The sequence below is a fragment of the Corynebacterium sp. CCM 9204 genome (genome assembly GCF_041357695.1).
Taxonomy (GTDB): Bacteria; Actinomycetota; Actinomycetes; order Mycobacteriales; family Mycobacteriaceae; genus Corynebacterium.
Map to the genome: position 1 here is coordinate 864,943 of NZ_JAUERX010000001.1, position 87,215 is coordinate 952,157.

69 protein-coding genes, 1 tRNA gene and 2 pseudogenes (1 of these 72 running past the window's edge) are annotated in these 87,215 nt (G+C 60.9%); 47 read left to right on the forward strand and 25 right to left on the reverse strand.

Features of this window, described 5'->3' with window-relative positions:
* Together QWU43_RS03830 and QWU43_RS03835 are read left to right on the forward strand one after the other, a co-directional pair.
* Positions 1-117, forward strand: partial view of an ATP-binding cassette domain-containing protein gene (locus QWU43_RS03830; protein WP_370917144.1) — the end only. Its footprint begins 321 nt before the window's first position; 117 of the gene's 438 nt are visible here — the last part of the coding sequence; its start codon lies beyond the left edge, outside the window; it ends in the stop codon at positions 115-117.
* Positions 118-191: 74 nt separating this feature from the next.
* Entirely contained in the window at positions 192-383 is a 192-nt protein-coding gene (locus tag QWU43_RS03835) for a LuxR C-terminal-related transcriptional regulator (RefSeq protein WP_370914308.1), read from the forward strand.
* On the opposite strand, the gene QWU43_RS03840 is transcribed toward QWU43_RS03835, so the two are convergent.
* From QWU43_RS03840 to QWU43_RS03850, 3 genes are all read right to left on the reverse strand, one after another.
* Complete coding sequence (locus tag QWU43_RS03840; protein WP_370917145.1) at positions 384-1,244, reverse strand: RecB family exonuclease; 861 nt, start codon at positions 1,242-1,244, stop codon at positions 384-386.
* Positions 1,245-1,346: 102 nt separating this feature from the next.
* A complete protein-coding gene (locus QWU43_RS03845; RefSeq protein ID WP_370917146.1) occupies positions 1,347-2,480 on the reverse strand; it encodes a SufD family Fe-S cluster assembly protein in 1,134 nt (377 codons plus the stop codon).
* Positions 2,481-2,526: 46 nt separating this feature from the next.
* Positions 2,527-3,246: an ABC transporter ATP-binding protein gene (locus QWU43_RS03850; RefSeq protein ID WP_370917147.1), complete on the reverse strand. Its 720-nt coding sequence runs from the start codon at positions 3,244-3,246 to the stop codon at positions 2,527-2,529.
* A 234-nt stretch (positions 3,247-3,480) separates the two neighbouring features.
* Between QWU43_RS03850 and QWU43_RS03855 the strand changes: the two genes are divergently transcribed.
* The 5 genes from QWU43_RS03855 (at position 3,481) to dop (ending at position 10,906) form a co-directional block, all read left to right on the forward strand.
* On the forward strand, positions 3,481-5,469 hold the full coding sequence (locus tag QWU43_RS03855; RefSeq protein ID WP_370917148.1) for a thioredoxin domain-containing protein: 1,989 nt from the start codon (positions 3,481-3,483) through the stop codon (positions 5,467-5,469).
* Positions 5,470-5,484: 15 nt separating this feature from the next.
* Positions 5,485-6,747: a M18 family aminopeptidase gene (locus tag QWU43_RS03860; protein WP_370917149.1), complete on the forward strand. Its 1,263-nt coding sequence runs from the start codon at positions 5,485-5,487 to the stop codon at positions 6,745-6,747.
* Between the two features lie 39 nt (positions 6,748-6,786).
* The gene (locus tag QWU43_RS03865) at positions 6,787-7,623 is read left to right on the forward strand and encodes a tRNA (adenine-N1)-methyltransferase (RefSeq protein WP_370917150.1); all 837 of its coding nucleotides are present in this window, start codon (positions 6,787-6,789) and stop codon (positions 7,621-7,623) included.
* Positions 7,624-7,706: 83 nt separating this feature from the next.
* Positions 7,707-9,347: a proteasome ATPase gene (arc, locus tag QWU43_RS03870; RefSeq protein WP_370917151.1), complete on the forward strand. Its 1,641-nt coding sequence runs from the start codon at positions 7,707-7,709 to the stop codon at positions 9,345-9,347.
* A gap of 11 nt (positions 9,348-9,358) precedes the next feature.
* Positions 9,359-10,906 (forward strand): depupylase/deamidase Dop, encoded by a 1,548-nt coding sequence (dop, locus tag QWU43_RS03875; RefSeq protein WP_370914187.1) that lies wholly within the window; start codon positions 9,359-9,361, stop codon positions 10,904-10,906.
* A 77-nt stretch (positions 10,907-10,983) separates the two neighbouring features.
* Here the strand turns inward: dop and QWU43_RS03880 are convergent, their stop codons facing one another.
* Both QWU43_RS03880 and QWU43_RS03885 read right to left on the reverse strand, forming a co-directional pair.
* On the reverse strand, positions 10,984-13,341 hold the full coding sequence (locus tag QWU43_RS03880; RefSeq protein WP_370917152.1) for an HtaA domain-containing protein: 2,358 nt from the start codon (positions 13,339-13,341) through the stop codon (positions 10,984-10,986).
* Positions 13,342-13,934: 593 nt separating this feature from the next.
* Positions 13,935-17,888: a Rib/alpha-like domain-containing protein gene (locus QWU43_RS03885; RefSeq protein WP_370917153.1), complete on the reverse strand. Its 3,954-nt coding sequence runs from the start codon at positions 17,886-17,888 to the stop codon at positions 13,935-13,937.
* A gap of 509 nt (positions 17,889-18,397) precedes the next feature.
* Here QWU43_RS03885 and QWU43_RS03890 point away from each other — a divergent pair.
* The 12 genes from QWU43_RS03890 (at position 18,398) to QWU43_RS03945 (ending at position 31,468) form a co-directional block, all read left to right on the forward strand.
* Complete coding sequence (locus QWU43_RS03890; RefSeq protein WP_370914190.1) at positions 18,398-18,589, forward strand: ubiquitin-like protein Pup; 192 nt, start codon at positions 18,398-18,400, stop codon at positions 18,587-18,589.
* Positions 18,590-18,594: 5 nt separating this feature from the next.
* Positions 18,595-20,040: a Pup--protein ligase gene (pafA, locus tag QWU43_RS03895; protein ID WP_370917154.1), complete on the forward strand. Its 1,446-nt coding sequence runs from the start codon at positions 18,595-18,597 to the stop codon at positions 20,038-20,040.
* Positions 20,037-21,041: a helix-turn-helix transcriptional regulator gene (locus QWU43_RS03900; RefSeq protein WP_370914192.1), complete on the forward strand. Its 1,005-nt coding sequence runs from the start codon at positions 20,037-20,039 to the stop codon at positions 21,039-21,041. Before pafA ends, QWU43_RS03900 begins: the two co-directional genes overlap by 4 nt.
* Positions 21,038-22,042, forward strand: coding sequence for a helix-turn-helix transcriptional regulator (locus QWU43_RS03905; protein WP_370914193.1), 1,005 nt, complete (start codon positions 21,038-21,040; stop codon positions 22,040-22,042). Before QWU43_RS03900 ends, QWU43_RS03905 begins: the two co-directional genes overlap by 4 nt.
* Before the next feature lie 37 nt (positions 22,043-22,079).
* On the forward strand, positions 22,080-22,508 hold the full coding sequence (gene tatA, locus QWU43_RS03910; protein WP_370914194.1) for a Sec-independent protein translocase subunit TatA: 429 nt from the start codon (positions 22,080-22,082) through the stop codon (positions 22,506-22,508).
* Between the two features lie 94 nt (positions 22,509-22,602).
* The gene (gene tatC, locus QWU43_RS03915; RefSeq protein WP_370917155.1) at positions 22,603-23,700 is read left to right on the forward strand and encodes a twin-arginine translocase subunit TatC; all 1,098 of its coding nucleotides are present in this window, start codon (positions 22,603-22,605) and stop codon (positions 23,698-23,700) included.
* Between the two features lie 10 nt (positions 23,701-23,710).
* Positions 23,711-26,533 (forward strand): DEAD/DEAH box helicase, encoded by a 2,823-nt coding sequence (locus QWU43_RS03920; protein ID WP_370917156.1) that lies wholly within the window; start codon positions 23,711-23,713, stop codon positions 26,531-26,533.
* Between the two features lie 178 nt (positions 26,534-26,711).
* Positions 26,712-27,878 carry a M24 family metallopeptidase gene (locus QWU43_RS03925; RefSeq protein ID WP_370914197.1) on the forward strand — a complete coding sequence of 389 codons (1,167 nt, stop codon included), beginning with the start codon at positions 26,712-26,714 and terminating at the stop codon, positions 27,876-27,878.
* Entirely contained in the window at positions 27,875-28,648 is a 774-nt protein-coding gene (locus QWU43_RS03930; RefSeq protein ID WP_370914198.1) for an SDR family oxidoreductase, read from the forward strand. Before QWU43_RS03925 ends, QWU43_RS03930 begins: the two co-directional genes overlap by 4 nt.
* A 23-nt stretch (positions 28,649-28,671) precedes the next feature.
* Positions 28,672-29,973, forward strand: coding sequence for a precorrin-6y C5,15-methyltransferase (decarboxylating) subunit CbiE (cbiE, locus tag QWU43_RS03935; RefSeq protein ID WP_370917157.1), 1,302 nt, complete (start codon positions 28,672-28,674; stop codon positions 29,971-29,973).
* Complete coding sequence (gene cobM, locus QWU43_RS03940; protein ID WP_370914200.1) at positions 29,970-30,743, forward strand: precorrin-4 C(11)-methyltransferase; 774 nt, start codon at positions 29,970-29,972, stop codon at positions 30,741-30,743. Before cbiE ends, cobM begins: the two co-directional genes overlap by 4 nt.
* Positions 30,731-31,468 (forward strand): cobalt-precorrin-6A reductase, encoded by a 738-nt coding sequence (locus tag QWU43_RS03945; RefSeq protein WP_370914201.1) that lies wholly within the window; start codon positions 30,731-30,733, stop codon positions 31,466-31,468. Before cobM ends, QWU43_RS03945 begins: the two co-directional genes overlap by 13 nt.
* Positions 31,469-31,519: 51 nt before the next feature.
* On the opposite strand, the pseudogene QWU43_RS03950 reads toward QWU43_RS03945, so the two are convergent.
* The 7 genes and pseudogenes from QWU43_RS03950 to QWU43_RS03980 form a co-directional block, all read right to left on the reverse strand.
* Positions 31,520-31,785 (reverse strand): annotated as a pseudogene (locus QWU43_RS03950) (IS481 family transposase); the annotation flags it as partial.
* 204 nt (positions 31,786-31,989) lie between these two features.
* Positions 31,990-32,334, reverse strand: coding sequence for a PadR family transcriptional regulator (locus QWU43_RS03955; RefSeq protein ID WP_370917158.1), 345 nt, complete (start codon positions 32,332-32,334; stop codon positions 31,990-31,992).
* Positions 32,327-33,325 (reverse strand): hypothetical protein, encoded by a 999-nt coding sequence (locus QWU43_RS03960; RefSeq protein WP_370914203.1) that lies wholly within the window; start codon positions 33,323-33,325, stop codon positions 32,327-32,329. The genes QWU43_RS03955 and QWU43_RS03960 overlap by 8 nt, the downstream gene beginning before the upstream one ends.
* A gap of 334 nt (positions 33,326-33,659) precedes the next feature.
* A complete protein-coding gene (locus QWU43_RS03965) occupies positions 33,660-34,022 on the reverse strand; it encodes a hypothetical protein (RefSeq protein WP_370914204.1) in 363 nt (120 codons plus the stop codon).
* Between the two features lie 103 nt (positions 34,023-34,125).
* Positions 34,126-35,646 (reverse strand): precorrin-3B C(17)-methyltransferase, encoded by a 1,521-nt coding sequence (gene cobJ / locus QWU43_RS03970; RefSeq protein ID WP_370914205.1) that lies wholly within the window; start codon positions 35,644-35,646, stop codon positions 34,126-34,128.
* On the reverse strand, positions 35,647-36,291 hold the full coding sequence (locus QWU43_RS03975) for a precorrin-8X methylmutase (RefSeq protein ID WP_370914206.1): 645 nt from the start codon (positions 36,289-36,291) through the stop codon (positions 35,647-35,649).
* A 24-nt stretch (positions 36,292-36,315) separates the two neighbouring features.
* Entirely contained in the window at positions 36,316-37,527 is a 1,212-nt protein-coding gene (locus QWU43_RS03980) for a precorrin-3B synthase (protein ID WP_370914207.1), read from the reverse strand.
* 105 nt (positions 37,528-37,632) lie between these two features.
* Here QWU43_RS03980 and QWU43_RS03985 point away from each other — a divergent pair, with 105 nt between their 5' ends.
* The 5 genes from QWU43_RS03985 to QWU43_RS04005 all read left to right on the forward strand — a co-directional run bounded on the left by QWU43_RS03985 (position 37,633) and on the right by QWU43_RS04005 (position 45,714).
* Entirely contained in the window at positions 37,633-38,922 is a 1,290-nt protein-coding gene (locus QWU43_RS03985; RefSeq protein WP_370914208.1) for a lipase family protein, read from the forward strand.
* 78 nt (positions 38,923-39,000) lie between these two features.
* Entirely contained in the window at positions 39,001-42,609 is a 3,609-nt protein-coding gene (cobN, locus tag QWU43_RS03990; RefSeq protein WP_370917159.1) for a cobaltochelatase subunit CobN, read from the forward strand.
* A gap of 195 nt (positions 42,610-42,804) precedes the next feature.
* On the forward strand, positions 42,805-43,359 hold the full coding sequence (locus tag QWU43_RS03995; protein WP_370914210.1) for an FxsA family protein: 555 nt from the start codon (positions 42,805-42,807) through the stop codon (positions 43,357-43,359).
* 11 nt (positions 43,360-43,370) lie between these two features.
* Complete coding sequence (gene lnt / locus QWU43_RS04000; RefSeq protein WP_370917160.1) at positions 43,371-44,912, forward strand: apolipoprotein N-acyltransferase; 1,542 nt, start codon at positions 43,371-43,373, stop codon at positions 44,910-44,912.
* 7 nt (positions 44,913-44,919) lie between these two features.
* Positions 44,920-45,714, forward strand: a complete 795-nt coding sequence (locus QWU43_RS04005) for a polyprenol monophosphomannose synthase (protein WP_370917161.1) — start codon at positions 44,920-44,922, stop codon at positions 45,712-45,714.
* Between the two features lie 475 nt (positions 45,715-46,189).
* Here QWU43_RS04005 and QWU43_RS04010 read toward each other — a convergent pair whose 3' ends face one another.
* Positions 46,190-46,576, reverse strand: coding sequence for an RNA polymerase-binding protein RbpA (locus QWU43_RS04010; protein ID WP_370914213.1), 387 nt, complete (start codon positions 46,574-46,576; stop codon positions 46,190-46,192).
* 331 nt (positions 46,577-46,907) lie between these two features.
* Between QWU43_RS04010 and QWU43_RS04015 the strand changes: the two genes are divergently transcribed.
* From QWU43_RS04015 to QWU43_RS04045, 7 genes are all read left to right on the forward strand, one after another.
* Positions 46,908-47,246, forward strand: a complete 339-nt coding sequence (locus QWU43_RS04015; protein WP_370917162.1) for a hypothetical protein — start codon at positions 46,908-46,910, stop codon at positions 47,244-47,246.
* 23 nt (positions 47,247-47,269) lie between these two features.
* A complete protein-coding gene (locus QWU43_RS04020; RefSeq protein WP_370917163.1) occupies positions 47,270-47,959 on the forward strand; it encodes a YceI family protein in 690 nt (229 codons plus the stop codon).
* 11 nt (positions 47,960-47,970) lie between these two features.
* Positions 47,971-48,180: a hypothetical protein gene (locus QWU43_RS04025; RefSeq protein ID WP_370917164.1), complete on the forward strand. Its 210-nt coding sequence runs from the start codon at positions 47,971-47,973 to the stop codon at positions 48,178-48,180.
* Between the two features lie 782 nt (positions 48,181-48,962).
* Complete coding sequence (locus QWU43_RS04030) at positions 48,963-49,634, forward strand: NUDIX domain-containing protein (RefSeq protein WP_370914219.1); 672 nt, start codon at positions 48,963-48,965, stop codon at positions 49,632-49,634.
* Positions 49,635-49,673: 39 nt separating this feature from the next.
* A complete protein-coding gene (nadA, locus tag QWU43_RS04035; protein WP_370917165.1) occupies positions 49,674-51,014 on the forward strand; it encodes a quinolinate synthase NadA in 1,341 nt (446 codons plus the stop codon).
* A gap of 2 nt (positions 51,015-51,016) precedes the next feature.
* Positions 51,017-51,886 carry a carboxylating nicotinate-nucleotide diphosphorylase gene (gene nadC / locus QWU43_RS04040; protein WP_370914221.1) on the forward strand — a complete coding sequence of 290 codons (870 nt, stop codon included), beginning with the start codon at positions 51,017-51,019 and terminating at the stop codon, positions 51,884-51,886.
* Complete coding sequence (locus tag QWU43_RS04045) at positions 51,873-53,063, forward strand: cysteine desulfurase family protein (RefSeq protein WP_370917166.1); 1,191 nt, start codon at positions 51,873-51,875, stop codon at positions 53,061-53,063. The genes nadC and QWU43_RS04045 overlap by 14 nt, the downstream gene beginning before the upstream one ends.
* Positions 53,064-53,092: 29 nt before the next feature.
* On the opposite strand, the gene QWU43_RS04050 is transcribed toward QWU43_RS04045, so the two are convergent.
* The gene (locus tag QWU43_RS04050) at positions 53,093-54,070 is read right to left on the reverse strand and encodes a bile acid:sodium symporter family protein (protein WP_370917167.1); all 978 of its coding nucleotides are present in this window, start codon (positions 54,068-54,070) and stop codon (positions 53,093-53,095) included.
* A gap of 383 nt (positions 54,071-54,453) precedes the next feature.
* Between QWU43_RS04050 and QWU43_RS04055 the strand changes: the two genes are divergently transcribed.
* The 5 genes from QWU43_RS04055 (at position 54,454) to QWU43_RS04075 (ending at position 62,421) form a co-directional block, all read left to right on the forward strand.
* The gene (locus QWU43_RS04055) at positions 54,454-57,396 is read left to right on the forward strand and encodes an FAD-binding and (Fe-S)-binding domain-containing protein (protein WP_370917168.1); all 2,943 of its coding nucleotides are present in this window, start codon (positions 54,454-54,456) and stop codon (positions 57,394-57,396) included.
* Positions 57,397-57,425: 29 nt separating this feature from the next.
* Positions 57,426-58,907, forward strand: a complete 1,482-nt coding sequence (locus tag QWU43_RS04060; RefSeq protein ID WP_370917169.1) for an SDR family oxidoreductase — start codon at positions 57,426-57,428, stop codon at positions 58,905-58,907.
* A gap of 225 nt (positions 58,908-59,132) precedes the next feature.
* Positions 59,133-60,494, forward strand: coding sequence for an MFS transporter (locus tag QWU43_RS04065; RefSeq protein ID WP_370917170.1), 1,362 nt, complete (start codon positions 59,133-59,135; stop codon positions 60,492-60,494).
* 508 nt (positions 60,495-61,002) lie between these two features.
* Positions 61,003-61,674, forward strand: coding sequence for a DedA family protein (locus QWU43_RS04070; protein WP_370914227.1), 672 nt, complete (start codon positions 61,003-61,005; stop codon positions 61,672-61,674).
* 72 nt (positions 61,675-61,746) lie between these two features.
* On the forward strand, positions 61,747-62,421 hold the full coding sequence (locus QWU43_RS04075) for a histidine phosphatase family protein (RefSeq protein ID WP_370917171.1): 675 nt from the start codon (positions 61,747-61,749) through the stop codon (positions 62,419-62,421).
* Between the two features lie 10 nt (positions 62,422-62,431).
* Here the strand turns inward: QWU43_RS04075 and QWU43_RS04080 are convergent, their stop codons facing one another.
* Positions 62,432-63,772, reverse strand: a complete 1,341-nt coding sequence (locus QWU43_RS04080) for a class I SAM-dependent methyltransferase (protein ID WP_370917208.1) — start codon at positions 63,770-63,772, stop codon at positions 62,432-62,434.
* A gap of 230 nt (positions 63,773-64,002) precedes the next feature.
* Here QWU43_RS04080 and QWU43_RS04085 point away from each other — a divergent pair, with 230 nt between their 5' ends.
* Complete coding sequence (locus QWU43_RS04085; protein ID WP_370914229.1) at positions 64,003-65,415, forward strand: NAD(P)/FAD-dependent oxidoreductase; 1,413 nt, start codon at positions 64,003-64,005, stop codon at positions 65,413-65,415.
* 141 nt (positions 65,416-65,556) lie between these two features.
* Here QWU43_RS04085 and QWU43_RS04090 read toward each other — a convergent pair whose 3' ends face one another.
* Complete coding sequence (locus QWU43_RS04090; RefSeq protein WP_370917172.1) at positions 65,557-66,168, reverse strand: class I SAM-dependent methyltransferase; 612 nt, start codon at positions 66,166-66,168, stop codon at positions 65,557-65,559.
* Positions 66,169-66,333: 165 nt separating this feature from the next.
* Between QWU43_RS04090 and QWU43_RS04095 the strand changes: the two are divergent.
* A pseudogene (locus QWU43_RS04095) lies at positions 66,334-68,633 on the forward strand (bifunctional hydroxymethylpyrimidine kinase/phosphomethylpyrimidine kinase).
* 297 nt (positions 68,634-68,930) lie between these two features.
* On the opposite strand, the gene QWU43_RS04100 reads toward QWU43_RS04095, so the two are convergent.
* From QWU43_RS04100 to QWU43_RS04115, 4 genes are all read right to left on the reverse strand, one after another.
* Positions 68,931-70,184, reverse strand: coding sequence for a hypothetical protein (locus QWU43_RS04100; RefSeq protein WP_370917173.1), 1,254 nt, complete (start codon positions 70,182-70,184; stop codon positions 68,931-68,933).
* Positions 70,181-70,723 carry an isochorismatase family cysteine hydrolase gene (locus QWU43_RS04105; protein ID WP_370917174.1) on the reverse strand — a complete coding sequence of 181 codons (543 nt, stop codon included), beginning with the start codon at positions 70,721-70,723 and terminating at the stop codon, positions 70,181-70,183. The genes QWU43_RS04100 and QWU43_RS04105 overlap by 4 nt, the downstream gene beginning before the upstream one ends.
* 87 nt (positions 70,724-70,810) lie before the next feature.
* Complete coding sequence (locus QWU43_RS04110) at positions 70,811-71,263, reverse strand: PaaI family thioesterase (protein WP_370917175.1); 453 nt, start codon at positions 71,261-71,263, stop codon at positions 70,811-70,813.
* Between the two features lie 67 nt (positions 71,264-71,330).
* Positions 71,331-71,795 (reverse strand): hypothetical protein, encoded by a 465-nt coding sequence (locus QWU43_RS04115; RefSeq protein ID WP_370917176.1) that lies wholly within the window; start codon positions 71,793-71,795, stop codon positions 71,331-71,333.
* Positions 71,796-71,938: 143 nt separating this feature from the next.
* Between QWU43_RS04115 and gndA the strand changes: the two genes are divergently transcribed.
* From gndA to QWU43_RS04145, 6 genes are all read left to right on the forward strand, one after another.
* Positions 71,939-73,390 (forward strand): NADP-dependent phosphogluconate dehydrogenase, encoded by a 1,452-nt coding sequence (gene gndA / locus QWU43_RS04120; protein ID WP_370914233.1) that lies wholly within the window; start codon positions 71,939-71,941, stop codon positions 73,388-73,390.
* The gene (locus tag QWU43_RS04125) at positions 73,391-74,797 is read left to right on the forward strand and encodes a DEAD/DEAH box helicase (protein WP_370917177.1); all 1,407 of its coding nucleotides are present in this window, start codon (positions 73,391-73,393) and stop codon (positions 74,795-74,797) included.
* A gap of 30 nt (positions 74,798-74,827) precedes the next feature.
* The gene (locus QWU43_RS04130; protein ID WP_370917178.1) at positions 74,828-76,207 is read left to right on the forward strand and encodes a hemolysin family protein; all 1,380 of its coding nucleotides are present in this window, start codon (positions 74,828-74,830) and stop codon (positions 76,205-76,207) included.
* Positions 76,204-77,265 (forward strand): hemolysin family protein, encoded by a 1,062-nt coding sequence (locus tag QWU43_RS04135; RefSeq protein WP_370914236.1) that lies wholly within the window; start codon positions 76,204-76,206, stop codon positions 77,263-77,265. The genes QWU43_RS04130 and QWU43_RS04135 overlap by 4 nt, the downstream gene beginning before the upstream one ends.
* 5 nt (positions 77,266-77,270) lie before the next feature.
* Entirely contained in the window at positions 77,271-78,131 is an 861-nt protein-coding gene (locus QWU43_RS04140; RefSeq protein WP_370917179.1) for a 3-methyladenine DNA glycosylase, read from the forward strand.
* Between the two features lie 74 nt (positions 78,132-78,205).
* The gene (locus QWU43_RS04145) at positions 78,206-79,678 is read left to right on the forward strand and encodes a vWA domain-containing protein (protein ID WP_370917180.1); all 1,473 of its coding nucleotides are present in this window, start codon (positions 78,206-78,208) and stop codon (positions 79,676-79,678) included.
* A gap of 126 nt (positions 79,679-79,804) precedes the next feature.
* Here the strand turns inward: QWU43_RS04145 and QWU43_RS04150 are convergent, their stop codons facing one another.
* The 5 genes from QWU43_RS04150 to secA2 all read right to left on the reverse strand — a co-directional run bounded on the left by QWU43_RS04150 (position 79,805) and on the right by secA2 (position 85,044).
* The gene (locus QWU43_RS04150; RefSeq protein ID WP_370914239.1) at positions 79,805-80,356 is read right to left on the reverse strand and encodes a MerR family transcriptional regulator; all 552 of its coding nucleotides are present in this window, start codon (positions 80,354-80,356) and stop codon (positions 79,805-79,807) included.
* A gap of 110 nt (positions 80,357-80,466) precedes the next feature.
* Positions 80,467-81,237 (reverse strand): bifunctional nuclease family protein, encoded by a 771-nt coding sequence (locus tag QWU43_RS04155; protein WP_370917181.1) that lies wholly within the window; start codon positions 81,235-81,237, stop codon positions 80,467-80,469.
* A 69-nt stretch (positions 81,238-81,306) separates the two neighbouring features.
* Positions 81,307-82,050 (reverse strand): MerR family transcriptional regulator, encoded by a 744-nt coding sequence (locus tag QWU43_RS04160; protein ID WP_370914241.1) that lies wholly within the window; start codon positions 82,048-82,050, stop codon positions 81,307-81,309.
* 108 nt (positions 82,051-82,158) lie between these two features.
* On the reverse strand, positions 82,159-82,605 hold the full coding sequence (gene odhI / locus QWU43_RS04165; RefSeq protein ID WP_370914242.1) for an oxoglutarate dehydrogenase inhibitor Odhl: 447 nt from the start codon (positions 82,603-82,605) through the stop codon (positions 82,159-82,161).
* Positions 82,606-82,749: 144 nt separating this feature from the next.
* Positions 82,750-85,044: an accessory Sec system translocase SecA2 gene (gene secA2 / locus QWU43_RS04170; protein ID WP_370917182.1), complete on the reverse strand. Its 2,295-nt coding sequence runs from the start codon at positions 85,042-85,044 to the stop codon at positions 82,750-82,752.
* Positions 85,045-85,270: 226 nt separating this feature from the next.
* On the opposite strand from secA2, the gene QWU43_RS04175 reads away from it, so the two are divergent.
* The 3 genes from QWU43_RS04175 (at position 85,271) to QWU43_RS04185 (ending at position 87,054) form a co-directional block, all read left to right on the forward strand.
* The gene (locus tag QWU43_RS04175; protein ID WP_370914244.1) at positions 85,271-86,461 is read left to right on the forward strand and encodes an alpha/beta fold hydrolase; all 1,191 of its coding nucleotides are present in this window, start codon (positions 85,271-85,273) and stop codon (positions 86,459-86,461) included.
* Position 86,462: 1 nt separating this feature from the next.
* The gene (locus QWU43_RS04180) at positions 86,463-86,858 is read left to right on the forward strand and encodes a YchJ family protein (protein ID WP_370917183.1); all 396 of its coding nucleotides are present in this window, start codon (positions 86,463-86,465) and stop codon (positions 86,856-86,858) included.
* A 119-nt stretch (positions 86,859-86,977) separates the two neighbouring features.
* Positions 86,978-87,054: transfer RNA gene (locus QWU43_RS04185), tRNA-Pro, on the forward strand.
* Positions 87,055-87,215 lie beyond the last annotated feature (161 nt).

Sequence of the window (87,215 nt, forward strand, 5' to 3'; positions counted from 1 at the left end):
CTCATCGACACCGTCGGTATGACCGATGCGGCGGCAATGAAGATCGGGAAGTGCTCAATGGGGATGAAGCGTCGTACGGCGCTGGCTGCGGCCAGTCCCGCGTCGGGTCAGCTCTAGCGCGGTGCCTTCGATGTCTTCGCCGCGACCAGCTCTGACGTACTCACCCTGCCGCAGCTCACCGTCATCATCCGCTGACCCCGAGAGAGATCGACTGCGTGCGTGAACTGTTCCGGGGACAGAGCAACAACGGCATCACGGACACCCTGTTTCTTGAGCCGTCCACGCTGAAGACGCACCTCTCCAACGCCATGTCCAAGACCGGGGAACGGGGTCGGGTCCAGCTCGTGATCTGGGCGTTCCGGTCCGGCCTGGTCGATATCTGATCAGGAGTCCGCGGTGATCTGACCGTCGGCGGTGCTCCCGGGCCACCCCGGATATTCGGGCGGAGTACCGCCGAAGGCAGGGCACAACGCTTGATGAGAACACCAGCCACAGAGCTTGGAGGTCTTCGGCCGGAAGTTCCCGCTCCGCCCATCCGCCTCGATCTTCGCCCACAGATCCCCCAGATCACGTTCAAAGTACTCCAATTCCTCCACCGAGGGGGTGAGGAAAATCGAGTCGGTGACCTTGAGGTACATCAGTCTGAGCTGTGCGGGAAGCACCTTGTGCAGCCGCCAGTAGACCAGGGCGTAGAACCGCATCTGGAACGTGGCCTGCTGACTGAACCGGGGGATGGGCTTCTTGCCGGTCTTGTAATCGACGACCCTGATGCGGCCGTCCGGGGCCTCGTCGACGCGGTCGATGAACCCGCGGACCGGCACCCCGTTGGGGAGCACGGACTCCACATACATCTCGCATGCCTTGGCCGTGAAGCCCTGGGGGTTCTCCATTTCGAAGTAGCCGCGCAGCAGGGCACGGCACTCGACGAGGAAGTCGTAGCGGGCGTCCTCGGGGACAAGCTCGTCGAGCTCATCGTCGGCGGCGCACATCGCCGCCCAGGTGGGTTTGAGGCGTTTGACCGCCGCCGGGTAGGTGCGCTGCTCCGGCGCCCACGTGTGCATCTGCTCGAGCACATCGTGAACGAGTGTTCCCTTGACCTGAGCGACGGTCTTCGGTTCGGGAATACGGTCAATGGCCCGCAGCCGGTAGAGCAGCGGGCACTGCTGGTAGTCGCTCGCCCGGGAAGGGGACAGCGCGAGGGGCCGGGGCCGGGTGGACGGGCTGGTCGTTACCGGTGAGGTCATGGGACATCACGTTACCGCGCACCCCGGACGCAGCCGTCCCAGGGTGCGCAGTCTGTTGTGGACCCCTGACGGAGGGGCCCGTCCTATCCACAACCGGTCTCCCTAAAGCTCAGCCTCCCGAGCTGCGGTGACCAGCCCCTCGACGGTGGCGCGCAGGGAATCGGGGACAGACTGCTCGGTGAGATCGAGGAACCCCCGGACGATGAGGTCGCGGGCGGTGTCCTCGTCGAGTCCGAGCGCCATGAGGTAATCGAGCCGGTCACCGTCGATCATGCCGACGGACGCCTCGTGGCTCAACTGCGCCTCGTCGACACGCGCCTTCAACGCGGGGACCGAGTCAATGTATCCGGTGTCCCTCAGCATGAGACCATCACACTCCAGGAATCCGGAGCACCCGCGTCCGACGCCGACGAGCGTGGTGTCGTTGGAGATCTCCCCACCGTCGGAAACCATGCGGGACACCTGTTCGGCACGTGACCCCGCTCCGAGGAGACGAATCTCGGTCCTCATCTCGCGGTGGGTGTCGGCCGGGGCGAACACCACCGAGTGGCTGGTGTCGGTTGCCCCGTCGTCAAGTTCGACGGTGGAGTGCGCGACGTGGTTGCGGAGCCCGGAGACCGCGACGGAAACGGAACTGTTCACGGCGTCGCGGGCGATGCGAGTTCCGGACCAGGAGTGGACGTCCATCTGGGAGCCCCACCGTTCGACATCGAGGGAGCGGAGTCGGGCGCCTTCACCGATGAATGTCTCCGAAACAGAGACGTGGCGACCGTGGGTCATTTTCGGGGTGACACCGGAACCACTGATGTGGTCGACCCGGGCACCAGCTCCGATGACGGTCAGATCGTGGACGAATTGTCTTTCCTGGGGCACGGTCATGAACGAGAAGTTCTGCAGTGGCCCGTCGAGGATCGCGCCGTCGTGGACCCAGGTGAACGTGCCCAGCGGCCGATCCTGGGATTCGAAGGCACGCCGCAGGACGTCATCGGAGAGTGGGTCGATGAGCGAGAACATGAGCTGCTGCACCCAGGGGTAGGTGACGACCGCATCCGAGAGCGGCATAATTTCGACCTGCCCGTCGTGGGTGACGATGCGTTCGAAGTGATGGTCGACCATCAACGAGGTGCCCGCGCAGGACTCCTCGTCGCGCCAACCGAGATCGGTGAGCAGCCCGGGCGTCACGCTGGCGTTGCCGAGACCGGGTACCGGGGTGACTGCGGGAACGGTGGATGTCATTGGGAATCAGTCCTTGGTTTCGTCGGTGGGTGGAAAATACCCGGGATCAGGCTGCCCAGCCGTCGGTACGGACACGGGCAAGCATGTCGCGGGCGTCGCCACTGTCGGTGAGGCGTCCGCCGGACATGAGGTGTGCGATGGGGGAATCGAGGTGGTCGAGGATGAACCCGGTGTGTGTGACGACCAGCGAGCTCCGGGCCGTTCCATCGGGGCACGGGGTCTGCAGCAGGTGCGCGAGTGCGCGCCCCACCACAGAGACGTGTTCCATGTCGACACCTGACTCCGGTTCGTCCAGCAGGCACATGGTCGGCTGCTGGAGCCGGAGTTTGAGCATCTCGAAACGGCGCATCTCACCGCCAGAGAATCCGCAGTGGACGTCCCGGTCCAGGAAGTCGGAGAGATTGAGTTCCTCGGCGAGCCGGGGCAACCGGTCACCGGCGTGGATCGCCTGAGCGAGTTTGCTCACCGTGATTCCGTGGAGTTTGGGTGGATGCTGCACCGCGAGACCGAGTCCCGCTCGGGCGCGTTCATCAACGGAAAGCTCCGTGATGTCCTGTCCGTTCAGGAGTATCCGCCCACGGGTGACCTGGAATGGTCCGGTGCCCATGATCGCGTTCAGCAGTGATGATTTCCCGGAGCCGTTCGCTCCGATGAGAACATGGTTCTCTCCGTGGTTGACGGTCAGTGTGATGTCGCGGCAGACGATCGTGTCATCGACGGAGACGGTGACGTCGTCCAGTGCGAGCAGCGGGGTGGTGGTGTCCATGGTCGATCCTTCTCCCTGGCGTGGTCGGTCCTCCCCGCGGGGCCTCCGACCTGCGGGAGGTGGTATTCCACCCCAATTCTACGGATAAATCTGAACACCATTCATAATCTCCAAAGGGTGACCTCCGTCATGACATCTGAGCTGGGGTGATCGTCCGTTCCACCGTTCGAGGGAACCCGATCCGGGGGTGGTCACACCGCAGGGACGTACCAGGGGAGCGTGCACAATGGGGGAATGGGTAACCGACTTTCCGGCAGTGACAGCACCTACCTCCGGCAGCACGCCGACGACCCCGTCGACTGGTGGACGTTCGGCCCGGAGGCCTTCGCCGAAGCCTCCCATCGCGATGTCCCGGTACTGGTCTCCATCGGGTACGCGGCGTGCCACTGGTGCCATGTAATGGCCCGGGAGTCCTTCTCGAATCCGGACATCGCGGCACTACTCAACGAGCATGTGGTCTGCGTGAAGGTGGACCGGGAACAGCACCCCGACGTTGACGCGCTCTACATGCAGGCCACCATCGCGTTGTCCGGCCATGGTGGATGGCCGATGACCGTCTTCACCGATCCCGAGGGACGACCGTTCTACGCCGACACCTATGTCCCTCCGGAGGACCGGCCGGGGCGCCCCGGCCTGCCCCGTCTGATCCGCGCCGTGGACGAAACCTGGCGCAACCGCCGTAGTGAGATCGCCGACATGGGGGAGAAGGTTCGCGAGATGATGGCCCTGCACTCCGCCCCCGTCCGCCCGGTCCCGACCGTCGACAAGGTCTTCGACCGGGTGACGTCCGCACTCCAGGACTCCGAGGACCCGGTGCACGGTGGTTTCGGCGGTGCCCCGAAGTTCCCACCGTCCGCCACACTCCTGGGGCTCACCAGGCGGGCGGAACGGACTGGAGACGACCGTGTGCACGCGCTCGTCGGAAGGACCATTGAATCCATGGTCCGCGGCGGGATCTTCGACCAGATCGGAGGGGGTTTCGCCCGATACACAGTGGATGCGGCGTGGCGGACCCCGCACTTCGAGAAGATGCTCGACGACAACGCGCTCCTGCTCCGGGCGCTCGTGGCGCATGCCCACGCAACGGGTGATCCCCTGGCAACTCGGGCCGCAGATGACACCGCACGGTTCCTGCTCACCTCACTGCGTCGTCGGGACGGACTGTTCGCCACCTCCCTGGACGCCGACACCGACGGAGTCGAGGGCGCAACCTACCGCTACACCCGGAACAGGGTCTCTGCCACACTAGGGGACTCCGACGACGCCAACTGGATCGCCACCTTATTCGGTATCAGCAATACTGATGATGCCGAAGGCGGCTCCGTCCCCACCTTGTCGCGTGATCCAGACGACATGCCCCGCTTCCTCCGCATCCGCGAACAGCTCGCCGCCGCCCGGGCGAGAGACCCGCAACCCGGGCGGGACGACACCGCAACCACAACAGGTACCGCGATGGCCGCGGTCGCCCTCAGTGAGGCGGCGGAACTTCTGCCGGGAGCTGGGAACGACACATTCCGTGACGCGGCCGTGCACGCTATCCTCGGGTTGGACAGGCTGCACCGGACTACCGACGGTGGTTTTCTCCGGGTCAGTGGCGGAGAATCCGCATCACTCGCAGACCTCGCGTGGCTGGCCCTGGCGTCGACCCGAACAGCCTCCGCAGCCACCTGCACCGGGGATGAGGCACTCACGGAAGACTGCCTCCGGATTCTCCGGGACGCCCTCAATCAGATCGAACGTCGCCACGCGGACCCGGACAACCCAGGCACCTATTTCGACAGCGGCAGTCCCATCCCGGTGCTCGGACTGCGCGCCCGGGATCCTTTCGACACCTCTGCCCCCGCCGGAGTCGCGGTGGCGGGGGAAGCCTTCTTCACCGGGTCGATGGTCATCGGTGCCACCGGGGACGCGGACACCGCCGAGCGGTGGGCGAGCCGTGGACGGGAGATCCTCGCGGTCCATGGGGAGGTCGCCGGCGCGCGCCCCCTCCAGGCCGGCGGGTGGCTTAGTCTCGGTGAACTCGCGGCATCCGGCCCAACCCGCGCGGTGGTCACGTCACCGACAGCAGAGGCGCTCTCCCGGCTCCGCCGACAACTCGATTCCGCAGCGATCATCCTCGGTACAGGCCCGTCAGGTATCCGGGTCGACGGCCCGCACCCGGGTCGTGGCACGCATGTGCAGATCTGTCGGGCCGGGGTGTGTGGCCGAACCGTTGCCCTGTGATGGTTGGATGGAAACATGATCAGCTTCAGCGACTTTATCCACGCCTCCCCGAGTTCCTATCACGCAGCGGACCAGGTGCGCCGCGAGCTTCTCGCCGCGGGATTCACGGAACAGGATGAGACGGATACCTGGGACGCGACACCGGGCGGCCATCTCCTGGTCCGGGGTGGTGCTGTGTTGGCCTGGTACATCCCCCGGGAAGCGGGCCCCGACTCAGGTTTCCGGATCGTCGGCGCCCACACCGATTCACCCGGACTGAAGCTCAAGTCCCTTCCGGACGCCGGAACCGCGGGCTGGCGGCAGGCCGCCTGCGAGGTCTACGGCGGCCCAATCCTGTCGACGCTGTTCGACCGCGAACTCCGGCTCGCCGGTCGGGTCATCACCGTGGACGGGACACAGCACCTCGTGGACACGGGCCCGCTACTCCGTGTCCCGAATCTCGCGATCCATCTCGATCCGAAGGTGAACCAGGGCTTCGAGTACGACCGGCAGCGCCACCTCTATCCGGTCCTCGGCACAGGTGACCCCCGGGAGACCGTGCTCGAGACGGTCGCCCGTCTAGCGGGAATCGACGACGACATCATCGCCCACGACCTCATCACCTGCGACACGCAGGCCCCGGAGTTCTTCGGTGCTGAGCTGGACCTTCTGGCGGCGCCCCGCCTGGATAATCTTTCCAGCGTCTGGCCCGCGACCACCGCATTGAACACAGCCGTGCGGGACGGGGGCGCGGACGCCCAGAGAGACATCCTCGTCCTCGCGGCCTTCGACTACGAGGAGGTTGGATCCGGTGCCGTCACCGGGGCGGCCGGGCCGATCCTGCAGAACGTCCTCGATCGCACTGCTGAGGCCCTAGGTGCCCGGGGGATCGACGGCCGGGCCCGGATGTACGCCCGCTCATCGTGCATCTCTGCCGATGCCGCGCACTCGGTCCACCCGAACTTCGCCGAACGGCACGATCCCGTCAACCGTCCACTTGCCGGATTTGGTCCAGCGCTGAAGGTCAACGCGAAGCAGCGGTATGCCACCGACGCCGAATCCGCGGCCCTGTGGCACCGGCTGTGTTCCACCGTCGGTGCCCCCAACCAGGTGTTCGTTTCCGGTAACCACGTACCCTGTGGAACGACCATCGGTCCGATCACTGCGACTCGCCTCGGCATCACCACGCTTGATGTTGGCGTTCCCATCCTCTCCATGCACTCCGCACGCGAGATGGCCTCCGCCCGCGACGTCGACACGCTGGCTCAGATCCTCGGCACCTACTACGCCGGCGTTTAACCCGAACCGCCCACGACGAGATACGAACGAGAGACACTCATGGCTTATTCCGGCCCCTTCCAAGCGGGCGACCGCGTCCAGCTCACCGATGCGAAACGCCGTCACTTCACGATCGTGCTCAAGGAAGGGCAGAGCTTCTTCACCCACAAGGGGGGCATCGCACACGATGACATCATCGGCCAGCACGAAGGTACCGTGGTGGAATCCTCCCAGGGCGGTCTATACCTCTGTTTCCGTCATCTGATGGTGGACCACGTTCTGTCCATGCCTCGCGGCGCAGCAGTCATCTACCCGAAGGATTCCGCCCAGATCCTCATCGAGGGCGACATCTTCCCGGGCGCGCGCGTACTCGAAGCCGGTGCAGGTTCCGGGGCTCTCTCCATGACACTGCTCCGTGCCATCGGTGAGTCCGGTGAACTGATCTCCTATGAGATCCGGCAGGATCACCTCGACTACGCGGAGTCGAACGTCGATGAATTCTTCGGGGGGAGCCCCTCCAACTGGTCTCCTCGTCTGGGCGACCTTAAAGAGGTCACGGTGGACGACATCGGAGGTCCCGTCGACCGCATCATCCTCGACATGCTGGAGCCTTGGGAATGTCTCGACGCGGTGCGAGGACTTCTTCTTCCGGGAGGAGTATTCATGACATACGTGGCCACCGTCCCGCAGTTGATGAAGGTCATGGAGGGTATCCGCGAACTGGGGTGCTTCACTGAACCCCGCGCCTGGGAATCCCTCGTCCGGGAGTGGAAGGTCGAGGGACTGGCCACCCGCCCCGAGCACAGGATGAACGCCCACACCGCATTCCTGGTCTGGGCGCGGCGCCTGGCGGACGGTACGGTCGCACCCCGGCCGCAGCGACGCGCCCGGAAATAACGGGCACTTCCACGATCCATAAGTCAGGATAAGTCAGCCTCACCTCACACTTCACCGACCCCGGTGGTCTACATTGGAGTTCCATGAGCACCTCCGTCAACACCCCCGAACCGGACGACAACGCTTCGACCGACGCCGCCCAGTCGATACCGGCGCCCCGATCCGCCATCGACACATACCGGGAGGTCTCGGAAGAACTGCGCCGAGTCCGTCGTGACAATCGCGAATTGGCAACCCGCAACACCAAACTCGTGGAGCTGCTCACTGCCTCACGCCGAAAACTCGCAGTCCTCAACGAACAGTTGGAACAACTCTCAGCACCGCCGTCCACCTACGGGACGTATCTTGAGCCAACCCAGGGGTTCGAGGAGACCTGTGCTGAGGTGTTCACATCGAACAGAAGGATGCGCCTCGCGGTGAGTCCACTCGTTGACCCCACCTCGCTCGTTCCCGGAGCACGGGTTCGACTCGGCGAAGGCGCACAAGTCGTGGAGGTCTGCGGCTTCGACGACTCCGGGGAGATGGCTAGTGTGACGGAAGTTCTTGCGGATGGCCGGGCTCTCGTCATCGATACCACCGGGGAGGAACGCCTCGTCCGCCTCGCGGGACCACTGCTCGCGGGTGAAAAGCCACCGCGACCGGGAGATACGCTTCTGGTGGACAATCGCGCAGGGTATGCCTTCGAGGTCATTCCCAAGACCGAGGTCGCGAAACTAGCGCTAGAGGAGGTTCCCGACGTCACTTGGGCGGACATCGGCGGTCTCGACGATCAGATCACCCGAATCCGGGATGCCGTCGAACTACCCTTCACCCATCCGGATCTCTACCACGCTTACAACCTGAGGGCCCCGAAAGGCGTCCTCCTTTATGGTCCTCCAGGCTGTGGGAAGACACTCATCGCCAAGGCGGTCGCGAACTCACTCGCCGAGCGCATCGGTGATGGCTCACGTTCCTACTTCATCAATGTCAAAGGTCCCGAACTACTGAATAAATTTGTCGGGGAATCGGAACGCCAGATAAGACTCATCTTCGAACGTGCCCGAGAACTCGCTGGCGAAGGACGCCCAGTCATCGTGTTCTTTGATGAGATGGAGTCAATCTTCCGGACACGGGGATCCGGGGTATCCTCCGACATGGAGACCACCGTTGTCCCTCAGCTACTCGCCGAACTCGACGGCGTGGAGAGTCTGTCCAACGTCATCGTAATCGGCGCGACGAACCGCGAGGAACTCATCGACCCCGCGATCCTCCGCCCGGGCCGTCTGGACGTGAAGATCCGGGTCCAACGACCCGACCGGGCGGGAGCCCGGGAGATCTTTCAGCGGCTGCTCCACGAGAATATACCGGTCGCAGGTGATCCAGAGAAACTCATCGAGCATGCTGCGGAACATCTGTTCCGACCCCGACCTTTCGTCGAATTGACCTATCTCGACGGGAGCATCCAGGTTCTGCATTACCACGACTTCGTCTCCGGTGCGATGATTACGAACATCGTGGACCGAGCCAAAAAAGAAGCGATCAAGGACCACCTCGCCGGCCGGACGAATGGTATTACGAGTGCTCATCTTGCAGCGGCGATCGACGCGGAGAACGAGGAAAACGAGGACCTTCCAAACACCTCGAACCCGGATGCCTGGTCCCGGATCACCGGACGCCCCGGAAGCCGGGTCGCGGGTGTCCGGGTACTCGGTGCCCCATCTGATCCCGAACCTCCCGCACGTTAGGAAACGCCACCATGACCCGTTTCATCGGTTCCGAGACAGAGTACGGTATCTCCACCCCGGATGATCCCACAGCTAGCCCGATCGTCACCTCCACCCACACCGTACTCGCCTACGCCGTCGCAACCGGTGCGTCTCTCCGCCGTACCCGCTGGAACTTCGGTGAGGAAACCCCTCTCCGTGATGCCCGCGGCTTCGACCTCCGGCGCTTCCGTACAGCCCCTGTCATCGATCCCAATACCGTCGGCGTCGCCAACGTGATCACCTCATCAGGTGCACGCTTCTACGTCGATCACGCGCATCCCGAGTATTCGGCCCCGGAAACCACCGATGCGATGCAGACGATGATCTACGATGCCGCGGGTGACCTGGTGATGAATCGTGCGGTGGAAGCGGTACGGCAGTACACCGACCGTGGTGAGAGTGTGATTGAAGGCCAATCTCCGTGCCCGCCTCTCAAGATCTACAAGAACAACGTCGACGGCAAGGGAGCGAGCTACGGTAGCCACGAGAACTACCTGTGGCACCGTTCCACGGACTTCGATGTCCTGACCCGGGCGATCATCCCCTTCTTCGTCACCCGTCAGGTGCTTATCGGTGCGGGCCGCGTCGGTCTGGGGGAACGGGGTGAGTTCCCGGGCTTCCAGATAAGCCAGCGGGCTGACTACATCGAACAGTCGGTGTCACTCGAGACGACCCTGAACCGGGGAATCGTCAACACCCGGGATGAACCACACGCTGACGCCGACAAGTGGGGGCGGCTCCACGTCATCATCGGGGACGCGAACATGTCCCAGACATCCAACCTGCTGAAGTTCGGACTCACCCCCCTGATCATCGAAGCGATCGAAGCCGGCGACGACTTCTCCGATCTGGAACTCGTCGACCCCGTTGCCGCGGTGAAGCAGATCTCCCGAGATCTCAGATGTAGTCGACTGCTCCAGCTCGCGGATGGCCGGGAAATGCGCGCGACAGCCATCCTCCGGGAGTATCTCTCCCGGTGCACTGCAACCGATCACATAGACCGGCTCGTTCTCCGGACGGCGGAGGACCTGCTCGATGATCTGGACATCGATCCGCTACGGACATCGGACCGGCTCGACTGGACGGCCAAGTTGTCCCTCATCCAGCGGTTCACTGATCGGGGTATCGACCTGAACCATCCCAAGATCGCACTCATCGATCTCCAGTACTCCGACATCGATCCCGAGCGTGGGTTGCATCATGCCCTTGTCCGGCGCGGCAGCATGCGGAGCCTCGTCGACTCTGCCGCGATAGATGCCGCGGTGCTCACCCCTCCGGAAGGAACGCGTGCATTCTTCCGGGGGGAGATCATGCGTCGCTGGCCCGATCAGGTGCTTGCGGCGAGCTGGGACACCATCGTCGTCAACGGCGACCGCGTGACCGGTCACCACCGGCTGCGGATGCCGGAGTTGGATTGTCTCACCCGGGCAAACTGTGAAGACCTGTTCGATCGTGCTGCTGATGCCACCGAACTCCTCCGACTCGTCGCGGAGCGGGGACTCGCCCCGTCTGACCTCATCGGAGGCCCCGGCCGCTGACTCCGCCGTACCCGCACCTGAAGAAGAGAACCCCGCACCGGGAACAGATTTTCCGGTATGGGGTTCTCTTCTTTTATCTAGCGGTGGAGAATGCTCGTGTTGATGAAGTGGATCAGTCCCGCGATGAGCGCGAAGATTCCACCGACAGACACGAGTGCCAGCAAACTGTTGCCTTTGAACCCGTCGAAGAGTCCGGAGAAGATGTTCTTCCCGTTGCTACCGTTCGGGGTCGGCGTGGTCTTCGCCTCAGTGACCTTCACCGTCAGATCAACGGTATCGGTACTCTCATCCGTGTAGGTGACCGTGACGGTGATCATGACATCACCGGCGGGAGCATCAGCAGCCGGTGCATAAGTGACGGCACCGGTCTTGGCGTCGATCGTCGCGCCTGCAACATCCTCAGCCAGACTGAAGACAGTTCCCTCGGGAGCGGACGCGGCCTCACGGTCAGCGGTGCTGGTCTCGTCGAAGAGCACCGTTCCGGAAGTGACGGACTCGCCTGCGGTCACCTCAAGGGCGGCCTCACCGAAGTACGCATCGACAGAGTCCGTCAGCGGCGTGGTCTCGTCGGGGGTCTCTCCCATGGTGATGACGCTGATGTCAGGATCGTGCTGACCCTCTTCCCCGGGGAGCTCGAGGCGCTGGAGGCCAGCGTAGTCGACGTAGGCGATCTCACGGTGGTCGACGACGAAAGCATCACCGTCGACCAGGATGGTGGCGAGTGGCTCGTTTCTTTCCGCATTCTTCATGTTGCCGGAGAGCGACGCCTTACGGAGAACCTCACCCGTGGACGGGTCGACGGTCAGGAAGTTGTTCTTGCCGGTCGATACCAGGGCCTGACCTTCGGAGTTGAAGGTCATACCTGCGATGAGGCTGAGATCTTCCGGATTCACAGCGTGGTACGGCATGGTGAACTCACCGTTCTCATACCTCAGGAACGCTACATGCGAATTTGGGTAGTTGTTGTAGATACCGATGTTCGTTCCATCGGTTGCCACACCACGGAAGCTATGGCTGTGATCCTCGATCGCGGGGGTGAAAGCATGGACCAGCGCTGCTTTCGTGTCAGTGGCTGACGGAGTGATGTGAACCGGCAGAGCACCCGGATTCGAACCATCGGTCCGGGGGACAGCATGATCGTAGACATAAATGTAGGTGCCGTCGTTGAGGGCCCGCAGTCCGGACGTGGAGGAGAACACGTAAGGGGAACCGTATACCTCGTTGTAGTGGGCCTCGGTGTCCACATCCGGGTAGAGTTCGGTCTCCTTCGGGAGTTCTACGGTGGTCTTGCTGCCGTCGACGGTGATCGTCGTGAAACGGGCGGGGTAGTCGTCGACGGAGTCCCCGATCTTGGGCAGCAGGTGCAGGACACCGAGGGTGCCATCGGACGCGTCCCTCGCGAATCCCGAGACCGTTCCTTCAAGCGTGGCGACCTCCGTGGCGGATCCGATACCGGATGCGGTCACCGGGGCACTGTGGATCACACTCATCGCGGGGTCAGACTTCGGCTCCACCCAGTAGAGGGTGCCTGTCGCGGTGTCGAAGGCGGTGTCGGTCGCGCCGTTGGTCACGAACTCGAAGGTATCCGAGATCGTATCCAGGTCGTGCGATACGACAACGCCCTTACCTGCACCGTATTTGTTTGTCACATACAGGACTGATCCATCGGACAGAGCGTAGAGACGCTCGGAGCCACCAACCTCGACCGGAAGCTGAACGCTCTCGGCGAGAGAATAGCCCTCGGAGCCGGATGAGTTCAGTTCGGTCTTACCCGGGTAGGAGAAGGACAGGGAACTGATGTACGGATTTGTGGTGTAGAAATTGGAGAACGCTTCCTGTCCCTTCGGAAGAAGCGAGCCCGCAACACTGTTCCATGTGGTGGTGTCGGTCTGGTTGTTGTAGCGACCCGCTTTGAAGTCCAGGGTCGCGAACGGAACAACTTCCACGCCGAGCCATTCACCGGTCTGGTAGGTCCGGGAATTGACCGTCGCGTACAGTGTTCCGATTCCTTTGTCGGCGTTGAACACAATCTTCGGGTCCGCCACAGTAAGGTCCAACTGGCAGTTACCGCGTACAGGTTCATTGCCTTCGCAGTACTTCATGTAGTTGACGGTTCCGCCGTACTGGACGACGGCGTTGCCTTCATCGTCCGTCTCGGTGGACTCGTAGGGCCACAGGAAGGTGCCGTCGACCATTTTGGCACCGTCGAGGATGTTGGTGGCCCCACCGGTGTAGTTGTTGAAGGAATCCCGGATTTCCCAGGAGAGAGCGGGGATGGAGACATCAACGTCCTGAGACGCACCGGTCCGGGGAGTGATGCCGATGGTGTCATCGACACCGGCGAAAGCCGGCGCCACGGAACCGAAACCGAGGGTGAGCGCGGTGACGGTTGCGAGGCCGAGTCGGGTGATTCGGCGGGAAGAAGTTCTGGGCACTGGCATGTCCTTAAGGATCTGATGTTCGGAATTGAACACCGATGGTCACGATTTCCGATTGATCGGGTCTGCTGCACCGGTGGATGCAGGTAAGGGTAACAGAGGTTAGCCAGACCTCACCATCATTTCTGCAGCCATCTAATGTTTGCTAGAGCGTTAAATGACACCGCGCGACTTTCCGCCGATCCGCTCCGGATCGGCGGTCGTAGATTCAATGGCGAAGGGTCTATCGGTACTCAACCGAAAGATTGAATTATTGGGCCACCCACGGTGGGGAATGATCGCAGTCACCCCGTTTCTTTGCGGTCGTGCGCTTTCCGATACAACAGTGACACGGAAGTTGCCCTTACGCGGAGTCCGCTCCTGCGGTGGTCCGACTATACGGGGGGCGGGGCTTTACACGTGTCCGAACTGTGCGTATTACCAATTGCACGGTGTTGATCAGGTTCACTCAGTGACGGACATTTCTGACCGGGACGGAGAATGCACGACGAAAACCCGGCCCTGAGCTTTCGCCCGCTGGTGCGGGGGAGGCCCGGGGCCGGGTTCCGTTGATCAGTGTCCGGGACCACTGTTGGCCACGGACCTAGCATTTAGCTCCTGGGGAATCCGGGGAAGGACGGGAGGTGGAAACCACCGGGCATCTGAGCCATGAGGAACTGGATGACCGCAGCCATAACACTGAAGAATGCACCGATGGAGAGTAGCCCGATGATTCCCGTCGCGGTAGAAACCCCGACGGCGCTACCCGTGAGCTTATCCACGAGTGACGAAGAACCGGTGGGCCCGGTCTGCTCAGGCTGCTGTGCTGACACGACGACCATCACTGTTGACTCGTCTTTGGTGCCGTCAGCGTAGGTGACGGTGACCATAGCCTGGACGGTGGCGTCCTCGGCATCTTCCGGAGCTTCGTAGGTGACAACGCCGGTGCCGGTGTCGATGGAGAATCCGTCAGCCGGGACACCGGAGAACGCGAAGGTGGTGTCAGCCGGGGCCGATTCGGTCTCGACGGTGTCGGTGTCAGTCATGTCGAAGGTCGGTGTGACTGCCACGGATTCACCGGCCTTGACCTCGCCGTTGGCGTACACCGGAGTGTACTTGGCGTTGTCATCGATCTGCTGCGCGGCAGCGGAGACGATGAACACGGCGATGGCGGCGTCGGTCGAATTATCCGAGTACGTGGCGGTGACGGAGAACGCGACGTTCTGGGCTTCCGTGCCAGCAGCCGGTGTGTAGGTGATGACGCCGGTGTTCTCGTCAATCACCGCTCCTTCGGGGTTACCCGCCGGGGCGAGCTCGAAGGTGGTCCCGGCCGGGATCTCGCCTTCCTCGATGTCATCGGTGCCAGCCATGTCGGCGTAGGGCGCGGACGTTGCGCTCTCTCCGGCGGTGACATCCGTGTTCGGGTAGAACAGGTTGTACTTCGAGCTCTCGTCGGGCTCCGGGGTAGCTGCCTCGTTGACCTTGATCAGGCCGACCGCGGGGCGCGGGGCGGGGGTTCCGTCACCGTAGGTGGCCTGGACGTAGAAGAAGTAGCTCTGTCCTGCCTGGTCCTCGGTGGGGGTGAAGGTGACGACACCGGTGTTCTCGTCCAGGGTCATGCCTGCCGGGCGTGCTTCATCGTCCTTGTCCACGAACTTGAAGGTCGTGCCCGCAGGCATGTCGACGACGGTGTAGGGGTTAATTGTCGCAGCTTCGGGAGTCGCCACCGCTTCCTGTCCGGGATCCACGGTGACGGTCCCGCCGTAGTAGACGTAGACCTCGCTCTGGGCGGGCTCGTCCTTCTTCACGTTGATGACCGGACCGGTCTTCTGGGTCTTACCGCTGGGGAAGGTGACGTTGACCTGCGGGTAGATTGCGCCCTCTGCGTCAGCAGGCGCCACATAGGTGATGGTTCCCGTCGTGCTGTCGACACTGACCCCGTCGATATCCTCGATGAGCTCGAAGGTGAAGCCATCCGGAATGTCCTTCTTCTCGCTCCCGGCTTCGATTCCACCGAGCTTCGGCGTGGTCGTTGCGGTCTCACCGGGGGCGACGGTGATCGCATCCGGATACCAGACCTGCTCGCTGTAGGTCGGCGTCGCGGCCTCCGCCTTGAGGGAGACACCGGAGAGCTGGGTGCTTCCGTCCTGGGTGAAGGTCACGCGGATCTTGACGTTCTTGACGTCGTCGGTCGCTTCGGTCGGGGAATAGGTGACCACGCCGGTGTTCTCATCGATCGAGGCACCTGCGGGGACATCGCCCTCGAACACGAAGGTCGCGGCCGGGACATCTTTGTTTTCACCGTCAGCAACGAATGCTGGTGCCACTGTGCCGGTTTCACCGGCGGTGACGGTCAGTGCGTCTTTACCGTAGAACACCTTGCCGGTGTCCGCGATGGGATCGGCGGCGGCGCTGACCTTGAAGGTCACGGTGTATTCGTCGGTGGTGGTGTCCGGATAAATGACCGTAACAGGGACCACGACATTGGTGTCAGCCTGGGTTTCAACGGCTTCGAGAGTGACTGTACCGTCAACACCGACAGTTGCCCCTTGAACATCTTCCGCGATAACGAATTCTGTACCGGCCGGTGCAGTACCCATCTCAGTTTCGTCGGTGACGATCATGTCGAAGGTCGGCGCGGGTGAGGTCACCGGGGTACCGACGGTCGCTTCCACGGCGGTGTCATCCACCATGGGCTCGTAGCTGGTCGCATCATCGTACTCACCGACGGTGACGCGCTCGACGGTGGAATCGGCGACTGTTTCGGATACGTTCCGAGTGATCGTGGCGAGCCTCGTGTGCTCATCACTATAGCTATCGCCATCGTCGGGGATGCTGACGAGAAGCTTCCCGCCAGCGGAAATCAGGTTGTTGTAGTTACTGTTTCCGACTTTATAGAAATCAGTCGCCACATCAAGGACGACACTTGTCTGGACACTGCCGTCGACGGCGCTGAGACTGGTCAACGTGTTGTTTGCGGAACTCAGGATGTAAAGCGAATCACCATCCGCAGCGACACCTGATATGACCTGGAAGGTGGCAGCAGAAGTATTGGTGTAAATCGGTGTCAGTTCGCCGTCGGCGTAGCGGTAGAAACCTACGACAGTGTGATTGTTGTCTCTCTCATTTTCGGTTCGGCCGTTGTAGAGCGCGACGATATCACCGTTGACGTACAGACCGTTGATGTTCTGATAGTCGGCGAAAAGCTCCGCAGCACCGGTAAGGAGTGAAGCCTTGTCATCCCCGTTCGGGGTAATATGAATCGGGACCGCGCCCTTATCGGGCGTGACCTCGAAATCGTTGACGAACACCCAGGTGCCGTCGGACAGTGCCGCGAGGCTGTTCTTCGAATTGAAGGACCTGCCGAAAGCATCGTCTCCGTACCAGGGGCTGCTGTCGTCGATTTCCGGGTGCAGCTCCTTGGCGGAGGGTAACGGAGTGACTGTTGATTCTCCGTCCGGAGTGATCTCCACGAAGCGGGCGTAAGTAGGCTCCGAATTATAGGTCGGGACAAGCACCAGACCTATGGTTCCGTCGGGCTGAACAGCAAGGCCGTTAACATGACCGGCATCACCGAGTTCGCTGATCCGTTCTTCGCCCCCGATGGTACCGTCCGCACCAAGTATCCCCTTATTCACATTATTGTTACCATCAACCCAGTAAAGGGCTTTTGTTGCTGTATCTGCAGCGATAAGGAAATTACCTTGGACATCCAGCTCGCGAGCCTCTGTGATTGACTCAAACCCGGGCTGAAAAACTGCCGCTGTGGCAGCACCATAACTCTTGTAAATCTGAAGGACGGATCCATCATCGAACTGAATCGTCTTCAATTTGTATGCGGTGTTGAAGTTGGACTTCGCCGCGGAGTAATTGTCGACCTTGAGCTCGGCGTTCCGCTTCTCCTCGGTTGCACCCGGGTAGGTGAACTCGAGGTTCCCGAGGGCACCGGTTCCGAGGAATGCGTTGTCGGCGGCCGCCTCGGTGGGGGTGGCAGCGACGTCAACCCAGGTGGTGTCCGTATCGGTGTTGTTGAACCTGGCGGCGGAGAAGTCCAGGATGGCCAGTTCAACGACCTCGGGGCCGAACCATTCAGTACCGTCCATGGTGGAGTGCACGGTGGCGGAGACGGAACTCGTGCCATCGAGATCAACAGTGACAACCGGGTCGGTGAAGGTCACGTCGATGGCACAGGTGCCGCGCGACGGGTTAGCCGGGTCGTCGCACTCGCCGAGAATCGTGACGGAGCCGGTGTAGCTGACGGTCTTCGCCGTGTCATCCTTGGCGACATAGGGGAAGACGAACTGCTCCGCCTCGGCATCGTAGCGCGCGCCATCGGCGGCTTCGAAGGAGGTTGCCTTTCCGCGGAACATCTCGTTGATGCCCCAGTGGAGTGCGTCCGTGTCGGCGACGTAGGCCTGCGTGGCGCCGTCCGTGGCTTCTACACCCTTAGCGTAGGTTGCGTCGGCGAGAGCGACACCAACCGGGCTGATGGGGGAGAGAGTGAGGGAGAGGCAGGCGATTGCTGCGATTCCCGCTCGAGACATACGACGATTTGATTGAGCCATTCAGATTTTCCTTATGTTTTATTCATGTATTCGCAAAGATGTGAGTGGCACACCTTCGAGAGTAATTCACTGAAGAGGTGAAAGTCACCCTCCCCGAGAGGCCTGGACTAACAAACAGTAACGTGTTTCACCTGCATATTTTCATCCACCGAGACATTCCCGGGCCAGGCCTCCAGCCAACCAGTTGGAGTGGATGGGGCTTACCAGCATATAACCTAACATAGATTAGGCTAAGTATGTCTGCATTAGACAAGGGTCTAAACCTATCATCCACACAGTCCCCATTAAGTTTTTAGCTCCCATCTAGCCCCGTTTCCCATGTCGCGGATCTTTTTCAATCGAAACCTCTCCGGGTGAACACCTTGCAACACAGGAATCGTGGTACCCCCGGACCAAACCTTCCGGAACGTCGCTACAGTTGAACCCGGAGCAAATACAGATTGCGCACCCGGATATCCTCTGGGTGTGCAGCGGTTCTATGCCAAGAACACGCCAAGGAAAGGACGACAATGGCAAGCAATCCAACCATTCATGCCAGCGGCGGCCATGACCGCAGTGACGATGACATCCTCGGTCAAGATGCGGTGCAGTCACAGATCAACACCCATGGAACCGATGACCTACTCGATGAGATTGACGGACTGCTCGAGTCGAACGCCGAAGAATTCGTGCGTTCCTACGTCCAGAAAGGCGGTCAGTAATCAGCATGACCGCGTCTGCGACGGGGGCACTGACCAGACGGATCATGGGCATCGAGACCGAGTATGGGATCTCCTGTACAACGGCCGACGGTAGCAGGATGATCCCTGACGAACTCGCACGGCTCATGTTCCGCCCTGTGGTGGAGGAACACGCGAGTTCCAACATCTTCACGTCTTCGGCGGCCCGTCTCTACCTCGATGTCGGCTCGCACCCGGAGTGGGCAACCGCCGAATGCCGTTCAATTACCCAGCTACTCAATCATGAGCGAGCGGGGGACCGGATCGTCGACGGGCTCGCACAACAGGTCGAGAACGATCTGGGGAAAGGAACACGTGTTTACGTATTCAAGAATAACGTCGACTCAATCGGTAATTCGTACGGGTGCCACGAGAATTATCTCGTGCGCCGGGAGCTGTCCCTGAAAAAGCTCGGATTGGCGTTGGTTCCGTTTCTCATCACTAGGCAGCTCATCGCAGGCGCTGGAAAAATCTACCGACCATTCCCCGGTAGCCCGAGTGAAAAATACGGTACCGGGTTCTGTGTCTCACAACGGGCGGACCACGTGTGGGAGGGTGTCTCTTCGGCGACAACCCGTTCTCGTCCGATGATCAACACCCGGGATGAGCCACACGCGGATTCCGAGCGTTACCGTCGTCTCCATATCATTGTGGGGGATTCCTCGATGTCGGAACCGACTTTTGCACTGAAAATCGGTTCTGCACTTCTCGTGCTGGAGATGATCGAGGCCGGTTTCCCGTTGCCGGAACTTGAACTAGCCAACGATACTGCGGCAATCAGGGACATCGCCCGTGATCTCCACGGACGAACCGTTCTCCCACTGACAGATGGTGGAACGATCACCGCCCTTGAACTCCAGAACAGATACTGTACTGCAGCCGAGAAGTGGCTGGAGATCCGGGAACCTTCTGAGGGAGGTACCCCAGCCGAGGAACTCGCCCGGATCGTCGACCTCTGGCGGAGAATGCTCACAGCTTTGGATACCAGTGATTTTTCGCCGGTGGATACCGAGATCGACTGGGTGATCAAACGTAAACTGATCAGCCGCTACCAGGATCGTCTCGGAGTGGGAATAGACCATCCGAAACTGGCCCAGGTTGATTTGGCTTACCATGATGTTCGTCCGGGCAGAGGTCTCTACTCCACGCTTATGGAGCGGGGACTCATTTCTCGGTGGACGACCGACGAGGCGATCACCGCGGCCATCGGCGCCCCACCGCAGAACACCCGTGCCGCGTTACGGGGGAGGTTCCTCGACCATGCACGACAACTCGGCGCACCGGTCACCGTGGATTGGATGCGCCTACGCATCAACCGCCCTGAGCCACAGGTCGTGCTACTGGGTGATCCTTTCGCATCGGTAGATTCGCGGGTGGATGACCTCATCTCCTACATGGACACCCACGCAGCGGAGTACGACACAGCATCATGACTGAAAAGGACGAGGGCTTGGAGCGCCTGATCAACCTAACGTTCGCGCTTCTCGACGCCGACCAGAACTACGGCGGCAGACTCCTCACCGCAGCATGGGTGAAGGACAATGTCGCCGGGTACTCGGGCCGCAGTATGGATGCGGCCCGCCGGATGTTCAACCGGGATCTCGCTGTCCTTCGGGCAGCAGGTGTTCCTGTGGAAATGGTCGCTGACCGGGTACATCCCGGTCAGACGGGCTACCGCCTGCAGTCCGAAGACTATTCACTTCCCGAGGTGAGTTTCACATCGGCTGAGGCTACCGTGCTGGCACTGGCGGGTGATATGGGACTCGGACGACGGCTCGCCGCCTTCGCACGCTCAGGTTGGACGAAACTCGCTGCGGCAGGAGTCTCCCGGGAACTCGGGACGGTTCCGGTTGTCAGTATGCTTAACGATACCGCGCATCTCAGTCCGCAGACTCTCGATACACTCCTCAGCGCCTGCAGAAGTGGACGACGTATCACATTTACATACTCCCGGGGCCCGGTCGGGGATTCCGCCACACGGAGGATGGATCTGTGGGGGCTGGTGAACCACGAAGAACGGCTGTACATCGTCGGCCACGACGTAGACAGGGACGCGGTACGGTGCTTCCGGATCACCCGTGTGCGGGACGTCGGTATCGTCGGCGACGCCACGCACGCGCGCCCGGAAGGCGGCGACGAGTTCCTGCACAATCTCGTAGTCAATTCCTTGAAACGGGGACGTGACCTCGTAGATGTCCGGTTCCGGGCTGAGCCCGGAACCGCCGGGGAGCTCACAGCCGCCGCCGAGCATGAGTCCGACGACATCCACGTGCTACGGAACGTCGACCGCGACTGGATCATACGCACCGCTGCGGCGCATGCACCGCAGGTCGTCGTCACGGAGCCGGAGGAGATTCGGGCTGAGATCATCTCCATGCTGTCCGTATCTGTCCAGCATTCCGACGCGGGCAAAAACCCGGGGGACACTCGATGAACGGGAAGAAACTGGGGGCAACCGGGGTGAACAACAAACTCGTCGATCTGATCAGGATGCTCAACCTTCTGCCTTATTTCACAGTGCACCCGGGTAGGTCGATCATGGAGGCTGCGGGAGATCTCGGTTGTCCGCCACAACAGATCATGGATGATCTCAACCGTCTCTGGTGTTGTGGTCTACCGGGACTGGGACCGGCGGATCTGGTCGATCTGGAACATTCCTATCCGTCTGTGCACGTGACCAACAGTCAGGGTATGAACCGCCCGCTCCGTCTGACCCCGACAGAAGCCGGGGCGCTTCTCCTCGCTCTCGAATCCCTGGAGAAGGTCGATGGACTGACAGATCGGACAGCGGTGGTGAGCGCCGCCACCAAACTCCGTGCGATCATGGCGGACAATACCGTCGCTGTCGTTGATTCAGTCGTGTCCGATGAGTTTCGTGCATCCGTATCACCGACCTTGGAAACCATCCGGAACGCCCTGGAGAACAGGACCGTTCTCGCCTTTACGTACTACAGTGCAGCAAGCGATACCACTTCATTCCGCAGAGTGGTTCCCGCTCGTGTCTTCACCAAGGAGGGGCACACCTATGTCACCGCGTGGGATACCTTGGCCACCACTCACAGGACGTTTCGGACAGATCGGATGAGGCAGGTGGAAATGACCGAGGAAAACGGTGATCCACACCTGAAAGAGCTCCGTTTCAACGCCGACGATCCCTTCTCCTTCACCACCGTCACCTGCCACGCCGAGATCCGGATCCGAAAGGACGCGATCTGGCTCGCGGATTACGTCCCCATGGATCTTTCAGGCGATCTCTCCGCCGACGGCGGCTGGTACCGCGCCAGGATGCCAGTGTCCTCACGTGACTGGTTCATACGTTTCATCCTCGGACAAGGGGGACGGGTGAGAGTCGATGCACCCTCTGATCTGGTCGCAGCGGTGTCGGAACGCGCCGATGCAGGGCTGGCCGCGTATCATCATGGTGCGGGAGCGTGACCAGCTCCATCCACCGCACGAACGAAAGGTCCTCCCCATGCCCATCGGCGCTCCAGAACTACTCATCATCGCCTTCGTCGTCATTCTTCTGTTCGGATGGAAGAAACTTCCCGATGCAGCCCGGTCGGTCGGTCGCTCGATGCGCATCTTCAAATCCGAGGTCAAGGAGATGAAGAACGACGATGACACCACGAACACCGCAGCGACGGACTCAACCGCCACCAACGTCATTCCGCAGTCCCGGGAACTGACGCAGAATCCGCAGGCGCCACAGTATCCGCAGCAGGGTTACGGTGTTCCGAACCCGCAGGCGAACCTCAACCAGCCGCCGAACCCCGCCCCCGGATACCAGCAACCGCAGGGATACCAGACTCCGCAGGGCTATCAGCAGCCGACGCCGCCCGGATATCCGCAGAATCAGTCCGGCTATCTGCCCCCGAACTACCCCGATCAACGGCAGCAGTAGAAAACGAGCGAAACACAGGCACTTTCACGTCTGTCTTGACCCGGTGCACCTGTTTTCCCGGTGTACCGACCACGGAGCGGATCATCAATCGCCAATGAGCATCCCCACCCCGAAGAAGCGGCTGATCCCTCGCCGAAAACGGTCCACGAAACGGTCCGCTGACGGAACCATGACCCTGGTGGAACACATCCGGGAACTGCGGAGGCGTCTCATTATCTCCCTACTCGCGCTCGGCATCGGAACCATCATCGGTGTGATCTGGTTCGAGCATTCGGTTTTCGGTCTTCCTACACTCGGATTTCTTCTCCGTGAACCGTACTGCAGCCTTCCGGAAACGGTTCGGGCCGACATTTCCGCTGACGGTACCTACAAACTCCTTTCCACCGGCCCCTTTGAGATGCTGGGGCTCCGACTGAAGGTCGGTGCACTCGCAGGACTGGTCTTCGCATCACCGGTGTGGCTCACTCAGTTGTGGCTGTTCATCACCCCGGGACTACACAAAAACGAGCGCCGTTCCACCGCCATATTCGTGACAGTGGCAGTCCTCCTATTTCTGCTAGGTGCTGTCCTTGCGTACTGGGTCATCACCTTCGCCCTCGAGTTCCTCCTCACCTTCGCCAGTGAATCCTCCACCACGGCGTTGAACGGCAAGCTCTACTTCAGCTTTCTCATTGGTCTCCTCCTCGTCTTCGGGGTCAGTTTCGAGGTTCCGCTGATCATCGGGATGCTGAATGTCATAGGTGTGGTCAGCTACGAACAGTTGAAGGACAAGCGGCGCATCATCATCTTCGGTATTTTCTGTTTCGCTGCGGTGATCACCCCGGGCCAGGATCCGATGAGTATGGTCTCACTCGCGCTGGCTCTGACTCTGCTCGTCGAACTATCCATTCAGTTCTGTCGGTTCAACGACCGCAGGCGCGAACGGGATCGCCCCGAGTGGGCTGACCTGGATGATGACGAGGCATCCCCGTTACCGCAACCGTGGAATGGTTCGTCCGGGGGGGAGCGGGCAGGTCCGGAGTTCGGGGCCTGTCGCTGCCCCAAATCCCATCCGTCCCTCCACCGGAGGAGAGCTGAATCGGCCGCGCTTCGACAGTCGGCCCGGCTCCGACTTCGACGACGTTCTCTGAATGCGGGTGGGGTGAGGGTCCGCCCGATGTTGCGGTACGACTGCGGCGGTGAACCCGGGTAGCGTTGTACCCATGACGGATACCGCCACGCATCTCGAAGAATTCACCGCACGGCTCGATTTTCCCCTCGATGACTTCCAGGTGCAGGGCTGCCGCGCCGTTGAATCTGACCGGGGGGTTCTGGTCTGCGCTCCCACCGGGGCAGGGAAGACGATCGTGGGGGAGTTCGCCGTTTCTCTGGCGTTGTCGCGGGGCACCAAGTGTTTCTACACCACCCCGATCAAGGCACTGTCCAACCAGAAGTTCCACGACCTCGTCGACGTCCATGGTGAGGAGTCTGTGGGTCTGCTCACCGGAGATGTCTCGGTGAACGCGTCCGCGGAGATCGTCGTCATGACGACGGAGGTTCTGCGCAACATGATCTATGCGGGTTCCCCGGCACTCGACAGACTGAGCCATGTCGTGATGGATGAGGTGCATTATCTCGCGGACCGCTCCCGTGGGCCGGTCTGGGAGGAAGTGATCCTCAACCTGGATGAATCGGTGCGCATCATCGGTTTATCCGCGACCGTGTCCAATTCGGAGGAATTCGGTGCCTGGCTGCGGACGGTGCGCGGTGACGTCGAGGTCATAGTTTCCGAGCACCGTCCGGTTCCGCTGGATCAGTGGATGCTGCTCGGTAGGACCCTCTATCCGCTGTTCGAGCCGGGGACCGGGGGCTCGGTCAACCGGGAACTGGAGAAACACGTCCAGCGCCTGAACTCTGCCGAACTCGAACGCGGAACCTCCGCATATTCAGGTAGTGGGGGCTTCCGCTCCCGAAGCGGAGGTGACGCAGACGGCAGCCGTTCCGGACGTCGGCACGGAGGACGGAGATCAGGACACCCGCGGGAAGGAGGACATCAGCGCCCCATGGGGCGGCCTGAAGTCCTTCGAGTTCTGCAGAACAGGAACATGCTTCCGGCAATCACCTTCATCTTCTCCCGCGCGGGATGCGATGGCGCACTGCATCAGTGTCTCGGCTCTCGGCTCACCCTGACAACGGAGGATGAGGCGAAGGAGATTGGTCAGATCATCGATGCCGGGGTATCGGACATCCCCGAGGTCGACCTCGAGATACTGCGCTTCCGCCAGTGGCGGGCTGCACTCACCCGTGGATTCGCCGCGCACCACGCCGGTATGCTTCCCGCCTTTCGGCACATCGTGGAGGAACTGTTCACCCGGGGTCTCGTCCGGGCGGTTTTCGCAACGGAAACCCTGGCACTCGGTATCAACATGCCCGCCCGTTCCGTGGTGCTGGAGAAACTGGTCAAATACAACGGTGAGGCTCACGTTGATCTGACTCCGGGTGAGTACACACAGCTCACGGGCCGTGCAGGTAGACGTGGCATCGACACGATGGGGAATGCCGTCGTGCAGTACACGCCGGCGATTGATCCACGTGCCGTCGCGGGACTCGCATCCACACGCACCTACCCCTTGATCTCCACGTTCCAGCCCGGATACAACATGAGCGTCAACCTGATTCGCACCATCGGATACGGTCCGGCGCACAGACTCCTGGAGAAGTCCTTCGCCCAGTTCCAGGCCGACGGCTCCGTGGTCGACGAGATCCGGGAGATCGAGAGGGCCGAAAAGAAGGTCGCAGAACTCCGCGGGCAACTGGAGCGAGCGGTGACCGCGGCGAATCCTCCCGCTACGAAGGGCGAAGCCGTCGAGGAATTCCTCGGTTACATCAGACTGCGGGCTGAGCTCTCGAAGAAGGAAAAGCTCGCGAGGCGGCGTCATCTGGAGGACCGACACACCGAAACGGTCGTAGCACTACGTAGACTTCAGGTTGGTGATGTCATCGCGCTGCCCACCAAGAAGCATCCCATGTTCGCGGTCGTCGTCACCCCCGCTCCCGATTCGCACAATCCCCGCCCGTGGCTGATCACCGAAACCGGGTGGGCGGGCCGAGTGGATGCCGGATCATTCGCAGTAGCGCCCAAGATCGTCGGCCACCTGCCACTCGGTAAAGATGTGGTCCGCAAACCGAGGAAACATGCACGCACCGTGGCCCGGGAGATCCACAAGAGCAATTTTCCCCGTCCGAAGAGCCTGCGCCACGAAACCAGGGTCCGGGACACCGCGGAGGTCCGGCAACTCCGTACGGAGCTCCGTGCTCACCCCGCACACGACTGGGCCGACCGAGAGATACTCGCCAGGATCGCGGAGAAGCTGATCCGTCGGCAACGTGATCTGGACCGACTCACATCGAGGGTGTCCGCAGCGACGGATACCCTCGGCAGGACATTTGACCGGATCGTCGATCTCCTCGCGGAGATGGACTACCTCGAATTCGTCACGGAGGAAGACGCAGTCGAACCGACACCAGTGATTACCGAGGAGGGCGAACGGCTCGCGCAGATCCACAATGAATCCGATCTGCTCGTCGCACAGTGTCTCCGCCGCGGTATCTGGAACGATCTGGACCCTGCGGAACTCGCCGGAGTTGTCAGTATGTGCACTTTCCAGAACCGACGGGAGGTGCACGGTGGATCTCCGGATGGGGCCACTGACCGGATGGCGACAGCCATGAACGCGACGAAACGCATCCACGGGGAACTGGTCTTCGATGAGCAGCGGCACAACCTCCCCGTGACCAGAGAACCGGAAGCAGGTTTCGCGCTCGCGATCCACCAGTGGACCGCAGGCGCACCGATGGGTTATTGCATGGCCGCCGCAGCGGAATCCGGTGCGGAGCTGACCCCGGGTGATTTCGTCCGCTGGTGCCGCCAGGTTATCGATCTCCTCGAACAGGTGGCGAAAACAGGCTACACCGATGAGGTCCGACACACCGCCCGGGCAGCCATCGACGCAATCCGTCGTGGCGTCGTGGCGATCGGAGCCTGACTCTACCGGGGACACACAGTAGCTGCGGGGACTGTGTATACGACGGTGGTGACACTGATCCACCCGCGATCCCGAAAACACGGTTCCCCGAAGATTCCGCGTACTACCGACTGTGCAAGCGGTATTCTTCCGCAGACCCGGCGGTAGCGCATCCCAGACTACTATCTATGATGGGGCCATGACTTCGAGTGAGACCGCATCCACCGGACAGCTCCACCGCGACCGTCGTACCGCGATCCTGGAACACATGCGTAGTGCGGATATGCCGGTCATGATTCTCGGGACCGGCCCTGATCTCGAGTATTTCACGGGCCTGGATATCGACTCGCATGAGCGCCTGACTGCGCTGGTCATTCAGACGGAAGGCGATGATTTTCTTATCGTCCCGGCTGTCGACGCGGGGAGCATCGTCAGGGAACGCACCGAGGAAATCGGAATCGCCCTGATCCCTTGGCGGGACGGACAAGATCCGTACCAGATGATCAGCCGGAATCTCGTCCCGTGTAACGGTACTTCCGGAGATAACGTTCACGGGGTCGGCTTGGGTTCTACTCTCACTGCGGACCATGTCCTTCCGCTGCAGAGCAGATTGGCTGGGTTCCGCTACGTCAGTATCCTCGCGGCACCGGTGATTGATCGGCTACGGATGGTGAAAACAGGCTACGAGATCGAACAACTCGCCAACGCCGGGGCCGCCATCGACCGGGTCCACGCGCGGGTTCCCGAGCTGTTGCAGCCGGGCAGGACTGAAACTGAGATAGCCGAGGAGATCACGCAGATGATCCTCGATGAGGGGCACGCATCCGTTGATTTCGTCATCGTCGGGTCCGGACCGAACGGTGCTGATCCACACCACAGTTTCTCCGACCGCAGACTTCACACCGGCGACCTCGTCGTCGTCGACATCGGAGGCACATTACCGAGCGGTTACCGCTCCGACTGCACTCGCACGTATCTCGTTGCTGACGCAGATCCACAGGTGATCACCGAACAGGTGCTCGACATGTACCGCGTGCTGGAAAAGGCTCAGTCGGCCGCCGTCCGGGCGGTCCGTCCCGGAGTCACCGCCGGAGAGATCGATCATGTGGCCCGCGATATCATCACGGCGGCCGGATATGGGGAACAGTTCATACACCGCACGGGGCATGGTATCGGTCTATCGACGCATGAGGCACCATCGATCTCGGCGGGATCTGATACCGTCCTTGAACCGGGAATGGTGTTCTCAATCGAGCCGGGGATCTACCTGACGAACGAGGTAGGGGCCCGGATCGAGGACATCGTAGCCGTGACCGGGGACGGGGTTCGGACACTCAACAATCGGCCGAGGAGCCTGTTCTGGTGAACCCGGGATCTGTCCTATTATTGGGCGGCCACAGTGACATCGGGACCCAGTTAGCCGAGCGCCTGGCAATCGGCCGGGCCGTGGTTCTCGCGGCACGGGACCCGGATGCGCTCGATGACGTCGAGGAGCGAATGTTCATGGCTGGTGCGGACAGCGTTCATCGCATCGCTTTCGAAGCCACCGACATGGACAATCACCGGCAGGTCATTGAGCAGGCGCTGGCAGTGGCTGGGCCAACTGCGTTCGCCATCGTCGCCTTCGGGATCCTCGGTGATCAGGAGCAGGCGGAACAGGATGAAGCGCACGCCACCCGGATAGCCACCATCAATTACACCGCGCAGGTATCTGCACTGACGATACTCGCCGATGTGCTCACGAAAACATCGGTATCGGGGATGACTGCGACTATCATCGCGTTCTCCTCTGTCGCAGGATGGCGTCCCCGCCGCGCGAACTACGTGTACGGGTCCACGAAAGCCGGTCTCGACGCTTTCTGTCAAGGGCTCGCAGACCGCTTGCACGGCGGTCCAGTTCGGTTGATCACCGCACGGCCGGGTTTCGTCATCGGGCGGATGACACGCGGCATGGTCCCTGCTCCGATGTCCGTCTCCTCCGCAGAGGTAGCGGATGCGATTGCCGGGGAGATTCGGGTCCAGGACGAACGGGGGCAGATCCGCTCAATGACCTTGTGGATTCCCCGTCGACTTGAACTTCTGGCTCGGATCATGCGCATCGTTCCTCGCCCGGTGTGGCGCAGGATGCCACGCTGAGTCTGAAGGTAGGATGACGGGCCATGACCTCCTCCGCCACCGGTCACTGCACTGCCCCCGGCAGCGGTGTGGATCATCGGGACACACCTCTTGCCACCGTCATAGGAATCAGCGCCGCAGGCATGTCAGAACTTCCGGAGACCTCGACGGCCAGGCTCCGAACCGCTGATGTGGTGATCGGTTCTTGGCGTCAGTTGAACCTCATCGACGGGGGGATTTCGGCCGAGCGACGCCCCTGGCCTTCACCGCTGCTGCCCTCGATCCGGCCACTGTTCGAGGAATTCGCCGGACGGCGAATCGTGGTGCTCGCGTCAGGCGACCCGATGTTCCACGGAATCGGCACGACGCTTACCAGGATCTTTGGTGCGGACCGCATCGAAATTCTGCCGCTCGCGTCTTCTGTCTCCCTGGCCTGCGCACATCTGGGATGGGCTCTCGATGATACAGCGGTCATCAGCCTGGTCACTCAACCTGCCTCCGCAATCATCCCGCTGGTGGACCAGGGGCGACGATTTCTGATACTCGGCCGTGATGAAAAAACCCCCGGTGACATATCGGAATTACTGTCTGCTCTCGGCCACGGTTCTGCCATCATCCGGGTGCTGAGCGATCTGGGGGGACCGGACGCAGACGTGCAGACACACAGGGCCGATGCTGTGACGGAACCTCGGAGCGCATTGAATGTAATCGCCGTAGAACCGTCGGGCGGTCCCACCCGAAGTCTCGCCCCCGGACTCCCGGACGAATCCTACGCCACCGATAAGGGCCAACTGACCAAAACCGATGTCCGTGCGTGGACGGTCTGTACTCTCGCACCACGCCCGGGAGAACAGCTCTGGGACATCGGCGGTGGTTCCGGTTCCGTTGCGATCGAATGGCTCCGTGCTACCCCGGGGACCCGTGCAATCACCTTCGAGAAGGAACCCCACCGGAGGAGAATCATCTCCACCAACGCACAGAACCTTGGGGTTCCCCATCTGGAGATCCTCGGTGCAGCACCCGACTGCTTCAGAAACGCCGACCGCGATCCGGACGTTGTATTCATCGGCGGTGGCCTCATCACCCCCGGACTCGTCGATGCCGTGTGGTCCCGGTTGCGGCCGGGCGGAAGACTCGTGGCCAACGCCGTCACCATCGAATCGGAGCAGGTGCTCTGGCACCACCGCGCACGCCGTGGGGGCAGGATCACCCGGATGCAGATTGCCTCGGAGAGCACCATCGGTGGTTTCACCGCACTACGACCGGCATTGCCAGTAACGCAGTGGCGCGTCGTCAAGAAAATGGGACCCGCATCCACCCGGAAAAGAGAGAATGACACACCATGACCGTCTACTTCATCGGCGCCGGACCGGGCGCAACGGACCTGCTCACTCTCCGCGCGGACCGACTCATCAGATCCTGTGGTGTCTGTCTCTACGCCGGCAGCATCGTCCCGGAGGAGATTCTCGAGCACTGCCCCGATGATGCCGAGGTGATCAACACCTCCCGGATGGCGCTCGATGAGATCATCACGGTGATCGAAAGTGCCAACAGCAACGGCCTCGACATCGCGCGTCTCCATTCCGGGGATCCGTCGGTGTATTCCGCGCTGGCTGAACAGGCCCGACGCCTGACGGAAGCCGGTATCGCCTACGAAATCGTTCCCGGCGTTCCATCCTTCGCCGCCGCTGCAGCATCACTCGGGCACGAGCTCACCGTCCCGACTGTCGGGCAGACCGTGATCCTCACCAGAATCAGTGGTCGGGCGTCCACAATGCCCGAAGGTGAGGATCTCGCCACACTGGGTTCCTCTCACGCGACCCTCTGCATCCATCTCGCAGCGCACGACATCAACCGTGTCGTCAACGAACTGATCCCGAATTACGGGATTGATTGTCCCGCTGCAGTCGTCGCCTACGCCAGCCGCCCCGAGGAGCACATCGTGCGCGGACGACTCGGCGACATCGCCGATAAAGTGCGTACCGCGGGCATCAGCCGAACTGCCTTGATCATCGTCGGGGAGGTTCTGGGAGCTGAGGGGTTCCCCGACAGTTACCTTTATTCGATGGATCGCCCACGCGATGAGGAAGGACGGACGCTACCGTGCACGCACTGATCCTCGGGGGCACGTCGGAGGGACGTGAACTCGCCGCACTGATGTCCGCCCGTGGCTGGCGTGTGACCAGCTCGCTTGCAGGCCGCGTCGACAATCCCCGGCTGCCGGTTGGCGAGGTCCGGATCGGCGGCTTCGGTGGCCCCGCCGGACTCACCCGCTGGTTGATGGAACAGAGGGTGGCAGTGGTGATCGACGCGACCCATCCCTTCGCCGAACGGATTTCCCTGTCCGCCGACGAAGCAACTCGGGCCACCGGAATCCCGCTGATCGCCCTGCACCGCCCTAAATGGGAACCTATAACCCGAGACAAATGGCGGATGGTCGACACAATGGAGGAGGCGGCACGGGTCGCTGAGCGGTACTACCACCACATCCTGCTCACGATCGGCCGACAGCAGCTCGCTCCTTTCGCGCACGATGCTCTGAACCTCTACGTCATCAGGTGTGTGGACAAACCTGACACGCCGCTTCCGACTCGTCACCGGGTGATCCTTGATCGAGGGCCATTCACCGTGGCAGGGGAGAAGAAGCTCATGCGGGACAACCAGATCGACTGTGTCGTGACCAAGAACTCCGGTGGCGAGTACACACGGCCGAAGCTCGACGCGGCACGCGAACTGGGGATCGACGTGGTTATGGTGCGCCGTCCGGATCTGCCGGGCGGTGGTCGGATCACCGTGGTACACACTGCCGAGGCGGCTTTCAATGCCGCGATGGAACTCTAGCTGTACTGAGATCGCACCGCTAGAGACAGAACCACCGCAGTTGCGCTGATTTGCGGTCTCATCGTCGTGGATCTCGACGTAGGCAAAGCGGGAATAGTCTCGTCGATGACGAGCATGGAGGTATGCCTTTTCCACTGAAGGGTGGTCGTACTTGTTCCGGGATTTATCAGGAGTGGAGATTCGATTTCTCTCTTCTTGCTGCCGACCGACGTAGCGCAGATCTCCGCCGTCTGGGGTGTTTCCAAGCTTCTTCACATCCACGTGAGTCATCAGCCGGGATAGTCGTGTTCATATCGACGAACCGCTTCTCCGGTGGCTCACTGGTGGTATCTGGTCGGGTGCTGCCTACTACGCGATGCGATGCGCATGGTTCCCGTGTCGCACATCGAGCACGCTGCCGACACCATGACAGGATGCGGAGGTCATCCCGTCCAAAGAGATCGGGGAACTACCGGTGAACGCCAGGCCCGTTTATGTCCGCGACGAGCGACTACCTCGATCATCCTCTCCGGTCAGTACATCTAGCAGGTGTTCAGATGTCCGTAACCACTGACGATTGCCACGAACTCGGCGAACCGGCTGCGGAACTCCGCCAACTGCTCGGCCCCTGCGGGGGAGAGGTGGTAGACCTTCCGCCCGGGTCCGCCTTCACCGGGTTCCCAGGTCGATGTCGTCAGCCCGTCGTCCTCCAACCGGTTGAGCACCGGATAGAGTGCGGCTCCCTTGACCGGGTTCAGTCCCCGTTCCGCGAGTCGCTCAGCAAGCCCGTAGCCATGGCCAGGCGCGATCTCCATCTCCCCGAGAAGTAACAGTGGCAACGTCACGCGCTGCCAGGCCGCGAACTCCCGATCCGAACGATCACCCATCGTTTCCTCCCCGCAGCGTGGGTAGGCCGGCGTCAATCCAGAGTTTGGGGACCGTCATGGCGAGGCCGACGAAGAGCATCCCACTCACCACGAGTAGGAACGTCTCCCCGCTCCGCATCACGCTGACGGCCACCAGGGTGACGAACCCGTACTGGAGCAACTGCCACCGGCTGCGACTCCGCAGTGATCTATCCTCTCCTCCGGTACGGGCCGCGGCGATGGTCGGGGAGCCGAACTCCTCCTGCGGGGTGACTCCCCGGGACAGCGAGTGGTCAGCGAGCTGCCGGGCCTCCTGCTCTGCGCGGGAGGGGCTGTACCCGTAGTTACTGCGCAGCAATGTGCCGTACCGAGACACCCACTGTCCGGGATCGTCACAGGTGTCCCGCTGGTGGTCGGGGACGATGCCGTCGTCCGGGGTGATCCACCAGCTCAGAGCGACGAGTCCGAGACCGATGGCCGGAACGAAAACGGACGGCAGATCGATAATCGGTGCCGGATCTGTCACGACCGTCGTCACGCCGGTCGTGAGGATTCCAGCGACGGTTCCGACAGCACCACCCCAAAAGCCGATGGACCGTCCGCTGCCATGGCTGAGGAGTGCGAGGTGAAATGCCGTGAGGCTGACGGTGAATCCGAGGGCGAACACAATCATCCTGGTGCTGAGTGCGAAGGTCCATCCAGTGGTGAACAGCCAGAACGAGGCGATGAGGACCGTGAATCCGGCCTGCATGAGCACGCCCGACAGCAGGTTGCGCCACGTCAGTCCGGCCAGTTCAGGTACGTAGGGGTGAGACCTGATGGTCTCCTGCGCGGCGTCGTGTGGTGTGGACCATGCCGCATCGTCTGGATCAACGGCGGCATGGATCAGGGCGTTCCTCATCGTGTCGGTTTCCCGGGCGAGGGCATCCCCGTCGAGTCTGCCACTCGTGGCGAGATGAAAACGGTACTCGGATAACCACGAGGATTGGGCTGCAGTCAGCTTGTTGTGCATAAAACGGTAATTCCTCTCGTGACTCGGTGAGTGAATTATCACCACCCCAGGCTAGATAAATTTTTGATCTAGTCAATTAGTAACTTCAGATGGTCACCTGACGCCTTCCTCTCGCAGACGCCCCCCTCGAGCCACCGGAGACAACCGCCACACCTTCCCACATTCCCAACATGGCGAAGACAAAGAGACAAACGCACCGAACTACCGGAGCAGTCCGCCACCATCCCATTCCCGGCTCAGAACACGCATGAAAAATCCGGCCCTGCAACGGCAACAATTCCGTTGCAGGGCCGGATCCACGGGATCAAGTACCAGAGAACCTGTCGGCAGGAAATTAACGTGGAAGGAGATTCAACAACATTGAACGAACGGGGCCGACGATCACACCCAATGCGTCGAGGGCGAGTGCTACAGCCGCAACAGATAGCAGGACGCGAGCCCAACTGGGGGAACCGTCATACCATTTCTGCAGGCCATTGGCACCGATTTGGGCGGAGAAGTTGTTGTTGGACACGGATCCGAGGTCGGCAGAACCCGAATCAGCCTTCTTCGCCACCTCTACCGCCTCCTCGACAACGGCAGAAGTACCAGTCGTTGTGTCCGCCGTAGCAGCGGGGGTAACGGCACCAGTAGCGAGCGTGAGAGCGACCGCTCCGGAGATGAAAGCATGGAGAAGTCGGTGGGTGGGCGTCCGCATCAGGGGAAACTCCTAGAATCAAAAGGGAAAGTAAGGTTGCTATGTGTATGTCCGGCCGGAGACCGACCATGACTCCGCATCGTGCCCGAAGGTTTATGACATCTTAATCGTAGCGCCGAGAAGTGAACACCCGCGGACCATCAGGCCCCTGGTACACCCTCGTAGTCGAAGCCCCGATGATGAGCATGGTCCGCATGTCGACCACCTCAGGATCAAAGTCACCGAGTGTGCTCACCGTGACAGTCTCCTGAGCGGAACCAACCGCACGGCCTACGATGACCGGAGTATCGGGACGTTGATATTCCGCCACGATGTCACGCAGCTCCGTCACCTGGCACCGCCTGGTCCGTGATGCCGGGTTGTACACGGCAAACGCCATGTCAGCCGATGCGAGAGCGCGCACCCGTCGGACAATGACCTTCCATGGTTTCAGTCGATCGGAAAGTGAAATCATTCCAAAATCGTGACCGAGCGGCGCACCCACCCGTGATGCGACGGCCTGCGCGGCAGTCATCCCTGGAACGATCCTGACGGGAACCTCCCGCCACGCACCATCGTCAGCGGTCTCCAACACAGCAGCCGCCATCGCGAACACACCGGGATCACCGGAACTGACCACCGCCACACGGCGTCCCCGTGCCGCGAGATCCAGCGCCATCGCAGCACGTTCAGCCTCGACCCGGTTGTCGGAAAGGTGACGACGCTGCCCGGCGCGGTATGGGACCCGGTTGATATAGGTGGAGTATCCGACGAGGTCCTCCGCCAGCTCCAATTCCCGCGACACTTCAGGAGTAGTCCAGGCGGCATCACCCGGACCCAGCCCGAGAACGACCACCTCACCGCGGATCGAGACGGGGGAAGTGGACGACGGTTCCGGGGATGCCGCACAGACACCTTCCCGATGGGAGGGGACAACAGCGACCGCGAAGTACGGCACCCTGGTCACCTCACTTGCCGGACACGCATGCTCCCCGTCCATCCCGATGCGGGAGACAACGTACGCGCGCCCCAGGACGCCCGCCCGGTCGAGAGCCCGCTGCACCTTCGGCCAGGTCCGCCCGAGTTTCATCACCACAGCGGTATCTGTGTCACGAAGTCGGCGCGTCAGCTCATCCTCGGTGAGAGTCCCGGGGAGGACCGTGAGTACCTCGTCATCCTCCGCCAGGGGTCTGGCGAGAACGTCGGCGGCAGCAGTCACCGAGGTTACACCCGGAATAATGCGGGCTTCCCGGGTTCCTGGATGATCCGCCAGTATCCGGTGCAGGTGCTGGTAGGAGCTGTAGAGCATCGGATCACCGAGTGCGAGAACAGCGACATTACGCCCAGCGTCGAGGTGTGTGGCAAGGCGGTTCGCGGCTTCGACGTAGAAGTCCGCAAGTGCACCGGCGTAACCACCCGGATGATCGGTGTCGCCGGTGGTGACCGGGTAGACGAGCAGCTCATGGATCTGCCCTTCCCGGAGGTGCCCCTTCACCACGGCACCCGCCGCGGAAGCACCCCCGGGTTTCGCATGGTAGGCGACAACATCAGCGTCGTTGATTGCACGAGCCGCCGCGATGGTGAGCAGGTCCGGGTCACCCGGTCCAACGCCGACTCCGGTGAGGATTCCGCCGCGCCGGGCCATCTAGATGATCTCCCGGGCATCAGCGAGCGCATTGATAGCGGCGCAGGTGATCGCGGAACCTCCGCGCCGACCGTGCACGGTCAGGTAGTCAGTCCCGAGCATCGATGCCGCGTTAGCGAGGGCCCGTTTGGATTCCGCTGCCCCGATGAATCCGACAGGGATACCGAGGACTGCCGCAGGACGGGGTAATCCAGGATCCCCGGACAATAGTGTCAACAGATGAAACAGAGCGGTCGGAGCGTTACCAATGGCGACAACTGCGCCGTCGAGGACGGGACACCACAGTTCCACGGCTGCCGCCGTGCGAGTGGTCCCGAGTTTCCGTGCCAGGTCCTCGACGCGGGTATCCCCGAGGAAACAGATCACCTCGTTGTTCGCGGGGAGACGGCGTCTGGTCACTCCGGAAGCGACCATCTGAACATCGGTGAGTATCGGCGCGCCGGACTCCAGAGCTCTCCGTGCAGCGGGCACAAGTCCGGGGGACATCGAGATGTCCGGAGCAAGGTCGACTTCACCCGCAGCATGGATCATCCGGACCGCGACGGTCCTCTGTGCGCGATCAAAGGCACTCAGATCGGCTTCATCGCGGATGGTGGCGAAGGAACGGCGGTAGATCTCCGCACCGTCAGTGATGTAGTCGTACATGCCGGTCATCCTACTGTCCGGGATTCAGCTCCCCGTATCCTGGTGCCCGACCTTATATTCACCGTCCCCGACTGCAAGGTAGTCCATGTACTGTCCCTGTACGGGATGTCCGCAGCGGCGTTCGCAACCCGAAAAGTGGACGAGCCCCTCCGCGTTCCCGGGAATCCGCTGTTCACGGACCGCATTCTCAGCGTCGGCACGAGTGTCAGATGCCGCCTTGTCACATCCACTCGATCCTGTGCACGCGGAGACGTCGAGCCAGGGGGATGAGGCATCGAAGATCAGACCCATCGGGGCGAGGACCTTGACCACCACCTCTGCGGAGGCCTCGTTGAGTCCGTCGATGATGACCGAACGCCAACAGGTCACCTGGGTGGGCCTTCCGATGGTTGCGATCATCCGCGCGAGATGCGCGTCGAGTTCCCCGAACTTGATCCCCGCTGCGAGACTGACCGTTCCGTCAGGACGATCAAACCAGCCGATAGGCGGTTCCGGGATCTCTGTCGGCACAGGGGGAACCATCACTGGGCACGCGAGCCCCGAACTAATGAGATCAGTGGCGATGGCGGCCGCCGCGCCGGGTACCTCGTCGATACGCCACGCAATACCGCGGCGTTCATTCCACATCACGGCCGCGCGTACGAGAGCCCGGACGGAATCACCCGGGTCGGTGGCCGCACCGGTGAGTTTCCCACCGAGGATCAGGTGATGATGGTCCGGTCCGGGAAATATCCCGATATCCGGCCTCCGGGCGAGGATAATTCCGTTTCCATCATCGATACCGAAGAGGATCCGACCAGACAGTCCCGCGGTATTCGGGTCTGCGAGAAGCATACGATCCAATTCCCGGACGAGGGGAATTAAGTCCGGCGAGAGAGGCGCGGCGATGACGTTACGGACCCTGTCGTGGGCGATACTCGGAAGCAGGCCCGCTGCGTCAACCGCAGCCGCGAATTCAGCGGTATGTTCCTCGGTGATTCCTCTAATCTGGAGATTTCCGCGGGTGGTCAGACGAATCTTCCGGTCACCGTAGTCTTCCGCGAATCCGGCCAGGGTCTCCCACACTCCGGGGGACACGTAGCCACCGGGGATCCGGATCCGCCCTATCCGACCATCGGCTGCACGGTGCATGTGTATCGCGCCGGGACAGGCATCGGATCTGTCCCGGTCTCCCAGACGACGGGAGTTCTCCACGGTGTGTCCGGCCTTATCCGGCTCGCTGGAATCCACGGTCATACTCTCAGTCTAGGTCTCGGCTAAACCCGATCCGTTTCTGGGACGCCCCTCGTTGAGTAGGGGATGATGTCCACCGGACTCCCGGAGCGTCGTTAAAGTGGTGTCATGTTCAGCCATATCCGATCCCCCCACCTCCACACGGTCGCATCTGTGCTGCTGCGTACGGTGATCCCGGTGACAATGGACGTGGCACGGAGTCAGATCCTGCGCTGGTTGAGCAGCGATCGAACGGTCATCCGATACCCGGAGCGGAAGCGTCCGCAATGCTCGGTGACTGACATGGAACCCGGAACGGTACTATCATCCGAGCCGGTGGATGTCCTGGGGGCGGGTGGAGGTTTGAATCCTGCGGTCGCAACCGCGTTCTGCTACACCACCAGGAACTCATCCGGGAGAGTGATCCCCGCGACGGGTGTCCTACTCCGGTCCCGGAGGATGGCCTCGAGGCACACCGGACCACGCCCCCTGATCGCCTTCGCCCCATCCACCCAGGGGGTCGCACGGCACTGTGACCCCTCCGCAAGCTGTACGGTTGGCCTCAACCTGTTCCTCCGTCCCCCATTTGACTGCATCATCGCTTACGAACTTCCCGTTCTGCTCGCGCTAGTGGCGTCCGGTTTTCACGTTGTGTTCATCGACTATCCCCGGGATGAGGCCACGGGTGTCCAGTACTATGGCGACAACATCGCCGGTGGCCATGCCCTCGCCGATGCGGTGCGGGCCGCAGTCGCTCTCGGGGTGTCGCCGCGTGCGCCGCTCGGGCTCTGGGGGTTTTCGCAGGGAGGTGGCACTGTGGGCTGGCTCGTCGAGAATCCGGGATACGCACCCGATGTCGTTCCGCGCGCGGCAGTCATCGGAGCTCCTCCGTCGGATCTCTGTGCGGTCCTGCGTCACGTCGACGGCGGTCTGATCACCGGCGCCCTCGCATACGCGGTCGCAGGGCTGATGGTGAGTTCGGAGGATCTCCGGCGGACATTGTGGCCACTATTCAACAAACACGGTCGGGCACAGATCCGCGCGAACACCGCCACCTGCGCGGGGGGAAGCATCATCACTTCCGCGTGGTCGTCCACCCGACGCTGGACGTCATCCGGTCGATCCCTCGCTGAGCTGGCCGAAATTCTGCCGTCGGTGAGAAGTGCGTTACGGCGCCAGATGCTGGGGGGCGGAGTTCCCTCGTGCCCCGTGCTGCTGTGGGGTTCCGCGAATGACGACGTCATTCCGGTCGGTCAAGTTAGGGATGTCGGACGTAAGTGGGCGGCATCCGGGGGAGAAGTCGTGTACCGAGAATCGATGATGCCGCGAATCCCCGGGCACGGGGCGTTGAATCACTTCCTCCCGTATTACCTCCGCCTGCCCAGGAACATCGCCTGGTTGACAGCGGCACTGCGGTAGGCTGACCAGAGCAAAGACCCATTTACGTACCCCCGAACGCGATGCCCCACAGGCACCGCAGGCAAGGACCCCTCCACCGTGATTCTGCTTCTCTCCACCTCCGACACCGATCTGTTGTCCGCGAAGTCCGCGAATGACCATCCGGAGGTGGAGTACCGCTTCGCCAACCCGAACGGTCTATCCACCGAGATGCTCGACGAGCATCTCTCCGGCGCCGACCTGGTGATCGTGCGATTGCTCGGTGGCAAGCAGGCATGGGAGGACGGCCTGGACCACATCCTGCGCAGCGGTGTTCCGGCGGTTGTCGTGTCCGGCGAGCTCGCTGTCGATGCAGAACTCACTGAGTTGTCCACCGTGCCCGCCGGTGTGGTCACCCAGGCGCACACGTACCTGGCGGAGGGGGGCGCGGACAATCTGCACCAGTTGCACAACTTCCTCTCCGACACGGTGCTGCTCACGGGACTCGGCTTCGACGAGCCGGTCCGGATGCCGTTCTGGGGTCATCTGGACCGCCCGGAGTTCTCCGGACCGAGCGACGCGCCGCGGGTGGCGATCCTCTACTACCGGGCGCAGCATCTCGCCGGCAACGTGGACTACATCCACGGTCTGGCCGACGCGATCGAGAACCTCGGCGTGCGCGCGGTGCCGATCTACTCCGCCTCCCTCCGAACCGCACCGGATGACCTGCTCACCGAGCTGGCGGACATGGACGTGCTCATCACCACGGTGCTCGCGGCCGGTGGCACGAAACCCGCGACCGCACAGGCGGGGGAGCAGGACGAGGCCTGGGATGTGGCGGCTCTCGCCGCACTCGATGTGCCCATCATCCAGGGGCTCGCGCTGACCAACCCACGCTCCAGGTGGGAAGAGTCCGATGACGGACTGTCACCGCTGGACGTCGCCACCCAGGTCGCGGTACCGGAGTTCGACGGCCGGATCATCGCCGTGCCATTCTCCTTCAAGGAGTACGACGCGGACGGCCTGATCTCCTACGTCCCCGACCACGAGCGCTGCGCCCGGCTCGCCGGGATCGCCTGCCGCTTCGCCCGGCTGCGGCATCTCGACAACGCGGAGAAGAAAATCGTCATCATGCTGTCGGCGTACCCGACGAAGCACGCCCGGATCGGCAACGCGGTCGGCCTCGATACCCCGGTGTCCACCCTCAAGGTACTGCGGGCGATGTCAGAGGCCGGATATGATCTCGGAGACACCTCTGAGATTCCCGGTTACGACGATCTCGACGGCGACACCTTCATGCACGCCATCATCGCCGCCGGTGGCCACGACCCCGAGTGGCTCACCGAGGAGGTGCTGGCCAATAATCCCCTGAAACTATCGAAGCGGGACTACCTCGACTACTTCGCCACCCTGCCGGAAAGTATGCGAGAGGAAATGACCGAACACTGGGGTGAGGCCCCCGGCACGCACTATGTCAACCCCGCCACCGGTGAGCTCTACGTCGCGGGGCTCGTCTTCGGCAACGTCGTCGTCATGGTGCAGCCGCCCCGTGGCTTCGGTGACAACCCGGTCGGCATTTACCACGACCCGGACCTGCCGGCGAACCACCACTACCTCGGGACATACCACTGGCTCCGTCACGTCTTCGGCGCGGACGCCATCGTGCACATGGGCAAGCACGGCAATATGGAGTGGCTGCCCGGAAAGACCGTCGGCATGTCCGCGGACTGCTACACCGACCAGGCGATCACCGACATGCCGCTGATCTACCCGTTCCTCGTGAACGACCCGGGAGAGGGGAGCCAGGCGAAACGCCGGGCCCACGCCACCCTCATCGACCACATGATCCCGCCAATGGCCCGCGCGGAGTCCTACGGCGACATCACGCGGCTCGAACAACTGCTCGACGAGCACCAGAACATCTCGGCGATGGACCCGGCGAAGCTGCCAGCCATCCGGCAGGAGATCTGGACCCTGCTCACCGCCGCAAAGATGGATCAGGACCTCGGCTGGGAACAGCGCCCGGACGAGGAGGTCTTCGATGACATGCTCATGCACATCGACGGCTGGCTCTGCGAAATCAAGGACGTCGCCATCCGCGGTGGCCTGCATATCCTCGGTGGGGACATCTCCGGCGAGATGCGTATCGAACTCGTCCTCGCGATGCTGCGTGCACGCCAGCTCTGGGGCGGGGAGCGCAGTGTCCCGGGCCTGCGGGAAGCACTAGGTCTCTCCGAGGCCGGCGACGAGACCCGGACCCGGGTGGACACGGTCGAGGAGGTCGCGCACGGGATCCTCAGCCGCCTCGACGAACTCGGCTGGGACGTCGAGCAGGTCGACTCCGTACTCGACGGGACTCCCATGCCCGACACCGCGGACCGGGACACGGTGGCCGCGATCATGCGCTTCGCGTGCACCGAGATCGTCCCCCGACTCGCCCAAACCCCGCGCGAAATCACCCAGATCCTGCACGCCCTCGATGGCGGCTTCATCGACGCCGGTCCCTCGGGTTCCCCGATGCGTGGCCTGATCAACGTCCTGCCGACCGGCCGAAACTTCTACTCCGTCGACCCAAAGTCACTGCCCAGCCGCCTCGCCTGGGAGACCGGACAGTTGCTCGCCGACTCGCTGATCGACCGCTACCGCGACGACCATGATGGCGTCTATCCGACGTCCGTCGGACTGTCGGTGTGGGGGACATCCGCGATGCGCACGTCCGGCGATGACATCGCCGAGGTCTTCGCCCTCCTCGGGGTCCGTCCGGTCTGGGACGAGGCATCGCGCCGAGTTACCGACCTCGAGGTCATCGATCTCGAGGAACTGGGGCGCCCGCGCATCGACACCACCGTCCGGATCTCCGGTTTCTTCCGCGACGCGTTCCCGCATGTCCTCGCGTTACTGGACGACGCGGTGCAGATGGTCAAGAACCTCGACGAGCCGGACGAGAGCAACTACATCCGGGCCCACGCACGTGCCGACGGCACCCTCGACGAACACACCCACCGGATCTTTGGGTCCAAGCCCGGGACCTACGGCGCCGGTCTGCTGCAGCTCATCGAGTCCGGTGCCTGGCGCGACGACGCCGATCTCGCCGAGGTCTACACCTCCTGGGGCGGCTACGCCTACGGGCGCGGTATCGAGGGCGTCGAGGCCGCCGAGGACATGCGCACCGCCTACCGGCGGATCCAGGTCGCGGCAAAGAACGTCGACTCCGCAGAGCACGACATCGCCGACTCCGACGACTACTTCCAGTACCACGGAGGAATGGTCGCGACCGTCCGGGCACTCACCGGAAACGATCCCGAGGCCTACATCGGAGACTCCCGCCGCCAGGAGACCGTTCGCACCCGCACCCTCCACGAAGAGTCACGCCGCGTGTTCCGCGCCCGCGTGATCAACCCGCGCTGGATCGAGGCCATGCGGAAGCACGGCTACAAGGGGGCCTTCGAGATGTCGGCGACCGTGGACTACCTCTTCGGCTACGACGCCACGACCAACCTGATGGACGACTGGATGTACGAAACCCTCACCGACACCTATGTCCGCGACGAGGTCAATCGTGAGTTCTTCCGCCAGTCGAATCCCTGGGCACTCCGGGACATCTCCGAGCGTCTCATCGAGGCCGCCGACCGCGGGCTGTGGGAGGAACCCTCCGAGGAAGCCATGGAGCTGCTGCGGGAAACCTACCTTGAAACGGAGGGAGAACTGGAAGCACGAAACGGCGATTGACCCCGTTCTTCGAATAACCTCACACCTGGCGCCTCTGTTGGTCAACCAGAAGCAGACGCACCGATATTTCAGGTAAGTCCACCGATGTGCTGATACTACGGTCTGTCTCCTCCGTGAATGCCGATTTGATATCCCCGAGCCGTGGCCGGGCCGCCGTTAGCTCTCGTACGAGGGGCAACCGGTACACTCGGTCAGGTGCCTCTTCTGATTGCCATCCCGTACATCCTGATCGAATCCCTCGCTTTCTGGCTAGTGTCCAGATGGATCGGAGTCGGCTGGGCGCTGCTCCTGCTGATCACCTTCTTCTTCGGTGGGCTGCTGCTCGCAGCCAATGAGATGCGCCGCATCGCGGTGAAGCTCGCCCAGGGGCGTGTCGATGCCGGTCGCGGGGCCGGGGATTATGGCCTCGTCGCAGCGGGTGCTCTCGGTGTCGCGATGCCCGGCTTCATCACCACCCTCGTCGGACTGTTGTTGATCATCCCCCCAACGAGGTCCGTCGTCCGAGGTGTCCTCGCTCGACAGATGCGGCGCAGGATCGAGGATCTCGGGGTCCGTGGATTTCAGGCCGCCAACAGGTACCGTCAACAGACAAGCTATGGAACCTTCGTCGTGGAACATGATTCGACGGGAGATTCCCCCACCACACACGCACCGGATGATCAGGAGATCCAGCGTTGGAGCAACGAGATCACCCCTGATGATTTCCTCGGCGAACACCGAGGCGACGGCGACAGCCGCCCAAAGGACTGACGCCCTGTCACATGAGCTTTTTCCTACGCCTGCTCCTAGCCCTGAGTAGCGGGATTCTGGTCTACACCTCCTACGAACCGCTGGGCTGGTGGTTTGCGGCAATACCCGGTATGGCATTGCTCTACATCGCTCTCGCGCCATGGAAGTGGGGCCGGTTCACGTCATCGCCGCGGTTACACACGGGAGCGCTCCTTGCGTTCGTCCAAAGCCTAGTTCTCTATCTTCTGCTCCTCCCGTGGATCGGGGAACTGGTGGGCACATTTCCGTATGCCGCACTCGCGGTGACTGAGGCGCTCTACGCGATCTTCTTGGGGCTCGGTGTCACTGCGGCGGCAAGACACAGATGGGGTGTGGTGTTCTACGCCTTCATCGCCGTGGCAGTCGAATGGCTACGCAGTTCCTGGCCGTTCGGCGGGTTCCCGTGGGTCCGTCTCGCCTGGGGACAGATCGATGGTCCACTACGCTTCCTCGCACCACTCGGTGGCCCCGTGGTGATCACCTTCGCTGTTGTCCTCGTCGCCGCCGGAATCGCATCATTCATGCTGCACAGTAAACAAGTGACCGGGCTTCTGCTCATCGCCGTACCAAGTATGATCACAGTCGGATCCTGGGCCACAAGTCCCGGTGATCGCGCGGACACGGGGGAGCTCACCGTTTCCGCGGTGCAAGGCAACGTCCCGCGGCTCGGTCTCGATTTCAACGCGCAACGCCGCGCGGTGCTGACGAATCACGCCCGGGTGACGGAAAGCCTCGACCAGCCCGTTGATCTGGTAGTTTGGCCCGAAAACTCTGCGGACGTCAATCCTTTCGCCGACCAACGTGCCAGGGAACTCATCGACGAAGCCGTACGGTCCGCCGAGGCTCCTGTACTGGTCGGTACATTGACTCGTGATGAGGTAGGCGACCGCAACACCGTAGTCGTATTCGATCCAATCACCGGCCCCGGGGAGTGGCACCACAAGAAGTACCTGCAACCATTCGGTGAGTGGATGCCGTTCCGTGAGCTACTCCGTCCACTCTCTCCCTACGTGGACAGAGCTGGCGACTACAAACCAGGGGACGGTGACGGGGTCGTTCACATCAGGGTGCCCGGTACCACGAACATGATCGGGGTGGGGGTGGAGACGTGCTACGAGGTCGCCTTCGACGCTGCGGGGCGAGAGGCGGTCAACGCCGGAGCCCGGATACTGACGACCCCCACCAATAACGCCACGTTCGGTTTTTCCGACATGACGTACCAGCAGTTGGCGATGTCCCGCATGCGGGCGCTGGAGCTCGACCGCGCTGTCGTGGTCGCCGCAACCTCCGGGGTTTCCGCAATCATCGGACCCGATGGTCAAGTCAGAGCAAGCACGAAGATCTTCACTCCCGCGACCCTCACCGAAACCCTCCCCCTGCGCGACCGGCTAACCATCGCCTCACGGTATGGTTCCCTGATTGAAGTCGCACTGGGTACAATTGGATGGATATGTCTGTTAGTCGCGCTCATCGCCGGTCGGTCTACCGGTCCGGACTGTTCCCGACGCAGGCGCCAGCCACACCGAGGAGTATGACTCACCCATGCCGAAGCCGAGCGCCGCAACACTGGTCATCATCCCGACCTACAACGAGCGGGAGAATCTTCCCCTGATCACCGGCAGGGTCAGATCAGCGACCCCGGAGGTGGACATTCTCGTTGTCGATGATGCCAGCCCTGACGGTACTGGTGAGCTCGCTGACGAGATATCCTCATCCGACGAACAGATCCACGTTCTACACAGGGATGGTAAAGGAGGGCTCTGCGGCGCCTATGTCGAGGGCTTCCGGTGGGGTCTCGAACGCGGTTACCGCGTCTTGTGCGAGATGGACGCTGACGGATCTCATTCTCCCGAACAACTACATCTTCTACTCGATCAGATCGATGACGGCGCAGAACTTGTCATCGGCTCCCGTTACATAGACGGTGGAAAGGTGGTCAACTGGCCCAAGCAGCGCTGGTTACTGTCCAAGGGCGGTAACATCTACATTTCCCTGGCTCTTGGAGCCGGACTCAGCGATATGACCGCCGGATACCGTGCCTACCGCCGGGAGCTGCTCGAGTCTCTCGACTTGGACGGACTCTCCGCGGCCGGATACATCTTCCAGGTCGACTTGGCATGGCGGGCGGTTCGTGAAGGCTTCGACGTCCGCGAAGTACCGATCACCTTCACCGAACGGGAGATTGGCGAGTCCAAACTCGACGGCAGTTTCGTCAAGGATTCCCTCGCGCAGGTAACCGCGTGGGGTGTCGAACACCGGCGGGAACAGCTCTCCGCAGTGATCGACGAGGTAAAGAAAGAGATCGAGTTCCGTCGCCGGAAGCGCCACCGCAGCTAGCTTCCTCCGGAGGGTTATCCGGGCCGGGCCGAGGGTCCTCCAGTGTTCCCGGATCAGAGGCCCCTTTGACAGCCAATGCGCCGGAGGAGACCACAACTTCTGTACATCGGCGGACCTCCCAGAACTCGTCTGACGCCTCCTGATGTGTCCCCAGTATCCCGCGTGATGAGTAGAACGACCCTCCCGAGCCATGGTCTCCCGCCAGGGGAGTGGCACCACATCACGAACAGGTCCGGCGGTCCACCGAAAACGAAACGACAGGCGAAAACGTGTCCGGGGCATATCCCTGACGCCTTCACAGAAGGGCAGGAGCATTCCGGCTCCCACCGGTGACGAAGCCACGGATGGGAGCCGGGACGGGACGACCGCTGCACGATTCCGGTTTTCCGGTCCGCATGAGGCGAAAAAGGACCCACCGGAGCCCGATCAACAGTGATCGCCCCGGCAGTCCATTCCAGTGTCGTCGACGGGAAATCTAGGACCCGTTCTTCTTCGCTTCCTCCTGCTGCTGCTTGAGCAGACGGGCAGCGTTCCGGCGACGCTTCCGCAGCAACTCGATGCGCTCTTCAAGCAACTGATCGAGTTCCTCAATACTCCTACGCTCACGAAGCATGTCCCAGTGGGTACGCGGCGGCTTAGTGGGTTTGGCTTCAACACCCTCCCCCTCCATCAGGGTACCCATCTGTCCGTTCTTACACATCCAGGTACCCGGAATTTCCGCGTCATGGGCGAAGGGAACCTCAAAAACGTCTCCGTCGTCGGTACGGTATTTCACCAGTTGGCGCGGCGCGAGGTCGTGGTCACGGTCGGTCTCGTAGCTCACGGCGCCCATGCGGCTACCGCGGAGAACACGATCTGCCATAGAGGTATCAGTCCTTTACTGTGCGAAATACTGGTTTGACAGCCCTGATCAGACGTACCACACCCATCTTAAGAGTGCCTGGTTCACCCCATCCACCACACCAGTAACGATGTGTTCGACGGAATCAACGGATCCACCAGCCCCATACTCTGGACAGGAGTTGAAGTGCCGCTGATAGCAGAGTTGTATATCCACCCCACTATAGACCCTGGACAGGGCTCCCGACCACTACGCCGATCCTGAATGGAAGTAGACGGCGCCGTAGGGAACGGAAACCCGACACCGGGGTGATTGTTGATGGGGGAGGTACCAAAGCCCTAGAGTTGGGGGAGTGAGAGAGGAAGCGATCGTCAGGCGCCAGGCGACATGCCAGTGGTGCCAGGGGCCCGTGCCGAAACAGGGCCGCGGACGACCGCGAAAGTACTGCAGTCATTCATGTCGGCAACGCGCATACGAGCAGCGAACCCGGTTCTCCGGTACCTCGATTCCTCCGGACGCAGTGATCATGGGCCCGGAAAAGGTGGAACAGCTCACCGACCTACTCTTTGAACTCCGCTGCGCGGCAGAGGATATTGCCACCGCCGCAGACGAAGGATCACCCCCTGAAGAGATCAGAGATCTCTGCACCGAATTGATCACCCTCGCACGTCGCGCCGAAAACCTCCGCTAACTCCGCAAACCGGAAGAGAACCCATGGAAACCCTGAAGAAGCCGTTTGTGGCTCTGACCGTCATCGCCATCATCGTCATATCCCTGGCGAGCGTCGGCCCCCTGGTGTACAAACTCATCACCAATCCGGGTATCCGCACCGGTGGGATCAATGCAGAGAACGCCATACCAGCATCGACCGGTGTTGACGGCCACTGGAATCTCGTACCGGGATCCGGAGCGAACACAACAGGCGTCGGCTTCACATTCAATGAGGTTCTACCTGGCGAACGGAAGACCACATCGGGTACCACATACCAGGTCACCGGATTCCTCGATGTGTCGAACGGAGAACTGACCGACGGTGAAGTTGTCGCCGATGCAACCTCCATCAAAACCGATATCGAGAAACGCGACATCAATGTCCGCAGGAGTATTCTCCACACCGACGAGTTCCCGACGGCGACATTCCGGGTGAAAGGCCCATTGAACCTGACTGAACTTCCCGATGACGGCACCGTCGTCAGCGCCGAAGTGCCGGGGGTTCTGACGTTGCACGGAACCTCCCGAGACGTGGTCCCGACCCTTGATATCCTCCGTACAGGCGAAAGAGTCATCATCGCCGGGATACTCACTGTGAATCGGACTGACTACAACATACACACACCCGAATTCGTCGCGGCAACCATCGCCGAAGAAGGCGAGATCAACATTCGCCTCGTTTTCGAGAAGTAAGGAAAAGCCACATGGCACACCGCATGATCCCGATGCTCTGGTTCCGCATCATCATCCTGATCGGTTTTCTGGGTTACACCACGTACTCGCAGATGTGGTTGATCGCGGGGATCGGCGTCGTTCTTCTCGTCCTGACGGGATTCCAATTACGGACCGCTCAGAGCACGCGGGACCGTATCCACATTGATCAACCCGGCCCCGGCCAGAAGAATCCAAACTAATTCAGCTCAGCGAAAAATAAACAGAGCTAAATGCCTTTCGTCACTAGTGACGAAAACTGGTACGGCCGACCCACCCTACGGGGGCGCTCGACAGAAGATGGCGAACGGCATAATCATGGTCCACATTTTACCAAGTCACAGCCCGTTCGTTTCGAGATCCGAGACACTCCGGGATATCTACGACCACACCCTACGGGAGGTGGCGGCGGTAGGACATGCCGTGACAGACCCCGGGTGGAGGGAAATCACAGACCAACGCCGTCCAACCGGTCGAGGTTCCACAGTCGGCGAATTGCACGGAGCCCAAAAACGGCGATCCATGGAGCAGTTCCGCAGAGATGCCGATGCCACAGGTCCGGCAAATCCCGCCATGTCCGATAATGTACATTATGTCATTTAAGACTCGCGCAGCGCCATCACTTCCACGGACCCGGCCTCACTCCTGCACCGGAATGGACGGCTCCCCCCCCCCCGCCATTCAGACCACCGTTCGACTCAACCCTCGAATAAATAAATATCCCAGGGTTATATAGACCAAGGCATGCGTTCAGCACGCCCGCCTGTTTACCTCTGGCAACACCTAAACATGCTTCAAACGTCTTCATGGTTCATCCAACTTCCTCCGTCTGATCCCGGCATGACTGTTGTCAAGTTTTGCATGAACGGCTTCACCACGTTTACGGCGAGAGCCAATTATCGAATGGCCTTTAGGTCGGGATGACTGTAAGCTCATGGATACCCTTAAGGTCACAGAGACCAAAAGGATGATGAAAGGAGAAACGGTGCACCAACCCGATACCCGCCTTGCCGTATCCACCGTGATTTTCGCCCTTCGTCCGGAACCCGAGGCCACACCGTCCCTGTGGACGCCTTTCGTCAGACGGACCCGCGACCCGCACCTCGGCCAATGGGCTTTGCCGGGAGGCTGGCTACCCGTCGACGAGGGGTTGGAGGACGCCGCGTCGCGCACACTGGCGGAGACCACCGGCCTACGACCCAGTTATCTCGAGCAGCTCTACACCTTCGGCGATGTGGACCGCTCTCCCACCGGCAGGGTCGTCTCCGTCATCTACTGGGCACTTCTCCGCACCGACGAGGCACAGCACGCCGGGGAACGGGAAAACGTCCGCTGGTTTCCCGCCGGAGACCTGCCGAATCTCGCATTCGACCACCGGGCAATCGTCGATTACGCCCTAGATCGACTACGAACCAAGGTCGAGTATTCAGCCATCGCACGGTCTTTCCTTGGCGAGACTTTCACGCTCACCGAACTACGACACGTTCACGAGGCAATTCTCGGGCATCCCCTGGATCCCGCAAACTTCCGTCGTTCGATGACCTCATCCCCCGATCTCATCGACACCGGGCAGGTAGTCACAGGCACCCCTCATCGACCGCCCAAGCTCTACAGCTATCGTGCTCCGGGTCCAGCCCACCCCTCGTACGAAGCCTAACCACCAAGTACCCATATGCAACCCGAGGAACAGTAGACAATGCCGACTCCCCCTCCGACCACACATTCACGTCCAGAGGCCTCCGTAGATCGGGCACTGCGGCTGATCGCTGCCGGTGCTCGTCCCGGATCTTCCTGCAGTAGCTCACTCACCGAAGATCCCTGGGCATTCGACGCCATCCCAGGATATGGACCCGGTGCATCCATGTCAGACCCGATAGTCGACGACGCTCCCAGACAGGGCACCCTGCCTCCCGAGTACCGGCGCACATCGGAGACAGAACTCCACGAACGCATCCGGTCCGCGAAGAAGACACTCGGCGAGAAAGTCGTCGTCCTCGGACATTTCTACCAACGTGATGAGATCGTTCAGCACGCGGATTTCGTCGGCGATTCCTTTCAACTCGCGAACGCGGCACGGACCCGACCCGACGCGGAAGCGATTGTGTTCTGTGGGGTCCACTTCATGGCCGAGACTGCTGACATCGTCTCGGGGTCCCACCAGAAGGTCATCCTCCCGAACCTCGCAGCCGGCTGCTCGATGGCGGACATGGCCGAACTCGGTGCGGTCATCGACTGTTGGGCGCAACTGCACGAGATCTACGGTTCGACCACCGCCCCGGATGGTCGCGCCCCGGTCGTCCCCGTCACCTACATGAACTCCTCTGCTGCGCTGAAGGCGTTCGTTGGTGAGCATGGCGGAATCGTCTGTACCTCCTCAAACGCTGGCGCGGTGTTGGAATGGGCGTTCGAGCGGGGCCAGCGTGTCCTGTTCTTCCCCGACCAGCACCTCGGCCGCAACACTGGCCGCGCCCGGGGAATCTCGCTGGCGCAGATGCCCCTGTGGAACCCCAACCGTCCGTTCGGTGGAAACACCCGAGATCAGCTTATAGACGCCCGTATCCTCCTCTGGCACGGGTACTGTTCGGTCCACCGGCGATTCACCGTCGAACAGATCGACCGTGCCCGCGTCGAGTACCCGGACGCCAACATCATCGTCCACCCGGAATGCCCGATGGAGGTCGTCGATGCTGCGGATTCCGCAGGCTCCACCGATTTCATCGTCAAGGCGATCAACGCGGCACCGCCCGGTTCGGTGTTCGCGATCGGGACCGAGATCAACCTGGTTCAGAGGCTCGCCGCCGAGCATCCCGAACACACCATCTTCTGTCTGGATCCGGTGATCTGCCCCTGCTCAACCATGTACCGGATCCACCCCGGATACCTGGCGTGGGTCCTGGAATCCCTTGTCGACGGCGAAACGGTGAACCGGATCACCGTCGACGCGGCGATCGCGGAGAGCGCGGCCGTCGCCCTGGAACGAATGCTCTCTGTTGCCCCTCGCCCGATGGCCGGATCAAACACTGGAAAGGGGAACTGACCGTGTACCCTACCGCTGTCCAGATCAACGGGATCATCGACAACGCCCTCAGCGAGGACGCACCGTGGGGCGACATCACCTCCGAGACCCTGATCCCGTCTGACGCCCGCGCCACCGCGACCCTCACAGCCCGCGAGGACGGCGTGTTCTCAGGGGGTCCTGTCTTCGCGGCAACGTTCCAGCGCGTCGATCCCGCCACCTGCGTCGTTCTCCGGGTCACCGACGGTACCGGATTCCGTTCCGGTGACATCCTCGCCAAGGTCTCAGGGACCGCCAGATCTGTTCTCCGAGCGGAGCGGGTCGGTCTGAACTTCGTACAGCGTATGTCGGGGATCGCCACGCTCACCGACCGGTACGTAACTGCCGTGGACGGTACCGGCGCCCGGATCGTCGACACACGTAAAACCACACCTGGGCTCCGGGTGCTGGAGAAGAAAGCGGTCCGGGACGGTGGCGGACACAATCATCGGGCCACACTCTCGGACGCCGTCATGGTCAAGGACAATCACCTCACGGTCCTCACTGCAGGTGGGCTGTCTGTGACAGAGACCTTGCGCCAGATGAGGGAACGACTACCCCACACCACCCACATCGAGGTGGAGGTAGATCGGCTCGATCAGATCCCTGCGGTCCTCGCCGCCGGGGTGGACACCATCATGCTGGATAATTTCACGCTCTACCAGCTCCGCGCAGGTGTCGCCGCCATCGGAGGTGCAGCGCTCGTGGAAGCGTCGGGGGGCATCGACCTGACGACTGTCCGGGAGGTCGCTGCGACGGGGGTGGACCTCATTTCCGTCGGCTCTCTCACACACAGTGCCCGAGCGATCGATCTCGGACTCGACATTACGGTGTGCCCCGATGAACGACAGTGACATAACCCGCATCATCTACCTCGACCATGCGGCGACAACACCCGTGCGCAGATCTGCGCTGGAAGCGATGTGGCCCTATCTGACCACCGAATTCGGTAATCCAGCGAGCCACCATGAGCCCGGGGCTGCCGCGCGCAGTGCACTCACCGCCGCTCGCACGGTCATCGCGGGCATACTCGGGGTCCGACCCGACGAGCTGATCTTCACGTCCGGTGGCACGGAATCGGATAACCTGGCGATCAAGGGTATCGCGCTGGCCGCAGCTCGATCCGGAGGCCGCGGTCATATCATCACCACCCGGATCGAACACAGTGCGATTCTCGAGAGCGCCGACTACCTGCGCCGACTGCACGGTGTGTCCGTCGACTACCTCGACTGTGATTCTCACGGGCGCGTGGATCCCCGGCAACTAGACCGTCTCATCCGTCCTGACACCGCAGTGGTCTCCGTGCAGGCGGCGAACAATGAGGTAGGCACCGTGCAGGATCTACCCAGCCTGGGTGAGGTGTGCGCACGCCACGGGGTACCGCTGCACACCGATGCTGTTCAGGCTGCGGGACAGATCGACATCAGGATTACCCCCTCCGGGCGGGGGCACGGTCTCGGTGTCGATGCGTTGTCACTGTCCGGCCACAAGATCGGGGCTCCGAAAGGTATCGGGCTGCTGTGGCTCCGTTCCACAGTGCCGCTGGAACCACTCATCCATGGCGGGAAGCAGCAGCGGGGTCTGCGCTCCGGCACCGAGAACGTCGCCGGAGCCGTTGCCCTGGCTAGCGCACTCGCCGCCGTAGAAGTTGCGCGCCCCGATTACGCCGAGCGACTCACCACCCTTCGGGACGGGTTCATCTCGCGGGTTCTGCACATTGTTCCCGGTGCCAGGCTCACCGGAGATCCGAGCAACAGATTACCGTCGATAGCCTCCTTCACCATTGATGGTGTCACCGGGGAAACCATGCTCATCGATCTGGAACAGTGTGGGGTCGTGTGTTCGTCCGGGCCGGCGTGTTCCGCAGATTCCTTCGAACCTTCCCATGTTCTGCGGGCCATCGGCATCGACGACGCCCGCGCCGGCACAGCACTCCGGTTCAGTCTCGGGCACACAACGACGGCCGGGGAACTCCGTACCACTGCTGACTGTCTCGCGCGGGTCGTGACCCGGCTCCGATCGTCCCGGTAACCCTGCTCCCCACGCCTATCGGCGGATGCTCAGTCCCGCAACGGGCGGCGCCTGACGATGGCAGCGTAGATCGCTCCTGACACATTCGCCCAGATCGCGGCTATTGCTCCAGGAAGCGCCGCTTCAGGCGTGAAGAATTGCGTCGACAAGGCAGAGGCGAGACCGGAGTTCTGCGTCGACACCTCGATGGCTGTGGTCCGGCAGGCCGCGGTCTTCTGCCCCATGAGCTTCGGCGCGTAGTAGCCAATGATGTAGCCGATGAGATTCTGGATCATCACGCCGAGGAGAACGACGAATCCGACGACGGCAAGTTTCGCGGCGGACAGCGCGACAACAACCATGATGACGAGTCCGATTGTTCCGATGGACAACCAGGGCAGCACGGGCAGGATCGCATTGACGAGACGACCGAAGAACATCCGTAGGGCGAGACCGAGGCCGACGGGGATGAGTACGGTCTTGACCAGCGACCAGGTCATTCCCGCTGCGTCAACGTTCGCCTGGGCATCAGCGAGGTAGAGCATGAGCATCGGCGTGACGATCGGTGAAAGGAGTGTGGACACACTGGTCATCGCCACGGATAGCGCGACGTCGCCCTTCGCGAGATAGGCGATGACGTTCGAGGCGGTGCCACCGGGGACCGATCCGAGCATGAGCAGGCCGATGGCTATTTCTGGGCCAAGGTTGAGCAGCTTCGCCACGAGAACGGCCGACAACGGCATCACGATGTACTGGGCCACTACACCGAGGAAGATCGGACACGGGCGTTTCACCACCATCCCGATGTCAGGCAGCGTGAGTGTGAGCCCCATGCAGAACATAATGACCATGAGACCCGGGGTGATCCAGGGTTTCATCGGGATGAATGCGCCCGGGGTCAAATAGGCGATGAGTGCGCAAAGGATGACGACCGCCGGGAACGCGAGAACGGCAAGTGTCGCGGAGCGCTCTTCGGTATGCGATGCCTGGGGCGAGTGCGGGGCGCTGTGACTGTCGAGCAGGGACACGGGCTTCCTTCCACTGACTGTGCGGTGCTGTGTCCGGCCGATGGTGCGGGGCGCATGTCGACGCCACGATGCACACACGGCACGGTACCTGGTCCGGTTGTCAGGGGTGGTGACTGGTCCGGTTGTCACTGTTCGACCGCCTGGGTTGAGCGGGGCTGCGGTGACTCCGGGTTTACCGTAGCGGAGACCCCGCGGAGCGGTGAACCGAATCCCACTCTGCCTACCCCATGTAAATACCCCCGTATGACGTGTAGGAATTATCACGATTTTCCGAAGTAGACGACCTCTGACAGCGAAAAACAAGGTCACCCTAAATTTTTCCACCACAGGCATTCAGCGATATGTGTCATCTTGAGTCATTTCACGCGCGTTAAACTGCACCCATGAAGAAGCTGCTGACCCCGGATACACACCGTATCGGACGCCCCGCTGGTGCCGTTCCGCAACCGGATGCAGTGCCCGCCGAGCGCGTTAACGGCACCCCTCTCCCACTCCGCAAAGGACTTGAGACGCTCCTCGGGAAAGAAAACGTCTCGACACGGGTCAGTGATCTGGTGCGGTACGCCTCCGACGCCAGCCCGTACCGGGCGGTGCCGCAAGTCGTCGTCCGACCGAGGAACGCGCGAGATCTAGCAGCCATCATGCGCTTCGCGGCGCGAAATGGTCGGCACCTTACATTCCGTTCCGCAGGCACCTCACTCAACGGCCAGGCCATGAGCGAGGACATCCTCGTTGACGTGAAAACTCACTTCACCGGCATGGAGATCAGAGATGGTGGCAAGCGGATCTGGTCGCGTCCGGGTGTGGTCCTCGGCGATGCCCAGGCTGTGCTCGCCCGCCACGGCTACATGATCGGCCCTGACCCCGGTTCCACCTCGGTGTGCACCATCGGGGGCGTTCTCGCCGACAACGCCGGTGGTATGCGTTGTTCTCTCGAGAGAGACAGCTATCACACGCTGGAGGACGCCACTTTCGTCCTGCCCTCGGGAACGATCGTGGATACGACGGATCCCGATGCCGAGGCCAAACTCGAAACCTCCGATCCGGAGCTCGTCGCCGGCATCCTGGCACTGCGTGATGAGATCCGGGGCGACACCGACCTGGTCGCGCTTCTCCGTCGGAAGTTCTCCATTCGGAACACTAACGGTCTACGTCTGGACGCTTTCCTCGATGAGGACACTCCCGTCCGCATCCTCATGCGCCTGATGGTCGGATCCGAGGGGATCTTCGGAGCGATCACCGAGTCCGTCATCCGCACTATTCAGTTGCCCCGCTACAAGGCGGTCGCATGGGTGATGCTCCCTGATCTCCGACAAGCCGCCTCCTATGTCGCCCCACTGATGGAGACCGGTGCCTTAGCCTGTGAACTGCTCGTGGCACCGGTACTGAAGCGATCCGTCGACAACTTCCGTGAAGCACCCCGGGAGTGGGCGGACATCGACGACAACACGGCGGCACTGCTGCTCGAAGTGGGCGGGACCTCCGAAGATGCACTCAACGAGGCCATCACAACTGCGGAGGATGTCCTCGCTGACGCTGAACTCGTCTCACCACTCACCTTCGACCGTACCTCGGCGGGCCAACGTGGGGCGTGGAAGATCCGTAACGGACTGTTCGGTCTCATCGGTGCCGACCGCCCGCAGGGCACGGCACTGATCACCGAGGATGTCTGCTTCCCGCCCGCACAGGTCGGACAGGCGGCCGCTGACCTTCTGGATCTTCTCTCCAGGTACGGGTATCCGGAAATGGTCATGGGCCACGCAGCTTTCGGTAATCTTCATTTCTTCCTGCTCCCCCGACTCGATGATGACGACGAACGCGCCCACTACGCGGATTTCCTGGATGATCTCGCGCGCCTGGTTATCGACAACTACCAGGGATCTCTCAAAGCCGAGCACGGAACCGGTGTGAACATGGCGCCCTTCCTTCTCCGGGAGTGGGGCGAGCGTGCGTGGAACCTGATGTGGCGGATAAAGGAGCTCATCGATCCCCGGGGCATTCTCGCCCCAAACGTGAAACTGACCCGCAACCAGGACATCCACCTCCAACGCTTCAAGTCCTTCCCCAAAGTCGAGGACGAGATCAACGCCTGTGTGGAATGCGGGTTCTGTGAACCGATCTGCCCCTCCCGTCACGTTACGGTTACCCCCCGACAGCGGATCGTCCTGCGTCGCGAAATGGCGCGGCAGGCCGCGGACAGTGCGGTGCTCGCAAAGCTGCAGGAGGAATACGAGTACGACGCCGTCGAAATGTGCGCCGCCGACGGAACCTGCGCCATCGCCTGCCCGATCAGCATCGACACGGGCAAGGTCATGAAGATGTTCCGTGCGGCGGAGCACGATGGTACCGCCGAGCACATCGCTCTCAGCGCCGCACGGAACTTCCGGCACATCGAGAGGGTGGCCCGTGGTGGTGTTAGGGCCGCCGCTCTCCTCGGGGGTACCGCAGGAACCGGGCCTCTACGAACTGCGGCAAACGCGGGTAGAGCCGTGATCTCACCCGACATTCTGCCCACTATTCCGGGAAAGCTGCCGCACCCAGCACCCCGTACCCTGCCCACAACACACCGCGAGGGTGCCACCGCCGTCTACTTCCCCGCCTGCATCAACCGGATCTTCGGCCGTCCCCACGGTGCGCCGGCCGATCAGCTCGAACTCCCGCACGCCATCGTCGAACTCGGCCGCCGGTCAGGTCGACCGGTGTGGATACCTGGGAACGTCGAGGGCAACTGCTGTGGCACCCCCTGGTCATCCAAGGGATACACCAGGGGGTTCGAGGACCGTGCCCACACCATCGCCAGCGACCTGTGGCGATGGACTGACGGTGGAGCGCTGGCAGTGGTCATCGACGCCGCGAGCTGCACGCACGGACTCCTAGAACAGGTCCCCGGAGTCCTCGACGGTGAGCTCGCGGAGAACTTCGCCAGAATCCGGATACTGGATGTCGTCGACTGGTTGCGGGACGAAGTAGTCGACGGGCTCACGTTCACCGATTCCGCAGGGAGGGTCGCCGTCCACCCAACATGTTCAACCACCCACATGGGCATCAACGATGATCTCGTCGCGCTTGTCGGGAAAGTCGCCGATGAGGTGGTCGTCCCGGACAAAGCCACCTGTTGCGGGACCGCCGGAGACCGAGGTCTACTGCATCCCGAACTGCTCGAATCTGCCACCCGAGAAGAGCGCAGCGCGCTCACCGGTCATTTCGATGCTTTCGTCTCCGACAACCGGACCTGTGAGATGGGGCTGGAGATGATTGCCGGTAAGCCCTACCAGAACGTCGCGTGTCTGCTGGAGAAGGCATCACGACCCGTGGTCACCCCCTGACCGAGGAAGTAACCGATACGCTCGGGAATATGACCGATACCCCAGAAAGCTCCCGTTCCATCCTTGTCACCGGCGCAACAGGATATGTCGGGGGGCGTCTCGTCCCCCATCTCCTCGAAGCGGGTCACCGTGTCCGGGTTCTGGTCCGCGACGTTGACCGGATCACCGGAGTTCCCTGGGCTGATGCCGTGGACGTAGTCACCGGGGATCTCACCGACCCGAACTCGCTTCATGACTGTTGCGATGGCATCGACGTGATCTACTACCTCGTGCATTCCATGGGGGACTCTGATTCCTTCGCAGCGGTGGAACTGGAATGCGCCCGCACGATGACCGCGCTAGCCGAGTCCGCCGGTGTCGAACGCCTCATCTACCTGTCCGGATTACAAGACCCCGACAGGTCTTCCCAACACATGGATTCACGACACGCGGTGGGGGATGTTTTTCTCACATCGCGTCTGCTCGCCATCGTGTTCCAGGCTGGGATCATCGTCGGATCTGGCTCCACTTCATTTGAGATGATCCGACACCTGACGGACAGACTCCCGGTGATGATCACGCCCCGGTTCGTTCATAACCGGGTTACCCCCATCGCCGTCGATGATGTCCTCCACTATCTCGCTGCCGCAGCGACAGTCACGGTACCGGGGTCCAGAACCTGGGACATCGGCGGACCACATAACCACACCTACGGTGAGATGATGAACCTGTACGCTCGGATCGCCGGGCTGCGCGAGCGTCCAATGCTACCGATCCCCGTCTTCTCCCCGTGGTTGGCCTCGCACTGGGTCGGGATAATCACTCCCGTCCCCTCCGGGGTTGCGAAACCACTGATCCAGTCCCTTTCCGTCGACGCGATCGTCGGGGAACGGGACATCGACCGTGTGATCCCGCCACCGGAACAGGGACTCATCGACTACCCCACGTCAATCCGGCTTGCGCTGGCCGACCTTGAGGCCGATTCAGTGGAGACCCACTGGACAGATGACCGCACCACCGCAGCAAAACCCCTGCCCAGCGATCCTGAATGGTCCGGACGCAAGGTATTCGTCGATGAGCGTGCACTTTCCACTGAAGCCAACCCGCATGACCTCTTCTCCGTGATCGAATCCGTGGGTGGGGTGAACGGCTGGTATTCAGTACCACTGCTGTGGAAGATCCGAGGCGTTCTGGATCAGCTCGCCCAAGGACCTGGTCTGATCCGGGGACGCCGTTCGATGGAACACCTCCGGATCGGTGACGTTCTCGACTGGTGGACGGTTGAGCAGATCGATCGCCCCAATCGACTTCTCCTCCGAGCTGACATGCGGGTCAGTGGGGATGCCTGGCTAGAGTTCCGGACAGACGTCGATAGTTCCGGAAAAACCATCTACCGGCAGCGGGCGATCTTTTTCCCGAAAGGACTCACCGGACTCATCTACTGGTACTCGATCCTGCCTTTCCACGGAATGGTCTTCCCCACCATGGCCCGGAACATTGTCACAGCAGCAGAGAAACGCACCGCAGTGTGACGACTAGAATCAGGAATCGAATTTCAACAACATGAAATTAAGGTTCTACGGAAGAGGATTATGGGTGTACCGTATCTTTTGCTCAACCGTGGCGATTCCCACCGCCACACCCCGGTTTTCTAATCCCATTGGCAGTCGTTTTCCCTTCTCATCCGAGTCGCTACAGAACGGGGATCCGACCGTCGACACGTTTATTCCTCAAGTCTGAAGGACCCACGAACATCCATGACCGGAATCACCACCACCTCATCCGCTCCAACACCGAAATTCGACCGACGCACGCGTCGCCGTATCATCATCGCTTCACTGGTGGGTACCACAATCGAGTTCTATGATTTCTATGTCTACGCCACCGCTGCAGTAGCCGTATTCCCCTACCTGTTCTTCCCCAAGAACGAGGACCCGACCATCGCACTACTGGCCTCATTCGCCACCTTCGGCCTTGCTTTCGTGGCCCGGCCACTCGGATCAATCCTGTTCGGACATTTCGGTGACAGGATCGGGCGGAAGGCAACTCTTGTTGGTTCCCTCCTCACGATGGGGATCGCAACGTTCCTCATCGGACTGCTCCCCCCTTACGCAACGGTAGGAATCATCGCTCCGGCGTTGTTGGCGCTGATGCGGTTCTGCCAGGGGCTCGGTCTCGGCGGCGAATGGTCCGGAGCCGCACTACTCGCCACCGAAACGGCCGAGGACGGAAAACGCGCCTGGGCCGCCATGTGGCCCCAACTCGGTGCCCCCTTCGGATTCCTCGCAGCCAACGGACTATTCCTCATCCTCGTCAGCATCCTGGGACACGAGAACGGCGACACAACTGGGGCATTCATGACCTGGGGCTGGCGGATTCCTTTCCTGTTGTCCGCAGTGATGGTCATTGTCGGTCTGTATGTCCGTTTCAAGCTTGAAGAAACCCCGGTGTTCACCAAAGCAGTCGAAAGCGGTAAGAAAGTCAAGGCCCCGGTTGCGGAGGTCTTCCGGACTTCCTGGCGTAGGCTGATCCTCGGCACATTCATCATGGTGAGCTGCTACACCCTGTTCTACCTCGTCACCACCTGGGTACTCTCCTACGGAATCGGCTCCCGAAATAAGGGGTTGGGCCTCGGTATCCCCTACATCGACTTCCTGAAGATTCAGCTCATATCCATCTTCGCTTTCGTCATCGGCATTCCGTTAGCGGGCCGGCTGGCCGACTCTCGTGGGCGCCGGTCCACCCTCATCGCCGTTTCCGTGGCATTGATCCTCTACGGGTTGAGCTTCCCTCTCTTCCTGAGCATCGATACCGCGAACGTTATCAGCGTACTGGTCTTCCTTACCATCGGTATGTTCATCATGGGTCTTGTTTTCGGGCCAATGTCGGCTGTTCTCCCCGAGCTATTCCCCACCAACATCCGTTACACCGGATCAGGAATCAGTTACAACCTCGCCTCGATCCTCGGCGCAGCGGTCGCGCCTTTCATCGCCACCGCACTCGTCGCGAACTACGGGGTTGCATCGGTTGGCGCCTATCTCACCCTCGTTTCACTGGTCTCCCTCTTCGCCATCTGGAAAATGCAGGAAACCCGGAATCTGGATATGACGGAGATCTAGCAGAACGATACCTTCACGACCATCGACGGCGAGCTGAACAGCGGAGGCTCAGCGTTCATCTGCCCCTCGTGGAGCATTCATCGACCACCCGGCTGGCCGATCCGCCGTGGCGAAATGATCGACAACGTGACCACGGATGGGACCAGCCGAATCCCGGAGGAATCGCCACGGTGCCTGGGTCGACACCGTGGCGGATAATCCCCTCAGACATCCATCCCCGGAGAACGGTCACCACCGGATGGGCTGGATATTTACCCACGAAGGTACTCACCCGATCCACCGACTCCAGTCGATGCGGTAGGAAACCGTCCCGTGGACCTCCCGTTTTCCAGATTCGATTCGTGTGGTAAGCCCTTTCTTCGGCGCCCCGAGCTACCTCGCAGAAACAGGACCCTCCGCGGTGCCGTATCATTTGGATATTAATTATCCACAACGGTGCTCTTTTTTCACGACGCAGGTGAATCGATTCGGATCCTCCTGCAGGAACTCTCCCATCAGGAGGAAGAAGTTGTTTGACGTCGACATGCTGCTGACTTCCTTCGGGCTCGCGGGCATCCTCATAGTTGTGTTCATGGAGACTGGACTTCTCATCGGTTTCATCTTCCCGGGGGACACCCTGCTGTTCACTGCAGGTATCATGGCGCACGCCGAGAAACCATTCACCCCGCTGTGGACTCTGCTGATCGGGATCCCACTGGCCGCGATCCTCGGTGACCAGCTCGGTTTCTTCATCGGCCGCCGGGTCGGACCGAAGGTTCTCGAATCCCAGACCATGCGTTGGATCGGCCCCGAGGCGGTGGAACGAACCAACCACTACTTTGATCGTTTCGGACCCGCAACAGTGACTCTCGCCAGATTCATCGCGGTGGTCCGAACGGTGACCCCAGTAGTCGCCGGGTTCTCCCGGATGAGCCATCGCGCCTTCACTTTTTACTCGGTCATCGGCAGCATTCTCTGGGGAGCCGGGCTCACACTAACCGGATACCTCCTCGGCGAGATACCCCTCGTCCAGCGTTTCATGCACTGGTTCATCCTGATAGGTGTCTCCCTCGTACTGATCCCGATGCTGATAAAGATCATCGGAATCATCCGCACCGCCAGACGCGCGGAAGCCCGTGCCCGGATCGAGGAACATCACCGATCCGAGGTCACACACACCGCGACCATCAGGGAAAACTGATCCGACTCCCGACCAAAACCACACTGGGCACACCACCACGCCACTTCTGAGGGAACGCACGGAAGGTTGCACATGAACACTCGACTCCTTCTCGTCCGGCATGGAGAAACCAGCGCCAATGTTCGCCGTGTACTGGACACTCAACCACCGGGAGCTTCCCTCACCGCCCGAGGCGAAACACAGGCGACCGCGGTCGGCCACCGGATCGCCGATCTCGTTGGAGCCCACGACGGCCAGCCCGGAAGACTAGCTGCAGTGGTGACGTCGATTGCGGTCCGAGCGGTACGGACAGGACAACTCCTCTCCACAGCGATCGAACAATCGGCGTCCCTTCCACCGGGTACGGTACCCGTCAGCACACAGACCGGCATCCACGAGTTCTCGGCCGGCGAATTGGAGGGGCTCACCTCTAACGACGCAGTAACCCACTACCGGGAAGTCTGTCTACGTGCCCTGGGTGGAGACCCAGGAGCAAGCCTTCCGGGAGGAGAGACCCTCGCCATGTTCCTCTCCCGGTTCCGGCCAGTCGTCGACGCGTTGCTCGAGACGAAACCCGACACCACGGCCTCTGGACGGGATGTCGTGATGGTCACCCACGCCACCGCAATGAAGCTCTTTACGGCGAGCGCGACGGGAGCGGACGGGGCACGTGCAGCTATGATTCCCCTCCGGAACACCGGCATCGTCATCGTCGAACCCGCCGGGCGTGCATTCGGAGACTGGATCCTGAGTGCTTGGAACCACTGACAGATAACCCTCAACGGAAGCGGTGGTATCGCCCTGTCACGGTCACCTGAACCGCATCCAACCACCCCAGTCGGAACATCGCCTCCATCAGTGCCAACTGGTAATCCCACAGACGTCGAAACACGACATCAAATCCCGCTGCCGCGGCGTTCCTCTCGTTTGCGGCAAACACCTCCCGTTGCAGACGCAGAGTTGTCTCGTAATGGGACCCGAAATGCGCCTCAGCGACGATTCGGAGCCTCGTCATTCTGTCGATCTCCCGGTGGATCTCCTCCACCATGACATGATCCAGTGAAGGCCAAATGTAGGCTCGGCCTACCGACAGGGCATCCCGACCGGTACGCCCCATCTTCTCCGTAGCGACAACGCTCTGCAACGCAGCGTATCCTCCCGGAGTGAGCATCCGTTCCAGGGAGTGCAGGTAGTGTGTCCGCTCCGTCGCCCCGAGAACCTCCAGTTTCTCCACACTCACCAGGGAATCATATCTGCCGCCCCAGTCCAGGCGCGTGGGAATCGGGTTCTTGGTAACCGCCACGTGTACCCGCCCTCCATCCGGATCTTCATCGAGGAGCAGGAGGACACTCTCAGCCAGGCCGGGGTCTGCCGTCAGACAGTCGACGGTGGCACCGCGGCGTGCAGCGGCGAGCGCGACGGTACCGCCACCACACGGAAACTCGACCAGATCCGTTCCCTTGCGAACTCTCGCCGCATCAAGCAGCGACTCAGCGGCCCGCTGTTGCGCTGCACCGAGATCCGCCCGTTCGACAGCGACAGGTGGCGCGAGAGTCGTGATATCTACGAAGTGGCCCGATGGTTCACTTCCCCTGCCTGCTCCCCGCACAAAGCTCGGGACCGAGGTACGCACCGTCGTCGGAACCCCGGAAGCAAATCGCGCACCGAAAGCAGACATCCCGTCCCCGGAAAAGAGCCGTACCAGATCACTGGGGAGTTCCCCACCCGCGTACCCGCCGATTTTGAGAGACACTGGGGCCCCTGAACGCAGCCGACCACGAGGTGCGAAACCGGATTCCAGAAGCCCCGCAAGGCTGGAAACGAGGTCACGGCTTCGCCATTCCCCAGCCATGTAGCCTTCTGCAAGTCCCAACCAACCACTGTCCGCCAGCCGCAGAAAAAGCTCTTCGTGTTCGACCGTAAGATCCGCACCTCCCGGAGAATCCGGGTCGAGGCTGATCCCGGCCATATCGCAAGCGGCAGCAAAACGCGATTCAGCGGCCCGTGCCCGGTAACGAAGCAGCCTGTTGTCAGGCATAATAGCGACGCCTGGCCACCGGTCGGCGTTGACATGGGCGAGATGGGCAGGGGTGTATCCCCCGGATGTCGGGCCACGCATGGGGCTGGTTACTTCCGTTTTCTGTGGGGCGGTTAGGTGTGCAGCAAGCGCCGGGTGGAGCGCCTCATGAACGTACATCGATAGTATCCCGTCACTGCCTGCGCCACCGGTAGACAGCGCATGAGGAGCCGGGGTGATGTGATTCATCCGACAACGTACTACGATGAGTCCCCGTACCGCCTGCGGCTGTTCCCGCGGCACCAGATCCTCATCCAGGAGACAACACCTATATGACTGACAAGCCTTTCCGTCCCGAAGGCGGCCGCCATCACGTCGTCGTCATCGGCTCGGGTTTCGGTGGCCTGTTCGCCGTCCAGAAACTCGCGGACGCCGACGTCGACGTAACCCTGATCGATCGCACCAACCACCACCTCTTCCAGCCTCTGCTCTATCAGGTGGCAACAGGTATCCTCTCCTCCGGTGAGATCGCTCCGTCCACCCGCCAGATCCTCAAGAGCCAGGACAACGTCCACGTAGTCAAGGCCGAGGTCACCGACATTGATGTCGATGAAAAGCAGGTCTCAGCACAGCTCGGTGATTTCAGCCGGACGTTCTCCTACGACTCTCTGATCGTCGCCGCTGGGTCGAGTCAGTCGTACTTTGGCAACGATCATTTCGCCGAATACGCGCCGGGCATGAAGTCCATTGACGATGCGCTGGAACTCCGTGCCCGTATTATCGGCGCGTTCGAACGCGCCGAATTGTGCACCGACCCGGCTGAGCGTGATCGCCTGCTAACCTTCGTCATCGTCGGCGCCGGTCCCACAGGCGTGGAGCTCGCCGGCCAGTTGGCGGAGATGGCGCACCGCACCCTCAAAGGCGAATACTCTAATATCAATCCTGCTGCCGCAAAGATCGTGCTCCTCGATGGTGCGCCCCAGGTCCTCCCCCCCTTCGGTAAGCGCCTAGGCAGGAGTGCACAACGTCGGCTGGAAAAGCTCGGCGTCACAGTGAAGCTGAATGCGATGGTCACGAACGTCGACGAGACTGCCGTCACCTACAAGTCCATGGTCGATGACTCCGTCGAGACGATCCCAGCATTCTGTAAGATCTGGTCTGCCGGTGTTCAGGCTTCCCCGCTGGGCAAACTTGTCGCAGACCAGTGCGGTGTCGAGGCCGACCGTGCAGGCCGTGTCCCCGTGAACCCGGACTGCTCCGTCGGAAAGCACGACAACGTCTTCATCGTCGGCGACATGATGTCGCTGAACAAACTGCCGGGTGTCGCACAGGTCGCCATTCAGGCAGGCGAGTATGCCGCCGAGCAGATCATCCGTTCCATCGACGGTGTCCCCGCCTCCGAGCGTGAGCCCTTCGAGTACCACGACAAGGGATCGATGGCGACGGTGTCTCGTTTCTCCGCTGTCGTAAAGATCGGCAAGGTCGAATTCACCGGCTTCTTCGCCTGGTTACTCTGGCTCGCCGTCCACGTAATGTTCCTGGTCGGCTTCCGCAACCGTTTCGTTGCAGCCATCGCATGGGGGTTGAATGTCCTGTCGAGGAATCGCTGGCAGTTGGCTACCACCCGGCAGCAGATGCACGCCCGCACAGCTCTCTCGAAACTGCGAGACCTCGCCGGCGAAGGTGATGACCTCATCGAGGTCAAGGACACCACCCGTTTCTCCGGAAAAACCGAGGATGCCTGAGCGCACCCCTGTTAGGGCGATTTTCGATGATCGCCCATGATCCCGGGAGTGGCCCGCCGAGGTTTTCGGTGGGCCACTCCCGTTTTCCGTGCCCCTCTCAGCGCCGGAGAATGCGTCAACTTCCGACGCCCTGCCTCGCCCCTATCGGAGAGACTCCGCGGGCGGCCTACCGTGGACGAGAACGGCAACCTGGAAATCCGATTCCGGGGTGAAGGGGTCAGCTTCCCAGGTCGACCACCGGTGCTGTGGTTGAAGCCCTGCTTCGACCGTATCGTCAATGAATTCATCGAATCCATAGCCCCGACCGGCACCGAAACCGATCACCATTCGCCCGTTCTCAGCGAGCACCCCCGCAAGATACCGTAACGCCGATACCCTGCCGTCTACAGGCAGAAATGTCATTACGTTTCCAGCGGAGACAATCAGGTCGTAGTCCCTCCCCGGGATCTCTCCGACAGTGAGATCGCCAACCTCCCAGCGACAATCGGGGAAATCGGCCCTGGCGTGACTGATCAGAACCGGATCGAGGTCGACGCCGGTGACCTGATGCCCCCGAGTAGCCAGTACGCCCCCGACCCTGCCTGTGCCACAGCCCGCATCAAGGATTCGCGCCCCCCGTCGTCGTGCTAGTGCATCGAGTAGTCGGGCTTCGCCATCAAGGTCGCGGCCCTGGGCGGCAAATGTACGCCACCGAGCTGCATACTGTTCGGAATGATCGGGATTCGCTGCGAGAACTTCTTTCCACGTCGGCATGGGGTCCACGCTACCGACCACAGCATCTAAGAACCGGGTAACTCGCCGGAAAGAAGGTGATCCTAACTCGAACAAATGGGACTCGTGTTACCCTCGGCAAAACAGTCATCTGTCATCGGGATCCGGCCACCTGACTACGGTTCCCAGGGATAACGAGGAGTAGCAGTGCCTGATCACATTGACACCCATTGGGGTCTCTATCTGATCGCTGATCCCGGTGGCACCACATCGGCCGAGCATGTCTCCGAGGTGGTTACCGAATCCGTCCGGGGCGGTGCAACGGTGATCCAGGTTAGGGACAAGACTGCCAGCGATGCTGTGTTCGCGGAACAGGCACTACGCATCCGTGGTGCGGTGTCCCGCACCGTCGCGGAGCCGGGCCCTCACACCCCATTCAGGGTCCCTGTATTCGTCAACGATCGTTTCCGGGTAGCGCTCCGGCACGGATTCCACCTTCACATCGGCAGGGATGACATCGACTACCTTGAGGCACGTCGCAGGATGCCCGGTGAATTGATGATCGGTGTGTCGGTGGACGAACCCGATTATCTGACGGATCTTCTCACCGCATGCACAGATCAGGGAGTCAGACTCCCCGACGTGATCGGCATCGGTCCAGTCTGGTCGAACAAATCGAGGCGCCGACAGGTTCCTCCGCTAGGAACAAAAGGAGTGGACGAGATCGCACGGCTTGCACTCAAAGCCGGTGTCACGAGTGTCGCCGTAGGGGGAATTTCCGTCGACAACGTACAGGAGCTGGGGGTAACCGCGGTGGACGGTATCTGCGTTTCTTCAGCCTTGATGACCTCTTCGGCACCACGCGACACCGCCCGTCAACTCCTCACCCGATTCCGGCCCTCGGCCATCCATTCAGAGCTAACAAATTAGGAGAAGAAGTGACCCCAGCAGTCCCCCGAATCCTGTCCATCGCCGGCACAGACCCAAGTGGTGGTGCAGGCATTCACGCGGACCTGAAGTCAATCACCGCCGCCGGAGGCTACGGAATGGCGGTCACCACATCACTCGTCGCACAGAACACCCGCGAGGTGCGCGAGGTGTACACCCCGCCGCTAGATTTTCTGCACGCCCAACTCGACGCTGTGTTCGACGATGTGCAGGTCGATGCCGTGAAGATCGGAATGCTCGGAGACACCGCCACGGTCACTGCGGTACAGCGGTATCTGGAGGCACATCGTCCCCGGTGGATCGTTCTGGATCCTGTCATGGTCGCGACCTCGGGGGACCGGCTCCTAAGCTCCAACGCCGAGGATGCACTCCGTGAATTCATACGCGACGTCGACATTGTGACCCCAAACATCCCCGAACTCGCAATCCTGTGCCGAGAAAAACCTGCGACGGATTTTGTCGGCGCGGTCAACCAGGCACGTGGACTCGCCGCTGCGACGAAAACCTCCATCGTAGTCAAGGCCGGACACCTGAACGGAAAGGATGCGGGCAATGCTCTCGTCACTCCTGACGGACAGGTGCACCCGGTGTCCGCACCCCGTCACGAAACGACCTGTACACACGGAACTGGATGCTCCCTCTCCTCAGCTCTAGCAACACGCCTCGTCTCCGACGGAGACCCGGGCACGGCACTGGAGTGGGTGACGAGCTGGCTGAACGAAGCGATATTACACGCGCACCGTCTCGAGGTCGGAGGGGGACACGGTCCCATTGATCACGGACACCGCGCCCGACGGCTGGCCCGCGCCGCCGACACCACCCCCTGGAAGCATCTCACAGGTCCGCTTCCAACGGCTGATTCCCCAGATTTCCTGGTCGTTCCGTCGAAAAGAACCGCACCTACCCCCCATGTTGCCCCCGCCGGACCTTGGACCGCTGCGCTCTGGGCTGCAACCGCAGACGTCTGGACCGAGATCATGGAGCTCTCCCTGATCAGTGGCCTGCGTAACGGAACGCTCCAGGAAGACACATTCACGTTCTACCTCGATCAGGACGCCCACTACCTCGACGAATACTCACGAGCACTCGCTGCGCTCGCCGTCAAAGCCCCGAACACCGAGGACCGTATCGGGTGGGCACAAAACGCGGTGGGCTGCATCCTGGGAGAGGCTGAACTACATCGGTCCTGGTTAACACATCGGGAACGAATCGGCGGACCATCACCGGTGACCACCGCTTACACTGATTTTCTCCGCGCCAGCACACTCGGCGAAGATTATGTGATCGGCGCCGCTGCAGTACTCCCCTGCTTCTGGTTGTACGTGGAAATCGGACTCACACTGTCCGAACACAACCACGCCGAACATCCATATCGGGCATGGTTGGAGGAATACGCGGCAGATGAGTTTATCGCCGAAACAAAGTCTGCGGTGGAGCGTGTCGAACGAGCACTCGCAGCGGCATCCCCACAGCAGCGGGCTCTGGCTGCACGAGCCTACCTCAGCGCGTGTGTCCACGAACGAGAGTTCTTCGATCAGGCGGACAGGTTCAGAATGTAGATCCTCCGTTCAATATACCCAGTCATCGGACGCTTGCTGAATCGACTTCGAATAATCAGGCATGCTCATGAAACTCATGATTCGCTAAAAACAAAACTTGCGTCAGAGAAACAACAACCTACCCAATAGTTAGCTTCGCTCCAGGAACTCTCCAAAGTCCCCATGTCACCGCATACGTATATAACGACATGGACGGGTACATCGCCCTATCTTGACTGCCTCTACCCCATTATGCATTAGCTTCGAAATCTACTGTTAGGAGTGGAATAAAGAGAATTCGACCACAGATTGTCGCCGCTAATTACGCCAAACCGCCCATATCCCAATAAAAATTACCATCAACCATCCCCCAAACAAGTATGGCTCAGCGAAGATGACCCCCCTTGTAATAGGTAGTGGAAAAAGCAATCCCGCCAGGCCCGAAGCAGCAAAAATGAGGGCCAAACTTTCGAGCAATAGCCTCCCCCTTCGAGAATTTTTCTCCTGAATCAAATTAGAATAATGTTGAAGTGCCTCAATCGCGGCTTCAGCCTGTTCAATCTCGAAGTCAACTTCGCTACTACGCGCCACAGCTAAAAGTGCCCTGGTCTCTCTATCCGGAGAATCTGTACCTATCCTCCCCCGATAACCAGAAACCAGGCGGTGAAAATCTGAAGCAATGAACGCGACATGCGCTGGAGACTTGAAACGACCACCACTGTTTTTAACACTCCATGCGGCTTCAGCGATCTGATGAGCAGCGAGCCAGGTTGACTGAACACGATATTCGCAACAACTGATCAACTCACGAAGTAGTACATATGACGTACCGGTGTATTCAATACCCACCACAGAAGACCACGTAGCACGGATCTCTATCCTTCTATCCAGGTCCTCCCGAAAAACGACGCCATCAGATAGTTGCAATCGGCGTATACATCCCGACAGTTCCTCCGGATACGGTAACTCGGATGGATCTACCGATGTTGTACATCCGACTTTTCTAGGCCACTGTAGGGCGGCGAGACATTGATCGATATCTCGCCACGATTTCTCCATCCCTACAAGACTAAAACAAGAAACGGCGTAAGTATGGATAGGTTCAGAGCCGTTGAGCCGATAGTTGAGTCCAGCGCACGAGTGCAACATATCCCTGAGCATACGGACCGTTGAATCAACATCCTCATGTTCCTCATGTTCGAGGAAAACTCCTTCCGCATGGATGTTTGCATGTTCCTCGACACGCTTCAATAGAATGCCCGCTACGGTGGGAGCGAGTGTATCTTCTTTAACCTGCTTGCAGGCCATTCGGTACCGTATGACAGCAAACCCTGAACGAGGAACATATAGCTCAACACCACGGAGTCGCCACCGCCCGATGCAATGCGGAATAATCTGATTGATACTGTCCATACCGACAGACCATTCCCCGCGGTCATTTTCCAATACTTGCCAACCAGCACGCTCCACGCACCTCTGCAGCGCGTCCTGTATCCGTTTGGACTCGATTGGAGCACCCAGATCCACGGGAGCAAATTCCCACCACTCCAAGGTTGGAACCGAAGGGTTCACCAGGGATCCTGCTCTCGGTTACCATCAACGGTGCAGCCAATCACCTGATCACCTCCGATCGTCCGGCGGAGGAGTGGAACTGCTGCACTATCCGCCTGATACCCGCCCCCTGTGGCACATCCCCTAATATCAACCCAGGTAGGATACCCACGGTCAAATAACTGCGCCGCATTGTGGAGAACACAGACATCGGTATCTATTCCCACAAGCAGTACCTGACCGATCCCCCGGGCTTTGAGCAGATCGTCGATTTCCTCAGCACATCCATAGGTTTCCTTGTCAACCACGGCATCCACATTGGATTCAACCACAGGATCAAGCGCTATCTCCTCGGGGGTGGAAAGCCGGTTCCAACCAATTCGCGTCCGATAAAGAGAACCCGGGGCATTTGCGAAACGGGTAGCTATTTTAAACGCGAACCGAGGATCTTTAACCAACTCATGGATCCATGGAAGGCAACGTTTCGTATACTCAGATATAAATCCGGCTTGTACGTCAACAATAACTAAGCAGGTTTCGGATGGACGAGGCTCTGTCATCACGCGGATCTCCTATTTTTTTAGTCTTACCCCAAGTCTAACCACCCACCCGATGATTCGTTCAACCTAGCAACAGACCGACTAACGTTACGATCGGAGACACAACGTCCGCAGGCGGCTCTTCGCCACAACCTGGCCGTTGTTCTTCATCGTGATGTCAACGACCTGAGTCGTACCGCCGACATGGACGGGAACTGCCTCGACCTCAATCACTCCGGACGTCACGGATCTGAGGAAGTCCGTGTTGTTGTTGACTCCGACTGCGACAGCCTTCGCCGCGATAATCGCCATGATTGAACCCGTGGATTCTGCGAGCAGTGCAAATACACCTCCATTGACGAGGCCAAAGGGTTGCAGATGTTCGGGACCGACTTTAAGACGCGCACGCACACCAGTTGGTCCGATTCGGGTGTACCGGGTACCCAGGTGCCGATCAGCCCCTTTGTTGTAGTGGTTGACGTCCGCGATCTCTCCAGGTGTCAGGTCACGGTCCGTGGCACGCATGATCAGTTCGGCAAGTGTCGGCTCCGCTGTTTCCATGCTGAACAGCATAGTTTCCGAAGTACTTCCGTCCAGGTGCGATCGCGGTCCGAACTACCGAGCATGGTTAATGGGCGGTGGGCGCCACCCGCACGGAACGCTGTGTACTGCGGAGAATAAGTTCGCCACGGTTCGTCACGCTGACGTCCACGAGCGCGACCGGACCGTCGTTGATGAGGGTGCCAGTGATCTCGATAACCCCTGCGGCGATGTTCCGGCAGAACTCACCGGAAACGTGGGCTACCGTAAACGGCTTCCCCCGTGCAGCTACGGCGGCGGTTACACTTCCGACGGATTCCGCGACAGCCAGGCACACCGCACGGGACACCGAGCTACCTCCGCAATCGAGGTGATCTGAGCTGATGTGCATTTCTGCCCGAACCTCGTCCGGGGTGATCTCCAGATACCTGAGACCGAGCAGCCGGTCGACTCCGTCGTTCAGGTCGGCGAAGCGGGCGAGTTCACGCATGTGCAGCGGGCGATCGGCGGCGAGTGCGAAGAGTTGGCTGAGATTGAGGCTACTGGGATCCATACTTCAACCTTAATCATCTCCACCGCTTGGCGTGGAAACGTGACAGGGGGCACGAAGCGTGAGGTGTCACATCTGGGGCTTTCACCCAGTTAGCAGACCTCCAGTGCCCGGTCGGACACCATGAGCGGGTACCATGTGGAGACATGACTGACCAGAAGCACCTCGCCCAGATCGGCGTTGTCGGACTTGCTGTGATGGGATCCAACATCGCCCGGAACTTCGCCCGCCACGGACACACGGTCGCGGTGTACAACCGCAGCCCCGAGCGCACCGATACTCTCATCGCCGAACACGGGGACGAGGGTACCTTTCTCCCCGCGAAGACGATCGAGGATTTCGTCGCCTCACTCCAGCGCCCCCGCCGAGCTCTCATCATGGTTCAAGCCGGTACCGCCACGGATGCCGTCATCAGCCAACTCGCTGACGCCATGGATGAGGGTGACATCATTATTGACGGGGGCAACAGCCTCTACACCGACACGATCCGCCGTGAGTCGGAGATGCGGGCCCGTGGTCTGCACTTCGTGGGTGCCGGTATCTCCGGCGGCGAAGAAGGTGCACTGAACGGCCCAGCCATCATGCCCGGTGGCCCCGCCGAATCCTATGAACATCTCGGGCCTCTCCTCGAATCCATCGCGGCACAGGTCGACGACACGCCGTGCTGCACCCATATCGGCCCAGATGGCGCAGGCCACTTCGTCAAAATGGTCCACAATGGTATCGAGTACGCCGACATGCAGGTCATCGGCGAGGCTTACCACCTCCTCCGCTATTCGGCGGGCATGAAGCCGAAGGAGATTGCTGGAGTATTCCGGGAATGGAATACAGGTGACCTCAATTCCTACCTGGTGGAAATCACCGCTGAGGTACTCGATCAGGTCGACGCGGAGACCGGCAGCCCGTTGATCGACGTCATCGTCGACGCTGCGGGCCAGAAGGGGACCGGTCGCTGGACCGTCAAGGCAGCTCTCGACCTCGGAATCCCCGTGACCGCTATCGGCGAGGCCGTGTTCGCACGAGCGCTGTCCGGTGCACGTTCCCAGCGTGCAGCGACAGCAGGGGTTCTCCCTTCGGGGACCGTTGCGGGACCGGTCTCCGCCGATGAGCGGGAACGCTTCGTGGAGGACGTCCGACGGGCGCTCTATGCTTCCAAGCTTGTGGCTTATGCACAGGGTTTCGATGAGATCCGCGCGGGATCGCAGGAGCACGGTTGGAACGTTGACCCCCGCGATCTGGCGACGATATGGCGCGGCGGCTGTATCATTCGAGCCACGTTCCTCAATCGTATTCGGGACGCATACGACGCTGACCCGGAGATCGAGTCCCTGCTGCTCGATTCCTACTTCACCGGTGAGATGGTGGATCTTGTCGATTCATGGCGCCGGGTTGTCATCACTGCAACTCGCCAGGGGTTGCCGGTCCCGGTATTTGCATCTTCTCTGTCCTACTATGACAGTCTCCGTGCAGAGCGGCTCCCTGCAGCTCTCATCCAAGGGCAACGAGACTACTTCGGTGCCCACACCTATGAAAGAACCGACCGTCCCGGACACTTCCACACGTTGTGGTCCGGAGACAGGTCAGAGGTCCAAGACTAAATGACAACTTTTTCCGATCTCGGTCTGCCCACACCCGTCGTTCATGAACTGAAGCGACAGGGCATAACCGAACCCTTCCCCATCCAGGCTGCGGCCATCCCGGACGCACTGAGCGGGCGGGATGTTCTCGGCCGTGGGCCGACCGGCTCGGGTAAGACCTTCACCTTCGGTCTCCCCATGCTCACCCGCTTAGCTGGGTCCGGATCCTCCAAGCCAGGACGTCCCCGCGCCCTGGTCCTCGTCCCTACCCGGGAACTCGCGGCCCAGGTCAGAGAGCGTCTCGACGCTCCGGCGCAAGCACTCGGTCTCCGTGTTCTCGAGGTCGTCGGCGGAGTGAACATCAAACGCAACATCAGCGCACTCGCCCGTCCCGTCGACCTCCTCGTCGCGACACCGGGACGCGCCCAGGACCTGATCAACCAAAAAATCCTGTCCTTCCAGGATGTCGAAATCACCGCCCTCGACGAAGCTGATCAGATGGCCGACATGGGGTTTCTCCCGCAGGTCCGCAAGCTCATGGATCTCACCCCGGAAAGTGGACAGCGACTTCTCTTCTCCGCGACGCTGGACGGTGACGTGACAAAGCTTGTCAAACGCTATCTCCACGACCCGGTGACGCATTCCACCGCGCCCGTCGGCGCCTCCGTCGACACCATGTCCCACCACCGCCTTCTTGTCGGCGACCGCGACAATCGCAGTGAGGTCGCCGCCGAGATCGCCGCCCGCGCCGGGCGCACCATCATGTTCATGCGCACCAAACACGGTGTCGACAGGCAGGTGAAAAAATTCCGTCGCGTCGGTATCAATGCCGTCGGTCTACACGGAGACAAAGGACAGAACACCCGAGCCAACGCTCTCGCGGGTTTCGCTGACGGAACGATCCCGGTTCTCGTAGCCACGGATATCGCAGCCCGTGGAATCGACATCAACGATGTGTCCCTTGTTGTCCATATTGATCCTCCAGCCGAACACAAGGCTTATCTCCACCGTGCCGGACGTACCGCCCGCGCCGGAGAGAAAGGGACCGTCGTCACGTTGGTCACTGACGAGCAGGTCGCCGAAATCCGCACCTTGTTCAAGAAAGCCGGAGTCACCGCCGATGAAATCAGAGTGACTCCGACGTCCCCCGAACTCGCAACCATCACAGGTGCTCGGCCTCCGTCAGGTCAGCCCCTCACGAATCCGGGGGCCAAGCAACAGCAGTCCCGGAGTCAGGGCCGTGGAGGCGCCAGAGGTGTCCCTCCCAAGCGTCGACGCTCCGCACGCCCCTCCGGAGACTCAGCGGCAGCTAGGGGAACCGGCCAGGCACGCGGTAAGGTCTCCCCCAGCGCTGAACGCACCGTCGACCGCAAACCCCGGCCGGAACCCGGTGCAGATGGTACTCCGCGTCGCCGACGCCGCCGCTGACCGCGTCCCCTCCACCCATACGATTGGCTCATGGACATACTCCTCAGCATTCTCGCCCTGATCGGGTTCATCGCCCTGACCGTCGGGACCGGATTCTTCGTCGCCATCGAATTCGCACTCACCGGCTTGGAACGATCCAGCATCGAGAACCATGTGGCGAACAAGGGCGATGCCCGGGCGAAACACATTCAGAAAGCGCACAACGATCTCTCCTTCGAGCTGTCGGGTGCGCAGCTCGGTATCACGATCACCACCCTCGCAACGGGTTATCTCGCGGAACCGGTGCTGGCGCAGTTCTTTGATCCGCTTCTTGAGCTCTTCGGTCTGAGCGAGGCGGCCGCGCGGCCCATAGCACTCGTTCTGGCGATGGTCGCGGCAACGCTGCTGTCGATGGTCTACGGCGAGCTCGTGCCCAAAAACCTGGCGATCACCGACCCCCTCATGGCGGCGAGAATCACGGTCGGCCCCGTCCGCATCTTCAACAAGATATTCAGGTGGTTCATCAAATCCCTGAACTCAACCGCGAACTGGCTGGTGCGTCGGATGGGCATCGAACCCGCAGATGAGCTGGCATCCGCACGTAGTGCCCAGGAACTCGGTGCTCTCGTCCGGAATTCCGCGAAACACGGTGGTCTGGACAAGTCGAAAGCCATCATGCTGGACAGAAGCCTCAAGTTTGGAGAGGCAACCGCTGAAGAGTTTATGACCCCACGTTCCACTATCGAGGATCTCGATGTCGATGACACCGTCGAGGATCTACTCAATCTCGCTCTGTCCACCGGTCACTCCCGTTTTCCAGTAACGGATGGAGACCTTGACGCGACGGTGGGTGTCGTCCATGTGAAAGAGGCTTTCGCGGTACCTCGAGAGAACCGTGCCAGAACCAGCTTACGAACTCTCGCACGCCCTATCCCCGTCATTCCCGCAAGTCTCGATGGCGACGCAGTACTCGACGCTGTACGTTCTGCAGGTTCCCAGGTTGTACTCGTAGCGGACGAATACGGTGGAACCGCAGGAATCGTCACGATCGAGGACGTCGTCGAGGAAATTCTCGGCGAGGTGTACGACGAACATGACGATGCCGACGCCGAGCGCGACTACGTCCAGAACGGAGCTAACTGGGATGTTTCGGGACTCGTCCGCGTCGATGACCTTCCGGAGAAGACCGGCTACTTCGCCCCGGATGGACCCTACGAAACCCTCGGCGGTCTCATCATGGCAACGCTCGGACAAATCCCCCGTGCCGGGGACATCGTCTTGCTCCCCCAGACAGGGAGGGATTCGATGGACGAATTCGAATCCGGCATCCGTGGGCGTTGGATCGCCCGGGTCACAGTCATGGATGAACGACGCGTAGAACGCGTCTACCTCACCCCCATCACCGACGAAGAAGCGGAGCAGTACGCATGAGTGACTATTCAGCGGTCTTATTCGCTGTCGTTCTCCTCGCGATCAACGCATTCTTCGTCGGCGCCGAGTTTTCCCTGATTTCATCCCGCCGTGATCGGCTCGACTCCCTGATAGCACAGGGAAAGACACGCGCTCGGTCCGTTCTGTGGGCTTCGGAGCGACTGTCGATGATGCTCGCTGGTGCTCAATTCGGCATTACCATCGCTTCCCTTCTTCTCGGTAAAGTTGCGGAACCGGCAATCGCACACCTCATCGAGGGGCCTGCACACCTCTTGGGTCTACCGGACAATCTTCTACACCCGGTCGCGTTCGCCGTCGCACTCGGAATCGTCACCTATCTTCACATCGTGCTGGGTGAGATGGTTCCGAAGAACATCGCACTCGCCGGGCCCGAGTCCGTCGCAATGGTTCTGGTCCCACCCCACATGTTATTCGTCAAGGTCACCCGCCCGGTTATCGTGGCGATGAACTGGTTCGCCGGAGTGACCCTGAAAATGTTCGGCATCGAGCAGCGCGAAGAAATGGATACCTCGGTTGGGCCACAGCAGCTGGCAACGATGATTACCGAATCCCGTTCCGAGGGTCTACTCGACGCCGAGGAACATGCCCGCCTCAACAAGGCATTAAAATCTGACAACCGGACGATCAGAGAAGTTCTCATCGCGTGTCCGAATGTCCACACCCTCGACTTCGGGGCGAAGGGCCCCACCTTGGGTGCAGTGGAGCATGCAGTCAGTGAGACCGGATACTCCCGTTTCCCGATTACCGGAGTTGCCGGGAACTACGTCGGATACATACATGTCAAGGATATTCTCGATCGGATGGTCTCTCCCACCGCGACGCTCAAAGACGTCGTGAAACAGTCCGAACTACGGCCACTCATCACTGTCGAGGCTGCAGGAACCCTCGACGACACGATGCGGCTGATGCGACGACGCTCCGCACATATGGCCCAGGTTCGTGATGAGCGCGGTGAACTCATCGGCATCGTCACCCTGGAGGATCTCATCGAAGAATTCGTTGGTACGGTCCGAGACTGGACCCACGAAGAGGCATGATGCGCATGGAGATCCTGACGCCAGATCAGTGGCTTCCCCTCGCATCCGCTCACGCAGAACGCGCCCACGACTTCACCGCCGACCACCTGAGACGGCGTAGCCGCGGTGAGAAGCATCCCGTCTGGGATTTTCTCTTCGACTACTACCCTGTGACGCCCGCTCAACTCGCCAGGTGGCATCCCGGTGCGGGAGTGAGGCTCACCGGTGACTGCCCTCATAGTGAATGGCGCGATTACGAAACCACCGTCGATGGATCTACAGGTGTCGACATCACCGGACTGTGGGATCGGCGGAGTAGATCCTTCCACTACATCCGTGAGCTTCTCTCTTCCACCGAAGAAAATACGGCACACTTTGACTGCCTGGGGTTACATGAATGGGCAATGGTCTACCGGACTGAAACCCCCCGTCACGATCTGCCACTCCGGCTGGGACAAAGTGGCACCAACTCTGTCGTCGAGAAGCACCAGATCCGGTGCACCCACTACGATGCATTCCGCTTCTTCACCAAACCTGCCCGGCCCCTGAACATCACCCCGCTGAGTAGGGAGGGACAGCTCCGAAAGGAACAACACGGGTGCGTCCACGCCACGATGGACCTGTACAAGTGGGCGAGTAAACTCGTTCCACTCGTACCCGGAGATCTGTTTCTCGACTGCTTCGCGCTGGCCCGTGCAGCCCGTGTCCTGGATATGGAGGCATCACCCTACGATGTTCGGGGTCTCGGTTTCGGTGTGGTACCGATCGAAACCACCGAAGGAAAGCGTACCTACATCAACCGGCAACGCGACCTCTCCCGACGCGCAGCACCTCTTCGCCGTAGATTGATCAATCTCATTGATGCAGCAAGTAGAGTTGCTCTGTAGATGCCTTCCGGTCAAGATGTTGACCCGTGCTACTCAGAGGAGAAGGCGGGAGAGAAAACAGTCAGGAGAACGACATGGGACGACACGCAGACGGACATGATAACTGGCGGCTGTCCCGAGAACTCATTATCGGATTGATCAGCGTCGGGGTGATTGTCGGCGTCATCATGTGGTGGATGGGCATGCGGACCGAGACCCATCGCAGCCATGTGACTTCCTCCCCTCCCTGTCTGAACGGCACACTCACGCTTCCGATCCAAGCGGAGCCCTCCCCTCATGTCGACGAACTACTCTCCAACTACCGAAACTCTGCTCCAGTCGTGCGGGACTACTGCATAGATCCCCAGATCGTCCCGATGGAGACTGATGCCGCCCTAACTCTTACATCCAGCCCAGAGTCCGTCACCCGTGCCGCGCTCAACGCGGTGGATCGTTCTCCGGCCTCTGACACATGGCCGATCGTGTTCACCCAGGCAATCGGTGTCGCACACACCGGTGACATCGCCGTCACCGGTGAAAACTGGAATGAACTGGCGACACAAGGCATCGTGATCCCGACCGGGACTGACCCTTACGCCCGGGCCGTCATGGCCTCCGCGTTGTCTGGCGGAGACGCCGACAAAGGGGTCGAGCTCCTCCGCAACGATCACCCGCTCAGCGTTGAAGAGGCTGTGGCGGACGGTACTCCACTTCTTGCCGTCACGGAGGACTTAACCCCGGAAGGCTATTTCTTTTACTCACCTGACGATCTCCCCATCAGCACGGTCGCTGTTCCACTGACCGCCACGGATCGGGTGAACGAGGAACAGGCGAGGGCTGCGGCAGACTTCGCCAGATACGCTGCGGAACATGTCGAACAGACCCAGCCAACAGAACGGCAGCGACAACTGCTCACCACAGCAGAAGTCATCAGTGAACGCTTCGCGACAGTACCGGAGGAATCTCGGGGTTCGGTGGACTCCGGTGCCGACACACTCGTACTTCTGGACACTTCAGGCAATATGGACGAACTCCTCGATGGTCACCGGATAGCAGGCGAAGTTGCACGGCTCCTTGATCCCCTAATTCTTTCTGTCGGACGTGCCGGAGGCCGGGTTGCACTGTGGAACTACTCGTCGCCCTTGTCACCCGGCGTGACGAAAGGCTGGCGGGACAATATCAGCTTCCTTGATGATTCAGCCGGTATCAATGCAGCACAGGCGGTCAAGGGGTTTGGAACGGGTGGTGTTCCTCTAACGAGGGAAGCGGTTCCGGCTGCCCTTGACGCGGTGTCAGAGCATGCCCGCGAAACCGGTGGCCCGGTCCGCTTCATCATCATCACTTCCGGTTCTGTGGATGACATCAGCGATGGCGCTTTCCGTACTTCACTCAGCACACGAACCTCTGATCTGGTCACCCCGGAGGTGGTACACGTCGGTACCGGCCCCGTGGATCCGATTCTCGCAGAATGGGCGACATCCCGCGGAGGGAACAACTTCGTCTCCGAAATGACGGTCGCATCCATCGCCGAGCACCTTCAGAACGCTTTCGGCGTGGAGCGCCCCTGATCGAACGGCCCCGCTCTTCAGTACGTCTTGCAACCCCAGTACACAAAAACCACCCCGGAAGGAGAGAAATCCTGGGGTGGTTTAGAGTCCGGGTCCGCCGCAAAACGCATGCGGGTGGGAACAGCTTTAAGAGGCGTTACGACGACGGCGACGCGCAGCTAGCTCATCTTCAGCCACGATCATCGCAGTATCGGAATCCTGATTGACACGCTCGTGGGGGAAAGCGGAGATACTTCCGGTGAGTTCTTTCATGATCCCGGGGACAGCGATGCCAAACACACCCTGCCCACCACCGAGAAGGTCAATGACCTCTTCTGCCGAACGGCACTCGTATACCGTGGTTCCGTCGGATACCAGAGTAATCGTGGCGAGATCCTCGACACCAAGATCACGCAATTTCTCCACAGCCTGACGAATATTCTGGAGTGAGATACCCGTATCAAGCAACCCCTTGACGATCTTCAGTACGAGGATGTCTTTGAAGGAGTAGAGCCGCTGCGATCCGGATCCCCGAGCAGAGCGAATCGAGGGAACGACCAGATCCGTCCGAGCCCAGTAGTCGAGCTGACGGTACGTGATGTTCGCTACCTGACAGGCCGTAGGAACCCGGTATCCGACTTCCTTATCGGGCCCCAAATCAAACAGTGTCTCCTGAACGGGGCGGGTGGTATTGCTCATGAATCTCTCCTGTGTGATCTAGCTTCCTGCAGCTCATTCTTCGGTAAGACTAGTTCAGCGTCAAGGAGCACTGCGGCGACACGCCGGTAACTTAAACCTCAACTTTAGATTTAAGTATTGGGGTCATCATTGCCACCATCCCCATCACGGCCATCACCAGTAACATCACTGTCATTCACCGTGTTGTCGACCCCGCCCTGTTCCCGATCAAGCACACTCGATGAGCTTCCAGTTTCACCCCCGGTTCCGCCCCCGGACGAACCCGAATCCGTATCGTCTGCCGACGATACCGCCCCCAGGAGATCAGCTTCGAACACCCCGAGGGATTCCATGAGCTGTTCGAAATCCGCATCCGCTGCGGCGTCTCCGGACGCGGAAACAACCTCCGCAGTAGGAAGATCGCCGCTCGCCGAAGAGAAGTCCATAGATCCGTCAAACAGCGATTCCGGCGATGCATCGCCGAGATACACGGATTGGGAGACGAGGACGGAGCGGTTGACGAGAATGGGGTAACCGGCAGTCAACGCCAGCAAGACACCGTCCGAAGCTCTTGCATCGACCATCGCGTACTCCGCATCCGGATGATCAAGCCCCGTGTGAATTTCAGCGTTGAAGACTCCCTGCCAACAGCTACTGATCTGGATGTGGGGTTGTCCTCCACCAAAACCGGTCAACAACGACTCAATGATCTCGTGAGCACCAGGACGTCGTTGAGAGGTTCCCTCCGCCAGAGCTTTCAGTGTCACGGCCTGCGCTGTATCTATCCAAATGGGAAGTACCCGTCCGGTACCAGGCCAGTCGAGAACCATGCAGGTAAAGCTCTCCGGCCCGGCGACATAAACGCCACGGTACGTGACCTCGACCGGCTCATCCTCGTTCATCGAATACCTCATGACCTTTCTACGGACGGCGATATGGCTTCTACCTGGAAGTCGGACAACACCAGTCTCTCAGCCAAGTTCGTCGCGCAGGGCGTTCTTCACCAGTGACGCATGGAGGGAGACGACGAGAGCGGTCATTTGCTGGGAAAGCTCCTCAGCTCGCTGACGAGCACCCTCACCTTTCGATTTTGCCACTGGTGCGGCGACCTGGCCGATGAGACCAGCCTGACGGTTCGCTGTGGTTCGTAGGCTCTTCAGATGGCGGACATCAAAACCAAATTCGCCGAGTGCACTAGCTGTGTGCACGATTCGGACATCATCTGCGGTAAAGAAACCGGATTCATCCGTCCGGATCAGACCAGCACCCGCCAATTCGGTGACGAAATGCTCCTCAACACTGGCCTGGGACGCAACGTCAGTTGCGGTCAGCCGGGTGAGAACTGGTGCACGAAAGTTCTCCGGGCTGATCAGAGGAGCTGCTTCAGATGTGGTGAGGATCGCGGTGACGGCACCCGAGTCCATGGCCTCCAACTGCTCACGGATAACCTTGAGCGGTAAATAATTATCCCGCTGCGTAACCAGAATGTAGCGCAGCCGTTCCACATCACTCTCCGTGAAACGGCGGTACCCGGACGCCGTCCGCTGAGGGGTGATCAGGCCCTCGGACTCCAGAAACCGGATCTTGGACACCGTCACATCAGGAAATTCGGTGCGCAGATGATCCAGAACCACCCCAATGGACATGGTTTTGGTGGGCTTCGAGGAACGGGTACCCGGGGCGTTGTCGCCTGCGGTCTTTCTTAGGGCAGTCACGTGCGTGGTCACTCGGATTCGTCGGATCGGGTTATCGGGAAATCTGGGAATGCCTCCCGCAGAATTTCCACGGGAGACGGCATCCTCGGTGGTGTGTCCGTGTGCGGGCTACTTCGTCGGCCCGGCAAGGAAAACCAGACGGAATTTTCCGATCTGGACTTCATCACCACTGGAGAGAACTTCAGAGTTCTTCGGCTCACGGTTGACGTATGTTCCGTTCAAACTGCCGACATCGACGACCTCGAAACGTTGATCGGCGGCTCGAAACTCAGCGTGGCGACGGGAAACTGTCACGTCATCGAGAAAAATATCGCTTTCGGGATGACGACCGACTGTCGTGGTCGGCTGATCAAGCAAAAAACGGGAACCGGCATTCGGTCCTCTCTTGACCACCAGAAGCGCAGCACCTGCAGGCAGGTTCTCCGTCCCGGTTATCCCGGTGGTGTTCGCGGGAGATCCGGCAGCCGCGCCGGATTCCATCTCTTTGAGCAGGTCAGCGCGGAATACCGAGGTGGTTTCGGCCTGTGCCTCGGGAAAGCCGGTGTTGTCGCTCATGTAAAACCTCCGGATCGACGTTAAATCACAAAAAACTAGCGTTGACTCTCATCATAGCGGGTACCGGGCGTCTCCGGTGGCTCAGCCCTGCACCCCCTGGCCTGCACCCCCTCTGGCGTGCGGTTATCACGCGACCCGACCCACTCACCGGAACATCGAGGTGATGGACCCCATAACCGAGTTACCTGCACCCGACAGAGGATTGTCGTTGACCATGTAGGTCCATGTCGCTGAAGGACGCATCAGTCCCTGATCCTTCAGATGCGCGCCGTCCACATCGATCCGGATGCTCCGGAAGGTGTCCACGGCATCAGCCATCGCACGTTGCGCCAGTTCCTTGAATTCACTCACCGCAATCCGGTGAAATTCGTCGATGGGTGTCTCCCGTGCTATCGCCCTGAGGTGAATTGACTCTCTGATGTCATCAAGTAACGCCAGATGTTCCGACCACGCGCTATCGAGATGGTAAAGCATGATCTCCCGAGCAGCCGTCACCAGCACCTCCGAGGGCAGTTTCTTCACGAGCTCCGCAGCGCGGTCAGGCGCCCGCTGTGACAGGGAGTCCCAAGCTGCCGCAGTATCCAGGATCTCAGCACGTCGGCCGTCGATGATCTCTCGTTGGTCCGCGATCAGTTTGTTGTATTTCCAGGTCTGGGAGTGGATCTCGAGCAACTGGCCCTCGGTGACGCGCTGACAGTGCTCGACGAAGTCCCGGATACGCTTCGAATCGATCTCCCCGTTCGCATCAGGTGTTGCAGTGACTTCCTCCCCCGCACCACCGGTGGTAACGACATCATCTTCGAGAGAGACAAAGAATAAACTGAATCCGGGATCCCCCTGCCGTCCGCCGCGACCACGCAACTGGTTATCGAGGCGAGACGTACGGTGGCGGGAGGTACCGATGACGGCTAGGCCCCCAAGCTCGGCGACACACTCACGATCTGCTTCGTCGGCGCCACCGAGTCGGATATCGGTCCCACGACCAGCCATCTGTGTGGAAACGGTCACTCTACCGAGATCGCCGGCCTCGGCGATGATACGTGCCTCCTCCGCGTCATTCTTCGCGTTGAGTACCGAAACCTCGATGTCGTGTTCCCGCAATCTAGCAGCGAGTTCCTCGGATTCTGCGACGTCCTGGGTACCGACGAGAACCGGTTGACCCGTCTCGTGAATACCACGAATCTCCTCCACGATGGCGTCGTTCTTCTCCGTGAGCGTCGCGAATATCCGATCAGCCTGGTCGAATCGTCTCAGTTCTCGGTTCCGTTCGATCACCGATACCCGCAGATCATAGAACTGACGAAGTTGATCGGTGGCCTCCACGGCGGTTCCGGTCATCCCACAGACCGTCGGGTAACGCCCCATCAACGCCTGAAGTGTGATCGTGTCCAGAATCCGACCTCCCTCAGTGACGACGAGGCCTTCCTTCGCCTCCACTGCGGCCTGTAGGCCGTCCGGCCAGCGTTGGAGATCCGCGACCCGGCCGCGAGAAGCGTCGATCAGGGCGACCTTTCCGTCACGGACGATGTAGTGCACGTCCCGTATTAGTAGTTCCCGCGCATGTAGAGCGAGATTGACCTGCACGAGCGTGGTTCCCACATGCTCATCGTCGTAGAGCGAGCTGATTCCGAGGGCGTGCTCCACCTTAGCCGCGCCTTCATCGGTGAGGAACACATTGCGTCGTTCGTCATCAGGGCTGTAATCGGTACCCGGGTCCAGTGTCCGGACGACTTCGGTGATCCGGCCGCGTGGTGCGCGACCGGGCTCACTGCCTGCCAGGACGAGCGGAACGAGCGCCTCGTCGACCAACACAGAGTCAGCCTCGTCGACAATTGCCACATCAGCCCCCCGCTGTACGGCCTGAGAGCGATCCGTGATCATCTGGTCCCTTAGCACATCGAACCCGATCTCATTGACCGGACCATAGACAATATCCCGAGCGTAAATCTCGCGTCGTTCCTCCGTATCCAGTTTCTCCGAGATCGCACCGGCGGTCAGCCCAAAGAACTCGACCAGCGGAGACATCCAGTCCGCATCTCGCTTCGCCAAATAATCGTTCACGGTGATACAGTGCACACTCTTTCCGGTCAATGCGAAACCTGTCGCAGCCATTGCACCGACGAGAGTCTTCCCCTCTCCCGTCGCCATGTGGACGACATCTCCTTCCAGCAACCGAAGCGTCGCCTGGGATTGCACTGCGAACGGAGTCATTCCCAGAGTTCTCCCGGCGGCCACACCGAGCACCGCGAGAAGAGCGGCAGGATCCTTGATGGCACCACCATCTGTCAGATCACGCGCTCTGTCAGCGAGTGCGGCATCATCGAGGATCTCCAGCTCCTCATTGATCGCCCGCGCCTTGTCGACGATCGCACGGCTCCGTTTCTGGTTACGGCTCTGTTGGCCGCCCATAGCCTTCCAGAACCAGTTGAATCCTGCCACGTGGGACATCCTTTGACTCGTCGATGGGGACAGCGGTCACTCTTCAGGGACTGCTCACTGTCGTACTAGTAGCTACCACGACCTTAACCAACACACGCCCCACACGAGATCCGACCACTACTTAGCGGAGCATCGTCCTCTGGAATAGAGTGGCCCTGACACTGGGCGACGGCTGAATCAGGCCACGGAAATCCCAGCTACACACAGCAACCGAAAGCGAGCACCCGTGCATTCCGTCAGCGTGAAGCTGCCCGGCAGTTCCGGACAGATGATGGCCGGAACTCTCGACCTTCCCGATACCCCGCCGACAGCGTGGGCGATGTTCTCCCACTGCTTCACGGGTTCACGATTTACTCCGGCCGCATCCAGGGTGTGCAAGACCCTGGCGGAACAGGGTATCGCGTGTCTCCGTTTCGATTTTCCCGGTCTCGGGCAGTCTGAGGGGAGTTTCGCAGAGACATCATTCTCCTCGAATGTCGCAGATCTCGTCGCAGCCTACCGTTGGCTGGATGAGAACCACTCTGCACCACAACTACTCATCGGACATTCACTCGGCGGTGCGGCAGCATTGAAGGCAGGTGCACAGATGCCTAAACTGCGCGCTGTCGCAACCATCGGAGCACCATTTGATCCGGCACACTCCGTCCTCCACTTTGCGGACCGGATCAGCGAGGTCGATGCTGCCGGAGCAGTCACTCTGACCCTCGGCGGCCGCGAGTTGACCATCTCCCGTGGTTATCTCGAGGACCTCGCAGAGATCAATCCCGAGGAATATCTAGGCCGCCTGCGTCGCCCACTTCTTCTCCTCCACGCACCGACGGATCAGACTGTGGGAATCGACAACGCCCAGAAGATCTTCCAGTTGTCCCGTTACCCGAAGTCACTGATCGCCCTCGACAAAGCCGACCACCTCTGCACCCGACCGGGTGTCGCGCAACGGGCCGCGAACCTGATCCGGACCTGGGCCGATCCCTATCTCAGTGGTGAATCCGGAGATGGGGATACCGATGTCATGCCGGAGGGAGTGGCCGAAGCACGGTCCATCCCTGCAGGGAAGTTCACCGACCTGGTTCGTATCGAGCACGAGACGATCACCACTGACAGGGAACGTTCCCTGGGTGGGCGGAACCTCGGGCTCTCGCCCACCGCACTGCTCATCGCCTCACTTGCGTCCGCGACATCCCAGTGCGTCCGGATCGCAGCCAAGGAAGCTCGGATCCATGGTCTGGATGATGTGAAGGTGACGGTGTCCCGAGTTGTCGGCTCCGATGACGAGTCCACGGTTCTACGTCGCCGGATCGAACTTATCGGCGACCTTGACGACGAACAGCGCAACGAACTTCTCTCAGCGGCACGGACGAGCGTGATCGAACGGATCATCACCGCATCGTCTGAACTGATCGACGGAGACAACTGAGGTGCTGCACTCTGTTCTCGACGCTACTGACAGGTGCCCATGTGGCAGCGGGGATACATACGGAAACTGCTGCGCGCCGATTCTCACCGGTCACCGGAAGGCTCCGACTGCGGAAGCTCTGATGCGTTCTCGATACTCAGCATTCTGTATCGGAGATGTTCCGTATCTGCTGTCGTCCTGGCATCCGGATACCCGCCCGGATGGCCTGGTCATGGATGACAGCACGAACTTTCTCCGTCTCGTCATCCATGACACGGCCGGTGGTGGACCATTCGATCAGACGGGGTACGTGCACTTCACGGCGTATTACCGGAGCATTGACGGCAGATCGGGCTCATTGGAGGAGAAGTCCATCTTCGTCCGTGTCAGTGGACGGTGGTTCTACGTTGGCGACTGATGGTGACTTCGGGCTCATCATCTAGCCCGATTTTTCCTATCGTGGCCTGCGGATTGGCGCTATCCCCGGATATTGTTGTAATCTATGGCAGTTGCTCCGGTAGATATCGGAAACAACAGCGGACTGTGGCGCAGCTTGGTAGCGCACTTGACTGGGGGTCAAGGGGTCGCAGGTTCAAATCCTGTCAGTCCGACCAAATGAAGGGCCGATGTTTTCAAACATCGGCCCTTCATTTTTACTTCCTCTTCATGTGGCCAGTGTAGCGGTGTTCCATACCCCACACCGTCCGACAATTTTCCCACCCCAGCCACCGGTAAAATGACCCAGATCCACTACCCAGAAGCCCCATCGATCCAT

Excerpts from the sequence above, each read along its gene's own strand:
- QWU43_RS04090 (WP_370917172.1), bottom strand. The coding sequence starts at position 66,168 with ATGCCGACGTGGAAAGAAGTTCTCGCAGCGAATCCCGATCATTCCGAA.
- QWU43_RS04140 (WP_370917179.1), top strand. The coding sequence starts at position 77,271 with ATGGAGATCCTGACGCCAGATCAGTGGCTTCCCCTCGCATCCGCTCAC.
- QWU43_RS03890 (WP_370914190.1), top strand. The coding sequence starts at position 18,398 with ATGGCAAGCAATCCAACCATTCATGCCAGCGGCGGCCATGACCGCAGT.
- QWU43_RS03860 (WP_370917149.1), top strand. The coding sequence starts at position 5,485 with ATGATCAGCTTCAGCGACTTTATCCACGCCTCCCCGAGTTCCTATCAC.
- QWU43_RS03975 (WP_370914206.1), bottom strand. The coding sequence starts at position 36,291 with ATGTACGACTACATCACTGACGGTGCGGAGATCTACCGCCGTTCCTTC.
- QWU43_RS04020 (WP_370917163.1), top strand. The coding sequence starts at position 47,270 with ATGGAAACCCTGAAGAAGCCGTTTGTGGCTCTGACCGTCATCGCCATC.
- QWU43_RS04065 (WP_370917170.1), top strand. The coding sequence starts at position 59,133 with ATGACCGGAATCACCACCACCTCATCCGCTCCAACACCGAAATTCGAC.
- QWU43_RS03885 (WP_370917153.1), bottom strand. The coding sequence starts at position 17,888 with ATGGCTCAATCAAATCGTCGTATGTCTCGAGCGGGAATCGCAGCAATC.
- QWU43_RS04025 (WP_370917164.1), top strand. The coding sequence starts at position 47,971 with ATGGCACACCGCATGATCCCGATGCTCTGGTTCCGCATCATCATCCTG.
- QWU43_RS03980 (WP_370914207.1), bottom strand. The coding sequence starts at position 37,527 with ATGACCGTGGATTCCAGCGAGCCGGATAAGGCCGGACACACCGTGGAG.
- cobM (WP_370914200.1), top strand. The coding sequence starts at position 29,970 with ATGACCGTCTACTTCATCGGCGCCGGACCGGGCGCAACGGACCTGCTC.
- QWU43_RS04045 (WP_370917166.1), top strand. The coding sequence starts at position 51,873 with ATGAACGACAGTGACATAACCCGCATCATCTACCTCGACCATGCGGCG.
- QWU43_RS04130 (WP_370917178.1), top strand. The coding sequence starts at position 74,828 with ATGGACATACTCCTCAGCATTCTCGCCCTGATCGGGTTCATCGCCCTG.
- QWU43_RS04075 (WP_370917171.1), top strand. The coding sequence starts at position 61,747 with ATGAACACTCGACTCCTTCTCGTCCGGCATGGAGAAACCAGCGCCAAT.
- QWU43_RS04145 (WP_370917180.1), top strand. The coding sequence starts at position 78,206 with ATGGGACGACACGCAGACGGACATGATAACTGGCGGCTGTCCCGAGAA.
- QWU43_RS04135 (WP_370914236.1), top strand. The coding sequence starts at position 76,204 with ATGAGTGACTATTCAGCGGTCTTATTCGCTGTCGTTCTCCTCGCGATC.
- QWU43_RS04010 (WP_370914213.1), bottom strand. The coding sequence starts at position 46,576 with ATGGCAGATCGTGTTCTCCGCGGTAGCCGCATGGGCGCCGTGAGCTAC.
- QWU43_RS04125 (WP_370917177.1), top strand. The coding sequence starts at position 73,391 with ATGACAACTTTTTCCGATCTCGGTCTGCCCACACCCGTCGTTCATGAA.
- QWU43_RS03900 (WP_370914192.1), top strand. The coding sequence starts at position 20,037 with ATGACTGAAAAGGACGAGGGCTTGGAGCGCCTGATCAACCTAACGTTC.
- QWU43_RS03905 (WP_370914193.1), top strand. The coding sequence starts at position 21,038 with ATGAACGGGAAGAAACTGGGGGCAACCGGGGTGAACAACAAACTCGTC.
- QWU43_RS04150 (WP_370914239.1), bottom strand. The coding sequence starts at position 80,356 with ATGAGCAATACCACCCGCCCCGTTCAGGAGACACTGTTTGATTTGGGG.
- QWU43_RS03855 (WP_370917148.1), top strand. The coding sequence starts at position 3,481 with ATGGGTAACCGACTTTCCGGCAGTGACAGCACCTACCTCCGGCAGCAC.
- QWU43_RS03840 (WP_370917145.1), bottom strand. The coding sequence starts at position 1,244 with ATGACCTCACCGGTAACGACCAGCCCGTCCACCCGGCCCCGGCCCCTC.
- tatA (WP_370914194.1), top strand. The coding sequence starts at position 22,080 with ATGCCCATCGGCGCTCCAGAACTACTCATCATCGCCTTCGTCGTCATT.
- QWU43_RS04055 (WP_370917168.1), top strand. The coding sequence starts at position 54,454 with ATGAAGAAGCTGCTGACCCCGGATACACACCGTATCGGACGCCCCGCT.
- lnt (WP_370917160.1), top strand. The coding sequence starts at position 43,371 with ATGAGCTTTTTCCTACGCCTGCTCCTAGCCCTGAGTAGCGGGATTCTG.
- QWU43_RS03850 (WP_370917147.1), bottom strand. The coding sequence starts at position 3,246 with ATGGACACCACCACCCCGCTGCTCGCACTGGACGACGTCACCGTCTCC.
- cobJ (WP_370914205.1), bottom strand. The coding sequence starts at position 35,646 with ATGGCCCGGCGCGGCGGAATCCTCACCGGAGTCGGCGTTGGACCGGGT.
- arc (WP_370917151.1), top strand. The coding sequence starts at position 7,707 with ATGAGCACCTCCGTCAACACCCCCGAACCGGACGACAACGCTTCGACC.
- QWU43_RS03925 (WP_370914197.1), top strand. The coding sequence starts at position 26,712 with ATGACTTCGAGTGAGACCGCATCCACCGGACAGCTCCACCGCGACCGT.
- QWU43_RS04110 (WP_370917175.1), bottom strand. The coding sequence starts at position 71,263 with ATGGAAACAGCGGAGCCGACACTTGCCGAACTGATCATGCGTGCCACG.
- QWU43_RS04155 (WP_370917181.1), bottom strand. The coding sequence starts at position 81,237 with ATGAACGAGGATGAGCCGGTCGAGGTCACGTACCGTGGCGTTTATGTC.
- QWU43_RS03920 (WP_370917156.1), top strand. The coding sequence starts at position 23,711 with ATGACGGATACCGCCACGCATCTCGAAGAATTCACCGCACGGCTCGAT.
- QWU43_RS04005 (WP_370917161.1), top strand. The coding sequence starts at position 44,920 with ATGCCGAAGCCGAGCGCCGCAACACTGGTCATCATCCCGACCTACAAC.
- QWU43_RS04105 (WP_370917174.1), bottom strand. The coding sequence starts at position 70,723 with ATGACAGAGCCTCGTCCATCCGAAACCTGCTTAGTTATTGTTGACGTA.
- dop (WP_370914187.1), top strand. The coding sequence starts at position 9,359 with ATGACCCGTTTCATCGGTTCCGAGACAGAGTACGGTATCTCCACCCCG.
- QWU43_RS03960 (WP_370914203.1), bottom strand. The coding sequence starts at position 33,325 with ATGCACAACAAGCTGACTGCAGCCCAATCCTCGTGGTTATCCGAGTAC.
- pafA (WP_370917154.1), top strand. The coding sequence starts at position 18,595 with ATGACCGCGTCTGCGACGGGGGCACTGACCAGACGGATCATGGGCATC.
- odhI (WP_370914242.1), bottom strand. The coding sequence starts at position 82,605 with ATGAGCGACAACACCGGCTTTCCCGAGGCACAGGCCGAAACCACCTCG.
- gndA (WP_370914233.1), top strand. The coding sequence starts at position 71,939 with ATGACTGACCAGAAGCACCTCGCCCAGATCGGCGTTGTCGGACTTGCT.
- QWU43_RS04060 (WP_370917169.1), top strand. The coding sequence starts at position 57,426 with ATGACCGATACCCCAGAAAGCTCCCGTTCCATCCTTGTCACCGGCGCA.
- QWU43_RS04085 (WP_370914229.1), top strand. The coding sequence starts at position 64,003 with ATGACTGACAAGCCTTTCCGTCCCGAAGGCGGCCGCCATCACGTCGTC.
- QWU43_RS03865 (WP_370917150.1), top strand. The coding sequence starts at position 6,787 with ATGGCTTATTCCGGCCCCTTCCAAGCGGGCGACCGCGTCCAGCTCACC.
- tatC (WP_370917155.1), top strand. The coding sequence starts at position 22,603 with ATGAGCATCCCCACCCCGAAGAAGCGGCTGATCCCTCGCCGAAAACGG.
- QWU43_RS03955 (WP_370917158.1), bottom strand. The coding sequence starts at position 32,334 with ATGGGTGATCGTTCGGATCGGGAGTTCGCGGCCTGGCAGCGCGTGACG.
- nadA (WP_370917165.1), top strand. The coding sequence starts at position 49,674 with ATGCCGACTCCCCCTCCGACCACACATTCACGTCCAGAGGCCTCCGTA.
- cbiE (WP_370917157.1), top strand. The coding sequence starts at position 28,672 with ATGACCTCCTCCGCCACCGGTCACTGCACTGCCCCCGGCAGCGGTGTG.
- QWU43_RS03965 (WP_370914204.1), bottom strand. The coding sequence starts at position 34,022 with ATGCGGACGCCCACCCACCGACTTCTCCATGCTTTCATCTCCGGAGCG.
- QWU43_RS04115 (WP_370917176.1), bottom strand. The coding sequence starts at position 71,795 with ATGGATCCCAGTAGCCTCAATCTCAGCCAACTCTTCGCACTCGCCGCC.
- QWU43_RS03845 (WP_370917146.1), bottom strand. The coding sequence starts at position 2,480 with ATGACATCCACCGTTCCCGCAGTCACCCCGGTACCCGGTCTCGGCAAC.
- QWU43_RS04080 (WP_370917208.1), bottom strand. The coding sequence starts at position 63,772 with ATGCGTGGCCCGACATCCGGGGGATACACCCCTGCCCATCTCGCCCAT.
- QWU43_RS03985 (WP_370914208.1), top strand. The coding sequence starts at position 37,633 with ATGTTCAGCCATATCCGATCCCCCCACCTCCACACGGTCGCATCTGTG.